101 protein-coding genes, 1 tRNA gene and 6 pseudogenes (2 of these 108 running past the window's edge) are annotated in these 115,343 nt (G+C 60.6%); 70 read left to right on the top strand and 38 right to left on the bottom strand.

All coding sequences use genetic code 11. The annotated features are described in order from the left end of the window. Together rbsD and FBY10_RS11635 are read left to right on the top strand one after the other, a co-directional pair. A protein-coding gene (gene rbsD, locus FBY10_RS11640; protein ID WP_131700540.1) for a D-ribose pyranase crosses the window boundary here: on the top strand, positions 1-243 show its 3' portion. 162 nt of this gene lie to the left of the window's left edge; 243 of the gene's 405 nt are visible here — the last part of the coding sequence; the start codon falls outside the window, past its left edge; its stop codon occupies positions 241-243. A gap of 26 nt (positions 244-269) precedes the next feature. Continuing rightward, positions 270-1,298: a nucleoside hydrolase gene (locus tag FBY10_RS11635; RefSeq protein WP_131700541.1), complete on the top strand. Its 1,029-nt coding sequence runs from the start codon at positions 270-272 to the stop codon at positions 1,296-1,298. Positions 1,299-1,324: 26 nt separating this feature from the next. On the opposite strand, the gene FBY10_RS11630 is transcribed toward FBY10_RS11635, so the two are convergent. Then, positions 1,325-1,537 (bottom strand): hypothetical protein, encoded by a 213-nt coding sequence (locus FBY10_RS11630; protein WP_053128891.1) that lies wholly within the window; start codon positions 1,535-1,537, stop codon positions 1,325-1,327. 154 nt (positions 1,538-1,691) lie between these two features. On the opposite strand from FBY10_RS11630, the gene FBY10_RS11625 reads away from it, so the two are divergent. Continuing rightward, on the top strand, positions 1,692-1,997 hold the full coding sequence (locus FBY10_RS11625; protein ID WP_131700542.1) for a hypothetical protein: 306 nt from the start codon (positions 1,692-1,694) through the stop codon (positions 1,995-1,997). Between the two features lie 142 nt (positions 1,998-2,139). Continuing rightward, complete coding sequence (locus FBY10_RS11620; RefSeq protein WP_131700543.1) at positions 2,140-2,460, top strand: I78 family peptidase inhibitor; 321 nt, start codon at positions 2,140-2,142, stop codon at positions 2,458-2,460. 73 nt (positions 2,461-2,533) lie between these two features. On the opposite strand, the gene FBY10_RS11615 is transcribed toward FBY10_RS11620, so the two are convergent. Continuing rightward, complete coding sequence (locus FBY10_RS11615) at positions 2,534-2,746, bottom strand: cold-shock protein (RefSeq protein WP_003234260.1); 213 nt, start codon at positions 2,744-2,746, stop codon at positions 2,534-2,536. Between the two features lie 289 nt (positions 2,747-3,035). Next, complete coding sequence (locus tag FBY10_RS11610; RefSeq protein ID WP_131700544.1) at positions 3,036-3,350, bottom strand: hypothetical protein; 315 nt, start codon at positions 3,348-3,350, stop codon at positions 3,036-3,038. Between the two features lie 368 nt (positions 3,351-3,718). Here FBY10_RS11610 and thrS point away from each other — a divergent pair, with 368 nt between their 5' ends. The 13 genes from thrS (at position 3,719) to FBY10_RS11545 (ending at position 16,761) form a co-directional block, all read left to right on the top strand. Then, entirely contained in the window at positions 3,719-5,641 is a 1,923-nt protein-coding gene (gene thrS / locus FBY10_RS11605) for a threonine--tRNA ligase (protein WP_048719014.1), read from the top strand. Continuing rightward, positions 5,641-6,192: a translation initiation factor IF-3 gene (gene infC, locus FBY10_RS11600; protein ID WP_015884933.1), complete on the top strand. Its 552-nt coding sequence runs from the start codon at positions 5,641-5,643 to the stop codon at positions 6,190-6,192. The genes thrS and infC overlap by 1 nt, the downstream gene beginning before the upstream one ends. Positions 6,193-6,252: 60 nt before the next feature. Next, entirely contained in the window at positions 6,253-6,447 is a 195-nt protein-coding gene (gene rpmI / locus FBY10_RS11595; protein ID WP_002553160.1) for a 50S ribosomal protein L35, read from the top strand. Positions 6,448-6,476: 29 nt separating this feature from the next. After that, a complete protein-coding gene (rplT, locus tag FBY10_RS11590; protein ID WP_003174975.1) occupies positions 6,477-6,833 on the top strand; it encodes a 50S ribosomal protein L20 in 357 nt (118 codons plus the stop codon). A 109-nt stretch (positions 6,834-6,942) separates the two neighbouring features. Continuing rightward, the gene (gene pheS, locus FBY10_RS11585; RefSeq protein ID WP_131700545.1) at positions 6,943-7,959 is read left to right on the top strand and encodes a phenylalanine--tRNA ligase subunit alpha; all 1,017 of its coding nucleotides are present in this window, start codon (positions 6,943-6,945) and stop codon (positions 7,957-7,959) included. Between the two features lie 26 nt (positions 7,960-7,985). After that, positions 7,986-10,364, top strand: a complete 2,379-nt coding sequence (pheT, locus tag FBY10_RS11580) for a phenylalanine--tRNA ligase subunit beta (protein ID WP_131700546.1) — start codon at positions 7,986-7,988, stop codon at positions 10,362-10,364. 3 nt (positions 10,365-10,367) lie between these two features. Next, entirely contained in the window at positions 10,368-10,670 is a 303-nt protein-coding gene (ihfA, locus tag FBY10_RS11575) for an integration host factor subunit alpha (RefSeq protein ID WP_002553164.1), read from the top strand. After that, entirely contained in the window at positions 10,651-11,007 is a 357-nt protein-coding gene (locus FBY10_RS11570; protein WP_003174972.1) for a MerR family transcriptional regulator, read from the top strand. The genes ihfA and FBY10_RS11570 overlap by 20 nt, the downstream gene beginning before the upstream one ends. Before the next feature lie 90 nt (positions 11,008-11,097). Further along, positions 11,098-11,174 (top strand) — tRNA-Pro (locus FBY10_RS11565). Between the two features lie 735 nt (positions 11,175-11,909). Beyond that, on the top strand, positions 11,910-13,346 hold the full coding sequence (locus tag FBY10_RS11560) for a hypothetical protein (protein WP_079444330.1): 1,437 nt from the start codon (positions 11,910-11,912) through the stop codon (positions 13,344-13,346). A gap of 11 nt (positions 13,347-13,357) precedes the next feature. Then, positions 13,358-14,167, top strand: a complete 810-nt coding sequence (locus FBY10_RS11555; RefSeq protein WP_078803464.1) for a hypothetical protein — start codon at positions 13,358-13,360, stop codon at positions 14,165-14,167. Next, entirely contained in the window at positions 14,168-15,712 is a 1,545-nt protein-coding gene (locus FBY10_RS11550; RefSeq protein ID WP_145336275.1) for a hypothetical protein, read from the top strand. After that, the gene (locus tag FBY10_RS11545) at positions 15,712-16,761 is read left to right on the top strand and encodes a hypothetical protein (protein WP_078803462.1); all 1,050 of its coding nucleotides are present in this window, start codon (positions 15,712-15,714) and stop codon (positions 16,759-16,761) included. Before FBY10_RS11550 ends, FBY10_RS11545 begins: the two co-directional genes overlap by 1 nt. 172 nt (positions 16,762-16,933) lie before the next feature. Here the strand turns inward: FBY10_RS11545 and FBY10_RS11540 are convergent, their stop codons facing one another. The 5 genes and pseudogenes from FBY10_RS11540 to FBY10_RS11520 form a co-directional block, all read right to left on the bottom strand. Beyond that, positions 16,934-19,177: a DEAD/DEAH box helicase gene (locus tag FBY10_RS11540; RefSeq protein ID WP_145336273.1), complete on the bottom strand. Its 2,244-nt coding sequence runs from the start codon at positions 19,175-19,177 to the stop codon at positions 16,934-16,936. Further along, positions 19,152-20,447 carry an ATP-binding protein gene (locus FBY10_RS11535; protein ID WP_069557042.1) on the bottom strand — a complete coding sequence of 432 codons (1,296 nt, stop codon included), beginning with the start codon at positions 20,445-20,447 and terminating at the stop codon, positions 19,152-19,154. The genes FBY10_RS11540 and FBY10_RS11535 overlap by 26 nt, the downstream gene beginning before the upstream one ends. Next, positions 20,444-22,867 carry a TerB N-terminal domain-containing protein gene (locus FBY10_RS11530; RefSeq protein WP_145336271.1) on the bottom strand — a complete coding sequence of 808 codons (2,424 nt, stop codon included), beginning with the start codon at positions 22,865-22,867 and terminating at the stop codon, positions 20,444-20,446. The genes FBY10_RS11535 and FBY10_RS11530 overlap by 4 nt, the downstream gene beginning before the upstream one ends. A gap of 311 nt (positions 22,868-23,178) precedes the next feature. Further along, positions 23,179-23,460: pseudogene (locus FBY10_RS11525) on the bottom strand (Arm DNA-binding domain-containing protein); the annotation flags it as partial. Between the two features lie 421 nt (positions 23,461-23,881). Next, positions 23,882-25,438, bottom strand: coding sequence for a methyl-accepting chemotaxis protein (locus FBY10_RS11520; protein WP_145336269.1), 1,557 nt, complete (start codon positions 25,436-25,438; stop codon positions 23,882-23,884). 894 nt (positions 25,439-26,332) lie between these two features. Here FBY10_RS11520 and FBY10_RS11510 point away from each other — a divergent pair. Further along, positions 26,333-26,443: pseudogene (locus FBY10_RS11510) on the top strand (hypothetical protein); the annotation flags it as partial. A 385-nt stretch (positions 26,444-26,828) separates the two neighbouring features. Here the strand turns inward: FBY10_RS11510 and FBY10_RS11505 are convergent. Continuing rightward, on the bottom strand, positions 26,829-27,686 hold the full coding sequence (locus tag FBY10_RS11505) for a lipopolysaccharide biosynthesis protein (RefSeq protein WP_145336265.1): 858 nt from the start codon (positions 27,684-27,686) through the stop codon (positions 26,829-26,831). 164 nt (positions 27,687-27,850) lie between these two features. Next, on the bottom strand, positions 27,851-30,217 hold the full coding sequence (gene bamA / locus FBY10_RS11500) for an outer membrane protein assembly factor BamA (RefSeq protein WP_145336263.1): 2,367 nt from the start codon (positions 30,215-30,217) through the stop codon (positions 27,851-27,853). Between the two features lie 196 nt (positions 30,218-30,413). Here bamA and FBY10_RS11495 point away from each other — a divergent pair, with 196 nt between their 5' ends. The 14 genes from FBY10_RS11495 (at position 30,414) to FBY10_RS11430 (ending at position 44,890) form a co-directional block, all read left to right on the top strand. Further along, positions 30,414-31,097 carry a response regulator transcription factor gene (locus FBY10_RS11495; protein WP_131698267.1) on the top strand — a complete coding sequence of 228 codons (684 nt, stop codon included), beginning with the start codon at positions 30,414-30,416 and terminating at the stop codon, positions 31,095-31,097. Next, entirely contained in the window at positions 31,094-32,377 is a 1,284-nt protein-coding gene (locus FBY10_RS11490) for an ATP-binding protein (protein WP_145336260.1), read from the top strand. Before FBY10_RS11495 ends, FBY10_RS11490 begins: the two co-directional genes overlap by 4 nt. 57 nt (positions 32,378-32,434) lie before the next feature. After that, positions 32,435-32,872, top strand: coding sequence for a hypothetical protein (locus FBY10_RS11485; protein WP_131698265.1), 438 nt, complete (start codon positions 32,435-32,437; stop codon positions 32,870-32,872). Between the two features lie 254 nt (positions 32,873-33,126). After that, positions 33,127-33,795: a GntR family transcriptional regulator gene (locus FBY10_RS11480; RefSeq protein WP_131698264.1), complete on the top strand. Its 669-nt coding sequence runs from the start codon at positions 33,127-33,129 to the stop codon at positions 33,793-33,795. Positions 33,796-33,860: 65 nt separating this feature from the next. After that, positions 33,861-34,667 (top strand): ABC transporter substrate-binding protein, encoded by an 807-nt coding sequence (locus tag FBY10_RS11475; protein WP_131698263.1) that lies wholly within the window; start codon positions 33,861-33,863, stop codon positions 34,665-34,667. Positions 34,668-34,679: 12 nt separating this feature from the next. Next, complete coding sequence (locus FBY10_RS11470; RefSeq protein WP_015884889.1) at positions 34,680-35,456, top strand: amino acid ABC transporter permease; 777 nt, start codon at positions 34,680-34,682, stop codon at positions 35,454-35,456. A gap of 2 nt (positions 35,457-35,458) precedes the next feature. Beyond that, a complete protein-coding gene (locus FBY10_RS11465) occupies positions 35,459-36,238 on the top strand; it encodes an amino acid ABC transporter ATP-binding protein (protein ID WP_092485926.1) in 780 nt (259 codons plus the stop codon). Positions 36,239-36,260: 22 nt separating this feature from the next. Further along, positions 36,261-37,871 (top strand): gamma-glutamyltransferase family protein, encoded by a 1,611-nt coding sequence (locus FBY10_RS11460; RefSeq protein WP_131698262.1) that lies wholly within the window; start codon positions 36,261-36,263, stop codon positions 37,869-37,871. 122 nt (positions 37,872-37,993) lie between these two features. Beyond that, the gene (locus tag FBY10_RS11455; RefSeq protein ID WP_131698261.1) at positions 37,994-40,399 is read left to right on the top strand and encodes a TonB-dependent receptor; all 2,406 of its coding nucleotides are present in this window, start codon (positions 37,994-37,996) and stop codon (positions 40,397-40,399) included. A 140-nt stretch (positions 40,400-40,539) separates the two neighbouring features. After that, the gene (locus FBY10_RS11450) at positions 40,540-41,460 is read left to right on the top strand and encodes a Fe(3+) dicitrate ABC transporter substrate-binding protein (protein ID WP_145336259.1); all 921 of its coding nucleotides are present in this window, start codon (positions 40,540-40,542) and stop codon (positions 41,458-41,460) included. 2 nt (positions 41,461-41,462) lie between these two features. Next, positions 41,463-42,452 carry an iron-dicitrate ABC transporter permease FecC gene (gene fecC, locus FBY10_RS11445; RefSeq protein WP_131698259.1) on the top strand — a complete coding sequence of 330 codons (990 nt, stop codon included), beginning with the start codon at positions 41,463-41,465 and terminating at the stop codon, positions 42,450-42,452. Further along, a complete protein-coding gene (locus FBY10_RS11440) occupies positions 42,449-43,417 on the top strand; it encodes an iron chelate uptake ABC transporter family permease subunit (RefSeq protein ID WP_145336257.1) in 969 nt (322 codons plus the stop codon). The genes fecC and FBY10_RS11440 overlap by 4 nt, the downstream gene beginning before the upstream one ends. 4 nt (positions 43,418-43,421) lie before the next feature. Then, entirely contained in the window at positions 43,422-44,213 is a 792-nt protein-coding gene (gene fecE / locus FBY10_RS11435; RefSeq protein ID WP_131698257.1) for a Fe(3+) dicitrate ABC transporter ATP-binding protein FecE, read from the top strand. A 62-nt stretch (positions 44,214-44,275) separates the two neighbouring features. Continuing rightward, the gene (locus FBY10_RS11430; protein ID WP_131698256.1) at positions 44,276-44,890 is read left to right on the top strand and encodes a TetR/AcrR family transcriptional regulator; all 615 of its coding nucleotides are present in this window, start codon (positions 44,276-44,278) and stop codon (positions 44,888-44,890) included. A gap of 49 nt (positions 44,891-44,939) precedes the next feature. Here the strand turns inward: FBY10_RS11430 and FBY10_RS11425 are convergent, their stop codons facing one another. Beyond that, on the bottom strand, positions 44,940-47,690 hold the full coding sequence (locus tag FBY10_RS11425) for a glycoside hydrolase family 3 protein (protein ID WP_145336255.1): 2,751 nt from the start codon (positions 47,688-47,690) through the stop codon (positions 44,940-44,942). Positions 47,691-48,197: 507 nt separating this feature from the next. Here FBY10_RS11425 and FBY10_RS11420 point away from each other — a divergent pair. The 12 genes from FBY10_RS11420 to gspD all read left to right on the top strand — a co-directional run bounded on the left by FBY10_RS11420 (position 48,198) and on the right by gspD (position 58,410). Beyond that, positions 48,198-48,422, top strand: a complete 225-nt coding sequence (locus tag FBY10_RS11420) for a hypothetical protein (protein ID WP_027607412.1) — start codon at positions 48,198-48,200, stop codon at positions 48,420-48,422. A gap of 92 nt (positions 48,423-48,514) precedes the next feature. Beyond that, a complete protein-coding gene (gspE, locus tag FBY10_RS11415; RefSeq protein ID WP_145336253.1) occupies positions 48,515-50,245 on the top strand; it encodes a type II secretion system ATPase GspE in 1,731 nt (576 codons plus the stop codon). Next, positions 50,242-51,444 carry a type II secretion system inner membrane protein GspF gene (gene gspF / locus FBY10_RS11410; RefSeq protein ID WP_145336251.1) on the top strand — a complete coding sequence of 401 codons (1,203 nt, stop codon included), beginning with the start codon at positions 50,242-50,244 and terminating at the stop codon, positions 51,442-51,444. The genes gspE and gspF overlap by 4 nt, the downstream gene beginning before the upstream one ends. A 20-nt stretch (positions 51,445-51,464) precedes the next feature. Further along, positions 51,465-51,890 carry a type II secretion system major pseudopilin GspG gene (gene gspG, locus FBY10_RS11405; protein ID WP_024076412.1) on the top strand — a complete coding sequence of 142 codons (426 nt, stop codon included), beginning with the start codon at positions 51,465-51,467 and terminating at the stop codon, positions 51,888-51,890. Between the two features lie 9 nt (positions 51,891-51,899). Then, a complete protein-coding gene (locus FBY10_RS11400; RefSeq protein WP_131698252.1) occupies positions 51,900-52,331 on the top strand; it encodes a type II secretion system protein in 432 nt (143 codons plus the stop codon). Continuing rightward, positions 52,328-52,696, top strand: coding sequence for a type II secretion system protein (locus tag FBY10_RS11395; RefSeq protein ID WP_131698251.1), 369 nt, complete (start codon positions 52,328-52,330; stop codon positions 52,694-52,696). Before FBY10_RS11400 ends, FBY10_RS11395 begins: the two co-directional genes overlap by 4 nt. After that, complete coding sequence (locus FBY10_RS11390) at positions 52,693-53,322, top strand: prepilin-type N-terminal cleavage/methylation domain-containing protein (RefSeq protein ID WP_145336249.1); 630 nt, start codon at positions 52,693-52,695, stop codon at positions 53,320-53,322. The genes FBY10_RS11395 and FBY10_RS11390 overlap by 4 nt, the downstream gene beginning before the upstream one ends. Beyond that, on the top strand, positions 53,319-54,044 hold the full coding sequence (locus FBY10_RS11385; RefSeq protein WP_145336247.1) for a general secretion pathway protein GspK: 726 nt from the start codon (positions 53,319-53,321) through the stop codon (positions 54,042-54,044). The genes FBY10_RS11390 and FBY10_RS11385 overlap by 4 nt, the downstream gene beginning before the upstream one ends. Continuing rightward, positions 54,041-55,084 carry a type II secretion system protein GspL gene (locus FBY10_RS11380; protein WP_145336244.1) on the top strand — a complete coding sequence of 348 codons (1,044 nt, stop codon included), beginning with the start codon at positions 54,041-54,043 and terminating at the stop codon, positions 55,082-55,084. Before FBY10_RS11385 ends, FBY10_RS11380 begins: the two co-directional genes overlap by 4 nt. Then, on the top strand, positions 55,059-55,670 hold the full coding sequence (gene gspM, locus FBY10_RS11375) for a type II secretion system protein GspM (protein WP_131698247.1): 612 nt from the start codon (positions 55,059-55,061) through the stop codon (positions 55,668-55,670). Before FBY10_RS11380 ends, gspM begins: the two co-directional genes overlap by 26 nt. Next, on the top strand, positions 55,667-56,191 hold the full coding sequence (locus FBY10_RS11370; protein ID WP_145336242.1) for a general secretion pathway protein GspN: 525 nt from the start codon (positions 55,667-55,669) through the stop codon (positions 56,189-56,191). Before gspM ends, FBY10_RS11370 begins: the two co-directional genes overlap by 4 nt. Further along, entirely contained in the window at positions 56,188-58,410 is a 2,223-nt protein-coding gene (gene gspD, locus FBY10_RS11365) for a type II secretion system secretin GspD (protein ID WP_145336240.1), read from the top strand. Before FBY10_RS11370 ends, gspD begins: the two co-directional genes overlap by 4 nt. A 243-nt stretch (positions 58,411-58,653) precedes the next feature. Here gspD and FBY10_RS11360 read toward each other — a convergent pair whose 3' ends face one another. From FBY10_RS11360 to FBY10_RS11350, 3 genes are all read right to left on the bottom strand, one after another. Continuing rightward, positions 58,654-59,478 carry a 5'-nucleotidase, lipoprotein e(P4) family gene (locus tag FBY10_RS11360; protein WP_145336238.1) on the bottom strand — a complete coding sequence of 275 codons (825 nt, stop codon included), beginning with the start codon at positions 59,476-59,478 and terminating at the stop codon, positions 58,654-58,656. A 169-nt stretch (positions 59,479-59,647) separates the two neighbouring features. Continuing rightward, positions 59,648-60,706 carry a DUF1835 domain-containing protein gene (locus FBY10_RS11355; protein WP_145336236.1) on the bottom strand — a complete coding sequence of 353 codons (1,059 nt, stop codon included), beginning with the start codon at positions 60,704-60,706 and terminating at the stop codon, positions 59,648-59,650. A 310-nt stretch (positions 60,707-61,016) separates the two neighbouring features. After that, a complete protein-coding gene (locus FBY10_RS11350; protein WP_145336234.1) occupies positions 61,017-62,093 on the bottom strand; it encodes an aldo/keto reductase in 1,077 nt (358 codons plus the stop codon). A gap of 164 nt (positions 62,094-62,257) precedes the next feature. Between FBY10_RS11350 and FBY10_RS11345 the strand changes: the two are divergent. The 7 genes and pseudogenes from FBY10_RS11345 to FBY10_RS11320 form a co-directional block, all read left to right on the top strand. Then, positions 62,258-62,472: pseudogene (locus FBY10_RS11345) on the top strand (ABC transporter ATP-binding protein); the annotation flags it as partial. Beyond that, a pseudogene (locus tag FBY10_RS11340) lies at positions 62,469-62,718 on the top strand (ABC transporter permease); the annotation flags it as partial. The pseudogenes FBY10_RS11345 and FBY10_RS11340, both read left to right, overlap by 4 nt. A 134-nt stretch (positions 62,719-62,852) precedes the next feature. Next, positions 62,853-63,098, top strand: a complete 246-nt coding sequence (locus FBY10_RS31695) for a pyridoxal-phosphate dependent enzyme (RefSeq protein WP_256663434.1) — start codon at positions 62,853-62,855, stop codon at positions 63,096-63,098. Continuing rightward, entirely contained in the window at positions 63,074-63,820 is a 747-nt protein-coding gene (locus FBY10_RS11335) for a pyridoxal-phosphate dependent enzyme (protein ID WP_256663433.1), read from the top strand. Before FBY10_RS31695 ends, FBY10_RS11335 begins: the two co-directional genes overlap by 25 nt. Positions 63,821-64,051: 231 nt before the next feature. Further along, positions 64,052-64,372 carry a hypothetical protein gene (locus tag FBY10_RS31690; RefSeq protein WP_256663432.1) on the top strand — a complete coding sequence of 107 codons (321 nt, stop codon included), beginning with the start codon at positions 64,052-64,054 and terminating at the stop codon, positions 64,370-64,372. Between the two features lie 55 nt (positions 64,373-64,427). Next, positions 64,428-65,309, top strand: coding sequence for an EamA family transporter (locus FBY10_RS11325; protein ID WP_256663451.1), 882 nt, complete (start codon positions 64,428-64,430; stop codon positions 65,307-65,309). After that, positions 65,306-66,559, top strand: coding sequence for an ATP-grasp domain-containing protein (locus FBY10_RS11320; protein WP_145336230.1), 1,254 nt, complete (start codon positions 65,306-65,308; stop codon positions 66,557-66,559). Before FBY10_RS11325 ends, FBY10_RS11320 begins: the two co-directional genes overlap by 4 nt. 3 nt (positions 66,560-66,562) lie before the next feature. Here the strand turns inward: FBY10_RS11320 and FBY10_RS11315 are convergent, their stop codons facing one another. Beyond that, complete coding sequence (locus tag FBY10_RS11315) at positions 66,563-67,615, bottom strand: L-idonate 5-dehydrogenase (RefSeq protein WP_145336227.1); 1,053 nt, start codon at positions 67,613-67,615, stop codon at positions 66,563-66,565. Between the two features lie 14 nt (positions 67,616-67,629). Continuing rightward, positions 67,630-68,403 (bottom strand): glucose 1-dehydrogenase, encoded by a 774-nt coding sequence (locus FBY10_RS11310; protein ID WP_145336225.1) that lies wholly within the window; start codon positions 68,401-68,403, stop codon positions 67,630-67,632. Between the two features lie 135 nt (positions 68,404-68,538). Here FBY10_RS11310 and FBY10_RS11305 point away from each other — a divergent pair, with 135 nt between their 5' ends. Together FBY10_RS11305 and FBY10_RS11300 are read left to right on the top strand one after the other, a co-directional pair. Then, entirely contained in the window at positions 68,539-69,411 is an 873-nt protein-coding gene (locus tag FBY10_RS11305; RefSeq protein WP_131698283.1) for a LysR family transcriptional regulator, read from the top strand. A gap of 89 nt (positions 69,412-69,500) precedes the next feature. Next, positions 69,501-70,433, top strand: a complete 933-nt coding sequence (locus FBY10_RS11300) for a pyridoxamine 5'-phosphate oxidase family protein (protein WP_145336223.1) — start codon at positions 69,501-69,503, stop codon at positions 70,431-70,433. 352 nt (positions 70,434-70,785) lie between these two features. On the opposite strand, the gene FBY10_RS11295 is transcribed toward FBY10_RS11300, so the two are convergent. After that, a complete protein-coding gene (locus tag FBY10_RS11295; protein ID WP_145336221.1) occupies positions 70,786-71,061 on the bottom strand; it encodes a DUF6124 family protein in 276 nt (91 codons plus the stop codon). A 372-nt stretch (positions 71,062-71,433) separates the two neighbouring features. Between FBY10_RS11295 and FBY10_RS11290 the strand changes: the two genes are divergently transcribed. After that, positions 71,434-71,838, top strand: a complete 405-nt coding sequence (locus tag FBY10_RS11290; RefSeq protein ID WP_131698213.1) for a RidA family protein — start codon at positions 71,434-71,436, stop codon at positions 71,836-71,838. 105 nt (positions 71,839-71,943) lie between these two features. On the opposite strand, the gene FBY10_RS11285 is transcribed toward FBY10_RS11290, so the two are convergent. The 3 genes from FBY10_RS11285 to FBY10_RS11275 form a co-directional block, all read right to left on the bottom strand. Next, on the bottom strand, positions 71,944-73,464 hold the full coding sequence (locus tag FBY10_RS11285; protein WP_145336219.1) for a glycosyltransferase family 39 protein: 1,521 nt from the start codon (positions 73,462-73,464) through the stop codon (positions 71,944-71,946). Further along, positions 73,464-75,119, bottom strand: a complete 1,656-nt coding sequence (gene arnT / locus FBY10_RS11280; protein WP_145336217.1) for a lipid IV(A) 4-amino-4-deoxy-L-arabinosyltransferase — start codon at positions 75,117-75,119, stop codon at positions 73,464-73,466. The genes FBY10_RS11285 and arnT overlap by 1 nt, the downstream gene beginning before the upstream one ends. A gap of 188 nt (positions 75,120-75,307) precedes the next feature. Beyond that, positions 75,308-75,982 (bottom strand): histidine phosphatase family protein, encoded by a 675-nt coding sequence (locus FBY10_RS11275; RefSeq protein WP_131698282.1) that lies wholly within the window; start codon positions 75,980-75,982, stop codon positions 75,308-75,310. Between the two features lie 274 nt (positions 75,983-76,256). Here FBY10_RS11275 and FBY10_RS11270 point away from each other — a divergent pair, with 274 nt between their 5' ends. The 11 genes and pseudogenes from FBY10_RS11270 (at position 76,257) to FBY10_RS11220 (ending at position 90,293) form a co-directional block, all read left to right on the top strand. Further along, entirely contained in the window at positions 76,257-76,916 is a 660-nt protein-coding gene (locus tag FBY10_RS11270; RefSeq protein WP_131698210.1) for an ABC transporter ATP-binding protein, read from the top strand. Then, positions 76,913-79,397: pseudogene (locus FBY10_RS11265) on the top strand (FtsX-like permease family protein). Before FBY10_RS11270 ends, FBY10_RS11265 begins: the two are co-directional and overlap by 4 nt. After that, positions 79,381-80,493, top strand: coding sequence for a lipocalin-like domain-containing protein (locus FBY10_RS11260; protein ID WP_371920972.1), 1,113 nt, complete (start codon positions 79,381-79,383; stop codon positions 80,491-80,493). The pseudogene FBY10_RS11265 and the gene FBY10_RS11260 overlap by 17 nt, the downstream one beginning before the upstream one ends. Positions 80,494-80,630: 137 nt before the next feature. Beyond that, a pseudogene (locus FBY10_RS11255) lies at positions 80,631-81,417 on the top strand (hypothetical protein). Positions 81,418-81,698: 281 nt separating this feature from the next. Beyond that, positions 81,699-83,165, top strand: coding sequence for an acid shock protein (locus FBY10_RS11250; protein WP_145336215.1), 1,467 nt, complete (start codon positions 81,699-81,701; stop codon positions 83,163-83,165). Positions 83,166-83,382: 217 nt separating this feature from the next. Beyond that, positions 83,383-84,306: a substrate-binding domain-containing protein gene (locus tag FBY10_RS11245; protein ID WP_145336213.1), complete on the top strand. Its 924-nt coding sequence runs from the start codon at positions 83,383-83,385 to the stop codon at positions 84,304-84,306. A gap of 63 nt (positions 84,307-84,369) precedes the next feature. Continuing rightward, a complete protein-coding gene (locus FBY10_RS11240) occupies positions 84,370-85,878 on the top strand; it encodes a sugar ABC transporter ATP-binding protein (RefSeq protein ID WP_131698205.1) in 1,509 nt (502 codons plus the stop codon). Continuing rightward, positions 85,844-86,836: an ABC transporter permease gene (locus FBY10_RS11235; RefSeq protein WP_145336211.1), complete on the top strand. Its 993-nt coding sequence runs from the start codon at positions 85,844-85,846 to the stop codon at positions 86,834-86,836. The genes FBY10_RS11240 and FBY10_RS11235 overlap by 35 nt, the downstream gene beginning before the upstream one ends. A gap of 25 nt (positions 86,837-86,861) precedes the next feature. Further along, on the top strand, positions 86,862-87,953 hold the full coding sequence (locus tag FBY10_RS11230; protein WP_131698203.1) for an alcohol dehydrogenase catalytic domain-containing protein: 1,092 nt from the start codon (positions 86,862-86,864) through the stop codon (positions 87,951-87,953). Positions 87,954-87,957: 4 nt separating this feature from the next. Beyond that, a complete protein-coding gene (locus FBY10_RS11225) occupies positions 87,958-89,490 on the top strand; it encodes an FGGY-family carbohydrate kinase (protein ID WP_131698202.1) in 1,533 nt (510 codons plus the stop codon). A gap of 77 nt (positions 89,491-89,567) precedes the next feature. Then, positions 89,568-90,293, top strand: a complete 726-nt coding sequence (locus tag FBY10_RS11220; RefSeq protein WP_131698201.1) for an SDR family oxidoreductase — start codon at positions 89,568-89,570, stop codon at positions 90,291-90,293. Here FBY10_RS11220 and FBY10_RS11215 read toward each other — a convergent pair. From FBY10_RS11215 to FBY10_RS11150, 14 genes are all read right to left on the bottom strand, one after another. Beyond that, positions 90,290-91,294 (bottom strand): LacI family DNA-binding transcriptional regulator, encoded by a 1,005-nt coding sequence (locus tag FBY10_RS11215; RefSeq protein WP_145336209.1) that lies wholly within the window; start codon positions 91,292-91,294, stop codon positions 90,290-90,292. The genes FBY10_RS11220 and FBY10_RS11215 overlap by 4 nt on opposite strands. A gap of 58 nt (positions 91,295-91,352) precedes the next feature. Further along, positions 91,353-92,216, bottom strand: coding sequence for a LysR family transcriptional regulator (locus tag FBY10_RS11210; RefSeq protein WP_131698199.1), 864 nt, complete (start codon positions 92,214-92,216; stop codon positions 91,353-91,355). A gap of 96 nt (positions 92,217-92,312) precedes the next feature. After that, a complete protein-coding gene (locus tag FBY10_RS11205) occupies positions 92,313-93,719 on the bottom strand; it encodes an amidase (RefSeq protein WP_145336207.1) in 1,407 nt (468 codons plus the stop codon). Then, positions 93,716-94,984 (bottom strand): Zn-dependent hydrolase, encoded by a 1,269-nt coding sequence (locus FBY10_RS11200; protein WP_145336205.1) that lies wholly within the window; start codon positions 94,982-94,984, stop codon positions 93,716-93,718. The genes FBY10_RS11205 and FBY10_RS11200 overlap by 4 nt, the downstream gene beginning before the upstream one ends. A gap of 13 nt (positions 94,985-94,997) precedes the next feature. Continuing rightward, entirely contained in the window at positions 94,998-95,693 is a 696-nt protein-coding gene (locus FBY10_RS11195) for an ABC transporter ATP-binding protein (RefSeq protein WP_145336203.1), read from the bottom strand. After that, positions 95,693-96,442, bottom strand: a complete 750-nt coding sequence (locus FBY10_RS11190; RefSeq protein WP_145336201.1) for an ABC transporter ATP-binding protein — start codon at positions 96,440-96,442, stop codon at positions 95,693-95,695. Before FBY10_RS11190 ends, FBY10_RS11195 begins: the two co-directional genes overlap by 1 nt. Continuing rightward, on the bottom strand, positions 96,439-97,449 hold the full coding sequence (locus FBY10_RS11185; protein ID WP_145336199.1) for a branched-chain amino acid ABC transporter permease: 1,011 nt from the start codon (positions 97,447-97,449) through the stop codon (positions 96,439-96,441). Before FBY10_RS11185 ends, FBY10_RS11190 begins: the two co-directional genes overlap by 4 nt. A gap of 1 nt (position 97,450) precedes the next feature. Further along, on the bottom strand, positions 97,451-98,311 hold the full coding sequence (locus tag FBY10_RS11180) for a branched-chain amino acid ABC transporter permease (RefSeq protein WP_131698193.1): 861 nt from the start codon (positions 98,309-98,311) through the stop codon (positions 97,451-97,453). Positions 98,312-98,379: 68 nt separating this feature from the next. Further along, on the bottom strand, positions 98,380-99,582 hold the full coding sequence (locus FBY10_RS11175; RefSeq protein WP_131698192.1) for an ABC transporter substrate-binding protein: 1,203 nt from the start codon (positions 99,580-99,582) through the stop codon (positions 98,380-98,382). A 133-nt stretch (positions 99,583-99,715) separates the two neighbouring features. After that, a complete protein-coding gene (locus FBY10_RS11170; RefSeq protein ID WP_131698191.1) occupies positions 99,716-100,483 on the bottom strand; it encodes a FadR/GntR family transcriptional regulator in 768 nt (255 codons plus the stop codon). Positions 100,484-100,590: 107 nt separating this feature from the next. After that, positions 100,591-101,340 (bottom strand): alpha/beta fold hydrolase, encoded by a 750-nt coding sequence (locus FBY10_RS11165; protein ID WP_131698190.1) that lies wholly within the window; start codon positions 101,338-101,340, stop codon positions 100,591-100,593. Between the two features lie 108 nt (positions 101,341-101,448). Beyond that, positions 101,449-102,861 carry an efflux transporter outer membrane subunit gene (locus tag FBY10_RS11160; RefSeq protein WP_145336197.1) on the bottom strand — a complete coding sequence of 471 codons (1,413 nt, stop codon included), beginning with the start codon at positions 102,859-102,861 and terminating at the stop codon, positions 101,449-101,451. Then, a complete protein-coding gene (locus tag FBY10_RS11155; protein WP_145336194.1) occupies positions 102,854-104,824 on the bottom strand; it encodes a MacB family efflux pump subunit in 1,971 nt (656 codons plus the stop codon). The genes FBY10_RS11160 and FBY10_RS11155 overlap by 8 nt, the downstream gene beginning before the upstream one ends. A 1-nt stretch (position 104,825) precedes the next feature. Further along, a complete protein-coding gene (locus FBY10_RS11150; protein ID WP_131698187.1) occupies positions 104,826-105,995 on the bottom strand; it encodes an efflux RND transporter periplasmic adaptor subunit in 1,170 nt (389 codons plus the stop codon). A gap of 347 nt (positions 105,996-106,342) precedes the next feature. Between FBY10_RS11150 and FBY10_RS11140 the strand changes: the two genes are divergently transcribed. From FBY10_RS11140 to FBY10_RS11125, 4 genes are all read left to right on the top strand, one after another. After that, the gene (locus tag FBY10_RS11140; RefSeq protein WP_131698186.1) at positions 106,343-106,825 is read left to right on the top strand and encodes a sigma-70 family RNA polymerase sigma factor; all 483 of its coding nucleotides are present in this window, start codon (positions 106,343-106,345) and stop codon (positions 106,823-106,825) included. 119 nt (positions 106,826-106,944) lie between these two features. Beyond that, complete coding sequence (locus tag FBY10_RS11135; protein ID WP_131698185.1) at positions 106,945-108,282, top strand: lysine N(6)-hydroxylase/L-ornithine N(5)-oxygenase family protein; 1,338 nt, start codon at positions 106,945-106,947, stop codon at positions 108,280-108,282. A 66-nt stretch (positions 108,283-108,348) separates the two neighbouring features. Further along, positions 108,349-109,569: a putative DNA modification/repair radical SAM protein gene (locus FBY10_RS11130; protein ID WP_027606175.1), complete on the top strand. Its 1,221-nt coding sequence runs from the start codon at positions 108,349-108,351 to the stop codon at positions 109,567-109,569. After that, complete coding sequence (locus FBY10_RS11125; RefSeq protein WP_131698184.1) at positions 109,566-110,399, top strand: TIGR03915 family putative DNA repair protein; 834 nt, start codon at positions 109,566-109,568, stop codon at positions 110,397-110,399. Before FBY10_RS11130 ends, FBY10_RS11125 begins: the two co-directional genes overlap by 4 nt. 72 nt (positions 110,400-110,471) lie before the next feature. Here FBY10_RS11125 and FBY10_RS11120 read toward each other — a convergent pair whose 3' ends face one another. Beyond that, complete coding sequence (locus FBY10_RS11120; RefSeq protein ID WP_090406061.1) at positions 110,472-110,969, bottom strand: Lrp/AsnC family transcriptional regulator; 498 nt, start codon at positions 110,967-110,969, stop codon at positions 110,472-110,474. Positions 110,970-111,088: 119 nt separating this feature from the next. Continuing rightward, a complete protein-coding gene (locus FBY10_RS11115) occupies positions 111,089-112,135 on the bottom strand; it encodes an ornithine cyclodeaminase (RefSeq protein ID WP_145336190.1) in 1,047 nt (348 codons plus the stop codon). Positions 112,136-112,401: 266 nt separating this feature from the next. On the opposite strand from FBY10_RS11115, the gene FBY10_RS11110 reads away from it, so the two are divergent. Next, complete coding sequence (locus FBY10_RS11110; protein WP_145336188.1) at positions 112,402-113,295, top strand: GNAT family acetyltransferase; 894 nt, start codon at positions 112,402-112,404, stop codon at positions 113,293-113,295. A gap of 67 nt (positions 113,296-113,362) precedes the next feature. Here the strand turns inward: FBY10_RS11110 and FBY10_RS11105 are convergent, their stop codons facing one another. Both FBY10_RS11105 and lpdA read right to left on the bottom strand, forming a co-directional pair. Further along, positions 113,363-114,382 carry a branched-chain amino acid aminotransferase gene (locus tag FBY10_RS11105; protein WP_131698180.1) on the bottom strand — a complete coding sequence of 340 codons (1,020 nt, stop codon included), beginning with the start codon at positions 114,380-114,382 and terminating at the stop codon, positions 113,363-113,365. A gap of 202 nt (positions 114,383-114,584) precedes the next feature. Beyond that, positions 114,585-115,343, bottom strand: partial view of a dihydrolipoyl dehydrogenase gene (gene lpdA / locus FBY10_RS11095; protein ID WP_131698179.1) — the 3' portion only. It continues 621 nt past the right edge of the window; the window shows 759 of its 1,380 coding nt (coding positions 622-1,380); its start codon lies beyond the right edge, outside the window; it ends in the stop codon at positions 114,585-114,587.

Raw genomic sequence — 115,343 nt, 5'->3', positions numbered from 1 at the left:
TTGCGTATCGTGCTCAGTGAAATGCAGGTGGAAAGCCACGTACTGGCGGAAGAAATCCTGCTCAAGCAGCCTCCCGCGCTGACTGAGCTGAACGCGTTGACTGAACAGGCCGCCCTCGGCGAGCGACGTCTGCTCAGCCATGAACAATTCAAGCAACTGAGCCGTAACGCGCGCGCTGTCGTGCGTACCGGCGAGTGCCAGCCTTACTGCAATATCGCGCTGGTGTCCGGCGTAACCTTCTAGAGTGTCCCAACGACAAGGAGTGTTTTATGCAACGTGGTCTCCCAACCCTGAGAAATCTGTTTCGGAGTGTCCTGCTTTTGTCCGCACTCACTGCTGCCAGCGCCCAAGCGGCGGAAAAAATCGACTTGATCATCGACACCGACCCAGGCGCCGACGATGTGGTGGCCTTGCTCTTTGCCATGGCTTCCCCGGACGAATTGAACATTCGTGCGCTGACTACCGTCGCCGGCAACGTGCGCCTGGACAAGACCTCGCGTAACGCGCGCCTGGCCCGCGAGTGGGCCGGGCGCGAGGAAATCCCGGTGTACGCCGGCGCACCCAAGCCGCTGTTGCGCACACCGATCTATGCCGAGAACATCCATGGCAAAGAAGGTATTTCCGGCGTCACCGTCCATGAGCCCAAAAAGGGCCTTGCTGAAGGCAGCGCCGTTGATTACCTGATCAAGACCCTCCGTGCGGCGAAGCCTCACAGCATCACCATTGCCATGCTCGGCCCGCAGACCAACCTGGCGCTGGCATTGACTCAGGACCCGGAAATCACCCAAGGCATCAAGGAAGTGGTGGTGATGGGTGGTGCGCACTTCAACGGCGGCAATATCACCCCGGTTGCCGAGTTCAACCTGTTCGCCGATCCGATTGCAGCCGAGATTGTGCTTAAGAGTGGCGTCAAGCTGACTTACCTGCCGCTGGACGTGACCCACAAGGTGCTGACCAGTGAGGCGCGCTTGAAAAAGATCGCCGACATCAACAACAACGCGAGCAAGGTTGTCGGCGATATTCTGAATGAGTACGTCAAGGGCGATATGGAGCACTACGGCATCCCGGGCGGACCGGTACATGACGCCACTGTTATCGCTTACTTGCTCAAGCCGTCTTTGTTCACGGGGCGTCAGGCCAATATGGTGGTGGACAGTCGCGAAGGCCCGACCTTCGGCCAGACCATCGTTGATTGGTACGACGGCCTGAAGCAGACAAAGAATGTGTTTTGGGTTGAGAACGGCGACGCCCAGGGCTTCTTCGATCTGCTCACCGAGCGCCTTGCACGCTTGAAGTAACCCGGTCGACGTTCGTCAGCTGGTTCTCATTCCCGCTCGGGGTCTTGTGCCCCCATGTGGTCGGCCGGGTATTTTTCGAATACCTGGCCGATGAATGCTTGCGCCGCCTGGGTGCCGAGTTCCTTGACCAGCAGGTCGATACCGATGATTGCCAGTTCCTCCGGGCTTCCTGGGCTGTAGGAACTTTGCCCTTGGGGCCACTTGGCTTTGATGTCGGCTTGGAGCGTTACGGTGGTCATGGAAGTCTCACGGGTTGAAATACTGGGCAGTGCGCTGGAACGCGGCTCTAACGGGCGCAGTTAATCATTTTGCGCGGGGTTTGGCACTGCTACTTAGGCATGAAGCAGGCGCTGTGCGACACTGTCCCCCTGTTTAATTGCCGGGGGACCCCGCGTGCAGATCGATTTGAGTAACCCCGAGAACCTGACCCTGGCCGCCGTGCGCCAACTGATCGCCAGTGCCAGTGATGACGAACATACCCAGTTGCGTGTGACCAAGGCTGGGATTGCCTACATATCTTCGGGGGTGGTGGGAGGCACTGATATCGACGGCCTGCTGTTTCGCCTGGAGACCTGGGCCAAGGGCTCCGGTTATGTCGGCAACGTCGCAGCCAGCGACGAGGTCTGGGTCACACAGATTTTTAATGCGCTGAAGCAAAACTGGCCGAAGCCGCCATTTGATTACATCGACATCTACTGATTACGTTCATATTTGGTCACGATTGATCGGGCGAATGCTTGCTGATAGTCGGGCAGACTTGCCTATCGGCGGTTTACGTTTTGAAACCTATCATCCAGACCGCTGTCGCAAGATCTCTGTTCATTTTTCAATAGGAGGCTTCATGCCTTGGAAGCTCGCATCATTCGGTACTTTGTTGGCAGCACTCGCGTTGGCGGGTTGCAGCACCCCGGGTGCCTCTGAGCCAGCCAAAGACGCCGCCGTGACCGATGCCGGTCATAGCCGCTGTGAGTCGAAGGCCGCCGAATTCAGCATTGGCCAGAAAGCCTCGCCGCAGTTGCTGGAGCAGGCCCGTACCCGCGCTGGCGCGCAGAACGCACGGATTCTCAAGCCCAACGATATGATCACGCTGGAATACCGCTCCGACCGCTTGAACCTGAATACCGATGACAATCTGGTGGTCACGCGCGTTAATTGCGGCTGATCGTTTCCAGGCTTTTGCAACGCCCATAAAAAACCCCGTCACATGGACGGGGTTTTTTTAGCTCAGCGGAGAATTACTCGCCGCGAACCTGTGCAGCTTGCATACCCTTTTGGCCTTTCTCAGCCACGAAGGAGACGGTTTGGCCTTCTTTCAGGCTTTTGAAACCGTCGCTTTCGATAGCTTTGAAGTGTACGAACAGGTCGTCACCGCCACCTTGAGGAGTGATGAAGCCGAAGCCTTTTTCATCGTTGAACCATTTAACGGTGCCGGTTTGGCGATTAGACATGGTGTATCTCCAAGAAACATATATTTTCAGTAGTGCTGTGCTGCTCAGGCCAACTGGGCACACTGGGCTATCATAGTCGAAATGTTCGGCTTGGGAGCCCCCCCAAGGCATTGTTTGCTAATCAATAGCGTTGCGTTTGGTGCTTGTGTCGGCTGAAAGCCCCGATTTACGGGGCTTCGGCACGAAATATAAGCTGGTAAAAAAAGCCGTAAAAGCTGCGTAATTTGTGAGAAATGGCAGTTTTCGGGCTGTTTTTCCGGCAAAACGGACGTCTGATCAGGGCCCGATCTTACTTTTTCTTCACGACTTTGCAGGACGAAATAGCCGCGACCGCTTTGTTTTTAAGCTCCGGGCTGGCGTTCTGGTTGGTCATGAGTTCCTTGATTTCTGCTGTGCTCAATTCGGCGTTGATCTTGTCAGCGCCACATTCGCAATGGGCCTTGGCAGTTTTGGCATCAACGTTCTGGCTGGCAGCTGCGCTGCAGTCGCTGACGAAGCTGTCGCGGGCGCCCGCTGGCCAATTGGACGGGGCGGCGGCCTGCGCGCCGAGGGAAAGGAGGCTCAGGGTAGCGGCGAGAGCGAGGGTAGAGGTGAAACGCATCATGGGATGCTCCTTTGGGTCGAGGACGAACGGCGATTCTCAGTGGGTTTGAGGCATGGCGTACAGCCCAAGTTCACTTTTGCAGCTATAAAGGCTGGAATTTGTCTTTAACATCAGGTGTGCCCGGCGCGATGACCGTTCATCTGTGCTAGCATCTTCCGCTTGGCTAATTCCGGGTGCGCCATTTGCCGCCTTGCCATGTTTCTTTTTAGCTCACTCCAGTCACTGTGGTTCGATTATCGGTTGGCCGAAAGGCTCCTGCCGCTGTAAGGCAGGCGTTCATCACTGAACGGCCTGGTGTTGGATCTTGTACTGGCTCATCCCAACCCACGTGACCTTTGGTAGGGGTCACCACTAGGAGAGGAGGCGCCATGCCAACTATTACTCTTCCCGACGGCAGTCAACGTTCATTCGATCATTCGGTTTCCGTAGCCGAGGTCGCCGCCTCCATTGGTGCCGGCCTGGCCAAGGCCACCGTGGCCGGCAAGGTCGATGGCAAGCTGGTTGACGCCAGCGACCTGATCACCTCCGATGCCAGCCTGCAAATCATCACGCCCAAGGATCAAGAGGGGCTGGAGATCATTCGCCACTCTTGCGCGCACCTGATTGGCCATGCGGTCAAGCAGCTGTACCCAACTGCGAAAATGGTGATCGGCCCGGTCATCGACGAAGGTTTTTACTACGACATCGCCTACGAGCGTCCTTTCACTCCGGACGATCTGGCCGCCATCGAACAGCGCATGCACGCACTGATCGAAAAAGATTACGACGTCATCAAGAAAGTCACCCCGCGTGCCGAGGTGATCGACGTGTTCACCGCGCGTGGCGAGGACTACAAGCTGCGTCTGGTGGAAGACATGCCGGACGAACAGGCAATGGGCCTGTACTACCACGAAGAATACGTCGACATGTGCCGTGGTCCGCACGTGCCGAACACGCGCTTCCTCAAATCGTTCAAGCTGACCAAATTGTCTGGTGCCTACTGGCGCGGCGATGCGAAGAACGAGCAGTTGCAACGGATCTACGGCACCGCCTGGGCTGACAAGAAGCAGCTGGCCGCCTATATCCAGCGCATTGAAGAAGCCGAAAAGCGCGATCACCGCAAGATCGGCAAGCGTCTTAACCTGTTCCACCTCCAGGAAGAAGCGCCGGGCATGGTGTTCTGGCACCCGAACGGCTGGACCCTGTACCAGGTGCTTGAGCAGTACATGCGCAAGGTTCAGCGCGACAACGGTTACCTGGAGATCAAGACCCCACAGGTCGTTGATCGCAGCCTGTGGGAGAAGTCCGGGCACTGGGCCAACTACGCCGACAACATGTTCACTACACAATCGGAAAACCGCGACTACGCCATCAAGCCGATGAACTGCCCTTGCCACGTGCAGGTGTTCAACCAGGGCTTGAAGAGCTACCGCGAGTTGCCGATGCGTTTGGCCGAGTTCGGCGCCTGCCACCGTAACGAGCCATCGGGTGCGCTGCACGGCATCATGCGTGTGCGCGGCTTCACCCAGGACGACGCCCACATCTTCTGTACCGAAGAGCAGATGCAGGCCGAATCCGCCGCGTTCATCAAGCTGACCATGGACGTTTATCGCGATTTCGGCTTTACCGAAGTCGAGATGAAGCTGTCCACTCGTCCGGAAAAACGCGTCGGTTCCGACGAACTGTGGGACCGCGCTGAAGCGGCACTGGCCGCAGCGCTAGACAGTGCGGGCCTTGCGTACGACTTGCAGCCGGGCGAGGGTGCCTTCTACGGTCCGAAGATCGAGTTCTCGTTGAAAGATTGCCTTGGCCGTGTCTGGCAATGTGGTACCTTGCAGCTCGATTTTAACCTGCCGATCCGTTTGGGAGCCGAATACGTCTCCGAAGACAACAGCCGTAAACACCCGGTTATGCTGCACCGGGCGATCCTCGGTTCGTTCGAACGGTTCGTCGGGATCCTGATCGAGCACTACGAGGGTGCGTTCCCTGCGTGGCTGGCTCCGACTCAGGCAGTGATCATGAATATCACTGATAAACAGGCAGATTTTGCTGCTGAAGTTGAAAAAACTCTCAACGAAAGCGGATTTCGTGCCAAGTCCGACTTGAGAAATGAAAAGATCGGCTTTAAAATCCGCGAGCATACTTTGCTCAAGGTTCCCTATCTTTTGGTTATCGGAGATCGGGAAGTCGAGATGCAGACTGTCGCTGTGCGTACTCGTGAAGGTGCTGACCTGGGCTCGATGCCCGTCGCCCAGTTCGCTGAGTTCCTCGCGCAAGCGGTTTCCCGGCGTGGTCGCCCAGATTCGGAGTAATTATTATTAAGCGTGAAATGAGACAAGATAAACGAGCTGCACCGAAAGCCCCGATCAACGAGAATATCTCGGCACGCGAGGTTCGGTTAATTGGCGCTGACGGCGAGCAGATTGGCATCGTCTCGATTGATGAAGCGCTTCGTATTGCAGAAGAGTCCAAGTTGGACCTGGTGGAAATTTCCGCCGATGCAATCCCACCCGTTTGCCGGGTGATGGACTACGGCAAGTCGATCTTCGAAAAGAAGAAGCAGGTTGCCGCGGCGAAGAAGAACCAGAAGCAGATTCAAGTAAAAGAAATCAAGTTTCGTCCAGGGACGGAGGAAGGGGATTACCAGGTAAAACTGCGCAACCTGGTACGTTTCCTGAGTGATGGGGACAGGGCCAAGGTATCCTTGCGATTCCGCGGCCGTGAGATGGCCCACCAGGAGCTGGGGATGGAACTCCTCAAGCGGGTTGAAGCTGACCTGCTCGAGTACGGTTCGGTCGAACAGCATCCTAAGATGGAAGGACGCCAGCTGATCATGGTCATCGCCCCGAAAAAGAAGAAGTAATCAACAGGGCACGGCAGGCCTTCTGATTATGTTTATCAACTGAATGCGGAGTATCCGAACATGCCAAAGATGAAGACTAAAAGTGGTGCTGCTAAGCGGTTTCTGAAAACTGCTAACGGTATCAAGCACAAGCACGCTTTCAAGAGCCACATCCTGACCAAAATGTCGACCAAGCGTAAGCGTCAACTGCGCGGTAGCAGCTTGCTGCATCCGTCTGACGTGGCAAAAGTCGAGCGCATGCTGCGCCTTCGTTAATTTTGGATCAAGAATAGAGGAAGTAACTCATGGCTCGTGTAAAGCGTGGCGTCATTGCCCGTAAACGTCACAAAAAAATTCTGAAACTCGCTAAAGGCTACTACGGCGCGCGTTCACGCGTATTCCGTGTTGCCAAGCAAGCGGTAATCAAGGCAGGCCAATACGCCTACCGCGACCGTCGTCAGAAAAAACGTCAGTTCCGCGCTCTGTGGATCGCTCGTATCAACGCTGGTGCACGTGTTAACGGTCTGTCCTACAGCCGTTTCATCGCTGGCCTGAAAAAAGCGTCCATCGAAATCGACCGTAAGGTTCTGGCTGAACTGGCTGTGAACGAAAAAGCGGTGTTTGCTGCGATTGTCGAGAAAGCTAAAGCCACCTTGGCTTAAGTACCCCCGACAGTCACCCTGGGCTGCTCCTGTAGCCCAGGGTGGTAAACGTCATAAATAGGGGAAGAGCCTTCAAGCTCTTCCCCTATTTTGTATCTGGAGTCTGTACATGGAAAACCTGGACGCGCTCGTCGCTCAAGCTCTTGAGGCTGTGCAAAGCGCTGAAGATATCAATGCCCTGGAGCAAATCCGGGTTCACTACCTTGGCAAAAAGGGTGAATTGACTCAGGTGATGAAGACCCTGGGGAATTTGCCGGCTGAAGAGCGCCCGCAAGTCGGTGCGCTGATCAACGTCGCCAAGGAGCGTGTCACAGAGGTGCTCAATGCGCGCAAGGCGTCGCTCGAGGAGGCCGATCTTGCGGCCAAGCTCGCCGCCGAGTCCATTGATGTGACCTTGCCTGGCCGTGGCCAGGCCTCGGGCGGCCTGCATCCGATCACCCGGACTCTGGAACGTATCGAGCAGTTCTTCACCCACATCGGCTACGGCATTGCCGAAGGCCCTGAGGTCGAAGACGATTATCACAACTTCGAGGCGCTCAACATCCCAGGCCATCACCCGGCCCGGTCGATGCACGACACCTTCTATTTCAACGCAAACATGCTGTTGCGCACGCATACCTCTCCGGTACAGGTCCGCACCATGGAAGCGAACAAGCCGCCGATCCGCATTGTCTGCCCAGGCCGTGTGTACCGCAGCGACTCCGATATCACCCACTCGCCGATGTTCCATCAGGTCGAAGGCCTGCTGATTGATCGCGACATCAACTTCGCCGACCTCAAGGGCACCATCGAAGAGTTCCTGCGGGTGTTCTTCGAGAAAGAGTTGGCGGTGCGTTTCCGTCCATCGTTCTTCCCGTTCACCGAGCCGTCCGCAGAAGTCGACATGGAATGCGTGATGTGCAGCGGTAAAGGCTGCCGCGTCTGCAAACAGACTGGCTGGCTGGAAGTGATGGGCTGCGGCATGGTTCACCCCAACGTGCTGCGCATGTCCGGGATCGATCCGGAAGAGTTCTCGGGCTTTGCCTTCGGCATGGGCGTTGAGCGTCTGGCCATGCTGCGTTACGGCGTGAACGACTTGCGTCTGTTCTTCGACAACGACTTGCGGTTCCTCGCGCAATTTCGCTAGTCGTAACGAATCTTTAGGAGAGCAGGATGAAATTCAGTGAACAATGGCTGCGTGGCTGGGTAAGCCCGCAGGTAGACCGCGATGCGCTGGTTGCGCGTCTGTCGATGGCCGGTCTTGAGGTCGATAGCGTTACGCCGGCCGCCGGTGTTTTCAGTGGCGTGGTCGTGGGTGAGGTGTTGAGCACCGAGCAACACCCCGATGCCGACAAATTACGTGTGTGCCAGGTCAGCAATGGCGCGCAAACGTTCCAGGTCGTGTGCGGAGCGCCTAACGTGCGCCCGGGCCTGAAGATCCCGTTCGCCATGATCGGCGCCGAACTGCCGGGCGACTTCAAGATCAAGAAGGCCAAGCTGCGTGGGGTCGAGTCCAACGGCATGCTGTGCTCCCAGGCGGAGTTGCAAGTAGGCGAGGGCAACGATGGCCTGATGGAGCTGCCGGGCGATGCGCCAGTGGGGCAGGACATTCGCGTCTATCTGGAACTGGAAGACGCCAGCATCGAGGTCGACCTGACTCCGAACCGTGGCGATTGCTTGTCCCTGGCTGGCCTGGCCCGTGAAGTAGGTGCGCTGTACAACGCTCCGGTGACTCGTCCAGTGGTTGCTGCAGTGGCTGCGGTGCACGATGAAGTGCGTCCGATCGAAGTGCTGGCGCCAAACGCCTGCCCACGTTACCTGGGGCGCGTGATCCGCAACGTTGACCTGTCCAAGCCAACCCCGCTGTGGATGGTTGAGCGCCTGCGTCGTGCCGACGTGCGCAGCATCGACGCTGCCGTCGATATCACCAACTACGTGATGCTTGAACTGGGCCAACCGCTGCATGCTTTCGATCTCGCTGAAATCAATGGCGGCATCCGCGTGCGTATGGCCGAAGAAGGCGAGAAGCTGGTTCTGCTCGACGGCCAGGAAGTCAGCCTGCGCGCCGACACCCTGGTGATCGCTGACCACTCCCGCGCCCTGGCGATTGCCGGTGTGATGGGAGGCGAGCACAGCGGTGTGTCTGCGACTACGCGCGATGTATTTCTTGAAAGCGCCTTCTTCGACCAGATTGCCATCGCTGGCAAGGCCCGTTCCTACGGCCTGCACACTGATGCTTCGCACCGCTATGAGCGTGGTGTGGACTGGAAGCTCGCCCGTGAAGCCATGGAGCGCGCCACTGGCCTGCTGCTGGAAATCACCGGTGGCGAAGCCGGCCCGATCACTGAAACCGTCAGCGAGCAGTATCTGCCGTCTGTTGCGCCGATCACCCTGCGCGCCAAAAGCGTCGAACAAATGCTCGGCCTGGTCATCGCTCCGGCTGAAATCGAGCAATTGTTGTCGGCCCTCGGGTTGAACATTTCTGCGGGTGGGGAAGGGCAGTGGCATGTTGAAGTGCCAAGCCATCGCTTCGATATCAGCCTGGAAGTCGATCTGATCGAAGAACTGGCTCGCCTGTACGGCTACAACCGCTTGCCGGTTCGTTACCCGCAAGCGCGCCTGGCACCGCAACCCAAGGCAGAAGCGCGTGCGCATTTGCCTGAGCTGCGCCGTCTGCTGGTTGCCCGTGGCTATCAGGAAGCGGTGACCTACAGCTTCATCGATCCCAAGCAGTTCGAGCTGTTCAACCCGGGCGTCGAACCGCTGCTGCTGGCCAACCCGATCTCCAACGACATGGCCGCCATGCGTTCGTCCCTGTGGCCAGGCCTGGTGAAAGCCCTTTCCCATAACCTGAACCGTCAGCAAGACCGCGTGCGCATGTTCGAAAGCGGCCTGCGGTTTGTCGGTCAACTCGACGGCCTGAAGCAAGAGCCAATGCTGGCCGGTGTTGTTTGCGGCAGCCGCTTGCCGGAAGGCTGGGCGCAAGGCCGTGATGCCGTGGACTTCTTCGACGTTAAAGCTGACGTGGAAGCGGTACTGGGCTTTGCCGGTGCGCTGGACGACTTCAAATTTGTGCCAGGCAACCACCCGGCGTTGCACCCTGGCCAGACTGCGCGTATCGAACGTGACGGTCGCCTGGTGGGCTTCGTCGGCGCCATCCACCCAGAGCTGTCGAAAACCCTTGGGCTCGACCGCCCGGTCTTCGTCTTCGAGCTGGTCCTGGCCGAAGTGGCCTCGGGCAAGATGCCTAAATTCAGCGAGTTGTCGCGCTTCCCTGAAGTGCGTCGCGACCTGGCCCTGATCGCCGATCGTGAAGTCGCCGCCACTGCCGTTCTGGATGTAATCCGTGAAAATGCAGGGGAATGGCTGACAGACCTCAGGCTATTTGACGTCTATCAGGGTAAAGGCATTGATCCGCATAGAAAAAGCCTTGCAGTTGGCTTGACCTGGCAGCATCCATCGCGCACTCTTAATGACGATGAGGTGAATACCACGACACAAAATATCCTCACCTCGCTCGAACAAAGGTTGAACGCCACGTTAAGGAAGTGACGTATGGGGGCTTTGACGAAAGCTGAGATGGCGGAACGTCTGTACGAAGAGTTGGGTCTGAACAAGCGCGAGGCCAAGGAATTGGTCGAGCTGTTTTTTGAAGAGATCAGGCACGCTCTGGAAGACAACGAACAGGTCAAATTGTCCGGTTTCGGCAACTTTGACCTGCGGGACAAACGCCAGCGGCCTGGCCGCAATCCAAAAACGGGAGAAGAAATCCCGATCACGGCTCGCCGTGTGGTCACCTTTCGTCCAGGGCAGAAGTTGAAGGCCCGAGTTGAGGCTTATGCTGGAACCAAGTCATAACGACGAGCTACCCGTCATCCCAGGCAAACGCTACTTCACCATAGGTGAAGTCAGCGAACTTTGTGCGGTAAAACCGCACGTATTGCGCTATTGGGAGCAGGAGTTTCCTCAACTCAACCCCGTCAAACGCACCGGGAACCGTCGGTATTATCAGCGCCAGGATGTGCTGATGATCCGACAGATCCGTGCATTGCTGTACGATCAGGGGTTCACCATCAGCGGCGCGCGCCAGCGTATGTCCGGTGATGAGGCCAAAGACGACACCACCCAGTACAAGCAACTGATCCGCCAGATGATCTCCGAACTGGAAGATGTGCTGGTGGTTTTGAAAAAATGATTCAGGCTTTTAAAATACTTCCACATTTCAAAAGCTTGCGGTATATTCCTGATCGCTTCGTTGCGAAGCGAACCCAGTAACACGCCTAGTCGGGGCGTAGCGCAGTCCGGTAGCGCACTAGCATGGGGTGCTAGGGGTCGAGTGTTCGAATCACTCCGTCCCGACCATATAATTCAAGGGGTTGCGAGATTTTATCTCGCGACCCCTTTTTATTTTTGGCCGTTTTTACCCCCACAAAACCACCGGCTCTGGGTGGAATCCTCACGGCTTCCGCGTGGGCGGGCGCAGGCTTTGGCGCTCACGCGTGGTCTCTTTACCAATGCTGTTTGGTCTTTCTCTTCAGGTCCTAACGTTTTTGAGTGTTTAAGGCTATTTTCGTGCTGATTGAGAACTACATACAGGTCAACCATCAGCTTGTTTATCTCAGGTCGCTCGGGTCATCCTGCATACCCGGTAGTTAAGCTTGGGCGGCACTGGGATCGTATAGCCTCGGGGGACTAGACTGCGTAGGTCATAGTCCAGCATGAACAATCTAGCTTCAAAGGCGTGGCAACGGCCTACAAGTTGAGGCTGCTTGGCGAATAGTTCGGACCCTTCTAGCAATGCGCGGATGATCCAACCTAGTTGGGCCTCCAGCCGAGTAAAAATTCTTGCTTTGACTAGCAGCCGCCTATTAGCCCGTCCGTTAGTCCGCAAACTACTCGTTCCTGCTTGCTATGGAGCATTGGTGCAGTCATCATTTCGCCACCTTGATGGCTATTTGATACGGCTGCACGTTACGGACGACGATTCCTCTTGAACTCACCCTCCAGAACGATAAAAACGGCAATTTATGCTGCGTAGCACGCTTGCGCATATGAATGTCATAAGTCGTTGATCAACAAAGCGCATGGATGTCTTCAATGCATTTTTTCAAAAGATTCTTTGCTTTTATTGCTTCCCTTTTTTCGAGCCAGGAAACAGAGCATAGCGAACCGCTCATCCCGAAAATCGATCCTGAGAAGCTCAAGAAAAAGCTCGATCTTCAAAAAATCGCTAGAGAACACGGCGCGAAGGGCATCCCGAGGAGCGGAGACACACAATTGACTGCTGCCGAGCACGCTGTTCGAGCGGAGCTTGGCCGGATGCGAGAGCAAACGGTGAAATACGGCGAGCAGCGTATCAAGCAGATTCAGAATCGCCTGGACTCGATCGACATTACGCTGGATATGAACCGCGCCATCGAGTTAGGAAATGAGTTTGTTCGTACGTCCGACCATTACCTCACGCGGGAGGATGGTCGCATGAAGGATTTTGCCAGCGACGCGAAAACCAAATTTCAGCTCTTGAGCGATTTTCGCAGGGATAATCGACTGCCGAGCGTCCCTGCTAAAAGCTTAAGCAGTGCCAGCAAGTTTCTGCAGATCATGATCGTGTTTGCCTGTTGCGTCGTGGAGGGTGGGCTCAACGCGACCTTCTTCGGTTCAGGCCTAGAAGGGGGACTACTCAGCGGATTCACGATGGCTTTTATGTTGTCGTCTTTCAACGTGGTCATCTGCTTTTTCGCAGGGCTTGGTTTCAGAAACAAGAACCACGTCAGAGGGGCACGCCGGCTCTGGGGCTGGATCTCTTTCGCTTCGGCAGTAGTCATCATGATCGGATTGGGAGTGTTGATCTCCTATTTCCGTTATGTGCTGACCGTGGATGAAGACGCAAGTCATAACGCCTTCCCCCTAGTCTGGCAAAGCCTTCGTGCGGGCATATTCCCCATTCAGGATTTCGAATCATTGATTCTGTTCTTCGGGACGATTGTGTTTGGCTGTGTCGGCGTTTGGAAGGGCTACAACTTCACGGATCGCTATCCGGGGTACGCAGGGGTATGGAGTCAATATGCTGAGGCTCACCGCCGCTATATCGAACTGATCGAAGGCTTGCGAGATAGGCTGGAAGTCGAGAAGGCCGAAGTGTTGTTGAAAATTGATAGCGGTGTGCAGGCAGCTGAGAAGGCGATCAAAGCTTTCAAGTTCAATATGAACCAGAAGTCGATAGTGAAAAAACAGGTATCCGAAACACTGGTCATGGCCGATGAGACGCTACAGAGCCTGACCCGTTACTACCAGAACGAAAATATGATGGCGCGCCCTACGGATGCTCCACCGCCTGATTATTTCGACCATCCAGTGACATTTGGCCCCTTGGATATGCCGGATTTCAGTGTTCAAAAGGATGAGTTGCGACTGGATGCACAAGAGCAGCTTTTGCGCGAATTGGTCACTGAAGTTGAGCCAATCCGGGCGAGGGTCCAGTCCTCGTTCAATCAGCAATACAACCAGCTTCAGCCGCTCCAGGACTTGGTATAAGGGGATTTGTGATGTCGGTTTATGCCAAGCGTGAAAGTAACACTGGGAAATGGGTTTGGGGCGGCGTGCTTGGCGTTGCAGTCGCCTTGGTGCTCGGCGGGATTGGTTATTACAAAATGAACCACAAAACCTTGGACAAGGAGACTCTTTGCCCCAGTAACGGCCCTAAAGGCCAATATGTCGTGTTAATTGATAACACCTCGCCGTTCCCGTTCACCCAAAAGGCTGCTTTGTCCCAGCGGCTCAAGACAATGGTGGTGAACGAGGTGCCTGAAGGGCACCTGCTTTCGGTGTTTTTGCTCGGGGAAAAATTTGAGCAAAACGAAAAGCCTATCTTCGAACGCTGCAACCCTGGTCAGTGGGGCGATCGCAGTCAACTCACGGCGACCAAGAAGTTTGTCGATAGGGATTTCAATGAAAAATTTGCGAAACCACTCGATGCCGTTGTGCGCCATATCCCTCTCGACGAACACAGCAAGCTGTCACCTATTTTTCAGATGCTCCAACTGGTAGGCATCAACGGGTTCGATCATGCGAATGTGAAAGGTGATCGTAAGCTCGTCATTTACTCGGACATGTTGGCGAACATGCCTGATTTCTCGATGTACAAAAGTAAACGACACAATTATGCGGAGTTTGCCAAGTCTCCTTATGGTCGCAATGCCCAAGCACCAGGCTTAAACGGAGCCACCGTGACCATCAATTTGCTGGCAAACGAAGAGAAAACGCCACAAACCAACGAGCTGGGCAATTTCTGGGCTCAATATTTCGAGGCCAACGGGGCTTCAGTTGAGGGAATTACTGCAATGGAGGGGCTGTAATTGGACTTCAACAAGCATGTACGCCGGGTTCAGACCTATTTCATTGCGGCGGTGATACTCAAGGCTACTTTGGCCGTCACCAGTCTCCTACTCAATGAGCCCTTCTGGCTCGGCTTTGTGCTTCCACTGCTCGTGATGTGTTGCTATTGGTTTGTCGGTTACCGCGTACGGGAGAAATGGAACGTCCAGCTTACCCTCGCGAAATTTGCGGACTCGGTGTACTACCTCGGGTTCTTGTTCACCGTTGGCAGCATCATCATCTGTCTTCTCGACATTAATTCCATTGGTGAAAATCTCAATGGAATGGCTGTTCGGTTTGGCGCCGCGATGGTGAGCACAGCCATAGGTATGCTAGCCAGGGTGCTACATACGGGCTTCAAAGTTGATACAAACGACGCGGTCAGGAGCGTTGAGGAGCGTGCTGTTCAGTCGGCTGAAAACCTGACCATGGCTTTTGACGCCGCCAGCCAGCAGCTTGAAGTGTTCCGGGATCAAGTTATGGCTGCTTCCAAGGAAGCAGTGCAGAGCGTTCATGAGCAAATCACCACGATCTCTCAGCACAGCACCAATGCTATGGATGCGTTTTTCGCCAGCGCTACCCGTCAAAGCAACGAAGCTTTCGAACGCATCCTTAAACAAGCCAATGACGCCAGTACGGATCTACTGACCACCATCAACGGGCTTTCTGAGAAGAGCTCGCAGACACTCGATCGCATGGAATCGCATGCACTCGACTTCGGTAAAAAAGCACAGGAACGGCTCGATCAGACTCTGTTCCCGGATAACCTGTTCGCTCAAAAACTTAACCCCGCTATTGATACGCTATCCGGAACCACTGACACCCTGAACGAAGGGGTTTCGACATTGGCGTTGGATGTCAAGGCTGCCGCTCGGATGGTAGGCACCGCGATTCGCAGTTTGAACACCAAAACTGAAACGATAGGCCAGGCTGTCGCTGCGGTAGGTTCGATCGTAGAAAGCCAGGAACGCTTGGCAGAATCGATGAAGTCACAGGGCAGTGACGTCATGGATCGAGTGGAGCGTATTCAAAAGGACTACCTGGACTCGTTGGAGGATCAGCGAGAAGATTTCATGGAGGACATGAAAGCTAACCAACAGGTATTCACGAAAATTGTCGAGAAGCTTGAAGAACTGCGCACCGTAGCCAAAGACGACACTACGGTGGAGCGTTTGACCCAGGAAGTATCCGGCGCACTGAATGCCGTCAGCGATTGCGCCGTTAAAAGTAACGAGGCCCTCGCAGAAAATTTACGCTCGGCGCTGCTGCCGTTGGTAGAGGCCGTCGTGGCCAACAGTGATGTGCATAAGGCGCTGGCTGCCAGCGTTGAATCGAGCAACCGCGGCATCGAGGCGGCGAATGCCAGATTGCTGGATGAGCTGATGGGCAAGATTGATCTCATCAGCAATCCTGAAACACGTTTATCAGCGGCCAGCGAAGAAGCTTTCGGATCATCACTCGAGTCAATTGCCAACGCGACGCTGGCCCTCGACCATGTGCCTGCGTCGGATGTGAGAACTGCCTGATGAGTTCTAAAAATGATCAGGTGTTTCAGCTGTCGCTTACCGAAATCTGGATCATTTTGTGTTTCATTCTGCTTTTGCTGATGGGGTACAAAGTTTGGCAGCTCACGCATAAGAATACGGAGATGGCGAACAAAATTGCCGCCTATCAAAATATCGATGAGCGTGAACAGGCTATCAAGCTTGCGAGTGATGAGCTCAAGGCGCGAATGGTTTCTCTTAAGGTGAAAAATCCGGACGAGATCATTTCGAAGCTCGTCGATGCCTCTAAGGCAAAAGAAGAAGCTGGTCGTCTCAAGGTGCTACTGACTCAGAAAGATGAACAGCTTACTGCGCTAGCCGCTATCGATAAGGCTTTGCAGGAGGCTGGTAGCAAAAACAAGGGTGAAGATGCCAAGCGCCTTATCCTTGAAACAATGATGTCCTATGACCAGCTCAAAAAGCTGGTGGTCGATCCCGACCAGGAAAAGGACGCTCAGCCCACGGACATCATCAAACGCATAGGTGCTCTCAAGGCAACTGAGCAATTGTTGAAGACCGCGTTAGGGCAAGAAGGCGTTCCGACTTCGGAGCAAATTTCAGACATTGTGAAGAACGCTGAAGCTTATGCCCAAGCCGAGAAACAAGGTGTAAATCCGACGACGTTGCAGAAAACCAACAGTGACCTGAAAGGGCAGGTTCAGTTTCTACAAAACAAGCTGAACAAGGGCAAGGGAGGCGATCTGCCGCCTTGCTGGGCGAACGAAGCCGGCAAAGCAGAAATGTTCCTCACGGTGTACTTGAAGGAGGACTCACTGAACTTTGAACCGGCCTGGCCGCCAACACGACAGGCAGATGCTGAAGCGCTCCCGAATTTCTCCGCTCTGATGGCAAACACCACTCGCACGTATGAGGACTTTCTTCAGGCGGCACGCCCCATCTCTGATTTAGCCAATCAACGAGAGTGTAAATTCTATGTGCGACTGGCGAGTCAAATTCAAGGGGCAGTGATGTCCGATCGGCGCCGCCTGATGATAGAAAATTTGTTCTACAAGGTTGAAGTTCGACGTTAGGTCTTGTCCGGGATTAGTTGACCACTACAACATGTGGTTTCTGAACCGTGTTAACAGGCTCAGAATTACGCAAGGCTAGGCTGGTAATGATCACTCATCACCAGCCTAGTGGCGGGACGTCAGCGTGTTCGCGCGTAGTCGCGTCGGCGCAATGCAGTGCGGTTTCTTCCACTTATTTTTCCAGAGAATGACTCTGTGCAAAAAGAATTGCGGTCGAGATATCGAGCGATATGGAAGCAAACGACTTCATCAGCAAGGATTGCGGCAGTGCCCAATCCCACTTTTCGCGCAGCATGTTTTCCACCTCCGAAAGTATCGAGTCTAGATCAGCAGCATCCAGGCTTCCGACTTCCTTCAGTGCCATTTGGGTTCGACCGATGTCGGCGTCAACCTCAATGGTAAGGCCTGCGTTATCACAAGAAAGGCCGACATGATTGAGTAACAAGCGCAGTGCATCGTTGGCATGATCACCTAGCCAGCTCATCAGATAACACTTACCGCCCGACTCAACTATGTAGCGCTTACCAAGTCCCAGCGAAACAAATGTCTTTCGAGCCTCGTCGAGAAGCTCTTGAGCCCCTTGATCAATAAAGGGGCAGGGGATTGTGTCTGCCAAGACGGCTCGCATTTCTTGGCGTACGTTGTCATGCACCATCGCGCCCAGACCATCGAACCGAGGAGGGGCACCACCGCGTGCTGCTGAAACGATGATGACTTTGGCCTGGAGATCAACATCACGAACCTGCCACCTCCGGCCTCCGAAAATAATGCGCTGATCCTTGGTCAGTGGACGGCTTACCGGCACAGATCCCAGTGCCCTACCATCGCATACAAGGCGAAATTCTTCGTCGCTGGTGAATGCGCTGTAGAACTCATAGTGGTTGATCAATCGCTCTCCGACCGTCCCAGGAAGAAGCAACCCTGAGCTGTCCTGAACAATGAGCTCGTGCTCGCCGAGCGCCTTGAGCAACTTCACAAAGTCTGGTTTCTCAACTTTTGGAAATGCTCCCTCAGCAATCAAACTTTTCCAGAGATCTGCAGCAGATGCACCGCCGCACTGGGCAATCACTGAAAGACATTGTTGAACGAGGGTGGACGCGTGAATGCCTTGAGCCCTGGGAGGTTCAAACCACCCCTTGGCCAGCAGTCGAACCATGGCAATGGTTTGAACCAAGCCTTGGCGCAGTTGATCCGAGAGACTCGATCCATCTTTGAGTGGCGATTCCTTACAGTAAACGCGCAGCGTTGCTTTTTCTCCTGGGCGCCTTCCCGATCGCCCTAGACGTTGTCGCAGACTCGCCACCGATGGTGGGGCACCAATCTGCACGACTGTTTTGATGCTGCCGATGTCTATGCCGAGCTCAAGCGTCGTGGTGCAAATCGCGGATGCTGCATGAGTCCCTGCCTTGAGAGCATGTTCTGCTTGCTCACGTAAGTCCTTCGAAAGGCTACCGTGATGAGGCCAGAATTCGTTAGGCACGCCGTCTTTCTCGCAGCGCTGTCGCAGTTGATCTGCGTACCATTCAACCTGAGACCGGCTGTTTGGGAAAATCAGGTTGTTACTGCCGCGTAACACCTTGTAAAGATGATCAGCGATCACGAAGTCTGGGCTTGCCTCGTTCTCTGTCTCGTCTTCATTTTCCGCCTGGTCAGAGAGCTTTACGGGCTTCTTCTTGAACTCGCTCATGGGTGGCTGAATGTAACCACGAACTTGCACCTGGAGAGTCTGGTTGGAGCTTTTTGATTCAATGACGGTAACGCCATCGGCATTTCCCGGGCGCAAAAACTCCGACGCCATCTTCATATCGCCGAGGGTGGCTGAGAGCCCGACTCTAGGGAGACGGTGGCCGGCAACAAGTTCTACCCGATGCATTAGCGACTGAAGTTGCTTGCCTCGTTCGCTACCGATGAACGCATGCAGCTCATCCACGACGATATAACGCAGGTGCTGGAACACCCCGCCAAGACTTGAACCGCGGTTGACGAACAGGGCTTCAAGGGATTCAGGAGTGATCAGAAGCACTCCCTCAGGGGACTTCAAAAAGCGATGTTTTTTGCTTGAGGAGATGTCCCCGTGCCAAGCCACTACGGGAATCTCAAGCTGCTCACAAAGACGGCTTAACCTGTCCCACTGGTCGTTGATCAGGGCCTTGAGCGGGCTGATATACAGCACCGAACCGGGGGGATCATCACGATTCAGCAAATTGGTGAGTATGGGAAGAAAAGCAGCCTCGGTTTTGCCTGCCGCTGTTGCTGCGGCGATGATGACATCCTGATCGGCATCCACCAGAACAGGTACCGCCCATTCCTGGGCGTCGCGCAAGGAAGTCCAGCCTTCCGCCCAAACCCATCTCTGGATTCGGGACTCAAGTTGATCGAAACCCGATGACTCAGAGTGTGAAGGTGGCAAGTTCATCGTCCGCATCGACTTTGGTATCGTCTTCGCCGCCTGAGTCCCTGGCGACCTCGACGGCTCCAAGCAGCATTCGCCAATCGGCGCCCGGGTTTTGCTCCAAGATGGCGAGCAGGTTGATGAACGCTGTGATCGTGGTACGTGGCGTGCGGAAGTAAGCTTCTCCCAGGCGCTGATTACAATGCGCCATGAACAAGGGGAGCGCTTCGTCAGGTAGTAAGTATTTTTCGACATCCCCGCCAGCGTATACGTGACGAAGTTTCTGAAGCAGCACGTAGAAGTCTTCCGGGGTCAGGCTGGTCAGGCGAATGACCGGCCCCGACAGATCCACCAATCCTGATTTTGCAAACGAGTTCTCGGCCAATCGAGATTGCAGGGCTGGGTAGCTGAATAGCCCCCGACGAGTGTCCATCAAAAACTCAGGAGTGCCACCTAAAACGAAACCAAGCCCTTCGGACGATCCCTGCAGAGAGTCGTTGAGAATACGGAGGATCTGTTCGTAATTGGCATTACGAGCTTGGGTATTGGCCAGTTTGTAGAGGTTGACCAGTTCGTCGAGGCAGATCATCAGACCGCCAAAACCTGCAAGTCTGACGAATCTCGACAGGAGCTTGAGCTGATCGTAGACGGAGGCATCATCAATGATGGTTCGTACACCCAAGGCTGCTCGGGCATCAGTCTTAGTGGTGAACTCTCCACGCAACCAACGGATGGCGTCGGCCTTGAGCTGCTCGTTGCCTTCTTCGAAACCTCGGCAATAGGCGGCAATCACCTCCGCAAAATCATACCCGTTGACCATCTCGGTCAGCTCGGCCAAGTGAGCACGAATAACAGTCTCGCTGTCCGTACCCGCCGCCTTGGCTTCGGTTTTGGCCTGAGAGATGAATTTCTCAACAATGCCTTGCATAGCCCCTCCGTCGGGCTTCGTACGAGTCGACATGTTTTTAGCCAACTCGGAGTAAAGCGAACGTGCTTGTCCACCCGTGGCATGTAATCTGCGATCTGGGTTCAAGTCGGCATGCATGGTGACAAGCTTGCGCTCCATGGCAATGGCTCGTACCAGGTTCAGAAAGAACGTCTTGCCCGCACCGTACTCGCCAATGACGACTCGAAATGCCGATCCACTTTCAACCAGGCGATTGACGTCCTTAATCAGTGCATCTAGTTCGCCTACCCGGCCAACCTGAATCAGGTGTTGGCCCACGCGAGGAACGACGCCTGCGCGTAGCGACTGGATTACCGCATCGCGATCCTTGGCTCTGATAGTGCTCATAGGGCTAACTCTTCCAGAATGTCTGTATTGATCTCGACAGGGTCATCACCCTCAGTGACGGGCATGTCGAAACGTTCAAAAGCCATGTCGTTAATTTGTTCCAGGGCACCATCGAGCATCAGCTCCATGTCGCTGGCGGCAGCTTCAAGTTCGGAGCGGCTCCACTCAGGGCGTGAGATCAGCAACCGAAGGAATGCAGAGTGTTCTAAATCGAGACCATCAATGTCTGCACTCGATTCTTGTACTGATTCTGCCACATCGACCAACTGTTCCGGTTCGTCAACCTGGTCATCAGTGAAGACTTTGGCAAGGAGGGCGGAGACCTCTGCGGTTTCTCGTTGCAGTTCTGCAATGCGCTCGTGATCAAGCACGAACCCTTGATCTGCAGTGGCGGTGATCGGGGTACCAGGCTCGGAATGAGGAATGCCGGCTTTTGGTTTTACGAAGGCAATACTTGCTCCAGATGCAGCACCGTGGAGATCGCTGTACAGCAACTGACTGTCCAACTGCAGGGCCTTGTAAACGCGCTCAAGAAGTTTCACTTCCAATGGGCTGACGATGCCATCAGCTTGCGCCAGATGGGCCAGGAAGCTTGCAATCGTGCGTTTGGCTTCGACCGTTAGTGGGTCGAGTTTTTTCTTCAGGCTGGCCAGCGTTGGTGGTTGCTGGATCTGGATTCTCAGGTGTGCTTTAAGGCGTTTGCGATGGGCCACACTCAGGTGATTCCAGGAGTCGATGTGTTGAGCAAGCAGCGTAACTTCCTCAGTGGAGGTATCACCATCGGCAGAAGCCACAGCACTAGCAAGGTCGAGCGTCACCGAAGCAGCATTGTAGGCTGCGGAAGCTCGCAGTGACCCGTCTTCTGGTTGAGTCACGAACAGCGCGATTTGATCCTCTGCCTTCGGTGTCTTACTGCCAGCCAGTACGTCGGGTTCAATACCGATGTGAAGCGATTCCAGTGCGCGGGCAAGTGCAAGTACTTTGTCGCGGGACAGAGCGCCGGCGCTCTTGAACCGGCCTGCGAGTTCGCCAAAGCTCATGACAATTAGGTCGTCGCCAATTCTGAATTGAAGCTCGTCCAATTCTGTACGGGCAGCCGTCGGCCAGAGAGCGACGGGAAGCTGCAAAAGACCTTCGAGAGCTTCTGCGCTATCAGGGTTGCGGCCCAAATATCGGCTGTAGGGTTCAAGCTCGGTAGTGCATAACTCAACCAGCAACTGCAGGTTTTTTCGTGTGCCTGACGTGGCCAGGATATCGGGAAGGTCACCCAAGCTAAGTGTGGGCGCCATTAAGACCGCGGAGGCCGGCCGATAGCTGGTTTTAAGCTTGGTCTTGTTCTGCGCCAGGATAAGACCCTTAGGATGGGCGCTTGTGTACTTAAGCTTGAACAGTCTCGAAAAAACATCCTTACAGCGGGTCACGGGCGTGCGTTTGCTGATGTTGGGGTCAGCTAGCGCCCAGGCTAATGCCCAATCGGCATCAAGGGGGCGCTTGTTGGAGGCGAATTGCCCCAGACCTACGCGCAGTGGCAGTGGCATCTCGTAGCTATAAGCGACAACGTTGGGAGGTGGGCCAAGGTAAAGGTCTGGATCGATCTTGGTGTTGCTCAGGTAATCCAGGAAACCTTCCGCATATCCCCTGAACGACCTATTTTCCCCGTAGATACTCAATAGGCGCTGGACTTCTTCGACGATCAAAGGAAGCTCAGCCTTGACGCCCGGGTCACTCACTGCGTCAACGAGTGCTCGACGTTCTAGACCATAGAAATACAAAAAGACGTAGCCGGTGTCTCCCAGTGGGTAACGACGACCACTCTCCAGCCATTGAAGGTATCCACGGCGAGCCTCTGACGTGATGGAGTGAAAACTGGGCCAATAGGACATCAGCCGTTCTTCTAGATCGACGTGTGTCTTTGCGATACGGAGCTTGGGGTTTATCAGTGAGGGTTCTTCGGCATCGTGCCGGCCACCTAGCACACTGCCCATATAGAACATGCCACCGGGAATTGTAAAACCTGAAACGGTGACAGATTCACCTGCTGGCACCCAGCGAACATCAGGTTTTTGCGCGCTCGCATTTGGAATTTTGAAGGACTTTGAAGGTGCTGAGCCGAGTTGGACAGTGTAAAAATCAGTGGCTTCCTCAGTGTCCACACGGCTTTCTGAAACCTCACGCATAGAGAAAGTGAGGCCTGATCGTTGATGCTCTCGCAGATGTTCCGTCTTCGGAATGGCCACTGACAATTGCTCGGCATGCCGCCTTGAGCGACGAACCAGCAGCCAAAAAACCGTGGCAATGCAAGCAATGACACCAATGGCGATCCAAGCACTTTTCGGGATCGATACGACTGCGCCGAAGGCCAGAGCGAAAATGATCAGAATGCCGTTACTTGTGGAGTTTTTTGCCTTCTTCCTTGCCATGAGTCGTTTCAACCTTGAAAGTGGGTGCTGGCGCAATGGCAGTATCCGATAATTGCCCTACGAGAACCATGGGCTGAGGAACGCTATTGATCGGAAAATTTTGCTGGCGCACGAATAGCTACAATCATCAAAAGTAGCTTTTCAGCAGGAAGCGCGCAGATCATCCCGCTCCATTGCTGATCGCTGCGATTCATTGTGGGCAGCTATCGGCTAGAAGTGGAAGCTCACTAGTTGAAGATGCTAGCCCCGTTCGCCCAAGCTAAGATTGTTGCGTTGGCCATCTCTACTCGACTAGCCACGGCGTGCGCCTATGCCTTGGCGGTTTTCTTTTGCTCGTTGGGATTGATCTGCTCATCAATGAGTGCGCGGGCCTGTTGCGGTCCTTGCGGATGCCCGTCAGGGATTTGCGCGGCCAAGACCCGCGGGGAGTGCTCTTTATTTTGGTCGCCCCACCGATAACGATAGAAAAAGCTGACTGACACACCATCCTTACGGACGAACATCCGACCGGCCAGATTGCCATCCTCCCGGAGGATTCGGCCGGCATCGTTGGGAGTCAGCGACTCGAGTTCTTTGATGGTGATTTTGGCCATGAAACGGACTCCCCCTACTTTTACCCCCACAAAAACGTCGGCTCTTGATGGACGTTACTGGACTCTCGTAGAGCAGAACACCGCTGGAGCTCAAGTAAATACTAGCTTAGAAAAATCCAGAGTAAAATTTTGGAAGCTTTCAAGAAGTATGAAAAAGGAGATGGGGTGCTAGGGGTCGAGTGTTCGAATCACTCCGTCCCGACCATTATTCCTGAGTAAAATCAGACTCTTAAGCCGATCAGATAGATCGGCTTTTTTGTGCCTGCGCAAAACCCGCGAAAGCTACAGATCTTAGTGCAATTGTTAGCCGGTTCCGACTGAGCTAACCAGTTAGAAGGATTTATGGGGTTGCCCGTTGGAGACTATTCTTGAAGCTAATGGGCGAACGGCTACCGTAAACCGGCAGCCGCCCTTGCGCCCCTTAAACCTTAAACCGCTCCACCAACCGCTCCAATTCATGCCCCAAGCGCGCCAGCTCGTTACTCGACGCTGCGGTTTCTTCGCAGGTGTTGGCCGTCTGGTCGGAGATGTTGCGAACGTTGATCACGCTGCGATTGATCTCCTCGGTGACGGCGCTTTGCTGTTCCGCTGCCGTGGCAATCTGCTGATTCATTGACTGAATGATTGAGACCTTGCCCGTGATGTTCTCCAGCGCATTGACCGCCCGATGGGTGCATTCCACGCTGCTTTCGCTCAGTACCCGGCTGCTTTCCATGCCTGAGGCGACGGCGTGGGTGCCGCTCTGTACCCCGGCGACCAGGCTTTCAATTTCTTCAGTGGAGCGCTGGGTACGCAGTGCGAGGCTGCGGACTTCGTCTGCCACCACTGCGAAGCCACGGCCAGCCTCTCCGGCGCGGGCCGCTTCGATGGCCGCGTTCAGCGCCAGCAGGTTGGTTTGCTGGGCGACGGCTTTGATTACATCCAGTACGCCGCCGATCTTGTCGCTTTGTTCCTGGAGATGGCGCACCGCTTCGGCCGACTGGTTGAGTTCTGCCGCCAGGCGTTGGATCTGCGCAATCGCCTCACCCACGATTTCCTCCCCCTCGCAGGCTTGTTGATCCGCGCTGGACGCGGCCGCAGAGGCTTCTTCAGCATTGCGTGCGACGTTGTGAACAGTGGTGGTCATCTCGTTCATCGCGGTGGCCACATGATCCGTTTCGGCTTTTTGATTGCTGATGCCGGAATTCGTGTGCTCGGTGACTGCCGACAACTGCTCGGCCGCGCTGGCCACCTGGATAACACCGGAGCGAATACCGTCAATCAGCTCATGAAGGTTGTGCATCATCTGCGCAAGGCCTGATTGCAGTTGGCCCAACTCGTCACGCCGGTCGACCTTTACAGGCTCGGTCAAATCACCCTGGGCAATGCGGTTCACTGCCTGGAGCGTGTGTTGCAGTGGGTTCACGATTTGGCGGGTGATGACCCAGGCGGCGAGTGCACCCAGCAATAGTGCCAGGGCCGCGACGAGTCCCAGCAGCGTCTTGGCAGAGGCGGCATCGGCATCGCGTTTGGTATTTTGCGATTGAATGAGGGTTTGCGTGGTGTCGAGTAACAGGTCACCCAACTGCCCCATCCGTTTAAATAGCGCCGCCTGGTCAATGTCAGGCGTGGACAGGTCGTGCAGGCGTTTTCCGTACTCGTTGACCGCATCTTCCTGCTGCTGGATCAGGTCTTCATCCATCGGCTCGATAAACAGTTCCCGGATACTGTGCAGATGGGCTGCAAGTTGATCCAGGGTTTGTTGCAAGGGTTGATAGGCATCCGCTGGAGCGTTGGTACCGATGCGCAAACGGATGATTCGCAAGTCTTTGGTGTAGTTGCTGATCTGCGCAATTTTTTCAACCTTAAGCCCGCGCTCGGTCAGTGTCACAACGGCGTACCAGCCGGTCGCGGCCAGCAAGAGCGCAAGCCCCAGCACCAGGCCGAACCCCCAACTTAATTTAGCACTGACTCGGATATTGCTGATCCAGCCAAACATACAGACTCCCGAAAATAACGCAGGTTGATTATTGATCCCCTGAGTGTCGACCAAGACCTCCAGTGCTTTAATTTTCAGCATGTTCCACACCTCAACTTGGACCTTGTGTGAAAAAATATAGCCAAGTGGTGTTCATGGGCTGTAGTGTTACTGAAAGGATACAGCCTTATGTTTTTCAGGCGTTGGCGGGGATGGTGGTTAGTAAACTAAGTTGGTTTTCTGAGAGCCATAATGTTGTCTTGTGCTTTAGTCGAATATCCAGAAGGACCGAGTTCTGGCTGGCCAGAATGTTTGCGGCTAACTATCGAAAGACAGGAGGCCGTCACCAGGTATTTAAAGGTTTATGGTTTTTTTTAGGTAGGAAAACAAATGGTCCTGGCAGGCCCTGTATTGGTTTTCCAGGTTCTCGACTTCCCACATGCGCGCGAGCCAGACGTCATCACAGGCTGCTTCCAAATGGTTGACGGTTGTCATCCAGGCCGTTTGGGCTTTAGCGGTTGCTTGTATTAAATGCAATAGCTCCTCATTAATCGCAAGTGCATTCGGTGTGGGGGACTTGAGGGACATTAAAAATACTCAAAACTATTTCAATAGGGGGGGATTAGGCTCCGCACTATAAGGCCCTGCTCGCGGGAGGCAGTATTCGACTAATGGCTAACGCGGTGAAACAGTAAGGTTCATAGCTTTTTTGTGCGGGTATTCACCCTGCTTATAATGTCGCTCACGAGTTGTAGTGTATTTCACGGATTAAATAGATGATTCGGTTCAGCCGATAAGTTGAGTCTTAATTAAATCTGCATTCAATAACGTGCCGCTGCGTTAGTACGGTCTTAGCTATAAGTTAGATCAACGGCAGCGGCATTTTTCCAGTGCAGTATCAAACCACAGGCTGCCGCCGATGAGCAGACCCCGGAACCGGTGCCTTGCGACGGGGTCAGCGTTGGTGAAATCCTCATGCGCGGCAACACAGTAATGAAGGGCTACCTGAAGAATCCCGAAGCCACCCGTTGCCGGAAACCTCGACGGGCAAGATCCAGAAGTTCGTGCTGCGCGGCTGGGCCGAGGCGCTTTGAAAGGAGCCTGTTTGACCGATGAAACGTCAGTACGTCATCAAGGGCGTCGCCGTCATACAAATGTCATTTGGAGGCCCGGCATTGACTTGGTTTTACACGATTAAATCCCAGGCAAAGAAAAGCCCGCGATGGGGAGTGCGGGCTTAAAGGGATGTTCACCAGGAGCTGGGTTAACCCTAGACGCTCGACTGTGAAAGGTATGTGAAAGGGCGCCAGTCGCTAAGGGCTCGCGTCAACCGTGGATAATTGACTGTGGCAATGTCGAGTTCTATTCCGGCGACACTCAAGGCAGCTCCTAATCATCAACCTCCCTTGCTTCATGGCTTTTGGAGCATCGCTTCCACTTGCGCAACGGTTACACGCGCAATGACGCTGTCCGGAATTTTCGAAATATCGGATAAGTTGTAAACCATGAAGTCATCCCCCATGACTTTCTTGGACATCAACTCAAACGACGGAAGTATGCGGGTGTCATAGTGCTGGTCGAGCCCGCAGGGAGAGTTTATGGAGTCTTTCGTTTCGTAAAACCTTCCCGAGTTTTCGTTCAGGTCGACTCCAACCAGAAAAACCTTGGAGAACCCGACGTGAAATGCCAGTTGTATCGCCAGGTAGGCCACGGTTCGAGCATCAAAAAAGCCCTGGCTCATGTCCTTGCTGAACCCGATCGGCCGTTTCCGAAAGGTGATCAAGGAGTGATCGGTTACCAACTCTTTTTGTCTCCCGAGCGCCACATCGAGCCACGACGGTTTTGTCGCCTTGGATAACGGGTAGAACTCCCCGGTTGGAGGAACGCGGGATGATCGCGCATGGTCTTCCCATAGCGCGACCCTTTGGCTGACCGCCATGGCGTAGTTGAATAAATCCGGCTGTTGTGTGGAAAAGCTTCTGTCCGTGCAGGCGTAAAAACTCGGTTTGATGTCGGTATTCATAAACATCGAAATCGCCCCATTCATGGTAATCATGGGGACGTGTGCAAATTTTTCGAGGGGAAATGATTTGGCTGACGGGCCGGAAGCAATAATAAAAACCGCACCTGACTCGGCATTCCGACAGGCAGCAAAATCGTGCAGGGTCAGTGAGGGTACGCTTGAACGCCACGGCGCTGACACGGGTGCAAACACAGCCAGCTTTTTGTCGGCAACAGGCTTGGCCTCGACGAAGGGCGTCTGTTTCATCCGATCTATCCGCGTAGTGAAAGGAAAATACATACATCAGCCGACCAGGGCTCGACAGCAGAGTTCCTTTATAAAAAAGAATACCTAACCGTGGCTTCACCAGACGTTCGGTATCTGTGTAGGGCCTTTCCCAGAAGGGGAAACGCATCAACACGCAACAACCTTCAGAACGTCTGCCCCATGGAGAACTGAAACACTTGTTTGTCCGCGTTCTCCGGCGTGCGAATCGGATAGGCCAAATTCACACTCAGCGGTCCCAGCGGGCTGTACCAGGTCACTCCAACCCCCACCGAACTGGCCATCTGGCCCAGGTCCACGCTGCCGCAGCCCTGTGTCGTGCTGAGGTAGCACTTGTCCGAATACACCGTCCCCACGTCCCAGAACAATGAGGTGCGCACGGATTTGTTGTCTTTGATGAAGGGCACCGGGAACAGGTATTCCGCGCCGCCGGTAATCAGGATATTGCCGCCCAGCGACTCGGTGTCCCGATCCGAGTAGTACGCCTGCCCGGCACTGGCGTAGGCACCGGTAGCCGGGGTGTTGCGCGGGCCGAGAGTGCCGCTTTCAAAGCCGCGCACCGTGCCTTCGCCGCCGGCGGTGTAGGTTTCATAGAAGGGCAGCCCGTCTGTGGAACCATAGCCGCTGCCGTAGCCGAGCTTGGTGTGAAAGCGCAGTGATGTGTTGTTGCTGACAGGCAGGAACGTCTGCCCCGTGTAGTCGATTTTGTAGAAACTCAGGTCGCTGCCGGGCACCGTCACCATCAGGTTGAGGTTTTGCGAATGCCCGCGAGTCGCCAGCACGCCTTTGTTCAAGGTCGACTCCGACCAGCCAAGGGTGGCCTTGAAGTTGGTGAACTCCTTGCCTTCGCGCTCGATAAAGTCGTAGATCTCGTCGGCGCTGTAGGTGCCCGGTTCGATGCTGTCGTGTTGTACGGTCAGGCCAAAGTTTAAGCGCGAGGTTTCATTGATCGGGTAACCGAGGTTGGCGCCCAAGCCAAAACTATTGATGGCGTAATAGGACACCCCGTCATCGTAGTACTTGTTGTAGTCGGTCTTGCTGTAGAACGCGTTGTAACCCAGGCTCACCCCGTCGGTGGTGAAGTAGGGATCGGTGAAACCGATGTTGTACTTGCTCTGGTAGGACGAGCGGGTCAGTCCCAGGCTGGCGTAGTTGCCGGTGCCGAGGAAGTTGTTCTGGGTGATCGAGCCGCCGAGGATCAGCCCCGAACTCTGGGCAAAGCCGACACTGGCGGTAATCGAACCGGACGCCTGTTCTTCCACGGCGTAGTTCACATCCAGCTGGTCGTCGATGCCCGCCACCGCAGGTGTCTCGACGTTCACATCCTTGAAGAACCCCAGGCGCTCCAGGCGCACCTTGGACTGGTCGATCAGATAGGTCGACGCCCAGCCACCTTCCATCTGGCGCATTTCCCGCCGCAGCACCTTGTCGTCGGTCTTGGTATTGCCGCGGAAATTGATGCGATTGACGTAGGCCCGCTTGCCGGGGTCGACGGAGAACGTGACGTCAACCGTGTGGTCTTCATCGTGGGCCTGCGGCACGCCGTTGACGTTGGCGAACGTGTAGCCTTCATTGCCCAGGCGGCGGGTAATCAGCTCCGAGGTGGTGGTCATCAGTTTGCGTGAGAACACCTGGCCCTTCTGCACCAGCAGCAAGGACTGGACCTGGTCCTGCGGGACTTTCAGCTCACCACTGAGCTTCACCTCGCGCACCGTGTATTTCTGGCCTTCCTGGATGTTCACGGTGATGTAGACGTGCTTTTTGTCCGGCGTCATCGAGACCTGGGTCGAGGTGATATCCATGTTGATATAGCCACGGTCCAGGTAATAGGAACGCAAGCGTTCAAGGTCCCCCGACAGCTTCTCCCGTGCGTATTTGTCGTCGTTCTTGAAAAACGACAGCCAGTTGCTGGTCTTGAGGGTGAACTGGTCGATCAGGGCATCGTCGGGGAACACCGTGTTGCCCACCACGTTGATGTGCTGGATCGACGCCACTTCACCTTCATCGATCTTGATTTTCAAGCCCACACGGTTACGCGGCTGAGCCACCACCTGCGCGTCGACCGACGCCGAGTATCGGCCCTGGGCAACGTACTGGCGCTGCAACTCGTTGCGTATCCCTTCCAGGGTGGCGCGCTGGAAAATTTCGCCCTCGGCAAGGCCCGATTGCTTCATGCCTTTCATCAGGTCATCGGTGGCAATCGCCTTGTTGCCCTCGAACTCGATACTGGCAATCGAAGGACGCTCGACTACATTGATGATCAACACATCGCCTTCGCGGCTCAGTTGGATGTCCTGGAAGTAACCGGTCTTGAACAGCGCGCGGGTCGAGTCCACCAGGCGCCGGTCATCCGCTTCGTCGCCGACGTTCAGGGGTAACGCCCCGAACACGCTGCCCGCAGAGACCCGTTGCAGGCCGTTGATTCGAATATCCGAGATTTTGAAGCCTTGGGCGAGTGCCAGTGAGGCATTGAGCAGCAGCGCAACCGAGCAGAGCAGGCGCGAAAAATTCATCAAGATCTTTTCCAGAGCACATCGACAAGCAGCGCCGGCACGCATGGACAACTCGCCGCGCGGCCAGACTGGTGAACATCCAGCATACGAGCGAGGGGCGTTTGGTGCGGTTAACCGAATGTCAAGTTAGGTAAAGTTTGGCCTGGGATACCGATGCCGGGCCGATAATGCGCAACCCCTCACTGACGAGCCCGAGATGATCCGCGTACTGTTGGTCGACGACGACCAGGAACTGACTGACATGCTGAGCCAATACCTCGCGCGCGAAGGCTTTGAGGCCACGGCTGTGCACACGGGGGAGGAGGGCGAGGTGGAGGCGCTGTCGGGGCGCTACAACATTGTGGTGCTGGATGTCATGCTGCCCCAGCGCTCGGGCATCGAGGTGCTCCGGCGCATCCGCGTCGTCAGCCAGGTGCCGGTAGTGCTGCTCACCGCCCGTGGCGACAACATCGACCGCATCACCGGCCTGGAACTCGGCGCCGATGATTACGTGCCCAAGCCCAGCTCCCCCGGTGAACTGGTCGCGCGCCTGCGCGCCATCATGCGCAGGGTGCAGCCGATGGGCCAGCCGACCACCGAAGTGATCACGACCGGCGCGCTGGTGTTGTGGCCCGGCAAGCGCCAGGCGCTGTGGAACGGCCTCGAGCTGGGCGTGACCAGCACCGAGTTCAGCCTGCTGGAAGAGCTGGCCCGCAGCGCCGGCCAGGTGGTGAGTAAAAAGGACCTCTCACTCAATGCCCTCGGTTGCCCGCTGACCCGCTACGACCGACGCATTGACGTGCATATCAGCAGCATCCGGCAAAAACTCGGGCCGCGCCCGGACACCAAGGCCTGGATCCAGAGCGTACGTGGCCTCGGCTACTTGTTGATTGCCGAATGACCCGGCCCAGCCTGCTGTTCTGGAAACTGTTCCTGGCCTTCTGGCTGGCGACCACCTTGACCTTCCTGGTGGGCGTCGGCGTGCTTGAACTGGGCCGTTTCCAGCCGAATGACCCGCATGTTGAAGCCATGTTGGCGGCCGAAGACAAGCTGCTGCAACAATTCGGTGTCGAGGCGGGCGGCCAGCTCCTGGCGGTGTGGGAGCGCCCGGCGGATGAGGCCATCGGCGTCTACAACAGTGCAGGTCAATTGCTGATAGGTGGGCCCGTGGCGCAGCCGGTCTATGAGCGAGCGGTCGTCAGCAAGGAAGGCCTGGCGCTTTCGATCAGGTCGACCCACGCACCCGGTAACCCGCCCGACCGGCCCTGGCACCAGATCCCGCTGATCATCGGCACGTTGATGAGTGCGCTGTTCAGCGGCTACATGGCCTATTACCTGGCCTGGCCCCTGGCTTACCTGAAGCGCGCCATGGGCGATGCGGCCCAGGGACGCTTCGAAACCCGGGTCAAGCCCGCCATGGGCAAGCGTCGCGACGAAATCGTCGACCTGGCGGAAGACTGCGACCGCATGGCCAACCAGTTGAAGGTGCTGGTGGAGGCCCAGCAACAGCTGCTGCACGACATCTCCCATGAACTGCGTTCCCCGCTGACGCGCATGCAGGCGGCCATCGGCCTGTTGCGCCAGGACGCCGCTCGCCTGGAAATGCTCGAACGCATCGAGCGTGAATCCGAGCGCATGGACACCCTGATCGAAGCGTTGCTGACCCTGGCGCGCCTGCAGGGCCGCCCGGAAAGTATTGAGCGCGAGCCCGTGGATATCGTCGAATTGCTGGCGATGATCGTCGACGATGCCCAGTTCGAAGCGGGCATCAAAGGCTGTCGCGTGCACCTGCAGGCGTGCCCGCCGTTTATCGCCTGCGTCAGCGGTGAGTTGTTGTACCGCTGCTTCGAGAACGTGATCCGCAATGCCGTGCGCTACACCCGGCCGGACACCACCGTGGGCGTGTCGGCGCAGGTCAACCCTGACGCGAACCGCCTCACGGTGCAGATCACCGACCAAGGACCGGGCGTCCACAATGACCGGCTGCGCAGCATTTTCCAGCCGTTCGAGCGTGGAGTGGGCGACGCCAGCGTGGGGTTTGGCCTGGGGCTGGCCATTGCTGCGAGGGCCGTGCAAATGCACGGTGGCAACATCCTCGCGCGCAACGAGCCGGGCGGTGGGCTGACGGTGGAGATCACCCTGCACAGTGCGCGATCTTTACACGACATTACATTGGCTTGACCGCTCTGTACGTCGCGCCTCATTAGACTTGTCACCCTTGATTGAGTGGAGGTGGCGATGTTTCAGGTGCATAAAAAGGGCTTTGTGCCCGGTAGGAAAATGGTCGACGGCCTGGTCCCTTACGACTTCTTTTGCGAAGACAGCCCGGCGATCAATCTGTTTGTGTTTACCGGCGCCGCTACGCCGGGCGCCACGGTCGAGGAACAGACCCTGTGGGGCTTCACGCGGTTGGAACGTTTCGAGGCGATGACCCACACGTTGGTGAGTAACAAGCAGCACGCCGGCTGGTTTCAAAGCGTCAATGTGCTCACCGGGCCTAACCAGAACGGCACGCAAAGCGTGAAGTTCCAGCGCGTGCTGAAAATCATCAAACACGCCAGCCCGGCCCGTAAGGCCGACTACGAGATCCTCACCGACGAAGGCGACACCTATTTCACCCGCCGAGCGGTTGCCGAAAACAGCGCGCAAACCGTCATCTATTCGGCCGAGCCATAACGCCAACGGTGGGCTGCATTCGCCTCAAGCAAAAGCATCTCGCCCACGTCCCGCTGGGTACTTCCGCCCACCAATGGGGCGTCTTCTGCGCCATTGGGTAGCAAATTCCCACGCGACTTTTCAACGCCAGCGCCAGCTTTTTCCCTTCTATCCGATCTGAATCAATCACTTGGCTCCTCTCCGAAGCCGTTGGCACGTATCCTGCTTTTTGTATTCGTGGATAATTGGATACAAAAATTCAAAAGGTGCTGCCGATGCAATTCGCTTCCGCTTACGTTGACCGCCAGCCCCTCACTGCCGAGGAGGAGGCCTACAACTTTCTGCTTGATGCCATTTGCAGCGGTCGCTACCGCAAGGGTGACCGGCTGATCGCCGAAGACATCGCCAGCGAGATCGGCATGAGCCGCATGCCGGTGCGTGAAGCTTTCCGCCGCCTGGACGCCCAGGGCCTGGTGACCCTGCGACCCAACCGTGGCGCGATCGTCAGCGGTTTGGATATCGATGAGCTGCACGAAGTGTTCGAGATGCGCAGCGCCCTCGAAGGCCTGGCGGTGCGCGTGGCCGTCGGCCGTATCGGTGAGCGTCAACTCGCGGCCCTGGAGCGCATGCTCGACGCGATGGACGACTACCGCGATGAGAGCGGCGCCTGGGTCAGCCGCCATCGCGCGTTCCATGAATACCTATGCAGCCTCAGCGGCCGCCCGCGCCTGATGAAACAGATTTCGGCGTTGTACTCCCTGGTCGAGGCACCCATGCGCCTGTGGCTGCAGCACGGTGAAAAACCCCTCAGCGCCCGCCAGGAACACGCGGTGATCCTCGACGCGATTCGTGCCGGTGACGCCGCCCGTGCCGAAGCAGTGGTACGCGAACACATCGAAGGCACCGTGCCGGCACTGATCCAGTTCCTGCAAACCGAACAATAAGAAACACCCGCTGTGTTTTGACGTTGAGCCCTGCCCCGTTATTCAACGAACTGGAGTGTCTGGTCATGCATAAATGCCGCGCCTTGCTGGTGGCTGTCTCCTTCGGTCTCTGCGCACAAGGGGCCTTTGCTGCGCCTCAAGTGCCGGATCGTCTGCAAAAAGTCGACAAACTTGTCTATTGCTCGGGGATGGATTCCCCGCCCCTGGTGTCCTTCGACGAAGCCCAGAAACCCCGAGGGCTCACCGTCGACCTGGGCCTGGAAATCGCCAGGCGCCTGGGCGACAAGCAGGTGCAATGGCGGGTGATTCCGTTCTCTGGGCTGGTGCCGGCGTTGCTCGCCCAGCAGTGCGACATGATCGTCGACCAGCTGTTCGACAAACCCGAGCGGCGCCAGGTGATCGACATCGTCAACTACATGTATTCCAGCCAGTCGGTGGTGGTGCCCAAGGGCAACCCCAAGGGCATCAAGGCGCTGGATGACCTGTCCGCGCACAAGGTCGCGGTGCTCAACGGCTCCACCATCAAGACCCTGCTCGATGCCCACAATGAAAGCCTGGCCAATGCCGGCAAGCCCCCGATGAAACTGGTGGTCTACAACACCGACACCGACGCGTTCCAGGCCCTGCGTATCAGCCAGGTCGATGCCTACGGCACCACCGTGGAAACCGCCGGTTACTACGCAGCAATGGCCCCGGACCTGTTCCAGGAGGGCGTGCCGGCGTTCAGCCGCATCCTCACCGGCCTGGGCATACGCAAGGACGACCCGCAACTGACCGCCGCCGTGCAGCAGGTGATCAGCGACATGCGCAGTGATGGCAGCTATGTGCAGTTGCTGAACAAATGGCATGTCAGCAGCGACACACTCGACTGAGGTTCTACAACAATGAATTTCAATTGGGATGTGTTCTGGCAGTACCTGCTGCAGCCTAGTGGGGTTTACCTCACGGGGCTGTGGCTGACGTGCCTGATCAGCGTACTGGCGATGCTGTTGGGCTGCGCGCTGGGGCTGGCGGCGGCGTTGTTGCGCTTGTCGAAGAACCCGCTGTTGCATCTGCCGGTGCGTTTTTATGTGTGGCTGATGCGCGGTACGCCGCTGCTGGTGCAGATCGTGTTTCTGTACACGGCGCTGGCGGCGGGCGGGATTTTCCGCTTTGAGGATATCGAGCTGTTCGGTTTGATCGTCCCCGGCAATATCCAGGCGGCGATCATTGCCCTGGGCCTCAACGAAGGTGCCTACATGGCCGAGATCATCCGTGCCGGTATCGGTGCGGTGGACAAGGGCCAATATGAAGCCGGGCGCTCCCTGGGCATGGGCTTCGCCAAGTTGATGCGACGCATCGTGCTGCCCCAGGCGTTCCGGGTGATCGTGCCGCCGCTGGGTAATGAGTTCAACGTGATGCTCAAGAACACCACCCTGGTCAGCGTGATCGGTGTGCAGGAACTGCTGCTCAGCACCCAGATGATCACCTCGGCCACCTTCCGGGTGTTCGAGCTGTACCTGGTGGTCGCCCTGTACTTCCTGACGCTGACCACCCTCTGGGGCTTTTTCCAACGCTGGCTCGAAACCCGCTTCAGCCAATCCGACCGGCCTTCCGCGCCACCACCGGCAGCCAGTCGCATGTTCGGGCGCAGCACCCTGAAACTGCTGAGGGGACGATAACCATGGCGCACCAAAGTGACGAACTGATCATCGAAGCGCTGGATATCCACAAGTCGTTCGGCGCGCTGCAGATTCTCAAGGGCATCTCGTTGCAAGTACGACGCGGAGAAGTGGTGGTGCTGATCGGCGCCTCGGGCTCGGGCAAGACCACCTTTATCCGCTGCATCAATTTGCTGGAAGACATCCAGGGCGGCCGCATCCGCGTCAACGGCCGCGCCATGGGCTACCGCGAGCGCAGCGACGGCAGCCTGGTACGCGACTCGGAGCGCAACATCGCCCGCCAGCGCCGCGACATCGGCATGGTGTTCCAGCGTTTCAACCTGTTCCCGCACATGACGGCGCTGGAAAACATCATCGAAGCACCGATCCAGGTCCTCGGCACGCCACGTGCCGAAGCACTGGAACAGGCCCGTGGCCTGTTGGCGCGGGTCGGCCTGGCGGACAAGGCCAGCCATTACCCGTCGATGCTCTCCGGCGGCCAGCAGCAACGGGTCGCCATCGCCCGCGCCCTGGCCATGAAACCCCAGGCCATGCTGTTCGACGAACCCACCAGCGCCCTCGACCCGGAAACCGTCGGTGAAGTGCTGCAGGTGATGAAAGAGCTGGCCGAGGAGGGCATGACCATGGTGGTGGTCACCCATGAAATGGGCTTTGCCCGGGAAGTGGCGGACCGCGTGGTGGTACTCGACCAGGGCGAACTCATCGAACAAGGGCCGCCGGAACAGATCTTCAGCCACCCCAGTCATCCCCGTACCCGGGCGTTTCTCAGCCGTGTGTTATGACTTTTTTTGAAGAGCCTTTGCCATGTTGAAATTTTCTGCTCACGAGTATCCCTATCCGTCGCAGCGCCAGAGCGTATTTGCCCGCCGTGGCATGGTCGCGGCGTCCCAGCCCCTGGCCGCCCAGGCCGGTATCGAGATCATGCAAAAGGGCGGCAACGCCATCGACGCGGCCATCGCCACGGCGGCCGCGCTCACGGTGGTGGAGCCCACCGGCTGCGGCCTGGGCGGCGATGCGTTTGCCCTGGTGTGGTGCAAGGGCCAGTTGCATGGCCTGAACGGCAACGGCCATGCGCCGGGCGCCTTGAGTGTCGAGGCGGTCAAGGCTGCCGGGCACGACCGGATGCCGCTGTACGGCTGGACCCCGGTGACCGTGCCCGGCTGCCCATCGGCCTGGGCGGAGCTGTCGCAACGCTTCGGCAAGCTGGCGTTTGACGAGTTGCTGCAACCCGCCATCCGCCTGGCCCGCGAGGGTTTCCCGCTGTCACCGGTGGTTGCCCACCAATGGCAGATCTCCTTGAACGAATTCAGCCCGCACCGCGATGAAGTGCTGCAAGCCTGGTTCGACACGTTCCTCATCGATGGGCGCGCCCCCCAAGCGGGCGAGATTTTCCGCAACCCGGCCCAGGCGCGCACCCTGGAAGAACTGGCCGCCAGCCGTTGCGAAAGCCTGTATCGCGGTGACCTGGCCGCACGCCTGGACGCCCACTCACGGGCCACCGGCGGATACCTGCGCGCCAGTGATCTCAAGGACTACCGCGCACAGTGGGTGGACCCGATCCACATCAATTATCGCGGTGTCGACGTCTGGGAAATCCCTCCGAGCGGCCAGGGCCTGGTGGCGCTGATGGCGCTGAACATCCTCGAAGGCTTCACCTTCGATCACCGCGACAGCCAACAGACCTGGCACCGCCAGCTCGAGGCCATGAAGCTCGCCTACAGCGACGGCCTGCACTACATCACCGACCCGCTGCATATGCGCATGGCAGTGGCCGACCTGCTCAGCGACGACTACAGCGCCCGCCGTCGCAGCCAGATCGGCGAGCAGGCCCAGGCGCCCAAGCCCGGTGACCCGCACGCCAGTGGCACGGTATACCTGGCCACGGCGGACGCCGAAGGCAATATGGTCTCGTTCATCCAGAGCAACTATCACGGCTTCGGCTCCGGCGTGGTGTTGCCCGACAGCGGCATTGCGCTGCAGAACCGTGGACAGGAATTCAGCCTCGACCCGACCCACGCCAACTGCCTGGCAGCAGGCAAGAAGACCTTCCACACCATCATCCCCGGTTTCCTCACCAAGGACGGCCAGGCCCTTGGCCCGTTCGGCGTGATGGGCGGCTATATGCAGCCCCAGGGCCACGTACAGATGGTGATGAACCTGGTGGACTTCGGCCTCAACCCCCAGGCCGCACTGGATGCGCCGCGCTGGCAATGGCTGGGCGACATGAAGGTCGGCATCGAGCAGGGCGCCTCCCGCGACCTGGCCAATGCCCTGGCCCGGCGTGGTCACCAGGTGCAGATCGCCAGCGACCTCACTGACTACGGCCGTGGGCAGATCATCCTGCGCGACCCGGTCAGCGGCGTGCTGTGCGGCGGCACCGAACCGCGTGCGGATTCCCATATCGCGGTATGGTAACCAGGGCAGGGCATGGCGCCGCCATTGCCCTGCCATTTTGAAAAAAGTTGGTTGAAGCCTGTCCCCTTTTTTCACCTCGCCTGTCATTCCAGGCAAGTGAACAAAATCGAGAGCTTCTTCCAATGCCCGCAGTCCAACCCTTGCGCTTGCGCCCGTTGCTCAAACTGAGCCTGATGCTGAGCCTCAGCGCCAGCCCGTTGTTCGTCCCCGTCAGCTATGCCGAAGACAGCGCCGCGCGCCGCAGCTACCAAGTACCTGCCGGTAGCCTGAGTGCGGCGTTGACCCGTTTTGCCGGGCTGTCGGGGGTCAACCTGTCGGTGGACCCGGCGCTGGTCAGCGGGCGCAGCAGCAGTGGTTTATCCGGCGAATACGGCGTGGAAGAGGGCTTTGCCCGCCTGTTGCAAGGCTCCGGCCTGCAGTTGCAGCCCATGGGGGAGCAGGCTTACATGCTGGTGCCGGTGCCGGAGGGCGGCAGTTTGGAGCTGGCGCCCACGTCCATCCTCGGCACCACTGGCCTGTACGACGGCGACACCTACGCCGGTGGCCAGGTGGCGCGACGTGGTTCGCAAGGCCTGCTGGGCACCCGTGACTTCATGGAAACGCCGTTCAGCATGACCACCTACACCCAGGACGCGGTGAAAAACCAGCAGGCGCGCACCCTCGGCGACCTGATCGCCAGCGACCCGTCGGTACGCGCCACCAACCCGGCCGGCGGGCGTTATGAACAGTTCACCATTCGCGGTTTCAGCCTGTTCAACAGTGATGTGTCTTACAACGGCCTGTACGGCGTGCTGCCGACCTACACCATCGACATGGAAATGGCCGACCGCGTCGACATCTTCAAAGGCCCCACCCAGTTGATCAACGGCATCTCGCCGCGCGGCAGCGTGGGCGGCGGGATCAACGTGGTGCCCAAGCGTGCCACCGACAAGGACATCACCTCGTTCACCGGCACCTGGGCCTCCGACAGCCAGGCCGGTGGCGCCGTGGATGTGGGGCGGCGCTTTGGTGAGGACAACAAATTCGGCCTGCGCTTCAACGGCGTGAAGCAGTCCGGCGATACCGAATGGGACCACCAGAGCGTCGACCGTGAGATGGCCGTGCTGGGCCTGGATTTTCGTGGCGAGCGCCTGCGCCTTTCCACCGATATCGGCCGCACCGAGCGCGACACCGATGCGCCGCAGGAACGTGTGCAAGTCGCCGCTGCCGCGCCGGTGCCCAGCGCCAACGATGTACGCCGCAACTACGCGCAGTCCTGGAGCAAGGCCCGCACCAAGGACACCTTCGGTACGGTGAACGCCGAATATGACCTCAGCGATTCGGTGATGCTCTACGGCGGTGTGGGCGCGCGTAAAAGTAACCACGAGTTCCTGCGTCATGCGGTGTCGGTCAGCAATGCAGCCGGCGCCTTCCGCGTGCAGCCTCGGGACTTCACCCGCGATGAGAACGTACAAACCGCCACGGCCGGGGTGCGTAACTGGTTCCACACCGGGCCGGTGAGTCATGAGGTCAACCTGGCCGCCAGCTATTTCTATATGGACTTCACCAACGGCGGTGCGCGGTATGGGGAGGCGTCGAGCAATATTTACAACCCGGTGCAAACCCCAACGCCGTCCACGGTCACGCGCCAGGATGCGAAGGTCTACACCGAGAATAAGTTCAGTGGCGTGGCCTTGTCCGACACCCTGGGCTTCTTCGATGACCGCCTGTTGCTCACCCTCGGTGCGCGCTGGCAGCGAGTGATCGTGGACGATTGGAGCGACGGCATCAAAGGCAAGACCAACTACGACGAAGAAAAGATCTCGCCTTCGGGTGGCCTGCTGTTCAAAGCCACCGACAAACTGTCGTTGTACGCCAACTACATGGAAGGGTTGAGCCAGGGCAAGATCGCACCGTCCACGTCGCGCAACGAAGACCAGATCTTCCCGCCGTTTATCAGCCGCCAGGTGGAAGTGGGCGCCAAGTACGATGCCGGTGCCTTCGCCGTCACCGCCGCCGTGTTCCGCATCAAGCAACCGGCCTACGAGACCAACGCCACGTCGCGGCTGTTCGGCCCCAATGGCAAGCGCCAGAACACCGGTGCGGAGCTGAGCGTATTCGGCGAACCGCTCAAGGGCGTGCGCTTGCTCGGCGGTGTGATGTACATCGACAGCAAATTGAAGGACACCACCAATGGCGCCTGGGACGGCAACCGCGCGCCGGCCACGCCCAAGTACAACGTCAATCTCGGGGCCGAGTGGGATGTACCGACCCTCGAAGGCCTGACCCTGACCAGCCGAGGCATCCACTCCAGTTCCCAATACCTGGACCAGTCCAACGTCAAGGAAATCGACGCCTGGAACCGCATCGACGTGGGCGCCCGCTACGCCTTCAAGGTCGATGACAAGCACATCACCCTGCGGGCGAACGTGGAGAACGTCGCCGACAAGCGCTACTGGAGTTCGGCCGGCGCGTCGGATGACAGCGAGCCGGGGCTGACCTTGTCGACCCCACGTACCTACCTGCTGTCTGCCACCGTCGACTTCTAGACGCGGTTAAAAATGTGGGAGGGGGCTTGCCCCCTCCCACAAATGAGAATGTTTTTTGATCACGCCGCACCGATATGGAATAGTACCCGCCGTTTTCCCCAGCCCGTCCAGTTGGGGTGTTTTAACGCCGAGGTACCTCCATGCGATTGCTGCGCTCCATCCCCACCCTTGCCGCCTGCCTGCTGGCGTTCTCTTCCAGCCTGCTAAGCGCTGCCCCTATCGACCTCAATGACGGCCAGCACGCGGTGCATCTACCCGATGCGCCCAAGCGTGTGGTGGTGCTGGAGTTCTCTTTTCTCGACAGCCTCGCTGCCGTTGACGTGACCCCCGTCGGCGCCGCCGATGATGGCGACGCCACCCGCGTGCTGCCGCGTGTGCGCCAGGCCATCGGCCAATGGAAATCCGTGGGCCTGCGTTCGCAGCCGAGCATCGAAGAAATCGCGCGGCTCAAGCCGGACCTGATCGTGGCCGACCTCAACCGCCACCAGGCGCTGTACAGCGACTTGGCAAGCATCGCGCCGACCCTGTTGTTGCCCTCGCGTGGTGAGGACTACGAGGGCAGCCTCAAGTCCGCCGAGCTGATCGGCAAGGCCTTGGGCAAAAGCCCGCAGATGGAAGCCCGCATCGCGCAGAACCGTGAAAACCTGAAGAAAGTCGCCCAGCAGATCCCCGCCGGTGCCAGCGTGTTGTTCGGTGTCGCCCGTGAAGACAGCTTTTCCGTGCACGGCCCCGACTCCTACGCCGGCAGCGTGCTGCAAGCCATCGGCCTGAAAGTGCCATCGGTGCGCGCCAACGCCGCCCCGACCGAATTCGTCAGCCTTGAACAACTGCTCGCCCTCGATCCGGGTTGGCTGCTGGTCGGCCATTATCGCCGCCCGAGCATCGTCGACAGCTGGAGCAAGCAGCCGCTGTGGCAAGTGCTGGGCGCGGTGCGTCACCAGCAGGTGGCCGAAGTGGACGGTGACAGCTGGGCGCGCAACCGTGGCGTGTTGGCCTCGGAGCAGATCGCCGAGGACGCCTTGGCGATCCTCAAGGGCGGCAAAGCCGCACTGAGCCAATAAGCATGGACCGTGGTTTGGCCGCAGTCGGCATCGTAGTGCTGGGCGCCGTGTTGTTCTGGCTGTCGTTGTACAGCTGGTCGCCGTTCACCCTCACGGCGGCCGACGCCTGGAATGGCCTGATGCATCAGGGCAGCGTTGGCGGCAATATGGCCTATATCGTCGCCCAGTTGCGCGTGCCGCGTGCGGTGTGCGCGGCATTGGTGGGCGCCTGCCTGGGCTTGGCCGGGGCACTGATGCAGGGCATCACCCGCAACCGTCTGGCATCGCCGTCGCTGTTCGGCGTGACGGCGGGCGCGGCGTTGGGGCTTGCGTTGTTTTCCACGGGGTTGGTCGCGCCGCCGTTTGCCGGCGGTGCCTTGCTGATGACCTGCCTGGGCGGCGCGCTGGCCTGGGTCACGGTGTTCAGCCTCGGCGGTGCCTGGTCGCCGACCACGGCCCAAGGTCGGCTGGTGTTGGCCGGGGTGGCCGTCGCCGCGTTGTGTGCTGCCTTGACCCGGCTCACGGTGATCCTGGTCGAAGCCCAGGCGCAAAGCGTGCTCAATTGGCTGGCCGGTTCCCTGGCCAACGTCGGTGCGACGCAGGTGCAATTGCTCTGGCCGTGCACCTTGATCGGCGGCGTGTGGGCGTTGTGGTGCGCGCCACGCCTGAACCTGATCAACCTCGGCGAAGACGCCGCGCGCTCGTTGGGCGTGGGCATCGCCAGCCTGCGCTTGCAGGTGTTCGTCGCCAGCCTGTTGTTGGTGGGGGCGAGTGTCTGCGCGGTCGGGCCGATCGGTTTTGTCGGGTTGATCGCGCCGAATATCCTTCGCCAGTTCCTTGGTAACGACTACCGCTGGCTGATCCCGCTGAGTGCCGCCCTGGGTGCGGTGATCGTGCTGGGCGCCGACCTGCTCAGCCGCGCCGTGGCGTTCCCGGTGGAAACCCCGGCCGGGGTGGTCACTGCATTGATTGGTGCCCCGTTCTTCCTCTTTCTCGCCAGGCGTGCCCTATGACCCAGCCACGATTGCGCCTCTGGCTGCTGCTCGGTTTGTTGCTGCTGGCGACGTTCGTCAGCCTCAGTGCCGGCACCTTGTGGCTCACGCCCGAAACGGTGCTGGAGCGCCTGCTGGCCCATGACGCCCTCGACTTTGAAGTCTGGAACCACCGCCTGCCACGCAGCCTGATCGCGATCCTCGCCGGCTGCGCATTCGGCCTGGCCGGGGCGATTGTGCAGGGCGTGATTCGCAACCCGCTTGCCTCGCCGGAGATCCTCGGTGTCACCCAAGGTGCGGGGCTCGCGCTGACGGTGGCAATCATCAGTTGGCCGCATTTGCCGATTGCCTGGCTGCCCCTGGTGGCCTGCCTGGGCGGCGCCGGTGGTGCGTTGCTGTTGGCGCTGTACAACACCGGCGTGAGTTTTTCCGGCGTGCGTTTTGCGTTGTCCGGGGTCGCGATTGCGGTGACCTTGTCCAGCGTTACCGAGTTTCTGATCCTGTCCCACCCGCTGGACATCAACACCGCCTTGCTCGCGCTCACCGGCAGCCTGTGGAGCCGCAACTGGCACCATGTGGCGCTGGTGTTGCCGTTCCTGGTGCTGATCCCGCTGGGGTTGTGCCTGGCCAAGCCGTTGAACCTGATCGCCCTCGGTGATGAGGCGGCCCACAGCCTGGGCACCGCACTGAACCGCACGCGCTGGCTGGCGATGGCCTGCGCAGTGCTGCTCACCAGCCTCGGCGTGGGCGTGATCGGGCCGATCGGCTTTATCGGCCTGGTCGCACCGCATATGGCACGGCGCCTGGTCGGTGGGCATCACCAGTACCTGCTGCCGGCGGCGATGCTGATCGGCGCGCTGTTACTGGTGCTGGCCGACACCCTCGGGCGCACGCTGATCGCGCCCAGCGAAATCCCCGCCGGGGTGCTTACAGCGGTGATTGGCGCACCGTATTTTCTTTGGTTACTGGCACGGTTCAAGGGCTGATCACATGAGTATTCTTCAAGCACGCGCGCTGGATATCGGCTACGGCGCCACCCCCATCGTGCAGGGGTTGTCGTTCACGCCACCGGCGGGCAAGGTCACCGCGTTGATCGGCCCCAATGGCTGCGGCAAGTCCACCTTGCTCAAGGCGTTTGCGCGCATCCTCAAGCCCACGCAAGGCGAGCTGAGCCTGGACGGCCAGCCCTACGCCAGCCTGTCCGCCCGCCAACTGGCCCGACACATTGCATTCCTGCCCCAAGTGCTGCCGGTGCCCGAAGGCGTCAGCGTGCGCCAGTTGGTCGCCTATGGCCGCAGCCCGCACAACTCGCTGTGGGGACGCCTGAGCGGTAATGACCAGGCCCATGTGACCCAAGCCATGCAACGCCTTGAACTCGACAACCTGGCCGACCGAGCCCTGGCGGACCTGTCCGGCGGCCAACGCCAACGCGCCTGGCTGGCGATGGTCCTGGCGCAAAACGCACCTGTGGTATTGCTCGACGAACCCACCACCTACCTCGACATCAGCCACCAGGTCGAACTGCTCGACCTGATGGGCGAACTGGCCGCCGAAGGCAAGACCGTGATCACCGTGCTCCACGACATCAACCAGGCCTGCCGCTACGCCGACCACCTGGCCGTGATGCACGCTGGCAAGCTGGTGGCCGATGGCGCGGCGGGGGAGGTGATCAGTGCGGAGTTGATGCGCCAGGTGTTTGAGGTGCAGGTGCAGATCATGCGGGAGCCGGTGGCCGGCACCCCCATGTGCCTGGTCGAGAAAAGTACCCGACCTCAAGCCTGAGCTTTATTTGCGGCCCAGGGGCAATTTGGATACGGTGCAAGCCTGCCCACAAGGATGTCCCCATGACCGAGCCCACCCCCAAGACCCGCCGCGCCCCCAAAGGTGAAAAACGCCGCGAAGAGCTGCTGGACGCGGCCTTGCAGGTATTTTCCCTGGAGGGCTACAGCGGCGCTTCAGTGGCAAAGGTGGCGGCCATCGTCGGTATTTCCGTGGCCGGTGTGCTGCATCACTTTCCCAGCAAAATTTCATTATTGATGGGCGTGCTGCAACGTCGCGATGAGGTCAATCAACGAATCGCCGATGAAGTGCGCGCCGAAAAGTCCCTGACCGGGTTGCTCGGCAGCCTGCGTGCGATCAACCGTTCGAACGCCACCGCACCGGGGGTGGTGCGCGCGTTTACCATTTTGAATGCCGAAAGTCTGCTCGACACCCAACCGGCGTGGGCGTGGTTCCAGGAGCGTTATGCGGGGATCCAGCGGCGCTTGCAGGGGCAGTTTGCCGACCTGGTCGCAGCGGGGGAGGTGCGCAGCGATGTGGACATCGCCGGGCTGGTGGAAGAAATCCTGGCCATGATGGACGGCCTGCAGATCCAGTGGCTGCGCTTTCCGGAGCAGGTGGACCTGGTGGCGCGGTTTGACAGCTACATCGCACGGGTCGAGGCAGCCATCAGAACCTGAGTCGAACACAGTCAACATGTGGGAGGGAGCAAACCCCCTCCCACAAGGATCAGTTGCCGGTGGCACTGCCCTGGCTGCTGTCATCGCTCATGTCATAGCCATCACCGTCGCTGGTGCCGCTATCCCCTTCATTTTGATGCAGCACACCGCCGGTCTTCACCGTCGATTCACGCAGCGTCGAGTTGAGCGCCGAGCGCGGCAGCGGGTTGCTCGTGGTGGTCGACAGTTCCTGGCGGAACGGGTTGACCAGCTTGGCGTTCAGGCGAATATCCTGGGACGACGCGCCCACCGACAGGTTGAAACTGTCGGCATCCACGACCCATTGCTTGCTCGCCACGTCGTAGTAGGCCAGCGAGCGATCGTTGAGCTCGATGGTCACGCGCTTGCTCTCGCCCGGCTTGAGGAACACCTTCTTGTAGCCCTTGAGTTCCTTGATCGCACGTTCGACTTTCGGGTTGTTCTGGCCCACGTACAACTCGGCCACTTCGGCGCCCGCGACCTTGCCGGTGTTGGCCAGGTCGAACGACACCTTGATCGGCGCACCGGCCACCGCCACCCCAGGGGTCACGCTGATGTTGCTGTAGCCGAAGGTGGTGTACGACAAGCCGTAGCCGAACGGGTAGAGCGGCTTGATGCCCTTTTTCTCATAGCCGCGATAGCCCAGGAACAGGTCGTCCTTGTAGCTCATCTCGGCCAGGGTTTCCTGGTTGTCAAACTTGGGGAAGGTCGCGTAGATCGGGTTGTCTTCGATGTTGCGCTCGATGCTGATCGGCAGCTTGGCCGACGGGTTGACCTTGCCCAGCAGGATCTCCGCCAAGGCCTGGCCGCCGTTCTGCCCAGGGTAGAACGCATGCAGCGCGGCCGGTACCTGGTCGATCCAGTCGCTCATCTTCAGGCCGGTGCCGCCGTGCAGGGTAACCACGGTATTCGGGTTGACCTTGGCGATGCTCTGGATCAGCAGGTTCTGGTACTCGGGCAGGTCGAAGCTGTGGTCGAAGCCTTCACCTTCGTATTCATTGCTGTTACCGGCCGCGACCAGTACCGCGTCGTACTTGGCCAGGTCCTGCGGTGCCACCAGCGAGGCCCAGCTCATCTGCACGCCGACCAGGCCGCCCATGGTCGAGAGGTAGCCGTTGCGGCGTGAATATTCCAGCTTGATGTCGACCGGTTTGCCGGCTTCCAGGTTGACCTTGGCAAACACCGGGATGGTCGGCGGAATGCTGTTGTTCGGCAGCGGCTTACCGTCGCCGTTGTCGAGGACTTTCTTGCCGTTGACGTAGAGGCGCACGGCGCCGTCGGCACGCACCTTGAACACCTGCTCGCCGCTGACCGTCGGGGTGATCTGGCCGCTGTAGCGGATCGAAGTGGCGGCGGTATCGCCGTTCACCGGCAGGCTGTCGGTGGACCAGTCCAGGTCGACATGGGTGTCGGTGCGGCTGGCGGCCGGGTCGCCGGACCAGTTGGTGTTGCTGAAGAACTCGGTCTTCAAGCCTTTGACGCTGTTGCCATTGCTGTCGGCATGGGTCCAGGTCGAGGTGGCCGGGTCCAGGGACAGCCCGTCGATGAAATCGACCTTGGCGCCCGGCGCCAGTTGCTGCAAGCCGCTCAGCTCACTGATGTAGTTGGCGGCCATGACGTTGGCGCTGCCAAAACCGGTAGGCGGCGCGTACTTGGCCAGGGTGCCGACCACGGCGATGCGCTTGACCTTCTTGGCGTCCAGCGGCAGCAGGCTGTTCTGGTTTTTCAGCAGCACGATGCCTTCGCGCGCGGCGTTCAGGGCCACGCGGTTGCTGGTGGCGCTGTTCATGTTGTGGCTGGTCAGCGGCGTCTTGCTGTCGAACTTGTACAGGTAGATCTGCTTGAGGATGCGGCGCACCTTGTCATCGATGGTCGCGCTGCTCAGCTCGCCGCTGTCCAGGTACGGCTTGAGGATGGTGCTGTTCATCTGGTAGCCCATCATGTCCAGGTCGGTGCCTGCCTGGGCCGCCGGCAAACCGTCGACCACCGCGTTGTAGTCGCTCTGCACGAAGCCCGGGTAGCCCCATTCGGTCTTGAGGATGTCACGCATCAGGTGCTTGTTCTGGCACGCGAACTCGCCGTTCACCTTCTGGAAGGCGCACATCATCATTGCGACCTTGCTGTTCTTCGAGGCGGACTCGAACGGCGGCAGGGTCATCTCGCGCAGCACGCGCTCGCTGATGATTTCATCGAGGTGGAAGCGGTTGCTTTCCTGGTCGTTGGCGGCGAAATGCTTGGCGTTGGCCCACACGCCACGGGACTGAATGCCGTTGATCAGCGCCGGCCCCAGGCTGGCGCCAAGGAACGGATCTTCACCGGACAAGTACTCGAACGCCCGGCCGCTGTACGGCATGCGGTACAGGTTCACCCCAGGCCCGGTGACGAACTGATAGCCGCCACTGGCGGTGTCATAGCCCAGGGCGCGGCCCAGGTCGATGGCGCGACGCGGGTTCCAGCTGGCGGCCAGGTTCGGCCCCGACGGATAGACCACGCCCTGGGCGTTGCCTTCGCTGGTGTAGCGCACGCCCACGCCGCCATCGGCGCCGTGGATCTGCGGGATGCCGTACTGGGTCAGTGGCTTGACGTCCCAGCCCCCGGTGCCGCCGATGTAGGCGAGTTTTTCTTCCATGGTCATCTTCGCCAGGGTCTTGTCCGCAGCTTTTTCCGCGCGGCTTACCCGACCTTCATCCAGGGCAGGACTGGTGGCCGCATGCACCTGGGACACGGCCAGTGCCAGCAGGGCGAATGCCGACTGTGCACCGATCATTTTGCGTTTATTCATGGGTCTCTCCGACAACAGTTCAGTAAACATGGCGCGCCGAGAAGTGCGAGTTGCACCGCACCTCGTCACTTTTTTCTGGGCAATAGTTGCCCGTGATCGCAATTTTTAACCGATGGCTAATTGCAACTATTTGGCGAATTTCGCAGTTTTATTAGTGTAAAAATTGTATTGGTTATTGTTGTGGGTAGTGTCTAAGCGATATCACGATATGGCATTTTGAACCGCGAAAACCGCATAATTAAGGCAATTCTTGCGCTTGGAAGTCAAACAAAAGCTAATTTTTGCGTGAAATAAGAAATAATTTCTTACGTTCAGGAACTAAGACTAAACCTACCAGTCGATTGGTTTAAGGAAATTTGTCGAGTCATGGCCAACTAGTGGCATTGCTCGATAGTTCTAAAGTGCCATGTTTACACAAGCTGTCATACACAACGCTTTGGTGTAGGGTCTTGATCGAGTTCAAGGCGCCACTTGGGCTATCTGCTGTTTTTGATCTGGAGAAAGTTGATGAAGATTTCCCTGTTGGGTGCCGGTGTTGTTCTGGGTGTTGCGCTAAGTGGCGCGGCGATGGCGGCGGAGTCCACCGACGCCGATGCGAAATCCGGGGCTGCCGATTCCACAGTGTTGACCCAGGCTCACGATGCCAAGGCGGTTAAAAAGCAGAAGGCTGAAACCACCAAGGGTGGGCGGCCGCTGAGCAGCAGCCAGGCCGCGCCGAAGACCTCGAACTAACGGGGAAATGCGCTCCCCTGTGGGAGGGGGCAAGCCCCCTCCCACAAGAGTTTCCCATAGCCCTTAGAACATCGCCCCTCAGATTTTTACCCATGCCCAGCCCTTCAACGCCCATCGATGCCTGCCAACTGCACATCCCGCACACCGAACAGGTCTGCGCGTGGCTGATGCAACACGCTGGGTTGAAAACCGTTGACCTGGAGCGTGCCCGGCGCCTGTCCCAGGAGGGCGGTGACACCGAATTACTGGGTCTGCTCACGCGCCTGGGGCTGGTTTCCGAAGTGGAACTGGCCCGTGCCTGGGCCGACCTGCTCGGCGCACCGCTGCTGTTGGCCGATGCTGCGCCGCCGCTGCTGGACCCATTGCCGGTATTGACCGAGCGTTTCATGCGCCACTATCAAGTGGTGCCCATGGGCTGGAGCCAGGGCGGCCTGCGGGTGCTGGCGGCCAACCCGTCGCTGGTCTACCCGTTCCAGGCCATGGCCTATGCCTGCGGCGTGCCGGTGTGGCTGGCGGTAGGGCCGCGCAACGAAGTCGAAACCCTGATCGAGCGTTACTACGGCCAGGGCCGTTCGGCCATGGGCACCCTGATCGAAAACCTCGACGAGCAGGGCGGCGCCCTCGAAGACATCGAACACCTCAAGGACATGGCCTCCGAAGCGCCGGTGATTCGCCTGGTCAACCTGATCCTGCAGCGAGCAGTCGAGAATCGCGCCTCGGACATTCATATCGAACCCTTCGAAAACCAGCTCAAGGTGCGCTACCGCATCGACGGCGTGCTGCACGAAGCCGAAGCCCCACCGTCCAGTTCTTCGGCGGCAGTGATTTCGCGGGTGAAGATCATGGCGCGCCTGGACATCGCCGAGCGGCGCCTGCCCCAGGACGGGCGCATTATGCTGCGCATCCAGGGCAAGGAGCTGGACTTGCGGGTGTCTACCGTGCCCACCAGTTTTGGCGAATCGGTGGTCATGCGTTTGCTCGACCGCCAGACCGTGCAGTTCGATTTCCAGAGCCTGGGCTTTGATGGCCAGCGCCTGGAAACCTTCCTCGAAGTGCTCGAACGGCCCCACGGCATCCTGCTGGTGACCGGGCCCACCGGCTCGGGCAAGACCACCACCCTGTACACCGCGCTGTCGCGGCTCAATACCGCCGAGCGCAAGATCATCACCGTCGAAGACCCGGTGGAATACCAGCTTGAGGGCATCAACCAGATCCAGGTCAAACCGGCCATCGGCCTGGACTTCGCCGGCGCGCTGCGCTCCATCGTGCGCCAGGACCCGGACGTGATCATGATCGGTGAAATCCGCGACCTGGAAACCTGCCGCATCGCGATCCAGTCGTCCCTCACCGGCCACCTGGTGCTCTCCACCCTGCACACCAACAGCGCGGCGGCGAGTATCACGCGCTTGCTGGACATGGGCGTCGAAAGCTACCTGATTGCCTCGACAGTCAACGGCATCCTCGCCCAGCGCCTGGTGCGGCGTCTGGACCCGGCCACCCGCGAAGCCTTCGAAGCCCCTGCGGAGTTGATTGCCGAACACGGCCTCGACCGGTTTACCGAGCAGCGCCCGATCATGCTTTATCGCCCCCGCGCCGATGCGCCGGGCGGTGGCTACCACGGCCGCAGTGCGATCACCGAACTGCTGGTGATGAACGACGAACTACGCAGCTTGTTGATGCGCCAGGCCGACGCCGCCACCCTCGAACAGGCCGCCCGCCGTGGCGGCCTGCGCACTCTGCATGAAGAAGGCCTGCGCCAGGCCGTGGCCGGTGTCACGTCACTTGAAGAAGTGCTGCGCGTCACCCGGGGAGAGGGCGCATGAGCCTGTTCAAATACCGCGCCCTCGACAGCCAGGGCCAGGCGCAAAACGGCACCCTCGAAGCCAAGGACCAGGACGCCGCCGTCGCCGCGCTGCACAAGCGCGGCTTGTTGCTGTTGCAGATCGAGGTGGCGGGTGCCCAGGGCCTGCGCAAGGCCTTCGGTCGGGGCCAGTTGAACGGTGCGGCGCTGGTCAGTTTCACTCAACAGTTGGCCACCCTATTGGGGGCTGGCCAGCCGCTGGAGCGCTCTCTGGGCATCCTGCTCAAGCAGCCCGGCCAGCCGCAGACCCGTGCGTTGATCGAGCGCATACGCGAACAGGTCAAGGCCGGCCAGCCGTTATCCAAGGCGCTGGAGGCGGAGGGCGGCCAGTTCTCGCCGCTGTACTTGAGCATGGTCCGCGCCGGCGAGGCGGGCGGCGCCCTCGAAGACACCCTGCGCCAGCTCAGCGACTACCTGGAGCGCAGCCAGTTGCTCAGGGGCGAAGTGATCAACGCGCTGATCTACCCGGCGTTCCTGGTGGTCGGCGTGCTCGGTTCGCTGGCCTTGCTGCTGGCCTACGTGGTGCCGCAGTTCGTGCCGATCTTCAAGGACCTGGGCGTGCCGATTCCGCTGATCACCGAGGTGATCCTGGGCCTCGGCCAATTCCTCGGGGCCTACGGCCTGGCGGTGCTGGCCGGGTTGATTGTCGGCGCATGGACCCTGGCCGCGCGGTTGCGCGATCCCCAGCGCCGCGAACGCTATGACCGCCGCGTGCTGGGCATCCGCATCATCGGCCCGTTGCTGCAACGGGTCGAAGCCGCCCGTTTGGCCCGCACCCTCGGCACGCTGCTGAGCAACGGTGTGGCGCTGCTGCAAGCGCTGGTGATTGCCCGCCAGGTCTGCACCAACCGCGCCCTGCAAGCCCAGGTCGCCCAGGCCGCCGAGTCGGTCAAGGGCGGCGGCACCCTGGCCAGCGCCTTCGGCAGCGAGCCGCTGCTGCCTGATCTGGCGTTGCAAATGATTGAAGTCGGCGAACAGGCCGGCGAACTCGACAGCATGCTGCTCAAGGTCGCCGAGGTGTTCGACGTCGAAGCCAAACGCGGCATCGACCGCCTGCTCGCCGCGCTGGTGCCGTCCCTGACCGTGGTCATGGCGGTGCTGGTGGCGGTGATCATGCTGGCGATCATGCTGCCGCTGATGAGCCTGACCAGCAATATATGAACCCTTAAGGAAACACGCTGATGCGCCATACCCGATTCAAGCCCGCCCGCCGCCAGGGCGGTTTTACCTTGCTGGAAATGCTCGCCGTGATCGTGCTGCTGGGCATCGTCGCGACCATCGTGGTACGCCAGGTCGGCGGCAATGTGGACAAGGGCAAATACGGCGCGGGCAAGGCCCAGCTGGCCAGCCTGAGCATGAAGATTGAAAGCTACGGCCTGGACGTCGGCTCGCCGCCCAAGACCCTGCAGCAACTGGTCGACAAGCCGGGCAACAGCGCCGGTTGGGCCGGGCCGTATGCCAAACCGTCGGACCTCAAGGACCCGTTCGGCCATGCCTTCGGTTATCGCTTCCCCGGTGAGCACGGTGCGTTCGACCTGATTTTCTACGGCCAGGACGGCCAGCCCGGCGGCGAAGGCTACAGCGCCGACCTGGGCAACTGGGAATAACCCACGACCATGGCCAACGCCCAACGCGGCTTTACCTTGATGGAAATGCTGGTGGTGATCGTCTTGATCAGCATCGCGGCCGGGTTGGTAGGGTTTGGCCTGCAACAAGGCCTGCGCGCCGCCAAAGAGCGCCAGGCCGTCGGGCAGGTGGTCGAGGCATTGCGCAGCACCCGGGCGCGGGCAATTGTCAGTGGCACCACCGAAAGCACCGTGTTCGATTTGCGCAACCTCAGCGTGCAGGCGCCGGGCCGTCCGAAAAAGTATTGGCCGGCCGGGCTGCAAGTGACCCTGCACACCGCCGAGCAAGCCGGCGCTGCGGTGGATTTCTACCCCGATGGCAGCTCCACCGGCGGCCACGTGTTGCTGGCCAACGGCAGTCGGCGTTGGCGTATCGACATTGGCTGGCTGACCGGCAGCGTGCAGTCCAAGGCCTTGCCATGAAGCGCCAGGCGGGTTTTACCCTGCTGGAAATGCTCGCCGCGCTGACGCTGATGGCGATCTGTAGCACGGTGCTGCTGGTCGCCTTCGGCCAGAGCGCACGCTCGTTGTTGCAGGTGTCCCACAGCGACCGCCTGACCCATGCCGCCTTGAGTGTGATGGATCAGGAAGGCATGGGCCCGTTGGCCAGCGGCACACGCCAGGGCGAGTTGGACGGTATCGCCTGGCAACTGCGCATCGCCCAGCAGCCCAGCCGCGTCGGCCAGGCGCATCTGTTTCGCCTGGACCTGACCGTCAGCGAAGGCCCGCGCCAGGCCAGTTTCAGCACCTTGAAACTGCGCGCTGCCGGCGTCGGGGCCGGCTTGTGAAGGCGCGTCAGCAGGGCTTTACCTTGCTTGAGATCATGATCGTACTGAGCCTGCTCGGGGTGTTGCTGACCCTGGTCGGCGGCGCCTTGCTGGGGGCCAATCGCGCCGTGCTCAAGGCCCAGCGCTACACGGTCAGCCTGGATGAAATGCGTGCCGCGCAGCAGTTTTTGCGCACGGCCATCAGCGAGGCGTTACCGCTGGATGTGACCGAGGATGACAGCCAGACCGATGGCTTTTTTGCCGGTGGGCCGCAGCGTATGCAGTTTGTCGCGACCTTGCCGGGTGTGCTCGGCGGCGGTATCCAGCGCTTCACCTTGGAGTTGGTGGGGCCCGAATCGCAGCGCGACTTGCAGGTGGCGTTCGCGCGGTTTGAGTCTGAGGCACTGGTGAGTGTTCCGGCGGCGCGCAGTGAGCCGCAGGTGTTGTTGAAGGATGTCGAGGACCTGCAATTCAGCTATCGCGGCGTGTCGCCCAAGGGCCAGGCCACCGGCTGGATCAGTACGTGGCCGTGGACCAAGCGCCTGCCTTACACGGTGCGGATCGACGCACGGGTGAATGGCCCGGTGCCGTGGGTAACCCAGGTGGTTGCCTTGCGCCTGAACCTGTCCGGCGGGGCGCCCGAATGATCCGGCATCAACGCGGCGTGGCACTGCTGCTGGTGCTGTGGGTGCTGGCCTTGCTCAGCCTGTTGCTCGGCGGCCTGGCCGGCTGGGTGCAACTGGAAACCCGCCAGGCCGCCTGGCACCGCCAGCATACCCAGGCGGTGCTGGCGGCCGAGGCCGGGGTGGCGTTGGCGATGCAGGCCGTGGCGGACCCGTTGCAGCGCAAGCAGTGGATTGCCGACGGGCGTGAAATTCCGCTGGTGTTCGACGATGCGCAGCTGCACGTCAGCCTGCACAGCGAGCGCGGCAAGTTGTATTTGAACAGCGCCGAGGTGGGTGATTTTGCCCGCCTGGCCCTGGCCTGCGGTGCGACCCAGGCCCAGGCCAACCAACTCGCCAGAGCCCTGGAGGTGCGGCGTAACCAGGGCCTGGCGCCGTTTCGGGTGGTGGAAGAGGTGCGCCAACTGCCGGGCATGACCCAGGCGCTGTACAGCGAGCTGGTGCCCGAGATCAGCCTGTGGAGCGGCCTGGACCGGCCCGATCCGGCATTCGCCAGTGCCTTGATGCGCCGCGCACTGAACCTGCCGCACCAGAGCGCGGTGGGTGCCGATCCCGGCGACGTGCTGGTGGTCAGCAGCCGTGCCCAACGCCCCGGCGGTTACCACGCCCAGGTGCAAGCCACCGTGTTATTGAGCCCCGCGCAAGGCAGCGCACAACCTTATCGAGTCCTACGTTGGCAAGAATGAACGAACAGTTAACCGCACGGTTTCAGGCGCTGGCGCAGCCCATCATCCAGCGCTGGCGCGGCAGCCTGCTGCAACTGGGCTGGCGCCTGTGGCTCAAGGAGCTGCGTGGCTGCCTGCCGGCGTGGTTGTCGTTTGCCGATATTCCCGAGCATGTCTACGCCTGGCCGCTGACCGCGCCGGTCGAAAAGCTGCCTGGCGAAGCGCGTCAGGTGCTGGTGCTGCCGCCTGAAACAGTGTTGGTGCAAACCCTGCAATTGCCCCCGGCGGCGGCGCGCAACCTGTCGACGGTGGTCGGCTATGAACTGGACCGCTTCACGCCGTTCGACGCCGCCCAGCTGTACTTTGTCGCGCGCCAGGAGCGCCGTACCCCCAAGCACCTGCACGTCACGCTGGTGGCGATCCTGCGTGAGCGCCTCGACCAGATCCTCAATGACTGCGCGGCCCTCGGCTTGCAGCCCCATGCCGTGGATGTCGCCGATAGCGCAGGCAAACCCATGGGCATCGACTTGCTGCCGGCGCCGTTGCGTCCCCGCCAGCGTCCCCAGGGCAAGGGCCTGCAACGCAGCCTGCCGTGGTTGTGCGGCGCCTTGCTGATTGCGGCGATGCTGCTGTGGCTCAACGACCGCCAGCGCGTACTCGATGCCATGCAACACAGCGTGCGCGAGCAGAAAGCCCAGGTCGCCGAGATCCAGGCCCTGCGCCAGCAACTGCTCAATACCCGTGGCGCCGCCCAGTACCTGATTCGCCGCAAGGCTGCCCAACCGCCGTTGGCGGCGCTGCTCAACGAGCTGACCGCGTGCCTGCCCTCGGACACCTGGCTCGACCAGTTGGAAGTCAATGACGGCGCCGATGTGTCCTTCTCCGGGCAGAGCGCCAAGGCCAGTGCCTTGATCACCCGGATCAAGGGCTGCCACAGCCTGGAAAACGCCCAGTTCGAAGGGGTGATCCAACCCGATGCGCAAACCGGCAAGGATCAATTTTCCTTGCGCGCCCACCTGCACCAGGAGGCCGCTGATGCGCCGACCACTGACACCCCGTGAGCGCCGTGGCGCGGCCCTGATCGCCCTGGCCCTGGTGCTCGGCGCTGGTTACTGGCTGTTGATCGACAGCTGGTTCGCCGGCCCGTTGCGCTCCATGGGCGAGCAAGCCGAGCAGCTGCGTGAACAGCAGCAACGCTACGCCGGTGTGTTGCGCCAGGGCGACAGCCTGCGCCAGCAACTGGAGCAAGCGCGGCAGGACCCGGCCAGCAGCACCAGCCTGTTGCCCGGCGACGACCCGAGTGCGGTGGCGGCGGACCTGATGCAACGCATCGCCGACCTGATCAACAGCCGCGCGGGCCTCGGTGGCGGTTGCAGCCTGACCCAGCGCATGCCCATCACTCCGGAGCAGGACGACGCCGAGCCCTATCGCCAGGTCAAGGTCAGCCTGACCCTCAATTGCGCCATCGAACCCTTGACCGCGATCCTGCATGAGCTGGAGTACCAGCGGCCGTTTCTGTTCGTCGATGAGATGAGCATCCGCCGCCCACCGAACGCCCCCGCCAGCGGCGGCGCCGGGCAACTGGTGGTGCACTTGTTGGTGCGCGGTTACCTGCAACCGGCCTCCGCCCGGCAGGTGCAACGATGATCAATGCATTGCGTCCCCTGGAATGGCTGTTGCTCGGTGTGGCCGGGCTGTTGGGCCTGCTGATGGTCGGCATCCTCAGCAGCATCGGCGATGCGCCGCAGTGGTTGCCGGCGCCGGACCCCGATGCGCGCGCCAACACCGCCGCCAAGGTGCTGGTGGCGCCGAGCGCGACCCTCGAAAGCCTGGCCGGCACCTGGCAAGCGCCACTGTTCAGCCCCGACCGCAGCCCCGACCGTGCGGTGGGCCAAGCCGCCGTCTCCAGCCTGTCGAGCCTGGTGCTGACCGGGATCGTCCTCGACGGCGACCTGCGTGTGGCGCTGCTCAAGCGTGCCGATGGCCCACCGCTCAAAGTCCACCAGGGCCAGACCCTGCCCAACGGCTGGCGCCTGGAACACCTGACGCCCCGCGATGCCCGCTTTGTACTCGACGGCCGTACTCAAATCCTGAGCCTGCGGGCCCTGCGTTTGCCGCCGCCGTCCACCACACCCCCGATTACCCTTCCTCACGAGTCCACCCCTTGATCGATACCTTCCCTGGCGCCTTGCGCACCACCGCGTTGTGCCTGGCCACCGCCGTTTCCCTCGGTGGCTGCGGCACATTTCCCGAGCATCTCGACCCGGACGAGGCCCTGCTGCATGAGGCGATGCAGGGCACCGGTTCGCAACGCCCACCCGTGGACCCGGCCAGCGAACAGGCACCGGTCGACAGCGGCCAACCCCAGGCGAAGACCCCGCCCCAGCGCCAGTTGATACGCGGCAATCAGCAGTTCGTGCGCCAACCGGCAGCGGTCTCGGCCGCCAAGGAGGAGGGCAGCGGCGACATCGTGTTCAACTTCTCCGATCAACCGATCGAAGCAGTGATCAACAGCGTCATGGGCGACCTGCTGCACGAGAACTACAGCATCGCCCAGGGCGTGAAGGGCAATGTCAGCTTTTCCACGTCCAAGCCGGTGAACAAGCAGCAGGCCTTGTCGATTCTGGAGACCCTGTTGTCGTGGACCGACAACGCCATGATCAAACAGGGCAACCGGTATGTGATCCTGCCGGCCAATCAGGCCGTGGCGGGCAAGCTGGTGCCGGAGATGCGCGTGTCGCAGCCGTCCAGCGGTTTGTCGGCACGCCTGTTTCCGTTGCGTTATATCTCGGCCACCGAGATGCAGAAACTGCTCAAGCCGTTCGCCCGCGAGAATGCCTTCCTGCTGGTGGACCCGGCGCGCAATGTGCTGAGCCTGGCCGGCACCCCCGAAGAACTGGCCAATTACCAGGACACCATCGACACCTTCGACGTGGACTGGCTCAAGGGCATGTCGGTGGGCGTGTTCGGCCTGCAACGCGCGTCGGTGGCCGAGCTGATGCCCGAACTGCAAAAAATGTTCGGCCCCGACAGCGGCATGCCCCTGGCGGGCATGGTGCGTTTCTTGCCCATCGAGCGGACCAACTCGGTGGTGGCGATCTCGTCGCAGCCGCAGTACCTCAGCGAAGTCGGCGACTGGATCCACACCATCGACGAAGGCGGCGGCAACGAGCCGCAGATGTACGTCTACGACGTGCGCAACATGAAGGCCACCGACCTCGCCAAGTACCTGCGCCAGATCTACGGCACGGGCGCGATCAAGGACGACACCCCGGCCAAGGTCGCCCCCGGTTTGCGCACCGCGACCCTGTCCTCGCCGGGCACCAACAGCACCTCCGGCAGCACGCCGGGTGGCCTGAGCAACAACCTCAATGGCAACCCACTCGCTGCTGAGGACGAGGAGCAGGAGCCCGACGCCGAGCAGGACACCGCTGAGCAGGGTGCGAGCGAAGACGCCCCGGCTAAAAGCCTCGACGCCGGCACCCGCATCACCGCGCAAAAAAGCAGTAACCAACTGCTGGTCCGCACCCGCCCGGTGCAGTGGAAAGAGATCGAGTCGGCGATCAAACGCCTCGACAACCCACCGCTGCAAGTGCAGATCGAAACGCGCATCCTCGAGGTCAAGCTCACCGGCGAACTGGACCTTGGCGTGCAGTGGTACCTGGGCCGCCTGGCGGGCAATTCCACCAGCACCACCGTGGGCAACACCGCCGGCAGCCAAGGCGCGTTGGGCGGCGGCGGGGCAGGGTTGGGCGCGACGGATTCGTTGTTCTACTCCTTCGTCAGCTCCAACCTGCAAGTGGCCCTGCACGCTCTCGAAACCAACGGCCGCACCCAGGTGCTGTCGGCGCCGTCGCTGGTGGTGATGAACAACCAACCGGCGCAGATCCAGGTGGGCGACAACATCCCGATCAGCCAGACCACGGTTAACACGGGCACCTCCGACACCACCTTGAGCAGTGTTGAATACGTGCAGACCGGGGTGATCCTCGACGTCGTGCCACGCATCAACCCGGGGGGCTTGGTGTACATGGACATTCAGCAGCAGGTCAGCGATGCCCAGGACCAGCAGGCGTCCAGCAACGACACCCAGGCCAACCCGCGTATCTCCACGCGCTCGGTATCCACCCAGGTCGCGGTGCAGAGTGGGCAGACGGTGTTACTGGGCGGGTTGATCAAGCAGGACAACGCGGAGAGCGTCAGTGCGGTGCCTTACCTTGGGAAAATTCCGGGGTTGCGCTGGTTGTTTGGCAATACCAGCAAGTCCAAGGACCGCACGGAATTGATTGTGCTGATTACCCCGAGGGTGATTACCAGCAGCAGCCAGGCGCGGCAGGTGACGGATGACTATCGCCAGCAGATGCAGTTGTTGAAGCCGGCGAACTGAAGGGCCGCGGGGAAAAATGTGGGAGGGGGGGCTCCCGATGGGGGAGTGTCAGTTGATGCATCTGGTGGCAAGGCACTGGTGCAGTTGGGGCGGCCGTTCAACTGCTACGACTTCAGCCAGTACCCGCTGGATGACCGTTGCGGATGAGATTGAGCGTTGGTTTGTGGAAGGGGCCGACAAGTGGGCAGAGCAAGGCCAGTGCATAGAGATAGGTGTTGGGCGGGCGCCTGCACTAGTCCGGCGTTACTCCTGCAACTGCAACGCCTGCTGCTTGAGCTGGCGTTTCTGCGCGAACGGCAGCTTTTCATCATCCCCATAGGGCGCGCTGTACCAGTTGCCATAGGTCGGGTTGGGCAGCAAAAACCAGCGCTGCCCGAGCCAGTTCACATAGGGTTCGACCGCCTTGCGCTGGGCCTCGAGGGTGTTGTGTTCGGCCTGGACGAAATCCCCCAGGGAATCACCGGCCATCAACAGCACGCGAGCCTGGCTGGCGACCCATTGGCGGCGGCAGTTCTTGCCGTAGCCGGCGCTTTCGCAGTGCCCGGTAGGCGTGCTGGCGGCGAGCACCTGTTGATTGCTCTCCACCGGAAAACCGCGCAGGCGCAGGTTGGCCACAGTGGCCGCGACCTGGCTGTGTTCGCGGTTGGTCAGGTAGTAAACCGTGATGCCTTTTTGTTGTGCCGCTTGCAGGAACGCCACGGCACCGGGGAGGGCCTGGGCATTCGCCTGGTCGACCCAGGTGTTCCAGCGGTCGTAGCCATACACCTGGTTATTGATCACGTCGCGGGCATTGAGCGGCACGTTGTCCAGCAGGGTTTCATCAATGTCTACCACCACCGCCGGCGGCAGGCCGCTGAGGTTGCGTGGGGGGAAGGGCAGCGCGTCCCAGCGGGGATCGGCCAGCGCCACGTCGAGCTGGCGGGTGGCATTGGCGAAGACCTGGCGATAGATCAACTCGTGTTCGATGGAGGTCTGGGTCCAGAGTACGGCGTCGAGCTGGTCGTTGGCCGGCGGCGTTTGTTGACAGCCTGCCAGCAGGCACAGGCTGGCGAAAATCAGGGGTCGCATGCAGAGGTCTCGCAGGGAAAGGGCGCGTGGGCGGCACATTAGCCTAATCCCGCGTTGATGCACCACCGTCTTCAGCCTGGGCGCCGATGACTACTAAAACAGCCCGCCGTGGGTGATGCACGGCGGGCTGCTTTTTTACTGCGCTCTGTACTGGGGGCGCAGAGCCTCGTCAATCATCCAGTGCGGTTGGCCAGTCCAGATGCGTCTCGGTTTCCGTCAGCAACGGCTGCTCGCCATCGATCAACGGCCGCAACAGCGCATGAAACATCATATCCCCCAGGAACGGCAGCGGGTCGCGCCTGGCCATCAGCTCGGCGAACACACGGCCAAATGGCAGCGCCCCGGCTTCGGCGAGGTAGGTCAGGGCCAGGCGTTCGGTCAGCGACAGGCCGTCCTGGGTGCCCGGCAGTTCCTGCAACTGACGTAACAGCGCCGGGGCCAGCAAAGGCAGGGCGGGGTGTTTACCATGGGCAAGCTTCGCCAACTTCGTCGGTGAGCTGTCGCAATAGGCCGACCAGGCCTGTTTGGCCAGTTGCACCGCATCGTCACCGATCAAGCGCCGCTGTGGCCATAGCCACGCCAATACATCGGGCGCCAACTGGCCGATACCGATAAAACGCTCGACACCGGGGATACGATCCACCTCGATCAGCTCCAGCTTGGGCGGCATCTGCTCCAGGCCGGCCAGGGCACGGATCAGGAACAACTGGTCATAGGCGTCCGCCTCGCACCACAGCACGCTGTGCTCGGCGCTGGCCAAGGAGTGGAGCTGATCGTATTCATCGTCGACGCGGCGCGTGACGTCCGCTGCGGGCAGGGCAAAGGTCTGGCTGATGAAAGCGCTGCGCAGGGCGCGGAATTCTGCGGTGGGTACGTCGCGCACCGGGCCCATGCATAGCGGGTCGCTCAGCATGTGGAAGTGGCCCTTGAACCCGGCAATCTGAAGGCTATGGGCAATGTCATTGCCGCAGCGCCAGTGGGTGGTGCGTGCTTCGTCGCTGGCGGCAAAGTCGGGATGGCGGGCGGCGAAGTCAATGGCGTCGACATGGGCCTTGAGCTTGGGCCAACTGCTGAAACCCAGTTGCCTGGCGATCTCCCACTGAGCCTGGGACAGGGTGGCGCTGGGGTCCTGGGTTTTCAGCTGCCGCAACAATTCCTTGGCGCGCTTGCGCTGCTGCTCAAGGTTGAGACGGCCATCGGTGTTGGAGGATACAGGGCGTTGCGACATACGATCTCCTTGCACAAACCTTTTCCGCTTTAAGGTTGGGAGTCGTAGAAATGAGGTGGAGCCTGACTGTCTTGGGCGCAGCCCTTTCCGCGGAAGGTGGCGTAGAGAGCGCCAGGCGGGAAATATAGGCACTGCGGCGTTTGATTGCAAATCAGGCTTGGGATCAAAGCCGTACTCTTTTTGGGGTTGGTACGGGATTAAATGTGGGAGGGGGATTTGCCCCCATGTCAGTCAGTGAAGACGTAGAAAGGGCCAAAAGTAACCTGTGGTGAGGGAACAAGCGCCCTCGCCACAGGTACGCTGTTCTGGATTATTTGTCCTTGCGTGCATCCATGGTTTTCTGGTGCTCGGCCAGGAACGGCTGCTCTGCCGGATCGAAGCGATCAATCCCGGCAGTAAAACGATGCCAGTACGGATACAACGGTTGGCGCCGTGTCACCGCTTCAATGCGCGCGAACTGTTCTTCGGTGAGTTTCAACTCTGTGGCCGCCAGGTTGTCGCGCAGATGCGCTTCAGTGCGGGCGCCGACGATCAGGGAGGTAATCCCTGGACGGTCCTTGAGCCAGGCCAGGCAGGTGCGCGCCACCGACACGCCCTGTTCATCGCCCACGGCGGCGAGGGTCTCGATGATGTCCAGCGCACGTTCCTGGTCATGTACGTAGGGTTCGGGCCAGCCGCTGCCCTGGCGGGTATTGGCCGGTGGCTGGTGCCCGCGGCGGGTGGAGCCGGTCAGGAGGCCTTCGCCCATCGGCCCCCACACCAGAGTGCCCACGTGCTGGTCCAGGGCCAATGGCAGCAACTCGTACTCGGCCTCGCGGGATTCCGGCGTGTAGTAGATCTGCTGGGTGATGGGCTTGAGCATGCCGTGCAATTCGGCCTTGCCGAGGGTTTTCATCATCTGCCAGGCAGTAAAATTGCTGGTGCCGAAGTAACGGATTTTCCCCGACCCTACCAACAGCCGCAGGGCTTCGAGGGTTTCCTCGATGGGGGTCATGCCGTCCCAATTGTGCAATTGGTACAGGTCGATATGGTCAGTGCCCAGGCGCTTCAAACTGGCCTCGCAGGCGCGAATCAGGTGGTAGCGCGAAGAGCCTGAGTTATTCGGGTTTTTGTCCACCGGGCTGCGGCCCTTGGTGGCCAGCAGGATATCGTTGCGCTTGTCGCCCAGGGCTTTGCCGACGACTTCTTCGGCCAGCCCATGGGAGTAGAGGTCGGCGGTGTCGACCATATTCACCCCGGCGTCGAACGCGATATCGAACATGCGCCTGGCCTGGGGCACGTCTACCGACCCGCATTTTTCAAACTCGGCGCGACCGCCAAAGGGCACGGTGCCGAGGATGATTTCGGATACCAGCAGGCCCGAATGGCCCAGTTGTCGGTATTGCATGTCGTCTCCTACTTAACGTTGAACCTGAAGTTCTGAACGACGTGGGTGACGATAGTTTGAATTTTTTCATGAAAACTTCCCGCGCGGGCCTCACCATTACGCCCAACAGGTTTTAAGAGGAACACCGCGTCCATGCGCGCACTGATCGAGACCCACGCCCTCACAAGGCAGCCGATTTTTTGACGAAGAACGCGTTGGACCTGTCGGGTGGCGAGGCCTAGGTGGTCTCGCTGATCCGCACCCTGCAACTCAACCCCGAGGTGCTGCTGGACGAACCCACCACCGCCCTCGACCCCACGACCTCGACCAGGCCCGGCGCATGAGCGACATCCACTGGCAGATGAGTGCCGGGGTGTTGAGCGAGGCGGCCCAGCCGTGAACTATCAGAACCTCACCGCCCTGGACATGGGCATCGCTGCTTCGCTGATCCTGGTCAACGGTGCGCACCGCGGTGCAACTGTTGGCCATCGGTTACCTGCTGGGATGGGTGTTCGAGTTCGCCTACTGGTATGTGGTACTGCCGTTGATGTGCGCAGTGACCCTGATCGCCGGGCTGTCGGCGGCGGGGCGTGGGCGTCGCACGTACCGTGGGCAAAGGGTCGACAGCATCCTAGTTCTTGCAGGGATTGTTTGCAGGAAAATCCTACACTCAGGTCGCTACTTCGAACTTGAAACTACCTATCCGTTCGGCTAGCTATTTGTCTGTGAAGTAATCTGTTAGCGTTCAAGTATTCTATGTCGAGGATAGGGGGCTTCAGAATGGAACTCGCAGATATTGGTGGTACGCCACTTATAGAGTTGAAAACACTCTCGATAAATGGCAACAAGGTTTTTTCTAAGTGTGAGTTTTTGAATCCCTCAGGAAGTCACAAGGACAGGACTTATCTAAATATTGTTAGCCGATTGGAAGAGGCCGGCGTCATTTGGCCGGGCATGACCTTGATAGATTGTTCTACCGGGAATGGTGGAGCAGCACTTGCGTGGATCGGAAGGCTAAAAGGCTAAAAGGCTATAAGGTTAAAATCTTTATGCCAGAAGGTATGACTGAGGAACGGAAAGCTCAAATACGCTCTTATGGGGCTGAAATAGTTGAAACGCCAAGAGAAGGTTTTTTATCAGAAGCCGTACTCCGAGCCAAACGTTATCAAGCGGAGAACTCGGCGAGAGAAAGTTATTTTCTGGATCAGTCCAGCAATTTATTGAACAGGCAAAGTTGGAAGGTCTGTGGTGAAGAAATAGTACGGGACCTGAAGGTGCATGGCGTAGTACCTGATTTTTTTGTTTGCTCGATAGGCACGGGTGGAACGTTTTCTGGTATTGCTGAGGTCTTGAAGCGAGAGTACAGCGAAATTAGAACCGTAGGGCTTGAAGTCAATAATTCTGCTCCATTGTTTGCAGAAAGGCATCACTTGGCTTTTGAACATCGCCCTCATAATTTAATGGGGCTCGGTGCCGGAGTCTTGTCAGCTAATACAATCTCTGAACTCGTTGATGAGGTCCGAGTGATTGAAGGCTCAGACGCATGGGCTCGAATGAAGCTCTTTATTGACGAAGAAAAAATCCCAATTGGCCCGACCTGTGGTGCGAACTTGCTGGTCTGCGATGAGTTTGCACGAACATTCCACAAAAAAAATATAGTCACCTTGTTTTTTGATAGTTCATGGAAGTACGCAAGTCGCTGGGATGGTGTTTATCCAGAATACAGTGAGGTGAATGATGTTACTTGAAGAGGTTTATAGGAATGCCAGAGTTGTGAACTCTGGTGCAGCATTGACTACCGTAAACGAGTTTACTGATCAAATTCCGGCATTAAGGCCGGAGGTATTAATGGAGGTGGCTCAAGAAATCGTTAGGCTCATGGATTTTAATGTTTCAAAAATTGTAACTGAAGAAGATAAAGGTGCTGCGCTTGCTACGACGGTCTCTTTGCTTACAGGTATTCCTATGGCAATGGCGAGATGGTATTCCTACAGTCTGGGGGTATCAATGAGCAGGTGGTTAATGTGCAGTCAGAGTATTTTCAAGGAAGTATGTATCTTAATGGCGTTAATGCTGGTGATCGCGTAACTATTATTGATGATACGTTGAGTACTGGTGGTGCAGTGATTGCGCTGGTCAATGCAGTGAAAGGTGCTGGTGGCGAATTAGTGGACGTTATTTGTGCCGTTGAAAAGGTGGGGAATAATGGCGCTGAAAAGGTTAAAAAACAAACGGGTATTGATGTGAAAACCATTATGAAAATAGTGGTTAGAGACGAAGGTGTGAACGTGATTTCATAGGTCGGTATTTTTTCGGTTGATAGATATGCTTAGGGTGGGCGTAATAATTGGCTTGGTGTTTTGCTTGCTCAGTGCAGCATTCGATGTGTATGTCGCTTATGTCACGCAATCGATCAATACGCTGATCGTTGTTTTTTATTGTTTTGCAACGTCGGCAGTGTTTTTTATCGTGTGCGCACTGTATCGCGATGCAGGTTCTTTGGTTTCAAAGTTTAGATCCTGTTGGCCGTTTGTCTTTATCGTCAATATTGCAGTTCTACTCAACTGGGGAGGCCTGTTTTACGCGTTGCGTTATTTAGAGCCAGCAGTGGTCGGAGTCGCCTCAGTAGCCTGCGGCCCAGCCTTCACGTTGATTATCTCGCTGCTGACTAAACGCGGTGCTAAGGCTGCCTTCGCAGATACGCTGGTTTCATGTCTGGTGCTCACGTCGGTAGGGATCATGTTGTTCAATTCATTTGCCGGTGACAGCGGTGTGGTCGCTACTACCGTGGAGGAGCGACTGTTGGGTATTGGCAGCGTCATGGTTTGCGCGTTGGGTACCGTCATTTACACGGTTTTCTCCAAGGAGATGTTCGCTCGCCATTGGTCTGTCCATGAAATACTGGCTGTCAGGAGCGTGGCGATGATTGGTGTCTGCGTCATCGCAATTCCTGCTTCCGAGGTGAGTTTTTCGCTCGACCGCGAATTGATTCTGCCGATGGTGGTTCTGGTTGTGATCGGGCATTTGTTGCCGATTTACCTGATTCAGAAAACCATCTACTACCTCACACCCATCCATGTCTCCCTGGTTTTGCTGACACTTCCTGTCTTTGTACTGTTACTCCAATACCTGGATACCAGAGTGGAGTTTTCCATGGCCAGTGTGGTGGCGGTCAGCGTCATTGTGTTGTTGCTTTCGGGTCGGGCGATGTATGCAATCAGGAAGGAGGCAACATGATTAGAGTGGTCGTGGTTGATGGTTTCTCTTCGGGAAAATTTGTGGCGAAGCGGTTGAGTGAAAAAGGTTGTGTGCTCATGCATGTGGCGTCAACGGGAGCCTTGGAGAGTTACTACTACAAGGGCTTCGATCCTTCGATTTATGAGCAGATGATTGTCAATAGCAATATGACGACTACCTTGGCGGGCGTCGAATGCTTCAAGCCTGACTTCATCATCGCCGGTGCCGAAACCGGTGTGCTCCTGGCTGACCTATTAAATGAAGGACTGCAACTGCCCTATCGTAATGACTTCGACAGGACCAATGCCCGCCGAAACAAGTACGACATGATTCAATGTGTCTCCCAGGCTCAGTTGCCCGCACCCCGACAGTTCGTTGCAGGCAGTTGGGCGTTAGCCGACGGCTGGATCAAAGACCATGGGCACTTTCCTGTCGTGGTAAAACCCCTCGACAGCGCAGGCGCCGATGGTGTGTTCATCTGCGCGGATAGGCAGGCCTGCGAGACTGCGGTGGGCAAGCTGTTGGGAGCAACGAATAAGTTGAACCTACCTAATACGCAGGTGCTGATTCAGGAGTACCTGGCGGGGACGGAATATGTGGTGAATATGGTTTCACTCAATGGTCAACAGCTTGTTACCGAGGTCGTGAGGTACCAAAAACAGCGCACAAAAGAGGGCGGCGTACTCTATGACATCGATGAGTTGATCGGACCTGACTCATCGGTTTACCCGGTGCTGGTGGATTACACTCGGGCAGTGGTGCGGTGTCTGGGTATTCGCAACGGCCCCAGTCATGCAGAAGTGATGTTCACCGCAGAGGGGCCGAAACTGGTAGAAGTTGCTGCACGAACCGACGGTATTCTGCGTCCCGGTGTATCCAGGCAAACCACCGGTCTGGGGCAGATTGAAGCTGTGGCTTTATCCATCGCCGAGCCGGAGTTTTTTGCACAATTGCTGGCAAGGGAGGCCGACTATCCACTGTTGCAACATACCTATAATGTCTGCCTGATCAACCGTTCAAATGGCTGTTTCGATAAGGATCTATTTTTGAAAGAGCTGCTCAAACTTGAGTCGTTCTTCGATGCAGTTTTCTACGTCGACAATGGACAACAAATGGGTGCGACGCAGGACGTGTTCAGTCAGCCGGGGACGGTGTATCTGGTTCATGTCGATCCTAAGGTGATCGCCGCAGATTACCTTAGGATTCGCGCACTTGAGGTCGAGGGGGGGTATCTGACCGAAAGCGGGTAGGCCTTACTCCACGTCCGCCACGCCAAAATCCAGCACCACCTTCATCGCCTGAGTCTTGTCCGCCGCCAGTTCAAACGCCTGCACCGCCTGTTCGAACGGTACCGTGTGGGAGATCACCGGGCGCACGTCGATGATCTGGCGATTGAGCAAGTCCACCGCCTGGGCAAATTCGCTGTGGAAGCGGAAGGTGCCGCGCAGGTCGATCTCGCGGCTGACCAGCAGGTTCAGCGGCAGCGACACCTCACCGCCCAAGCCGACAGTGACCAGCACACCGCGCGGGGCGATGCAGTCCAGGCCATTACGCAGGGCCTGGGCGCTGCCGGAGACTTCGAACATCACCTCGAAGTAACCCTTTTCGGCGGTGTAGCGCTTGAGCGCGTCGACGCCGTCGACGATGTTGTGGGTGCGCGTGGCGCCCATTTTTTCCGCGCAGGCCAGGGCGCTGGCGGACAGGTCCACCGCGACGATTTCAGCGGCACCGGCGGCGCGCAGGCTGCCGATCAGCAGGTTGCCGATGGGGCCGCAACCGGTCACCAGCACGCGCTTGCCGAACACTGCGCCGGCCCGTTGGATCGCATGCAACCCCACCGACAACGGCTCGGCCAGTGCACCTTCGGCGAGGCTGACGTGATCGGCCAGCACATGGGCCTGATGCGTCTCGATCACCAGGCGCTGGCGAAACGCGCCCTGGATATGCGGGAAGGGCATCGCGCTGCCGTAGAAGCGCATGTCCAGGCAATGGTTGGGCAGGCCTTGATGGCAATAACGGCAAGCGCCGCATGGACGCGACGGCGATACGGCAATGCGCTGGCCGACCTTGAACCGGCCGGCGTCCGCGCCCACGGCGTCGATCACTGCCGACACTTCATGGCCGAGCACCATCGGCTCGCGCAGGCGCACCGTGCCGAAGCCGCCGTGCTGGTAGTAGTGCAAGTCCGAGCCGCAGATACCGCCGCGGGCGATGCGCACGCGCAGTTGCTCGGGGCCCAGGGTGTGGGGTTCGTCCTGGGGGCTGACCCGCAGGTCTTTTGAGGCGTGGCAGACAATGGCGTGCATAAGGTTCTCCAGGGTTACAGCGACGCGGTGATGCCACCGTCGACATAGAGGATATGACCGTTGACGAAACTCGCGGCATCGCTGGCCAGGAACACCGCCGCACCGGCCAATTCGGCGACGTCGCCCCAGCGGCGGCTCGGCGTACGTTGCACCAGCCAGTCGCTGAACTCGGGGTTGGCCACCAGGTTGGCGTTCAACTCGGTCTTGAAGTAGCCGGGGCCGATACCGTTGACTGTCAACCCGTGCGGGCCCCAGTCGATGGCCATGCCCTTGGTGAGCATCTTCAACGCGCCTTTGCTCGCCGCATACGGCGCGATGCCGGGGCGGCCCAATTCGCTTTGCACCGAACAAATATTGATGATGCGCCCCCGCTTGCGCGGGATCATCGCGCGCGCCACAGCCTGGCCCACGAGGAAGGCGCTGTCGAGGTTGGTGCTGATCAGTTCGCGCCAATGCTGCTCGCTGTAGTCCTCCAACGGCCCACGGCGCTGCATGCCGGCGTTGTTCACCAGGATGTCCAAGGGCCCGAGGCGTTCCTCGATAGCGGCCACGCCGACTTGGATCGCCGCGCTGTCGGTCACATCGAACGCTTGGGTATGCACCTCCAGGCCTTCAAGGGTCAGCAGCGCGGCGGCGTCGCGCAACGTGCTGCGGTTACGCCCGTTGAGCACCACCCGCGCACCGGCCTGGGCCAGGCCTCGGGCGATGGCCAGGCCGATACCGGCACTGGAGCCGGTGACCAGCGCCAGCCGGCCATCGAGGCGAAAGGTGTCTAAAACGCTTGGCATGGGCATATTTCTCCGGGCGTGCTTGTGATAATCAAAACGTTGGCTGATGGGCTTAACTTCACGCCGGTATAGGGCGCAGGTCCAATGTTCATTTATGATCGGCTGATCAATATCCGTGATAACCGGGGAGGCTGGATGGAACTCAAGCACTTGCGCGCCTTTGTGGTACTGGCCCAGGAGCTGCATTTCGGCCGGGCGGCGGCGCAGTTGTCGATTGTGCAACCGGCGCTGAGCATGCAGATCAAGCTGCTCGAAAGTGGCCTGGGCGTACGCCTGCTGGACCGCAATCGCCACTCGGTGACCTTGACCGATGCCGGTCGGGTGTTCCTGCCCGAAGCCCAGGCGACCCTGCATCAGGCCGCGCGGGCGGCGGATGCAGCACGAGCCTCCAACCGGGGGGAAATCGGCCGGGTGCGCCTGGGCTTTGTGTCGTCGGTATTGCCCCAACTGTTGCCCGAGTTGATCCGCACGGTGCATCAGCGCTACCCGCGGATCGAGCTGGAGCTCAAGGACATGCCCGGCCCTGATCAAGCCGCCGCGTTGAAAAATGGCCGCCTGGATTTCGGCTTGATGCGGCTGCCCGCCGCCTACCCTGGGGTGCAGACCCGCGTGGTGTTGCGCGAGCCGTTCTGCGTGGCCTTGCCGATGGATCATCCGTTGGCCACGCAGGATTCGATCCAGCCCGGTGACCTGCTCGACGTGCCGGTGTACATCCTCGCGCGGCGGTATGCGCCGGGGTTCTACGACGAATTTATCCAGGCCGTGGGCATCCCCCTGCAGATCGCGTCCGAACTGGGCGAGTTCACCACCATGCTCGCGCTGGTCTGCGCCGGGTTGGGCGTCGGTGTATTGCCACAGCAGGCCGCGCGGGCGTTACCAGCCCATTGCGTTTCGCGGCCGCTGGTGTTGGGAGCGTTCCAGGCCAGCACGGGATTGGCCTGGACCGAGTTGGACAGCGCAGTGAAGACCACGCTGTTTACGCTGATCGTCGAATTGTTTGGCGAGTGATTGTTTCACCCGCTGAAATGCAGGATTGTAAAACCTGGTAATTCCAGTGATCGGCGCCGCATCAGGGCATTCAACTTGAGGTGATCACCATGAACCCCGTCGAACAATCCCCCTGGCATGCCGGCGAACGGCAGTTACAAGCAGCGGTCGGCGTGGCCGAGCGCATGGCCGTGGTCGGGCCCAAGGTGATACGCGATCACCTGCCGGAGCAGCATCGGGATTTCTATCCCTTGTTGCCGTACCTGGTGCTCGGCGTGGTGGATGAACAGGGGATTCCCTGGGCGACCCTGATTGAAGGCGCGCCGGGGTTCGTCCACTCTCCCGATCCTTATACGTTGCAGATAGACAGCCTGCCGTCTGCCAGCGACCCGGCCCGCGCGGCCTTGCACAAGGGCGCCGCAGTGGGCCTGCTCGGCATCGACCTGAACACCCGTCGCCGCAACCGTATGAACGGCCGTGTCGGCGCGCTCGATCACGATGGCCTGTCGGTCGACGTGGTGCAGAGCTACGGCAATTGCCCCAAATACATCCAACTGCGGCCGGTCGATGGGATCGCGCGTAAACCTGGCACCCAGGTCGAACGCCTGGGCAGCCTCGACGCCGCTGCCGAAAGCATGATCCGCAACGCCGACACCTTCTTCGTCGCCAGCTACGTCGAGGTCAACGGTGAACGCTCGGTGGACGTTTCCCATCGCGGCGGCAACACCGGCTTTGTGCGCGTGGAGGGCAATGTGCTGACCATCCCGGATTTTGCCGGCAACCTGTTCTTCAACACCTTGGGCAACCTGGCGACCAACCCGGTGGCGGGGCTGTTGTTTATCGACTTTGAAACGGGGGATGTGCTGCAGATCGCCGGGCATACCTCGCTGATCCTCGACGGCCCTGAAGTCGCCCGCTTCGAAGGCGCGCAGCGGTTATGGACGGTGACCGTGGACCACGTGGTCCGCCGCCCGGCGGCGTTGGCGTTACGGTGGCAGTTCGCGGAGTTTTCGCCGTTCAGCCTGGCGATGGGCGGTTGGTAGCGTCAGCGTATTTATCCTGCTCGACGTAGCGCTGCCGCGCAGCAAACGGGGACCTCTGTGGCGAGCGGGCTTGTGCCGCGTTGGGCTGCGAAGCGGCCCTGATGAAGACGAATGCGGTGTATCAGGTACGCCTCTGCGCCTGGTTTTGGGGCTGCTGCGCAGCCCAGCGCGGGACAAGCCCGCTCGCCACAGGAATGCGGTCGCCTGAAATTGTGTATGCAAGACTCACGACGTCAGGGTGAAATTTTAACCCTTTTAAATCAGTAAGTTATTTGAAGTTAAGAGCTGTCGAGCTTTAGCTCGACAACTCCCACTGGGGCTCTGCTGTGCTGCTTGAGTTTGCGCTGTGTGATCAGGCCGCCGGGCATTCCCGGTTAAGGGCTTCATCCACCAATAACTGCGCAATCTCGATCATCTGCACCACTGCCAGCACCTGCCTGCGGTGGTGACTGTCAAGACGTTCGGCGCAGTCGTACGCGCAGACTGTGGCCGATTCAAGCATCTCGCTGGCGTTACTCAAGGCGGCTTCCGTACTCAGGCCGGGACGGACGGTGAAGATGACATCGGGGGGTATTTGCGGATTGTCATCCGAGGTGGATGGCGGGGGATTGGGTGTGACTTTCTTCATGGCGAAGCTCCTATGAATGAGCACCTCCATTTCGCTACCACACGAAGTCAGGAGGCGACTGTACACGGGGTGGTAGACCGGTCATAGAAACCCGGCAGGCCGAAGCCTCCCATGCACAGCCGCCACAAAGCAGCCCGCACAAAAAAACGCCCTTGAGCGTTTTGGGGTCTATGAAAGAACTGGGCTACCACACCCATTCGCTGAATTTGCAGCGACCCGCGAAGGTTAGCGGCGAGGTGGATCAGACGCAACCCGAAAGTTGCGTAAGAGCGGTCCGATGGACCTGCTCATCGTCATCACCCAAAGCCCTCTCCTGGAGACGTAAGACTTTTAACGTTAGCCTTGCACTCCTACCGACAACAAGGACGCGTCATGCAACCCAAGGTCATCAATCCCAAGAGCGTATTCAACTCCTTGCAATACGGCTTCAGCCAAGCCATCGAAGTGCCTGATGGCCGGCGTATTCTGCTTTCCGGCCAGGTAGGTGTGGACGCCCAGGAGCGTACCGTGGGTCCAGGCATGGCCGAGCAAACCGCTACGGCGTTGGACAATATCGAAAAGATCCTGGCCGAGGTCGAGGGTGACTTGTCCCATGTGGTGATGCTGCGGCTGTATATCGTCGAATCCGCGCGTGATCAGCAGGAACTCATAGCCCGGGCGCTCCGTGAGCGCTTCCCCCATAACCCGCCGCCGTCGTCCTGGATTATTGTCAGTGGGCTTTCGTTGCCGGAGTGGTTGATCGAAATAGAGGCGGAGGCGGTGGTTCCACCGAAATAAGGCCACAAAAAGCCTGTTCACCCCAAAACCTGTTTGCCATGATCAAGCGGCTCACTGTCCCCACGCCCCGCCCAGCGCGGTACAAGCACACCTGATACGCAGCTATCAGCGTGACGCAGGGATAAACGCGACACTGCCCTCGTCACGCTTGTGAAACAGCCGCTCGCCATTGTCCGGCCGGGTCGTGATCACCTGATGATCCGCACCCAAATACGCCAGCGGCGTCGGATCGTCCTTGGAGAACTGCGCGACGATGATCGTACGTTGCGGGTCAAAGCCTTGGCCGCTGGTTTTTTCCAGCCAGGCCATGAAGGCGGCTGTGTCACCCTGGCGGGGAAAGTCCTGGGTCTCGGCGATGTAGTAGAACGGCTTGCCGCCATTTTGCAGGTACATCGGGACCTTGTTGTCGACTTCCACCAGCACCATCTGCCATTGGTTCCAGGGCGCGCTTTTCACGGCCTCGGCTTGCACATCTTCGGCGAAGCGGGTCACGCCGCCGTTGCCGTTAGACCAGGGATAGGCCACGCCGAGTATCAACAGCATGAGTGCGGCAGCGATCCCCAGACCCTTCTGCCAGCGCGGCCAGAGGGCGGGCTTTTTCAACACGCGCTCGCTCAGCCACCACGCCGCCAGCAATTGGGCAAAGGGCACCAGCGGCAGCACGTAGTAGCTGCGCCGGCTGCCGCTGGCGGTGAAGAACACAAACAGCAGGCCCAGGCCCCACACCAGCCAGCGCGCGTTCGGCGCGGTGTGGCGCCAGTGCCGCACGGCCAGCCACAGGCCGAGCAACCAGCACGGAGTCCAGGGCAGCGTGTAGGCGGGCAGGTAGATCAGGTAGGTGTAGATCGGCCCCATATGGTCGAACGGGTCGAAGAAACGCACCACGTTTTCCCGGAACACCAACGCCAGGCCGCTCGCGCCATAGGTCGGTGCGCCGTAGACGTGCGACAGCACGAACGGCACCGCATACACTGCGGCGGCGATCAGCACGGCCAGCACCAGGCGCAGATTGAGGTGGCGCTTGTAGCGTTGCTCGCCGAGCAGGTGCGGCAACAGCACGAGGCCGGGCAGCACAAAGCCGATCAGGCCCTTGAACAACGACGTCAGGGCCAGCAACAGGAAAAACACCGTGTAGCGCCACAGCCGCGTGTCGTCGGGGCCACGCCAATACCAGGCGACGGCCGCCAGCACGCCGCACACGGTGAGCACATCCGCCGTGGCCACGCGTGCCCAGAACAGGAAGTAGAACGTGGTGGCGAGCATCCAGCCGGCGATCAGCCCCGTGCCCTTGCGGAACAGGCGTTCGCCGATCAGGTACACCAGCCACACACTCAACCACGCGCCGATCACCGACGGCAGGCGCAACGACCAGGGACCAAGGCCCCCCATCAGGTGGGCCGCGCCGGTGATCAGCCAGTAGGAGGGCAGGGGTTTGTCGTAATACGGCAGGCCCTTGAGGTACGGGTCGAAATAGTCACCGCTCTGCAGCATCTGCAAGGCGATATTCGCCCAGCGGGTTTCCGGGCCCCACAGGTCACGCGCGCCCAGGCCGGTGAGCAGCAGCAGGGCCGAGACGCCCAGCAACAGCAGCAGGGCGCCGCGTTCGGTCTTGAAATAACCCGGCATCATGGCGCCTGCGGGTAGAGGATAAGTTCCAGGTAGCCCTTGTGATAGCGTTTGCCTCCGGGCGGCAATTGCCCGGCCTCGCGCATTTCACTGGTGCTGTTGACCCGCAGCAGCACGCCGACCGAGCCGTGCTGGCGTGCTTCTTTGAGCCAGCCCTGAACCTGTTCCAACCCCACTTTGCGTTTTACGGCACCAGCGTACTGCAAGCCGTAGCGCAACTCGCCTTCGGTGTCATACAGCACCACGTCGGCGCGTTGCAGGCGCCAGGCCAATGCGCTGGCGCTCTCCAGTTCATTGCTCAGCAGTGCGTGGGTGTGCTGCAACTCATCCAGATGCTCCAGCACAAATTGGTCGGGCATTTCGTTATCCGCGATCTGCGCCGGCATGCTCGCCGGCAGCAGGATCACCAGCAGGCCGATGCCCAGGGCCGGCATCGCCCACAACGTCAGCGGACGCAAGGCCTGCAGCAGGTTGGCAAGGATCCAGCCCAGCAGCACGATAAACGCCAGCGACAGGCTGAACATCTCGGCATGGCTGTTGCTGTACAGCGGCCTGGCGATTTGCAGGTAGATCAGGCCGACCATGGCGGCCATGCCGATCACGAAGTTGAACAGGCCATTGAGGCACAGGGCTTGGGTTTTGCCTTGGCTGACCAGGTCGCTCAAGGTATGCCCCATCAGCAACGCCAGGGGCAGCAGGCACGGCATGATGTAGGTCGGCAGCTTGCCGTTGCTCAGGCTGAACAAGCCCAGGGGCAACAGCAGCCAAAGGGCCAGGAAGGCGATCGCCGGGTGGCGCTTTTCTTTCCAGGCCTGGTGCAGGGTGTTGGGCAGCAGCCCGGCCCACGGCAGGCAAGCCACCGCCATGATCGGCAGGAAGAACCACCAGGGCCGCACGTGTTGCGCGTTATCGGCACTGAAGCGGCGGATGTGTTCATTCCAGAAAAAGAAGCGCCAGAAATCCGGTTCCTGAGTGTGGACCGCCAGCACCCAGGGCAAACACACCAGCACGGCCACGCCGATTGCCAACGGGCCATACCGCAGCAGCTCGCCCAGGCGCCGTTGCCAGAGCATATAAGGCACGGCAATCAGTACCGGCAGCGCCCACGCCAGGAAACCCTTGGTCATGAACCCCATGGCACAGGCGAATCCCAGCACGGCCCAGGCGCCCAGACGGCTGCGCAGGAGGCTGCTGTCGAGGGCAAACCACAGCGCCACCAGGCTCAGGTTGACCCACAAGGTGAATTGCGGATCGAGGTTGGAGTACCCCGCTTGCCCGGCCACCAGGCCAAAGCTCAGGTAGAGCAGGGCGCAGGCGAAACTCTTGCGTGGGTCGTTCCACAGGCGGCGGGCGATCAGGTACGCAAGCAGCACGCTCAACCCAGTGGTCAGGGCCGAGGCGATGCGTACACCGAACAGGTTCTGGCCAAACACGGCCTGGCCCAGGGCGATCAGCCAGTAACCGGCAGCGGGTTTTTCGAAATAACGGATGCCCATGAAGTGCGGCGCCACCCAGTTGCCGCTCAGGAGCATCTCCTGGCTGATCTGGGCGTAGCGGGTTTCATCCGGTATCCACAAACCGTGCAGGCCCAGGGGCAATAGATAAAACGCGACGAAGGCCAGTAATAACACCGGCAGGGGTTTCAGGCGGGTCATGAAAACGTCACTCCCTGACGCCTGATGGTAGTTTTTTCAACTAATGAAGTAATGGCGAAAGTCGTCACAGCGTTCACTAAGTAACAGGAAATAGTCATAACGACCTTAATTAAAGGGCGCAACTAAACATGCCAGAACAGGGCTGTCTTTTTGCTGAACATAGGCCGTAGGGGCGGGAAGGGAATGACTTAGATTTGTTTAAGTGCGGCTGGCCAATCCTGGTTTTTCATGATGCCCAGGGCCTTGAACTTGCCGTTGGCCAGCACCTGTACGAACAGCGCGCTGCCGTACTCGGAAAACTTGGCGTGGGGGAAGCCCAGGGCGGTTTCGAAGTCGGCAATGCAACCGCTGTGGGTGACGAAGACGAGGTTGCGCCCGGGTGCTTTGTGGCTGAGTAATTCTTCGCCCATGGCCGTGCCGCACACGGCCTGCTGGCCGGAGGTCAGCTCGTTTTTGCCGAACATGAAACGTAAGGTCTGGGCGGTGCGAATGGCTGGACTTGCGAGCACGTCGCTGCCATCCATACCCAGTGTTTTAAAGGCTTTCCCAAGTTTTTCAGCGTGTTGGCTGCCATTGATCGTCAAGCCTTCCACCGGCCCCAGGCATGGATTGGACGAGCGATCGCAACGCTCTTCATGGCGTACCAGCACGATCAGGTCGCCATCGCGCCAGAGCGGCAGCACCTGGGAACTCAACAAGCGATTGCCCACGCCCAGGTCTTGTGGTGATGAAGGCCAGAACAGGCTGCCGGTAATGAGCAAGGCGACCACCACGATCCCCAGCCAGAGGGTTTGCCAACGCTTCAGAAAGGCCCGGCGTGAGCGTGGTTTGGTCAGGGTAAGGTCAACCACTTCATTCACCATGGTCACTGTCGGCAATATTGTATTCATGAGGCGCAACTTGTCGGCGAGTGCCCGAAGTGAAGCGGGAGGCTGTCACAGGGCGGCTGTCTTTTCGCTGAACATGCTGCAGTTAAAAGTTGCCAGGCGTGGTAACTAACAAGTTGCCGACGAATGACGTTTGGCCGGTAATTTAAAGGGCGGTGGGTGGGCAACCGGTGAAATCAATGTGAAAAATTTGCGTGACGTGAATCCTTAGCCGTTATTCTCGATTGCCAGCCATCAGACGAGTGTTGCCATGTTGCAGGTGCAAGGTGTCTTTAAAAGCTACGCCACTCCCCAAGGCCCGCTGCCGGTGTTGGCGGGGGTCGATTTGCATCTGAGCGAGCGCAGCAGCCTGGCCTTGATGGGCGAGTCCGGCAGCGGCAAGAGCACCTTGCTGCACCTGGTGGCCGGGCTCGATCGGGTGGACGGCGGCACTATCCAGGTGGGCGAGCAGCGCCTCGACCAGCTCAGCGAGGCGCAACTGGCCCACTGGCGGCGTACCGAGATCGGCCTGGTGTTCCAGCAGTTCAACCTGATCGGCAGCTTGCGTGTCGACGACAACCTGGCATTCCAGGCCCGCCTGGCGGGGCGTTTTGATCCGCAGTGGCAGGCGCAATTGGTCGAACGCCTGGGCCTGGGGGACTTGCTCAAGCGCTATCCGGAACAACTCTCGGGCGGCCAGCAGCAACGGGTGGCGGTCGGACGGGCGTTGGCCTCGCGCCCGGGTTTGCTGTTGGCCGACGAACCCACCGGCAACCTCGACGAAGCCACCAGCGACGAGGTGCTGCAACTGCTGCTGGACCTGCTGCGCGACAGTCCCACCAGCCTGTTGATGGTCACTCACAGCCCACGCATCGCCGCCCGCCTGGACCGGCAAGTGGTGCTGCATCATGGAAAGGTCCTGCCGACGTGAGCGTGTTTTACTGGACCATGCGCGCCTTGCTCAGCCATTGGCGACGCCATCCGGTGCAGTTTTTCAGCGTACTTACCGGCCTGTGGCTGGCCACCGCGCTGCTGACCGGGGTGCAGGCCCTCAACAGCCAGGCCCGTGACAGTTACGCGCGCGCCAGCCAATTGATCGGCGGCGAACCCCAGGCCAGCCTCAGTGCGCCGGACGCCGCCAGTTTCCCGCAAACGCTGTTTGCCCAACTGCGCCGCGCCGGGTGGCCGGTGTCGCCGGTGGTGCAGGGGCGGCTGCAACTCAAAGGGCATGAGGATGTGCGCCTGCAGTTGATGGGCATTGAGCCGCTGTCGTTGCCCGGCAGCGGCGCGGTGGCGGCGCGGTGGCGGCGCGGTGGCGGGGCAGCGCTTGAGCCAGGCGCAGATGCTGGCCTTCTTTGAACCGCCGGGGCGTACCTGGATTGCGCCGCACACCTTGCAGGCCCTGGGGCTGCGCGCAGGCCAGCAACCGCTCACACTGAATGGGCAGCGCCTGCCACCGTTGCAGGTCCAGGCGGATATGGCGCCCGGCCTGTTGCTCACCGATATCGGTTTTGCCCAGCCGCTGCTGGAGATGCCCGGCCAGCTCTCGCGCCTGCTGGTGGACAAGGCCTTCGCCGCTCGCCATCCCACACCGCCCGCCGGGCTGCAACTCAAGCAGGGCGAGGAGAATAACCTCGCGCGGTTGACCGAGAGCTTTCACCTGAACCTTGATGCGTTGGGCTTCCTGTCGTTTGTGGTGGGGCTGTTCATTGTGCACGCGGCCATCGGCCTGGCCCTGGAGCAGCGGCGGGGGTTGTTGCGCACGTTGCGCGCCTGTGGGGTGAGTGCGCGGATGTTGATCCTCGGCCTGGGGGTGGAGTTGGGGGCGCTGTCGCTGCTGGGGGGCGTGCTCGGCGTCGCCAGCGGTTACCTGCTGGCCAGCCTGTTGCTGCCGGATGTGGCCGCCAGCCTGCGCGGCCTGTATGGCGCCGAGGTACCGGGCCAATTGAGCTTGAACCCAGGGTGGTGGGCAGCGGGGCTGGGCTTGAGTTTGCTCGGTGCCTTGCTTGCCGGCGCCAGCAGCCTGTGGCGCGCGGCACGTTTGCCGTTGCTGGCGCTGGCCAATGCCCAGGCCTGGCACGAGGCCCATGGGCGCTGGTTGCGGCGCCAGGGCTGGGTCGCGGCTACGGCCTTACTGATCGCGTTGTTGGCGTTATGGTTGGGCGATAGCCTGGCGGCGGGCTTTGTGTTGATGGCGGGGTTGTTGCTCGGCGCCGCCCTGGGGTTGCCGGTCGTGCTCAATGGGCTGTTGAAGGTCGTATTGGGGCGCAGCCGTTCGGTACTCGGCCAGTGGTTCCTGGCTGACTGCCGTCAACAACTGCCGGCCCTGAGCCTCGCATTGATGGCGCTGCTGTTGGCCCTGGCCGCGAATATCGGCGCGGGCTCCATGACCTCGGGCTTTCGCCACACTTTCAATAACTGGCTGGAGCAACGCCTTACCGCCGAGCTGTACCTCAACCCGCAAAACCCGGCCCAGGCAGAACACCTCGGTGCCTGGCTGGCGCAGCAACCGTTGGTACAAACCGTGTTGCCCACCTGGCAGGTCGCGGTGCAATTGCAGGGCTGGCCGGCGGATCTGTTTGGCGTGGTCGACGACCCGACCTACCGTCAGCATTGGCCGCTGCTGGAAGCGGCGAGCGCGCCGTGGGACCAGTTGCAGCAAGGCGAGACCCTGATGCTCAGCGAGCAACTGGCGCGGCGGCTGGGGGTGACGCTGGGTGATACGGTGAGCATTCCCACGCCGCAGGGTGTGTGGTCGCCGACCGTGGTGGGGGTGTACGCCGATTACGGCAATCCCAAGGGCCACGTGCTGGTCAATTCCCGCCACCTGCTGGCTCACTGGCCGACACTGACGCCGGCGCGTTTCAACCTGCGGGTATTGCCGGAAAACGTGGCGCCGCTGGTGGGTGAAGTGCAGCGCGCCTTTGCCCTGGAAGACAGCCGTATCGTCGATCAACAGCAACTCAAGGGTTGGTCGAGCCAGGTGTTCGAACGCACCTTCGCCGCCACCGCCGCGCTCAACAGCCTGACCTTGGGCGTGGCCGGTGTGGCGCTGTTCATCAGCCTGCTGACCCAGAGCCAGAGCCGCCTCGGCCAACTCGCTCCGCTGTGGGCATTGGGGGTGACGCGCAGGCAATTGATGCTGCTGAACCTGGGGCAAACCTGGTTGCTGGCGGTGCTTACGCTGGTGTTGGCATTGCCCTTGGGCCTGTTGCTGGCGTGGTGCCTGGATGCGGTGATCAACGTGCAGGCCTTTGGCTGGCGCCTGCCGTTGCAAGTGTTCCCGTGGCAGCTCGCTCAATTGCTGGGGCTGGCGCTGCTGGCCACGCTGCTGGCATCGGCCTGGCCGCTGTGGCAGCTGTACCGCAGTCGTCCGGTGGATTTGTTGAGGACGTTTGCCCATGAAGATTAAGTCCCTGTTCCTGGCTGTACTCTCTGTAGGAGCGAGCAAGCTCGCTCCTACAGGGCTTCTTCTGTTGCTGTTAGGCGCGTGCGACCAACAACCTGCGCCGCCGGAAAGCTTCGCCGGCCTGGGCAGTGACGCGGCCGACTTTGCCCAGGTGCTGCCCGGCAAGGTCTTCAGCTTTCCCGAGGACCACGGCCCCCACGATGGTTTTCGTATCGAGTGGTGGTACGTCACCGCCAACCTCAAGGACGCACAAGGCAATGTGTTCGGCGTGCAATGGACGCTGTTTCGCAACGCCCTCAAGGCCGAGCCGACGCAAGCCGGCTGGCACGACTCGACCGTATGGCTTGGCCACGCCGCCGTCACTTCCGCCACCCACCACTACGCCGCCGAACGCTTCGCCCGCGGCGGCGTCGGCCAGGCCGGGGCGCAGGCAGTGCCGTTCAACGCGTGGATCGACGACTGGAATTTCGCCAGCCAGCCCGGCGCCGCGAGCGCGTTGGCGGACATGCAGCTCAAGGCCAGCGGTGCGCAATTTGCCTACGACCTGCGCCTGACCTCCAGCCGCCCGCTGGTGCTGCAGGGCGACAACGGCTACAGCCGCAAATCCGACCAGGGCCAGGCGTCGTACTACTACAGCCAACCCTTTTTTACCGCAGATGGCAGCGTCAGCATCGACGGCAAGACGTATCAGGTCAGCGGCCCGGCGTGGCTCGACCGCGAATGGAGCAGCCAACCGTTGACCGCCAGTCAGACCGGTTGGGACTGGTTCTCCCTGCACCTGGACCGTGGTGAGCAGTTGATGCTGTTTCGTGTGCGGCAAACCGACGGCGCGTCCTACCTGACCGGCACCTGGATCGACCGCGAAGGCCACACCCAGACCCTGCACAACGCCGATATCCAACTGGCACCGCTGGACACAACAGCCATCGACGGACGCCAGATTCCCACACGCTGGTCGCTGAAGATTCCCAGCAAGCAGCTGGATATCACCACCCAGGCCGTCAACCCCAACGCCTGGATGAACCTGAGTATTCCGTATTGGGAAGGACCGGTGCGGTTTGAGGGTGGGGTGGGTTACCTGGAGATGACCGGTTATTAGGGTTGTTTCTGTAGGCCCAGTTTCTTCGTGAAGTAGGCAACTTCCCAAATGCAATTCAGCCCACCTGCGCTTGTGTTCGGGGCGTAGGTGCTTGCTTATATTTCGACGCCATCTTCATTGCATCCCGGATGTAAGGCATGGCGCAGAGCTATATCAACGACCGCGCAACGGACTACAACAGCTTGAAATCCCGCCTGATGGGCGCTGCCCCGAGCCGACAACGTTCTGACCATTTTGATGTGCTGAACCGGCACCTGCGCCCCGGCCTGGTCGCGACATCTGAATGAGGTGGCGCAGACCCTGGAGGACATCGAGCGGTTGCATCAGCGCTTGAAGGACGGTGCTTTGGACCGGGATGGTTTTATCCAACAGCGCCAGGCCCTGTTCCGGCGCCTGGATCTGCAACTGCAAGGCGATGCACGGTTCTGCACGGGGTTGCAGGGCAGTGAGTCGTTGAAGAAGGTGCTGGGGATTTCGACTAACAGCTATCTGCATAAAGGCGAGATCGCGGGGTATGCGCAGCGCATGCGCGAGATTGCGCAGACGTCCAAGTGGCTGGGTAAGGGAACTTTCATTGGGATCGCGCTGGATGTGGGCGTGACCGGGCTGGAGATCAAGGAGGCGTGTGTGACGGGGCGGGAGGCGCAGTGCAGGAGGGCGAAGTATGTGGAGACGGGGAGGTTGGTGGGGGGAGTGGCTGGGGCGGCTGGAGCTGCGAGTTTTGGCGCTAAGCTGGGTCGGCGCGCATGCAACATTTTTTTAGGCATTGCGGCTAAAGGGCGTGGTGAACTGATCTGTAGCGTTATCGGAAGTGCTGCGGGTGGGTATGCGGGAGGCAATTTATTCGGCGATGGCGGAGCGTTTCTGGGGGGACAGATCCTGGAGGTCAATGGTGATTTGATATTCCAGCCAGAGGGGGCTTAGCCATGAGTTTTTTTCTTGCTTACACCATTGTGTGGTTTGTCGGGATGTTGGTTGTCGTGGGACTGATACTTTTTGCCGAATATACGAAGCTCGACCAGCTGGAGAGCTACTTCAGTGAAAACGCAGAGGTTCGAGGGGGCTAGTTTTTCCTACACGTATTTTTCCTTAAGGCCACATTCATCTGAAAAAATACTGTACATACATCCAGTAATGTCCTACATTCCATCCCAGGTGACCGGATGTCACCTGACCTTCAGTTTTTAACTATGGATGGATAAAAAATGAAATCGAAAAAAGCCTTTATGCTGGGCGCGGCCATGGCGGCCTCCTGCTTCGTTTCGGCCTTCGCCCTGGCCGAGCAATACCCTTCGCAGCCCACCCCGAAACTGAGTGCACAGACGGCCAAGCAGGCTGCGGAAAAAGCCCTCAAGTCGGGCGGTACGCTCGAAACCAAGCCCATCTCCGCGCAGTTGCAGCAAAAACTCAAGGCGGCGATGGCGGTCAAGGCGGCCGGAAAATCCAAGGCCGTGGCCAGTCAACCGGCAAAAACCACCACGGTTGCCACCGCTGACAGCGAACTGAAGAAACCCGCCCAGGACCAGCTGAAAACGGCGGTCGCCGAATTCGTGCCGCTGTTTCCGACGCTGGACGTCAATACCCTCTACACCATTACCGATGTGCAGACAGGCCAGGAGTTTCCCTACCACTTCAACCTGCCGCAAAGTGCTCGCATACTGGTGCAACTGATTGACCAAAGTGCCGGTGCCAATATGTCGCTGAGCCTGTTCCGGGATGACGGCCAGGGCAATCCCCAACTGATCGGTACCTCCGACAACGCGGGCAATGCCGATGAATTCCTGGGGGGCGTGCTGCCGGCGGGGGATTATTACTGGTACATGGTGGCCAATGAGGCCACCGACGCGCAGTTCAGTTTTGGCGTGGCGGTGGACACCAACATCGATGCCTATGAACCCAACGACACCCCGCAAGCCTCGTTCGTGCTGCCCGACGCCCTGAACAAGGTGACGGGCAATCTCGACAACCCGGATGATGTCGACTACTTCGCCTTCCAGGCCACCCGTGGCCAAAACGTGGCGATGTCCCTGAGCGATGACAAAAAAGAGGTGAGTGACCAGTGGATCTTCGAGCGTCTGGAAGGTAACAACTGGGTCCAGGTACTGGTCGGCGATGACCTGGTTGCCTCCGGTCTGGCACCTGGCTATGTGGCGCAAGTGCGGGTACGTGCCAACCCTGGCGTCACCCAGGATCCGAGTGTCCAATACAACCTGACTCTGGGTTCGGCGCCGCAGTTGAAGAGTTTCGACGTGAAGGGCGACAACATTGTGCGGGTACCGGTGTCAGTGTTCCCTCTGGCAACGCAGACCGCGCGCACGTTGAACTGGTCGACCCAATGGGCCGACTCCACGGGCGTGCCGCTGCTGGGGGTAACGCCGGTGTTGCGCGTCGACAAACGCTTTGACGGTGCCGAGTTCCATTGGACCGACTTCAAGGCCACCACCAACAGTGCAGGCGCGACCCTGGCCAGCGCCTCCCTGGGTGAGTGCTTCGGCGACTACCGTGTGGTAATCCCGGACAGCAGCACCGGTGTGGCGTACAACTGGGACACCACCTTCAACTTCGGTGGCTGGCGCATCGAGCTGGATGAGTTCCAAGGTGTGGGAGTGGGCGGTGATAACGTCCCTTACGTGAGCCTGGGACACATCTGCACCCAGAACATCACACACTGATACATCGCGATAAATGAAAGGGGCAGCCGGAACCGGCTGCTCCTTTTTTTTCGTTTCGCCAACGCTCGTTTCGGCGACCGGCTCACCACCGGCGATCCCACATTTGTTCGGGACTGACCAACGGCCTCTTGCACCGGCCTGGTTTCCTTGCTAGTTTCTCGCAAAATGTTAACGATAACATTTGCTCTAAAAATAAAAACAAAACAGAGACCACGCCATGAAAATGCTCCCGAAAACCCTGTGTTTATTGGCTGTAAGCATCACCCTCGGCAACGCTGTACCGGCATTCGCCGACGCCCCCAAACCGATCCGCATCGGCGCGTCGTTCCAGGAAATCAACAACCCCTATTTCGTCACCATGAAAAACGCCCTGGAAGAAGCCGGCGCGAGCATCGGTGCGAAACTCATCATCACCGATGCCCGCCACGACGTGTCCAAGCAGGTCAGCGACGTGGAAGACATGTTGCAAAAAGGCATCGATATCCTGCTGATCAACCCCACTGATTCGGTAGGCGTGCAATCGGCCGTCAAGTCCGCTCACGCCGCCGGTGTCGTGGTGGTGGCGGTGGACGCCCAGGCCGAAGGCCCGCTGGATTCATTCGTCGGTTCGAAGAACTTCGACGCCGGTTTCCAGGCTTGTGAATACCTGGCCAGGCACATCGGCGACAAAGGCAATATCGCCATCCTCGACGGTATCGCCGTGGTGCCGATCCTGGAGCGCGTGCGCGGCTGCAAAGAGGCCGTGGCCAAGCACCCGGACATCAAGATCGTGAGCGTCCAGAACGGCAAGCAGGAGCGTGACCAGGCGCTGACCGTCACCGAAAACATGCTACAGGCCCAACCCGGTCTCAAGGGCATTTTCAGCGTGAACGACAACGGCTCCCTCGGTGCGCTTTCTGCCATTGAGGCCAGCGGCCTGGACGTAAAACTGGTCAGCGTCGACGGCGCGCCGGAAGCGATCAAGGCGATCCAGAAGCCCGGCAGCAAATTCATCGCCACCTCGGCCCAGTACCCCCGCGACCAGATCCGCCTGGCCCTGGGCATTGCCCTGGCGAAGAAGTGGGGCTCGCAAGTGCCCGCCACTATCCCGGTGGACATCACTCTGATCGACCAGGCCAAGGCCAAGGACTTCAGCTGGTAAACCGCCCAGGCCCCTCGGTATGCGTGGGGCCCTGGTCATCCTTCTGAGCGAGAGGTCGGCGGCATGAGCAGTCTTCTGAAGCTGGAAAATATCTGTAAGCGTTACCCGGGGGTGCAGGCCCTCAAGTCCATCAACCTGCAAGTCGAGCGCGGCGAGATCCATGCCTTGCTCGGCGAAAACGGCGCGGGTAAATCGACCCTGATGAAGATCCTCGGCGGCGTCGAGCATCAGGACGAAGGGCGCATCCTCATCGACGGTCAGGCGCAACGTTTCGCCACTTACCGCGACGCAATCGCTGCCGGGATCGGTATCGTGTTCCAGGAGTTCAGCCTGATTCCCTACCTCACGGCGGTGGAAAATATCTTCCTCGGCCATGAGCTGAGCAACCGCTTTGGCCTGCTGCGCAAACGCGAGATGGTCGAGGCCGCCGAGGCGTTGTTCCTGCGTCTGGGCGTGAGCATCGACCTGCATTGCGCGGTCAAGCATTTGAGCGTGGCCGAGCAGCAATTCGTCGAAATCGCCAAGGCCCTGGCCCTGGATGCGCGTTTGCTGGTGCTGGATGAACCCACCGCGACCCTGACACCCAGCGAGGCCGAACTGCTGTTCGAGATCATGCGTGAGCTCAAGCGCCAGGGCGTGGCGGTGATTTTTATCTCCCATCACCTGGAAGAGATTTTCCAGGTGTGCGACCGCATCAGCGTACTGCGCGACGGCGGCAACGTGGGCGTGACCGATGTGGCCGACAGCGATATCGACCGCCTGGTGGAAATGATGGTGGGCCGCCGCCTGGAATGCAGTTTCCCGCCCAAGTCCGGCACCGAACGCGGCCCGTTGTTGTTGGAGGTCAAGGACATCCAGCTCGTGCGCAACGGTCCGCATAACAGCTTTCAACTGCACAAGGGCGAGATCCTCGGCTTTGCCGGTCTGGTCGGCTCCGGCCGCACTGAACTGGCCCTGGGCATGCTCGGCGCGCTGCCGTCGGTGAGCAAAGAGGTGTGGCTGCGTGGTGAAAAAATCCGCCTCGACGACCCGGCCCAGGCGCTGGCCCATGGCATCGGGCTGCTGCCGGAAAGCCGCAAGAGCGAAGGGCTGATCACTGATTTCAGCATTCGCGAAAATATCTCCCTGAACAACCTGCCCAAGTACCAGAACGCCGGTGGCCTGATCGACAAGGCCAAGGAGTGCGCCAGCGTCGAGGCGTTGATGAAGCAGCTGTCGATCAAGGCCCCGAGCGGCGAAAGCCGGGTGTTCAACCTCAGCGGCGGCAACCAGCAAAAGGTGGTGATTGCCCGCTGGATCAACCACCACTGCGACGTGCTGGTGTTCGACGAACCCACGCGCGGCATCGACGTGGGCGCCAAGGCACAGATCTACGCTCTGATGCGCAGCCTCACCGAACAGGGCTACGCGATCATCATGATTTCCTCCGAACTGCCCGAAGTCATCGGCATGTGCGACCGCGTCGCCGTGTTCCACAAGGGCGCGATCGTCAAGGTCCTGGAAGCGTCCGCCGTCAATCCTCAAGAGGTCATGCGCCATGCAACAGGGGGCTCAAGTGAATACGTCCATTAACCGCGCTGACACCGCGCGGCTGCGCCTGAACCTGGCGCGGCTGGTGCGCTCGCCGGCGTTCTATCCGTTCGTGGGACTGGTGGTGGTGACCCTGGTGATGATCCTGGCCAGCGACACGTTCCTGACCGCCAGCAACCTGACGAACATCGCGCGCCAGGTGTCGATCAACGCGATTATCGCGGTGGGCATGACCTGCGTGATCCTCACCGGTGGCATCGATTTGTCGGTGGGGCCGGTGATGGCGTTGTCCGGCACGCTGACGGCCGGGCTGATGGTCGCGGGGCTGCCGCCGGGGCTGGCGATAGGTGCCGGCATGCTGATCGGCGTGGCGTTCGGCATCGGCAACGGTCTGTTCGTGGCCTACCTGCACATGCCGCCGATCATCGTCACCCTGGCGACCATGGGCATCGCCCGTGGCCTGGGCCTGATGTACACCGACGGCTACCCGATTTCCGGGTTGCCGGACTGGTTTGCTTTTTTCGGTCGCGAAAGCGTGTTCGGCATCCAGGTGCCGATCCTGATCATGCTGATCACTTACCTGGCCGCCTATGTGCTGCTGCAACACACGCGCATCGGCCGCTATATCTACGCCATCGGCGGCAATGAAGAAGCCGTGCGCTTGTCCGGCGTACGCGCGGCGCGCTTCAAGGTGCTGGTGTACGGCATCAGCGGCCTTACCGCCGCGATTGCCGGGCTGGTGCTCACCTCACGCCTGATGAGCGGCCAGCCGAATGCCGGTGTGTCGTTCGAGTTGGATGCGATTGCCGCCGTGGTACTCGGTGGCGCGTCGATTGCCGGTGGGCGTGGGGTGATTGTCGGCACCTTGCTCGGTGCCATGCTGCTCGGGGTCTTGAATAACGGATTGAACATGCTCGGGGTGTCGCCCTACGTCCAGAGCGTGATCAAGGGCGGGATCATTTTGCTGGCGATTTTCATCAGCCGTCAGCGCCATAAATAAACTTCTCTCATACAGGCCAACCATCATGGACAAGCACACCCAAATGCAAGCCGTCGTCTGCCACGGCCCCAAAGACTACCGCCTGGAACGCATCGGCAAACCCCAGGCGCGGCCCAATGAACTGGTGATCCGCATCGCCGCGTGCGGCATCTGCGCCAGTGACTGCAAGTGCCACTCGGGCGCGGCGATGTTCTGGGGCGGCGACAACCCCTGGGTCAAGGCGCCGGTGGTACCGGGCCACGAGTTTTTCGGTTATGTGGAGCAAGTGGGCGAGGGCGCCGAGGAGCACTTCGAGGTACAGGTGGGCGACAAGGTTATCGCCGAGCAGATCGTGCCGTGCGGCAAGTGTCGTTTCTGCAAGTCGGGTAAGTATTGGATGTGTGAAGTGCACAATATCTTCGGCTTCCAGCGTGAAGTGGCCGAAGGCGGCATGGCGCAGTACATGCGCATTCCCAAGACCGCCATTGTGCACAAGATTCCCGCGTCGGTGTCGCTGGAAGACTCGGCGCTGGTGGAGCCGATGGCCTGCTCGATCCACACCGTCAACCGCGGCGATATCCAGCTTGACGACGTGGTGGTGATCGCCGGTGCGGGTACCCTCGGGCTGTGCATGGTGCAGGTCGCGGCGCTCAAAACGCCAAAGAAACTGGTGGTGATCGACATGGTCGATGAGCGCCTGGAGCTGGCGAAAAAATTCGGCGCCGACGTGGTGATCAACCCGGCGCGGGACAACGCCCGCGAGATGATCAATGGCCTTACCGACCATTACGGCTGCGACGTCTACATCGAAACCACCGGCGTGCCGGCCGGCGTCACGCAGGGCCTGGATCTGATCCGCAAGCTTGGTCGGTTTGTCGAGTTCAGTGTGTTCGGTGCCGAGACCAGCGTGGACTGGTCGATCATCGGCGACCGCAAGGAGCTGGACGTGCGTGGCGCCCACCTCGGCCCCTACTGCTACCCGATTGCCATCGACCTGTTCGAGCGCGGACTGGTCACCTCCAAGGGCATCGTCACCCATGATTTCCCGCTGGATGATTTTGCCGAAGCCTTTGAGCTGGCCAATTCGACCAAGTCGATCAAGGTGTTGTTGAAGCCGGTGCTGCCATCCCAGGAGTAGCAGCATGAACTACGTGATGGGTGTGGACATAGGAACCCAGAGTACCAAGGCGCTGCTGGTGGATGCTCAAGGCACGATCATTGCCCAGCACCGCCAGGGGTATAGCGTGGATACCCCCAAGGTGCGCTGGGCCGAGCAATGGCCGCAGGTCTGGCTGGATGCGGTCGAGACCTGCGTGGCGCAGTGCATGGTTAAGGCCGGAGTGGCCAAAGACCAGGTCCAGGCGCTGTGCATCAGCAGCCTGTATGGCGGTTCGGGCATCGCAGTGGATGGGCAGATGACGCCCTTGCACCCCTGCCTGATCTGGATGGACCGCCGCGCCGGCGAGCAGGTGGCGTGGGTGCGCGAGCATGTCGACCTGGATCGTTTGTTCACGATCACCGGCAACTCGGTGGACAGTTATTACGGTTTCACCAAGATGCTCTGGCTCAAGCAGCACCAGCCCGCGGTCTGGGCGAAAACCCGCTACTTGCTGCCGCCCAACAGCTATATCAACTGGTGCCTCACGGGTGAGCTGGCGGTGGACCATAGCAGCGCCGGCAATATCGGCGGGGTCTACGATATGGCGGCGCGGGGGTGGTCCGAAACAATGCTTGCGGCGCTGGATATACCGTTGGCGATGATGCCGCAGCGACTGCTGTATTGCGGTGAAGTCGTCGGTGGTTTGCTTGAAGACTGGGCTACGCGCCTGGGCTTGCAGGCGGGCATGCCGGTGCTTGCCGGTGGCGTGGACGCGGCCATGGCAACGCTGGCAGCCGGCGTCACGCAGCCGGGTAACCATGTGGCGATGATCGGCACCAGTATGTGCTGGGGCTACCTGAACCAGCGGGTGGATGCGCACCACGGCTTGGTCAGCATGCCCCATGTCTACAACGGCCACCGGGACCTGTACATCTTCGGCGGCGCGATCACCGCCGGGGCGTCGGTGAGCTGGTTTCGCGAACAGTTCTGCCAGGCCGAGGAACAACAGGCCAAGGCCAGCGGCCAGGACAGCCTGGTACTGCTGGAACAGAGCGCGATGAACATTCCGGCGGGCAGCGAAGGGGTGTTGTTCCTGCCGTACCTGATGGGCGAGCGCAGCCCGGTATGGGACGACCGCGCCAGCGGCAGTTTTGTCGGGCTGAACCTGTATCACAGCCGTATCCACCTGTACCGTGCGGTATTGGAGGGGGTGAGTTTTGCCCTGCGCCATAACATCGAGGCGGGTACTCGTGGCGCGCACTCGTTGGACCCGCGCTTGATCGTGGTAGGGGGCGCAAGCCATTCGGATTTGTGGATGCAGATCATCGCGGACGTCACGCGGTTACCGGTGTACACCATTGTCCAGGAAGTCGAGGCCGCCTTGGGCGCGGCGTTGTTGGCGGCGCATACGGTGGGATTGGTGAGTGATGGGGCAATGGACAAAGGGTGGGTGCACCTGGCGTTGCGGGCTGAGCCCAAAGCGGAAAACGTCGAGGCGTATGACCGGGTGTTCGCCGAGTATTTGAAACTGTACCCGGCCCTGAGACCGATCATGCACAACCTGCAAGCTACCTGAATCAACACGGTCCAAAAATGTGGGAGCGGGCTTGCTCACTCCCACAGGGGATCTTTATCGCCTAGGGAATAGTGATCATGAACGCAGTCTTCAACTTCACCCACCAACGCATTCTCGTCACTGGCGCCAGCAGTGGCATCGGCCGCGAAATTGCCCGGCAACTGATCGCCAGCGGTGCCGAAGTTTTTGCCCTCGGCCGCGACGCCAATGCCCTGTCGCAACTGGGCTGCCACACCCTGTGCCTGGACATCGCCGACAGCGCCGCCCTCGACAACGCCCTGCAAAACTTGCCGCCGTTGCACGGCCTGGTTAACTGCGCGGGCATCTCGCGCCTGGAGCCCGCCGCCTCCATCAGTGCAGAAGCCTTTGATCAGGTCATGCAGGTCAACGCCCGCGCCGCCGCCCAGGTGGCCAGTCGTGTGGCGGCCAAAATGATCGAAGCGAACATCGCCGGCAGCATTGTCAACATCTCCAGCCAAGCCTCGTTGGTCGCGCTGGACGACCACCTCAGCTACTGCGCCTCCAAGGCCGCACTGGATTCGATCACCCGTGTGCAGTGCGCCGAATGGGGCCGCTTTGGCATTCGCGTGAACAGCGTCAACCCCACGGTGACGCTCACGCCGATGGCCACCATGGCCTGGTCCGACCCGGCCAGGCGTGATCCTGCATTGGCGGCAATCCCACTGGGACGCTTTGCCGAGACCGTGGAAGTGGCGTTACCCGTGCTGTTCCTGCTCAGCGATGCCGCCAGCATGATCAGCGGCGTGAGTCTGCCGATCGACGGTGGCTACACCAGCCGCTAGCCGTTCTCCAGCTTGCCGGCGATCACCACCTTGTCCCGTGGTTTGTGCGGGTCTTCCAGGCGGTCGAGCAGCAGCCGTACCGCGCTGCTGCCGGCCAGCGAGGCGTCGTGGGCCACGCACGCAATCGGTACGCCGAAGATATCGGCGAAGGGCAGGCGGTCGATGCCGCAGATGGTCAGGCTGTCATGGGGGATGTTGTGCATGCGCAGGGCGCGCAGGGCACCCAGGGTGATCAACTGGTTGAAACCCATGATCGCATCCGGCGCCGAGTGTTCGGCGAGGTAGTCGAGGGTGTGCAGGTAAGAGGGCATCAGCGTGTAGTCGCCGGCTTGCACCTGCACTTGCACCTGCGGGTGTTCGGCCAGTACCTCACGCAGGCCCTTGAGGCGTTCGACGGTGATACGCGAATGCTCGGGGCCGGTCAGCACCAGCAGGCGCTTGAGATCGGGCGTTTGGCGCAGCAGGTAATGTGCAGCCTGGATGCCGCTGTGGTAGTTGTCGAGCACCACGCGGCTGAACGGGCTGTCGTGGATCGTGCGATCGAGCAGTACCACCGGGGTCTTGCCGTTGCCCAGGCGCTCCAGGTAATCGGGTTGGTAGCTCGGCTCGTCGGAGACCGGCGACAGGATGATCCCCGCCACGCGGTAGCCCAGCAGGGTATCGACCGCCTTGCTTTCCAACTCCTCCAGCTCATCGGTGTCCACCAGCATGATGGTGTAGCCGTGCTGTTTGGCCTCGCGGGAAATCGCCTTGATCATCTCGCTGTAGAACGGGTTGTCCACTGACGCGGTGATCACGCCGATGATCAGGCTTTCACTGCGCTTGAGCCCGCGGGCGAAGGCGTTGGGCACGTAGTCGAGTTCGCGTGCTACGTCTAGAATGCGCGCCAGGGTGGCCGGTTTGACCAGGTCAGGTTTGCTCAACGCCCGGGACACGGTGATGGTGGTCATGCCGACGCGTTTGGCGATGTCGCTGATGGTGACGGACTTTTTCTTGTTCATCGGTAAGGCTGCGAGAGGACACACCCGCAGGCTAGCATGCGCGGCGACATACGGTGATTCAAATCAGCGGGTCCCAGCGCTGCGACCAGTCACTCTCGGCCTTGACCACCTCACGCAGCAGCCCCAGCGCCTGTTGCAACACCGCCGAATCCCGCGCCCGTGAGTACACCAGGAACGTCGGGAAACTGAACTCAGGGGCCTTGGGCACGCGCTGCATCACGCCGCTGTCCAGGTAGCTTTGCACCACGCGTGTGCGGAAATAGCCCGCACCGCCCTGTTCGAGGATGTACTGCAACGCCAGCGGCCCGAGGTTGAAACTCACCGCAGCGCGAGCCCTGTCGGGCAGGGCGGCGTCGTGCTGCTGGCGGAAACCCGGGCCCCAGTCGATGTAGACGTACGGGTCCGGTTTGCTCACCAACTGCACCAGGATCAGCTTTTCTTCCAGCACCTGCTCCACCTGCAACCCCGGCCAGTACTGCGGCTGGAACACCAGCGCCGCATCGAGTACGCCGAGCTCCAGTTGCCGCAGCAGGTATTCACCTTCACGCACTTCGGTACGCAGGGCATGCCCGGGAATCTGTTCGCGCAGGGCCCGGGCCCAACCGAGCATCAGCGGGTTGCACAGGCTGACTTCACCGCCGATATGCAGCACATTGCGATAACCATCGGGCAACGGCAGGTCGCGGCGCGCGGCTTCCCAGGTTTGCAGCAACTGGTTGGCGTACGCCACAAATGCCTCGCCATCGGCGGTCAGGCGCGCACCAGCGCGGTTGCGCACGAACAGCGTACAGCCCAGCTGGTTTTCCAGGTTTTTGACGCGTGCGGTGATGGCGGTCTGGGTGACGTGCAATTTCTCGGCGGCGGCGGCCAGGCTGCCGCAGCGGGAAATTTCCAGGAAGGTGCGTGCCAGTTCGATGTCCATGAAGCCCCCGGGGATGAATGGGGACATTGTAGAGGCAGGGGATTGGAATGCGGTCAGAAAATGTGGGAAGGGGCAAGCTCCTCCCCACATTTGGATCTACGGTGTTGGGGTGATCGGTCTCTGTAAGTGCCGGGTCGGAAACGCCTTGGCATACACCCGGCACACTCGCAACACGTGCTCATCGGCAAACCGCGCGCCCACCACATGCAACCCCACCGGCAAACCATTCGCCGCCAAGCCGCACGGCACCGACGCTGCCGGCTGCTGGGTGAGGTTGAAGGGGTAGGTGAACGGCGTCCACTCGGTCCATTCCTGCATCCCGGAACCGGGCGGTACGTTGTGCCCGGCCTCGAACGCGGTGATCGGCATCATCGGCGAAACCAGCACGTCGTAGTGCTCGTGGAACGCCGCCATCCGTGCCACCAGCGCAGCGCGGGCTTCGAGGGCCGCGTTGAAGTCATCCAGGCTCAACCGCTCGCCAAGCTGGGCAATGCGCAGCAGCCCAGGGTCCAGCAGCTGCTTCTGCGCGTCGCTCATGGATCCGGCCAGGCGTGCCGCGCCCGCCGCCCACAAGGTGCTGAACACCTCCAGCGGGTCGCTGAAACCAGGGTCGATCTGCTCGACATGGGCACCCAACTGCACCAGGCCTTCGACTGCCTGGGCGACTACCCTGGCCACCTGCGGGTCGACATCCACGTAGCCAAACGTTGGGCTGTAGGCCACGCGCAGGCCTTTCAAATCCGTCTGCGGCGTGAGCCATGGGGTGGTCCTCGGCGCACCGATCAGGCCATCCCGCGCATCCGGTTGTGCGACGGCTTGCAGCATCAACACGCTGTCTTCCACGGTGCGGGTCATCGGCCCCAGGTGCGAGAGGATGGTCATCGAACTGGCCGGCCATTGCGGCACGTAGCCGAACGTCGGCTTGATCCCGAAGGTGCCGGTAAACGCGCAGGGGATGCGAATCGAGCCGCCTGCATCGCTGCCCTGGTGCAGCACACCCAGGTTCAACGCGGCTGCCGCGCCCGCACCGCCGGATGAGCCGCCCGCGGTGGTGCGGGTGTCCCACGGGTTGCGCGTGATGCCGTACAGCGGGTTGTCGGTGACGCCTTTCCAGCCGAACTCCGGGGTGGTGGTCTTGCCCAGCAGCACCGCGCCGGCCTTGCGCATAAAGGCCGGGAAGGGCGCGTCGACGTCCCACGGCCCCTCGGCCGACGAGGTGCGTGAGCCCTTGCGGGTGGGCATGCCGATCGTCAGCGTCAGGTCTTTGATCGATGCGGGCACGCCATCCAGGGCACCGCAGGGCTCACCCTTCAACCAGCGTTGCTCCGACGCCCGCGCGGCGCGCAGCGCACCCTCGGGGTCCACATGGCAGTAGGCGTTGACCACCGGGTTGTAGCGCTCGATACGCAGCAGCGCATCTTCGGCGATGTCCACCGGCGATAAGGTCTTGTTACGGAAATGCTCCAGCAGTTGCACCGCTGTCAGTTGGCCCATCTCACTCATGCCCTGTCTCCCTGCGCCGCATTGACCATGGCGCGCAGCAATACCGCGCAACCGGCCGCCAGGTCATCCGGCGCGGCGTTCTCGATTTCGTTGTGGCTGATGCCGCCTTCGCACGGCACAAAGATCATCCCGGCCGGGCCCAGTTCGGCGACGAAAATCGCGTCATGCCCGGCGCCGCTGACAATATCCATATGGCTCAAACCCAAGGCCTGGGCACCCTCGCGCACGGCAGTGACGCAGGCCGGGTTGAAATCCAGCGGTGGGAAATCGGCGGTGGGCGTCAGTTCGAAGATCAACCCGTGCCGGGCGGCTGTGGTTTCGATCACATCGCACACTTCATCGACCATGGCTTGCAGCTTATCGGCATGCAGGTGGCGCAGGTCGATGGTCATGTGCACCTGGCCGGGAATCACATTGCGCGAGCCCGGGTGCAGGCTCAGGCAGCCGACGGTGCCGCAGGCGTGAGGTTGTTGCTGATGAGCGATGCGGTTGACCGCGCTGACCACCTCGGCGGCGCCGACCAGGGCGTCCTTGCGCAGGTGCATGGGCGTCGGGCCGGCGTGGGCTTCCACGCCGGTGAGGGTCAGGTCGAACCACTTCTGGCCCAGGCAACCCATCACCACGCCAATGGTGGTGGCCTGGTCTTCCAGCACCGGGCCTTGTTCGATATGCGCTTCGAAATACGCGCCGACCGGGTGGCCCAACACCGCGCGCGAACCGGCATAGCCGATGCGCTGCAATTCAGCGCCCACCGACAGGCCCTGGTCGTCGCGTTTGTCGAGGGTATCCTGCAAGTCGAACTTACCGGCAAATACCCCGGAGCCCATCATGCACGGCGGGAAACGCGAGCCTTCTTCGTTGGTCCACACCACCACTTCGAGCGGCGCTTCGGTCTCGATCTTCAAGTCATTGAGCGTCCGTATCACTTCCAGCCCGGCCATCACGCCGTAGCAACCATCGAACTTGCCACCGGTGGGCTGGGTGTCGATATGGCTGCCGGTCATCACCGGCGGTAGGGCCGGATTGCGCCCAGGGCGACGGGCGAAAATATTGCCGATAGCGTCGACACTGACGCTGCACCCGGCGGCCTCGCACCACTGTACAAACAGATCACGGGCCTGGCGGTCCAGGTCGGTGAGGGCCAGGCGGCACACGCCGCCCTTGACCGTGGCGCCCAGTTGCGCCAGGTCCATCAGCGATTGCCACAGGCGGTCGCGGTTGATCAGCGGGGCGTTGCTCTGGAGCGGTTGCGCAAAACTGTTCATCTGCAATCTCCCGTCAGGCGCTCAGCGCCAGGTAGCGGTTCTTGATCGTCGGGTCGGCGCGGAAGGCGGCGGCGCTGCCCTCGTAGACCACGCGGCCCTGTTCGAGGACGTAATGGCGGTCGGCGAGCTTGTCGCAGACCATCAGGTTCTGTTCCACCAGCAGCACCGGCAGGCCGTCGTCCTTGACCTTGCGCAGGATCTTCACCAGCTCGTCGACGATCACCGGGGCCAGGCCTTCGGTGGGTTCGTCGAGGATCAGCAGTTTTGGATCATTGAGCAGGGCGCGGGCGATGGCGAGCATCTGTTGCTCGCCGCCGGAGAGCGCATGGCCGGCGTTCTTGCGCCGCTCCTTGAGGCGCGGGAACATGCCGTACACGTCTTGGAGCTGCCAGCGGCTGGTCTTGCGGACGGCGATGCGCAGGTTTTCCTCGACGCTCAGCAGGCGGAAGATCCCGCGATTCTCCGGCACCAGCGCCAGGCCCTGGCGGGCGATCTCAAAAATCTTCCGACCCACCAGTGCCTGGCCGTTGAAGTGGATCTGGCCCTGGCGCGGGCAGATGATGCCGAGGATGCTGCGCAGGGTGGTGGTCTTGCCGGCACCGTTGCGCCCGAGCAGGGTCACCAGTTCGCCGGGGTTGACGCTCAGCGACACGCCTTCAAGCACGTGGCTCTTGTCGTAGTAGGAATGGATATTCTCGACGATCAGCATCAGGCGGCCTCCCCAAGGTAAGCACTGCGCACGCGTTCATCGGCACGCACGAACTCCGGCGTGCCTTCCACCAGGATCTGCCCGTGGCTCATCACCGTGATGCGTTGGCTGATGGACATGACGATGCTCATGTTGTGTTCGATCAACAGCACCGTGTGGTCGCGGCCGAGGTCGCTGATCAGTTGGGTCATGATCGGGATGTCATCGATGCCCATGCCCGAGGTGGGCTCGTCGAGCATCAACAGTTTCGGCTTGGAGCAGATCGACATGCCCACCTCCAGCACCCGTTGCTGGCCGTGGGACAACTCGCCGGCCAGGGTCTCGGCACGGGCGGTAAGTTGCAGGCGTTCGAGCACCTGGTCGGCCATCTCCAGATGTTCGCGCTTGCTGTCCACGCGGCGCCAGAAATTCAGCGCACGTGCACCGTCGCGGCCTTGGGCAGCGAGGCGCAGGTTCTCGCGCACGCTGAGGTTCTGGAACAGGCTGGTGAGCTGGAACGAGCGCGCCATGCCCAGGCCGACGCGGCCGTGGGCCGGCTTGCGCATCAGGTTCCTGCCGTCGAAATGAATCGCCCCGGCCGTGGCCTGGCGTTCACCGGTCAGGCAGTGGAACAGGCTGGTCTTGCCTGCGCCGTTGGGGCCGATGATGGTGTGGATGGTGCCGGCTTCGACCTTGAGGTTCACGCCGTTCACTGCCCGGAACGCGCCATAGGCCAGTTCCAGGTCTCGGGTTTCCAGCAGGATGCTCATAGCCCTTCCTCCTTGGCGACGACGGCTGCCTTGCGACTGCCGCGCACGCGCTCGAACAACGCGGCCAGGCCGCCCCACAAACCGCCGCGCATGAAGATCACCACCAGGATCAAAATCACCCCCAGCAACATCAGCCAGCGCGGCCAAAGGTCGGAGAGAAAATCCCCCAGCAGTACGATGGAACCGGCACCCAGCAACGAGCCGAACAGCGAGCCGGTGCCGCCGATAATGGTCATGATCAGGATGTTCTCGGACATCGCCAGGTCGATATTCGACAGCGGTACAAAGTGCAGCAGCATGGCGTACAGCGCCCCGGCAATCCCGGTGACTGCGCCGGACAGCACGAACACCAGGATCTTGAAATGCCGCGTGTCGTAGCCGATGGCCGAGGCGCGGGTTTCGTTTTCGCGGATCGCCATCAGCGTGCTGCCGAACGGCGAGGCGATCACCCGGCGTGCACCAACGAAGATCAGCAGGAACAGCACCGCGACAAAGCCATAGAACGCACGGGCGTCGGCCAGGGACAGCAGCACGGTGTCACCGAGGCGAACCTCGGGGCGCGGCACGCTGAGCAGGCCGTTGTCGCCGCCGGTCCAGTCGCTCAAGGTGTAGGCGACGAAGTAGGCCATCTGGCTGAACGCCAACGTGAGCATCACGAAGTAGATGCCGGTGCGTCGGATCGCCAGGGCGCCCACCAGCAGGGCCAGGAAACCACCGGCGACGGCAGCGCCGAGCAACGCGGTGAACAAACCCAGTTGCAGGTGGATCATCAGCAGCGCCGCGCAGTAGGCGCCGGCACCAAAGAAGATGCCTTGGCCGAATGACAGCAGCCCGGTGTAGCCCAGCAACAGGTTGCAGGCCAGGGCGGCCATGGCGAAGATCAGTATCTCTGTGGCCAGGGTCGCCGAGGGCAATATCAAGGGCAGGCCGATCAGCACCGCCACTACCCACAGCAACATGGCGCGCGATTGCGTTTTGGCAAACGGCAGGGGATTTTTCTCGCTCATGTCAGGCTCTCCCAAACAGGCCGTAAGGACGTACCAGAATCACCACGGCCATGGCGCCGTAGATCATCAGGCTCGCGCCTTGGGGCCAGAGTGTGGTCATCAGGCTTTGCACCACGCCCACCAGTAAACCGCCGACCAGTGCACCGCTGAACGAGCCCATGCCGCCGATCACCACCACCACGAAGGCGATGCCGAGAATCTCCGGGCCCACGAACGGCTGGGCGCCGCGCAACGGCGCGAACAGCACACCGGCCATGCCGGCCAGGCCGACGCCGAGGGCGAAGGTCATGGAGAACAGGCGGAAGATATTCGTGCCGAGCAGCGACACGGTCTCGGTGCTTTCACTGCCGGCGCGCACCAGGGCGCCAAAGCGCGTGCGCTCCAGCAGCAGCCACAGGCCCAGGCCAACCAACCCGGAAAACACAATCAGGAACAGGCGGTAGTAGGGGTAGACGAAATCACCCACCACCAGCACGCCGCGCAGCAGTTCCGGCACGGCGACGCTTTTGCCCACCGGGCCCCAGATCATCACGCTGGCTTCCTGGATGATCAGCGCGATGCCCAGCGTGACCAGGATCTGGAACATGTGCGGCAAGTGATAGATCCGCTGGATCAATACACGCTCGATCACCCAGGCCAACGCGGCCACCACCAGCGGCGCAATCAACAGCGCCAGCCAGAAGCTGCCGGTGAGGCTCACGGCGGTGTAGCAGATGTAGGCGCCCAGCAGGAAGAACGCGCCGTGGGCGAAGTTGACGAAGTTGAGCAGGCCGAAAATGATCGTCAGCCCGACCGCGATCAGGAAGTAGATCATCCCCAATCCAAGGCCGTTGAGTATCTGGAACAGGTAAAGATTAAGCATGCAGGAACCCTCGAACAGGTGGCCGCCGGGGCGGCCCTGCCGTGTACAACCGGTGAAGTTTTAGCGGATCAGGCGAGCGTACAGCCCGTGGCTTCCACCGGCGGGAATGACTGGCCGGCGTTGAGCACCTTGGCCAGGTCATCCTTGTCGGCCATGTCGCCGGCGGCCTTGCCGACCAGCAGGTAGTAGTCCTTGATCACCTGGTGGTCGCCGGCGCGAATCGACTCCTTGCCGGTGGGGCCTTCGAAACTCAGGCCCTGCATGGCCTTGGCCACGGTCGGCCCGTCGAAGCTGCCGGTGGCGATGATGGTGTCGAGCATGACTTTGGTGCTGATGTAGTCGGCGGCCAACGGGTAGGTGGGGTTGATGCCGTACTTGGCCTGGGTCAGCTTGACCAGCTCGCGGTTGAGCGGGGTGTCGACCTGATGCCAGTACTGCGCGCCGAGGTACACGCCTTCGAGGATGTCGCTGCCCAGTTCCTGGAACTGGTCGAGTCCGGCGGACCACACCAACAGCACTTTCATGCGCTCCTTGATGCCGAAGTTCACCGCCTGGCGCAGGGTGTTGGACGATTGGCTGCCAAAGTTGAGCAACACCAGCACATCCGGCTTGGTGGAAATGGCATTGGTGAGGTAGCCGGAGAATTCCTGTTCCTGCAGCGAGTGGTAGCTGTTGCCGACGTGTTCCAGGCCGTGTTCCTTGAGCACGTTTCTGGCGCCTTCGAGCAGCGCTTCGCCGAACACATATTGTGGCGTGATGGTGTACCAGCGCTTGGCGTCCGGCAGCAGTTTGATCAGCGGCACCATGGTTTCGCGGATGGCGCCGTAGGTAGGCACCGACCAGCGGAACGTGGCGTGGTTGCAGTCTTTGCCGGTGACTTCATCGGCCCCGACCGGGGTCATGAATACACCGCCGACCTTGTCGACTTCCTTGGCCACCGCCAGCGCCGACGACGACAGCGTGCAGCCCTGGAAGAACCGCGCGCCGTCCTGCTGGATTGCCTCCTGTACCTTGCGTACGGCTTTGCCGGCGTTGCCCTCGGTGTCGATGACCTTGTAGTTCAATGGGCGGCCCAGGAGCTCGGTGTGTTGTGCCACCGCCAGGCGCGAACCCATGTCGGCAAACTTGCCATAGCTGGCAAAGGCGCCGGACATGGACTTGAGGCCGTAAAAGGTAAAGGGCTCGGCGGCGAATGCGGACCGTACGCTCAGCGGAAGGCTGAGGGCGGCGGCCGCAGTAAGACTGGCTTTTAATAACGTACGACGCTGCATGGGGTGACTCCCTGGTTTAGTTATTGGCAGGAGTAGCAATGGCGATACGGTGGAGCAGGGCCTGTGGGCAGGCCTGTTATTGGGGTAACGCAATGTGCGGTTTGTAATGCAGTCAACTGTGGGAGGGGGGGTCTTAAGAGTGATCGAACTCCAGTAGAAAGTGCGGGCTGACCTGGCCTTCCAGCGCGGTCATATGGTGTTCGGCGTCGCACATATGTTCATGCATCAGGCTGCGTACCGCGCCTTCATCCCCGGCGCGAAAGGCGCTCAGCAGTTGCTTGTGATAGTCGAGGTTGGCGGCGTCGAACTGCTTGCGCTTGGGCTTGTAGGCTTTTTTCAGCACCACCAGGTCGCGCAGCAGATCGTTGAGAAACTGCGCCATAAAGCTCAGCAACGGGTTGGGGCAGGCCTTGGCCAGCAGGTTATGAAACTCCAGTTCCGCCAGGCGTTGCTCGCGCTGGCCGGCTTCGCTGTCTTCGGGAGCGCTGCAGAAATCCACGTTGTCCTGCAGGGCCTGGTAGTCGTCTTCACTCAGGCGCCCGAGCACCGACACCGCCAGTTCCACTTCGATGACCTTGCGCAATTGGTACACCTGCTCGCCATCCAGGTGCTGGAAGTGCAGGTAGTTACGCAGCGCACGGCTGGCGGGTTCAGTGCCGGCCTGGTTCAGGTAGGCGCCGCCGCTGGGGCCGGTGCGGGTACTCACCAGCCCCTCGACCTCCAGGGCCTTGAGCGCTTCACGGGCCGAGCCCTTGGAGCACTGGAAGCTTTCCATCAGCTCACGCTCGGTGGGCAGGCGGTCGCCGGGCTTCAAGGCATCGGTGACAATGGAGCGCTTGACCGACTCGACAATCACGTCGGACAGCTTCTGGCGTTTGCGGCGTAGCGGGCGAGTCAGCATGGGGTCGATTTATCGTATTAATGCGGATAAATAGCACTTAATAACGATTGAGACGGAGCGTCAACGCAGGGTGTCGTTTTCGGCGGCAACAGGTCGTAAATGACGCCCTACTCCCAATTACCTGAATCCAGGCAGCGCGTAGAAGGGGGTGGTTGCTTGCCATAGGCCAGGAAGTCGCCGACCCACTGGTTGACGCAGCCGCTGGTCCCCGTCTGAGCCGCCTCCTTGAGGTGCAGCTGTTCGACCAAGGGTGCGGCCTTTTCTCCGTATGGGGCATTGACCAGCACCATGCGCGCGACGCGTTCCGGATACAGCGTCCCGTAGCGGTTGCCCAGCCGCGAGGCGTCAGCATTGCCCAGGTAAAGCAGTTGCGCATCGCCCAGTTGGGCACGTACGAACTCCATGTCCCGTGCGGCCTGTTCGACGCTTTTGTCGTGCTTGAGGTCGCGGGGGCTGAGTTCGATGACGTCATAGTAATTGAGCAGCCTGCGGTAAGCCTGAGTGGAGTAGTCGCTCCAGCGGCTGGCCAACTTAATGGCGAAGGTGCCGCCGGTGTTGCTTCTCGAGGCGTTGCCGGCCTGGGCAAAGACCAGGCCGGCGCGGTTCAGCGGCTCGCGGGCGCCCACACGGGTCAGGTAGAGACGGATGCTGCCTTGACGCGGCGCCGCGTAATTGCGCGGTACGGTCACGATGCCACACTGGGTGCGCGACAGCACCTCGGGGTCCAGCCGTTCGGCGGCGGGAAGGGGGCAATCGAGCAGCCAATCAATGGCGGTGGGTTTGATCAGTGGCTCTGCCTGGCCAAGGTTTGCCATCAACCAGAAACAGCCGCACGCGAGGTATTTTGCAACATTCATCCAGTGGTCCCTGGCAGCCGTGTGATAGCGGCATTTTTTACCAAGGAACCTGGGGCGAAGAATGTAGGGGCGGTAGACGACTCGTGTACGAAATTGGAGTTTTGTTTATCAGATTTTGGTTTTCCAACCGCCGCCCAATGCCTTGTACAGCGCGATGCTGGCCTGCAGGCGCGACAGTCGCAATTGCACGTTCAAGTCCTGGGCGGCATACAGGGTGCGCTGGGTTTCCAGCACCGTGAGCAAGTCTTCGGCCCCCGCCTGGTAGCGGCTTTCGGCGATCTGGAAGGCGGTTTGGGCCTGTTGCAGTTCTTCCGTTTGCCATTGGCGCTGCTGGTCCAGGCGCGTGATGCTGCTGAGGGCTTTTTCCACATCGGCAAAGCCATTGATGATCGCGCCTCGGTAGGTTTGCAACAGCTCATCCTGGCGGGCGCGCGCCTTGTCGCGCTCGGCGCTTAAACGGCCGTTGTTGAAGATCGGCCCGACCAGGCCGGCCGTCAGTGTGTAGTAGGGGCTGCGCAGGATGTCCAGGGCCTTGTAGGCGTCGGAGCCGAGTGTGGCGCCGAGGGTCAGGGCCGGCAGCATGGCGGCGCGGGCCACGGTGACGTCCGCCTGGGCTGCCGCCAGTTGGGCCTCGGCCTTGGCGATGTCCGGCCGGCGGCTGAGCAGCTGGCTGGGCATGCCGGCACCGATGGTTGGCCAGGTCAGGTCCTGGAAAGGTTCGGCGCCCAGGTCCAGGGCCTGAACCGGCTGGCCGAGGAGGGCGGCAAGGGTGATCTGGGATTCTTCGGCCAGTTGTTGAATCAACGGCAGTTGGCGTTGCTGGCTGGCCACCAGGCTTTTCTGCTGGGCCAGTTCCAGGGCCGTGGCGGAGCCTGCGTCGTAGCGGGTCTGCACCAGGTCGAGCACGTTACGCGCATTGGCCAGGTTCAACTCGGCGATCTGCTGGCGCTGGCGGGCCGCGAGGGTTTGCGCGTAGCGGTCGGCTACGCTGCTGAGCAAGGTCAGCTCCACGGTGGCCTGGTCGAACTCGCTGGCGCGCAGGCTGTGCAGGGCGCTGTCACGGGCAGCGGCGCGGCCGCCCCAGAAGTCCACCTCATAACTGGCGGTAAGGTTGACACCGAAATTGTCGACGGCGTCATCGCTTTGCGAGACGTCCAGGTCCGGTCCGCCCGGGCCGTGCAACAGTTTCTGGTGGCTGGTGGCGAGGTTGAACTTCACCTCGGGCAACAGTGGCGCTCCGGCAATCACCGCACTGGCCTGGGCCTGGCGCACGCGTGCCATGGCGGCGGCCACGTCGAAGCTGTCACGCCGGGCCTGGTCGACCAGGCGGTTCAACCGCGGGCTGCCGAACTGCGTCCACCAGCGCTGGTTGGTGGCCTGGGCGGCGTCGCGCTCGGCGAACTGCCAGGCGGCCGGCGGCGCGATACCGCTGTCCACGGCGGACGGGTCACCGGCGCAGGCCGTGAGCAGCAGGCACAGGCCGAGTGCGGGCAGGTGCGCGGGGATGGATCGTTTATTCACTGGTCAACGCCTTAACCGGATCGAGCCGGGCAGCTTTACGGGCCGGCATGAAGCCGAATACGACGCCGGTGACCAATGCGCAACCGAATGCGCCAAGCACCGCCACCAGGGAAAACTGCACCGCCACCTGGGCCAGCACCAGCACGCCGCCCACCAGCAGGGCCAGGGCAATGCCACACAGGCCGCCGACCACCGACAGCATCACCGCCTCGGTCAGGAACTGGCGCAGGATGTCGCGCTGGCGCGCGCCGGTGGCCATGCGGATGCCGATCTCGCGGGTGCGTTCGCGCACGGTCATCAGCATGATGTTCATCACGCCAATGCCGCCTACCAGCAGGGAAATCGCGGCAATCGAGCCGAGCATCAGCGAGAGGGTGTTCTGGGTGCGCGCCTCGGCCTGGATCATCGCCGCGTTGTTGGTCAGCTCGTAGTCGCGCTTGCCGTTGTGCAGCTTTTGCATCAACTGGTCGATGGCCACCTCGGCCTCGCGGACCTTGCGCGCATCGGCGGCGGCAATCACCACGTATTCGGGGTTGTAGCTGCCGAACAGGCGCACGCTGGCGGCGGTGTAGGGGATGGCGATACGGTCATCACTGTCCTTGTTGCCGGAGCTGGCGCCTTTTTCCGCCAGCACGCCGATCACCTGGAACGGGACGTTCTCAATCAGGATGTATTGGCCGATGGGGTCGACCTCACCCTTGAACAGCTTTTCACGCACACGGTGACCGATCACCGCCACGGTGGCGGCGGCGCGCTCGTCGGCCGCGGTGAAGTAACTGCCCTCGACCACCGGCCAGTTGAAAATCACCGGGAAGTTGGTGTCATTGCCACCCACATAGGCCATGTAGTCGACGTTGCCGAAGCGCACCCCGGCCTCACTGCCGTTGACCGGCATGATGCGCTGGACCTGGGGTAATGCCGCCAGTGCGTGGACGTCGTCGAGGGTCACGATACCCAGCGGCGTGCGCGGGTTGGGCGATGATCCACTGAGGTAGATAATGTTGGAGCCGAACGCTCCCATCTGCGCCATGACCTGGCGCTTGCTGCCTTCCCCGACCGCCAGCATCACCACCACCGAGGCCACGCCGATGATGATCCCCAGCAGGGTCAGTGCGGTGCGGAAGCGGTTGATCCACATCACCCGCCATGCAGCCTGGACGGCATCCACCAGTTCGGCCCTCCAGGCACCGTTGTGTTCGGTGCCGTCGGCCAAGCGCTGGCGCAGGTCCACGGCTTGCAACGCGCCGCCGGTGGCCGGTGGGGGCGCGGCACCGTCATCGGCCGAGTCACTGATGATCAGGCCATCGCGAATCTCGATAATGCGGTTGGCCCGCGCCGCCACTTCACGGTCGTGGGTGATCAGGATCACCACATGGCCCTGGCTCGCGAGTTCATCGAGCAGGGTCATCACCTCGGCGCCGCTGTGGCTGTCGAGGGCGCCGGTGGGTTCATCCGCCAGGATGATGTGGCCGCCGTTCATCAGCGCGCGGGCAATCGAGACGCGCTGTTGCTGACCGCCGGACAACTGGTGCGGACGGTTGCCGGTGCGCTCGGCCAGGCCCAGGCGGGTGAGCAGGGCGTGGGCGCGGGCATGGCGCTCGGTAGCGCTGATGCCGGCATAGATCGCCGGCATCTCGACGTTCTCCTGGGCCGAGCCCGAGGGGATCAGGTGGTAGCCCTGGAACACAAAGCCGAACGCCTCGCGGCGCAGCCAAGCCAGTTCGTCGCTGTCCAGGTGGGCGACGTTTTCCCCCGCGAACAGGTACTCGCCTGTGCTTGGGCGGTCGAGGCAACCGAGGATATTCATCAGCGTGGACTTGCCGGAACCGGAAGCGCCGACGATGGCGACAAATTCCCCGGCATGGATCGACAGGTCGATGCCGCGCAACACGTCAACCTGCGGGCTGTCGCCACCGCCGTAGGATTTGCGGATGTTCTTGAGTTCGATCAGGGGTGTGGTCACCTCAACCCCCGTTGCCGTCGGCCGGGCCGATCAGCAGGTGATCGCCTTCGTGCAGGCCGTCGAGCACTTCGACCCGCAGGCGATCGCTGATGCCCAGGTGCACTTCACGTTCTTCGATGCGGCCGTTGGTGGCGACCACGCGGGCGATCTGTTTGTCGGCACTTGAGGTGCCCAGCAGCGCGGCCACCGGTGCGGTGAGGACATCCTTGACCTGGCTGGCGACGAAGAATACCTGGGTGGTCATTTCGGCCATCAGCGCGTTGTCGCTGTTGTCCACGTCCAGCAGCACGGTGTACAGCACCACGCGCCCGCTGCCGCTCTTGCTGGAACTGTTGGGGCTGCCGCTGCCCTGGGTTTCATTCAGCGGCTTGGGCGGGATCGGCAGGATCTGCCGCACGGTACTGGACCAGCGCCGGTTGCCGCCGCTGAGGGTGGTGAAATAGGCGGTCATGCCGGGTTTGACGTGGCCGATGTCGGCTTCCGAGACTTCCGCCCACACGGTCATCGGCGACAACTTGGCGATCCGCAGGATCAGCGGGGTCTGCTGCTGGGCGTTGAGGGTCTGGCCGACCCGCGCATCCACCGCCACCACGGTGCCGGTCATCGGTGCGTAGATGCGCGTATAGCCCAGTTCCGCTTCATCGCTGCGCAGGCTGGCCTGGGCCTGGAGAATCTGCGCCTGGAACATATCGACTCGGGCCTGGGTGGCGCTCAATTCGGCCTTGGCGGTTTGCACATCCTCCTCGCGGGTGGCGTTGCCGGCGGCCAGGCGCTGTTGGCGCTGGTACTTCTGGCGCGCCAGTGCGTGCTGGGCTTTCTGCTCCTGCAGCTGCGCCTTGAGGTTTTCGATGGCATAGCGGCTGGCGTCGAGCTTGGCTTTTTGCGTCGAGGGGTCGATCTCCACCAGCAATTGGCCTTCCTGGACCTGGTCGCCGGCTTCGACGTGGATCTTGCGAATCTGTCCGGACGCCTGGGCGCCCACGTCGACATACCGGCGCGGTTGCAGGGTGCCCAGGGCCGTGACGCTGTTTTCGATATTGCCGCGGGTGACGGTAACGGTGGTCAGGGTCTCACCCCCCGTCGGCAATACCTGCCAGGCGGCGACGGCGATGATGGGAATCAGGCACGCAATAGCTAGCAAGGCGCGTCGGGCAGGGCGAGGGCGTTTCATGCTTAGGTTCCAGCCAGGAAAGTTCGGAGCGCAGTTGCGCAGAGCTGACAGTTAAACGAGAGAATTGCCCAAAGATTTAGGCTGATACATAAGCGGTTACAGGTCGTGTGCAGAAAAAAATCGGCCTGTAGATGCAAGTCTTGTTTAAAAGTAGATGAGAATTACTATAAATTGCACCTACCCAAACTGCCATTACTGAATGGCCTGTATTTGTTGTAGGAGCGAGCTTGCTCGCGAAGAGCTCAGGGACGCCGCGTTCACTCTGGTTTCCCGCGTTATCGTTGAGGTACTTCGCGAGCAAGCTCGCTCCTGCAGGACCAAATGCCGCCGCCCGGGGGCCAGGAGTCATGTTGGAAAACTACTATCGCGAGCTGGTGTGCTTCCTCAACGCCAAGCTGGGCAACCGCCAGGTGGCCGAGGATGTGGTGCATGACGCTTATGTCCGGGTGCTGGAACGTTCCAGCGAGACGCCCATCGAACAGCCCCGTGCGTTTTTGTATCGCACCGCGCTGAACCTGGTGATCGATGGTCACCGGCGTAACGCCTTGCGCCAGGTCGAACCCCTGGATGTACTCGACAGCGAGGAGCGCTTCGCCGCCGGTTCGCCCCATGCCACCCACGACTACGGCCAACGCCTGGCTATGCTCGAACGCGCCCTGGCCGAGCTGCCGGCGGCCTGTCGCGACAGCTTCCTGCTGCGCAAACTCGAGGGCCTGAGCCACCTGCAAATCGCCGAGCGCCTGGGTATTTCCCGCACCCTGGTGGAAAAACACATTGTCAATGCCATGAAGCACTGCCGGGTGCGGATACGCGAGTGGGACGCGCACTGATCACTGATCAGGTAAATTTTATTTCATTGTCCTCGTTTCCTATCAACACATGACCTGTTGTGCAGGTCTCGAAGGTATTCCCGCCCCACCGCCAAGGGGCTTATCCAGAGGACACTGGAATGACACAGGCAATTGCTTCGCCCGCGGTTCACGACCTGATCGGTATCGGTTTTGGCCCTTCGAACCTGGCGCTGGCCATCGCCCTGCAGGAGCGCGAAAAGGCGCAGGGCAAACTGGACGTGCTGTTTCTCGACAAACAGGCCGACTATCGCTGGCACGGCAATACCCTGGTGACCCAGAGCGAATTGCAGATTTCGTTCCTCAAGGACCTGGTGACCCTGCGCAACCCCACCAGCCCGTACTCCTTCGTCAATTACCTGAAAGCCCATGACCGCCTGGTGGACTTCATCAACCTGGGCACCTTCTACCCGTGCCGCATGGAGTACAACGACTACCTGCGCTGGGTTGCCGGGCAGTTCCAGGCCCAGGCCCGCTACGGCGAGGAAGTGCTGGCCATCGAGCCGATCCTGCACCAGCAGCAGGTGGAGGCGCTGCGCGTGATTTCCCGCGATGCGCTGGGCGAGCAGCATGTGCGTACCACCCGTTCGGTGGTGGTCAGCGCCGGCGGCACACCGCGTATTCCCGAAGCGTTCAAGGCCCTCAAGGGCGACAGCCGGGTGTTCCACCATTCCCAGTACCTGGAGCGCATGGCCACCCAGCCTTGCGTGGACGGCAAGGCGATGCGCGTCGCAATCATCGGCGGTGGCCAGAGTGCGGCCGAAGCCTTTATCGACCTGAACGACAGCTTCCCCTCGGTGCAGGTCGACATGATCCTGCGCGGTTCGGCACTCAAGCCGGCCGATGACAGCCCGTTCGTCAACGAAGTGTTCTCGCCGGCCTTTACCGACCTGGTGTTCCAGCAAGTCGGTGCCGAGCGCGAGCGCCTGGTCGCCGAGTACCAGAACACCAACTATTCGGTGGTCGACCTCGACCTGATTGAGCGCATCTACGGGATTTTCTACCGCCAGAAAGTCTCCGGCATCGCCCGCCAGGCCTTCCGCACCATGACCGTGGTCGAGAAGGTCACCCCCGGCCCCCTGGGCATCGAACTGGCCCTGCGCAACAACGCCAACGGCGAAACCAGCGTCAACCATTACGACGCGGTGATCCTTGCCACCGGCTACGAGCGCGAGACGCATCGCGCACTGCTGGCGCCGCTGGAGGAGTATCTGGGTGATTTTGAAGTGGCGCGCGACTACCGCATCGTCACCGATGAGCGCTGCAAGGCCGGCATCTACATCCAGGGCTTCAGCCAGGCCAGCCATGGCTTGAGCGATACGCTGCTGTCGGTACTGCCGATTCGCGCGGATGAGATTGCGGCGTCGCTGTTTGAAAACGACCGTAGCCGCGGCAAGGCGCGTTCGGTGCAGGATCTGCTCCTCGCCACCGCCAGCTGACAAGCTGCACTTGTGACACGGGGGGCTGGCTGATACTGTACAAAAAACCAGTATCGGTAGCCTTCCATGCAGTTGATCGAAAAACTCAGCATCCTCGCCGACGCCGCCAAGTACGACGCCTCCTGCGCCAGCAGTGGCGCGCCCAAGCGCAGTTCGGAAGGCAAGGCGGGGCTGGGCTCAACCGATGGCATGGGCATCTGCCACAGCTACACGCCGGACGGTCGCTGCGTATCTTTGCTCAAGGTACTGCTCACGAACTTCTGTCTCTACGACTGCCAATACTGCGTCAACCGCCGCTCCAGCGACGTGCCCCGCGCACGCTTCAGCCCGGAGGAGGTGGTCACCCTGACCCTGGATTTCTACAAGCGCAACTGCGTCAGCGGGCTGTTCCTCAGCTCGGGCATCATTCGTTCGGCCGACTACACCATGGAGCAGTTGGTGCGGGTGGCCAAACTGCTGCGCGAAGAGCATGACTTTCGCGGTTACATCCACCTCAAGACCATCCCCGAAGCCGACCCGGCGCTGATTGCCGAGGCCGGGCGCTACGCCGACCGCCTCAGCGTGAATATCGAACTGCCCACCGATGCCAGCCTGCAAACCCTGGCGCCGGAAAAACAGATCGTCTCGATCAAGCAGGCCATGCAGACCATCTATACCGGCGAGCAGACGGTCCTGAACGAACCCCGCGCGCCGCGTTTCGCCCCGGCGGGTCAGAGCACCCAGATGATCGTCGGCGCCGACGAGACCGACGACAGCACCATCCTCCACAGTGCCGAGGCGCTGTATGGCAACTTCAAGCTGCGCCGCGTGTACTACTCGGCCTTCAGCCCCATCCCCAACAGCCCGAAAAGCGTACCCCTGGCCGCGCCGCCGTTGATGCGCGAGCATCGCTTGTACCAGGCCGACTTCCTGCTGCGCAGCTACGGCTTCAGCGCCAACGAACTCTTTGAAGGCCCTGGCCACCTGGCCCTGGACATTGATCCCAAGCTGGCCTGGGCCCTGGAACACCGCGAGGTGTTCCCCCTGGACCTGAACCGCGCCGAGCCGACCTTGATCGCCCGCATCCCAGGGATCGGCCTGCGCACCACCCAGCGCCTGGTGGACCTGCGCCGCGAACGCAAGATCCGCTTTGAAGACCTGGCACGCATGCGTTGCGTGCTAGCCAAGGCCAAGCCGTTTTTCATCACCAGTGACTACCACCCGCAACAGGCCGACAGCACCAGCGTGCTGCTGCGCGAACAACTGCGTGACCGCCCGCAGCCGCAGCAGATGGGGTTGTGGGGATGATCAGCCTGGAATGCGACAACCTTTTCAGCACCTGGCGCGAACAGGCGCGCTGGCTGCTCAGCCATCAGGTCGACCCGAGCCAGGTGAGCTGGGGCGAGGTGCAGGCGGCGGACCTGTTTGCGACCGATGAGCCGATCCCCGAAGGCTTGGGTCCGTTCCAGGCGCGAATTCCCAAGGCGCTGCTGGAATTGCTGGAGTCGGCCGCCTGCTACCAAGGTGATCAGCGTTGGAGTCTGTTGTATGAGGTGTTGTGGCGCGTCAGCCATGGCGACCGCACCGCGATGCTGGCGGGGGATAAGCTCGGCAGCGAGTTGCAGCGGCGCATCAAGCAGGTCAGCCGTGAGGCCCATCACCTGCATGCGTTTGTGCGCTTTATCGCCTTGCCGGCAGGGGCGGGGCCTGAGCTGCCGGAGTACGTGGCCTGGCATGAACCGGCCCATGACATTCTCAAGTCGGCCAGCCAGCATTTTGTCGGGCGCATGGGGCGCCATCGCTGGATGATCGCCACGCCGTTGGACGGGGTGTACTACGACGGCGAGCAGTTACTCCACCAGCGTGAGTGCCCCGAGGCGTGGCGGCAGCTGGCGCAGAACGTCGAGGATCCCCACAGCGCGATGTGGCTGACGTACTACAGCCACATCTTCAACCCGGCGCGGTTGAACCCCAAGGTGATGGAAGGGCACTTGCCGAGCCGGTTCTGGAAGAATCTGCCGGAGGGCAAGTTGATCCCGGCGTTGATCAGCGAGGCGCGTACAGGGAAGCAGAAGGATGGGCAGGCGAAGCTGGTGGGGGCGCGCCAAGGTAAGAAAATCTTAAGCGGGCATGGTTAAAAATGTGGGAGGGGCGGTGCGACGATTCGACTTGCTCCCACATTCGATCCTCATTGGCTTGGCGAGTGGGGCTCAGGCCAGTTCGATGGCGGTATTCTTCACCACCGCCAACTCCGGATGCGCCACCAACTTATCGATGTGCAACTCATCGTTGTTCAGCCAGATCTCCGATACCACCCGGTAGTGCTCCATATCCCGGCAGCGCATGCGCAGGCTGTAGTCGAACGGCCCGCTGATCAGCTGGCATTCGAACACCTGGGGGCAGGCCTTCATACACGCTTCGAAGGCCTTTTGCGCCGAACGCCCGCTCTGGTTGGACAAGGCCACCAGCACCAGCAGCGACAGCCCTGGCGAGACCATCTGCACATCGATGATTGCCCCATACCCACGAATCACCCCGCGTCGCTCCAGCTTGCGCACCCGCTCCAGGCAGGGCCTGGGGGTGAGGTGCACCAGTGACGAGAGCTTTTCGTAGGTGATACGCCCCTGATGGCGCAGCACTTCGATGATCGCCTCATCGATGCGATCCAGCGCAGGGGCGGAGTGGGGTCCGTTGGCCTTGGTATCCATGGGGTTCACTTCAAACGGTTGGGAAGAAGGGTGAGCAAGCGTTCAACGGTTGCGTGACAAGTATGGTACGGCCTTCCCTGGCCAACGTCTGCATGACTTTGCCACTGGGCCTGCAGGTGTCAGGCGCGTTTCTTCTGTTGCGCGGCAGGCTGCAGGGTCAGGCGGGCAAATAGGTCCTTGGGGTCGTCCAACACGGGCACCAGTTCCAAGTCGCTGCCCAGGTCCAGTGCCTTGGCTGCATCCAACACATAACGAAGGGCCGAATAGTCCTCGATGGCAAACCCGACTGAGTCGAACAGCGTGATCTGTTGCGCATGTTCGCGGCCAGGGAGCTGGCCGTTGATCACCTGCCACAGTTCGGTCACTGGTGAGTCGTGCGGCATGTGCTGGATCTCACCTTCGATGCGGCTCTGGGGTTCGTACTCGACAATCACACGGGCGCGCTCGACGATGCGTCGGTCCAGTTCGGTCTTGCCCGGGCAGTCGCCGCCCACGGCGTTGAGGTGCATGCCCGGCTCAATCATCTCGTCGGTCAGAATGGTGGCGTAGGCTTTGTCGGCGGTAACGGTGGTGACGATATCCGCGCCTTTCACAGCGTCTGCCACGCTGGCGGCGAGGATCACCTTGATCGCCGGGAACGCTTTGAGGTTGGCTGCGAGCTTGGCGGTGGCCTTGGTGTCGATATCGAACAGGCGAATCTCGTCGATGCCGAGCATCGCGTGGAAGGCCAGGGCCTGGAACTCACTCTGGGAGCCGTTGCCGATCAACGCCATGCTGCGGCTGTTGTCACGGGCCAGGTAGCGCGCCACCAGTGCCGAGGTGGCGGCAGTGCGGATGGCGGTGGTCAGGGTCATTTCGGCCAGCAGCAACGGTTTGCCGGTGTCCACATCGCCCAGGGCGCCGAATGCCATGACCGTGAGCATGCCCGCCAGCGTGTTTTTCGGGTGGCCATTGACGTACTTGAAGGCATACAGCGAGGCGTCGGACACCGGCATCAGTTCGATCACACCCTCCGGGGAGTGATTGGCCAGGCGTGCGCACTTCTCGAAATCCTGCCAGCGCAGGTAGTCGGCGCGAATGTACTCGGCCATTTCGATGATGCAGGTTTGCAGGCCTTTTTGCGCGACCAGATAGCTGAGGTCGTTGACGTCGATGTAGCGGGTCATGGAGAGGCTCCTTGTTGTTCGAGAGGGGCTGCGGTGAACGCGGCGAGCGTTTTCTGCTGTGCGTAGCTCGGCGCAGCAAGCGTGGGCAGCCGGGCTATTGTCTGCGTTCGGGCCGATGAATCCCGGCTGAAACAAGGGGCGCGCCCAGCGGGTAAAGCTGAAAAGGTGGGTGATGCAGCCGAATCGGCTGTGAGGTCTGTAATGGGATCAAAAGGCGGGAGAGGGTATTGTGGTATTTGCCATAGCTGTCTCAGCCAGGAGGAATCATGTCTACCGTCGTACGTCTCGCCCAATCCGCCGATGCCGAAGGGATCAGCCAGGTCATCCTGGCGGCCTTGCACAGCAGCAATGCGCGGGATTATCCGGTGGATGTGATTGCCCGGGTGGCCAGCAACTTCACGCCGGACGCGGTGCTTGAGCTGCTCAAGCGGCGGGTGGTGCTGGTGGCGGTCCAGGACCGGGTGATCGTCGCCACGGCGGCCCTGGATACCAATGTGGTGCGCTCGGTATTCGTCAATCCGGCGGCGCAAGGGCAGGGCGTTGGCCGGTTGCTGATGATTGAAATCGAACTGCGCGCGCGGGAAGCGGGGGTGACGACGCTGAGTGTGCCGTCTTCGCTGACCGCCGAGCCGTTCTACACCAAACTGGGGTTTCACACGGTACGCGACGTCTACCACGGCAATGAGCGCACGCTGGTGATGGAAAAGGCGCTGTTGTCGCGCCATCCCATCGGGCCGTACCGCGACCGTCAGCACCGGGCGCAAGTGGTGGCGTTATGGCAGGAGGCGTTTGGTTATGACACGGCGCATAACCTGCCGACCTTGGCGATCGATAAGAAACTGGCGGTAAATGACGGGCTGTTTTTTGTAGCGACGGACAAGAAAACCGTGATCGGGACGATTCTTGCCGGCTACGACGGCCATCGCGGCTGGCTGTATTCGGTGGCCGTGCACGCCGACTATCGGCGTCATGGCCTGGGTTCCTCGCTGGTGCGGCATGCGGAACAGGCATTGATGGCCCTGGGCTGCATGAAGATCAACCTGCAGATCACCAGTGGCAATGATGCGGTGGCGGGGTTCTACGAGGCGCTGGGGTATGGGGTGGAGGCGAGGATCAGCATGGGCAAAAAGGTTGCCGAGAATATTCCGACTCAATCCTAAGAACACTGCAAAACAAATGTGGGAGGGGGCAAGCCCTCTCCCACATTTGATGTGCGGTGTTGCGGGTTTAGACTTTTACGATCCAACCCGCTGGCGCTTCGACGTCGCCGGTCTGCACGCCGGTCAGCTCTTTGTAGAGCTTCTGGGTGATCGGGCCGACTTCGGTCTCGCTGTGGAACACATGCAGTTGGCCGTTGTACTGGATACCGCCGATCGGCGAGATCACCGCGGCAGTGCCGCAGGCGCCGGCTTCCTTGAACTGATCCAGCTTGTCGATGAACACTTCGCCTTCGACCACTTCCAGGCCCAGGCGGGTCTGGGCCAGTTCGATCAGCGACAGGCGGGTGATGCCTGGCAGCACCGAAGGCGACTTCGGTGTGATGAACTTGTTGTCGTGGGTGATCCCGAAGAAGTTGGCCGAGCCGACTTCTTCGATTTTCGAGTGAGTCATCGGGTCCAGGTAGATCGCATCGGCGAAACCGGATTTCTTCGCTTCCGAGCCCGGCATCAGGCTGGCGGCGTAGTTGCCACCGACCTTGGCGGCACCGGTGCCCTGTGGCGCGGCGCGGTCGAAGGTGGAGATCTGGAAGTTGTGGGGCACCAGGCCGCCCTTGAAGTAGGCGCCGACCGGGATGCAGAACACCGAGAAGATGAACTCCGGCGCGGTACGCACGCCGATGTTGTCACCGGTGCCGATCACGAACGGGCGCAGGTACAGCGCGCCGCCGCTGCCATACGGCGGGATGAACCGCTCGTTGGCCTTGACCACTTGTTTGCATGCGTCGATGAACGCGTCGGTCGGGACGTGCGGCATCAGCAGGCGGGCGCAGCTGCGCTGCATGCGCGCGGCGTTCTGGTCCGGACGGAACAGGTTGATCGAACCGTCCTTGCAGCGGTAGGCCTTGAGGCCTTCGAAGCACTGCTGGCCGTAGTGCAGGGCGGTAGAGCCCTCGCTGATGTGCAGCACGTTGTCGTCGGTCAGGGTGCCGGCTTGCCATTCGCCGTTTTTCCAGACTTGGAGAAACCGCTTGTCGGTCTTGATGTAGTCAAAACCCAGCTTGTCCCAATTGATGCTTTCGTTACCCATGACACCCTCTATCTTTGGTCAAGTCGGTTTTTTTCTGAATGGGCGCAACAATACTTCATTCGCAGGCCCGTTCGCATCCCCCGCGTCCCTTGCAGGAGCGAGCTTGCTCGCGAAAATCGTCAACGATAACGCGTCAAACCAGAATGAACGCGGCGCCCTCAGGTTCTTCGCGAGCAAGCTCGCTCCTGCAGGGGGTGTTTATTTACAGGTGCAGCGCATGCCCCAGCGCCCTGAGCGCAGCTTCCTGCACCGCTTCGCCGAGCGTCGGATGGGCGTGGATGGTGCCGGCCACGTCTTCCAGGCGCGCGCCCATTTCCAGGCTGAGGCCGAAGGCGGTGGACAGCTCGGACACGCCGGCGCCGACCGCTTGCCAGCCGACAATCAGATGATTGTCGCGGCGTGCCACCACCCGTACGAAGCCGGTTTTCGACTCCAGGGTCATCGCGCGGCCGTTGGCGGCAAACGGGAAACTCGACACGATGCAGTCCAGGCCGGCGGCCTTGGCATCATCGGGCGTCTTGCCGACCACCACCAGTTCCGGGTCGGTAAAGCATACCGCCGGGATCGCGGCCGGGTTGAATTCGCGGTGTTGACCGCTGATCAGTTCGGCAACCATTTCGCCCTGGGCCATGGCCCGGTGCGCCAGCATCGGCTCGCCGCTCAGGTCGCCGATGGCATACACATTGCGCATGCTGGTCTGGCAGCGGCTGTCGATCTTGATCGCCGCGCCGTTCATCTCCAGGTTCAGCGCTTCGAGGTTCCAGCCCTGGGTATTGGGTTTACGACCAACGGCCACCAGCACCTGGTCCGTCGCCAGCGACAACGTGTCGCCATTCGGGTCGCGCACCTGCAGGCTGTTGTGCTCGAAACCGGTGACGCTGTGCTTGAGGTACAGCTTCACGCCCAACTGCTTGAGCGATTCGTTCACCGGTTGCGTCAGCTCGGCGTCGTAGGCCGGCAG

The sequence above is a fragment of the Pseudomonas sp. SJZ103 genome (assembly GCF_007828335.1).
Lineage (GTDB): Bacteria > Pseudomonadota > Gammaproteobacteria > Pseudomonadales > Pseudomonadaceae > Aquipseudomonas.
This window is presented reverse-complemented; position numbering and strand designations above follow the sequence as displayed.

Coding starts and splice junctions, on each gene's coding strand:
- FBY10_RS11635 (WP_131700541.1), top strand. CDS start 270: ATGCAACGTGGTCTCCCAACCCTGAGAAATCTGTTTCGGAGTGTCCTG.
- FBY10_RS11630 (WP_053128891.1), bottom strand. CDS start 1,537: ATGACCACCGTAACGCTCCAAGCCGACATCAAAGCCAAGTGGCCCCAA.
- FBY10_RS11620 (WP_131700543.1), top strand. CDS start 2,140: ATGCCTTGGAAGCTCGCATCATTCGGTACTTTGTTGGCAGCACTCGCG.
- FBY10_RS11615 (WP_003234260.1), bottom strand. CDS start 2,746: ATGTCTAATCGCCAAACCGGCACCGTTAAATGGTTCAACGATGAAAAA.
- FBY10_RS11610 (WP_131700544.1), bottom strand. CDS start 3,350: ATGATGCGTTTCACCTCTACCCTCGCTCTCGCCGCTACCCTGAGCCTC.
- thrS (WP_048719014.1), top strand. CDS start 3,719: ATGCCAACTATTACTCTTCCCGACGGCAGTCAACGTTCATTCGATCAT.
- rpmI (WP_002553160.1), top strand. CDS start 6,253: ATGCCAAAGATGAAGACTAAAAGTGGTGCTGCTAAGCGGTTTCTGAAA.
- rplT (WP_003174975.1), top strand. CDS start 6,477: ATGGCTCGTGTAAAGCGTGGCGTCATTGCCCGTAAACGTCACAAAAAA.
- pheS (WP_131700545.1), top strand. CDS start 6,943: ATGGAAAACCTGGACGCGCTCGTCGCTCAAGCTCTTGAGGCTGTGCAA.
- pheT (WP_131700546.1), top strand. CDS start 7,986: ATGAAATTCAGTGAACAATGGCTGCGTGGCTGGGTAAGCCCGCAGGTA.
- ihfA (WP_002553164.1), top strand. CDS start 10,368: ATGGGGGCTTTGACGAAAGCTGAGATGGCGGAACGTCTGTACGAAGAG.
- FBY10_RS11570 (WP_003174972.1), top strand. CDS start 10,651: ATGCTGGAACCAAGTCATAACGACGAGCTACCCGTCATCCCAGGCAAA.
- FBY10_RS11560 (WP_079444330.1), top strand. CDS start 11,910: ATGCATTTTTTCAAAAGATTCTTTGCTTTTATTGCTTCCCTTTTTTCG.
- FBY10_RS11555 (WP_078803464.1), top strand. CDS start 13,358: ATGTCGGTTTATGCCAAGCGTGAAAGTAACACTGGGAAATGGGTTTGG.
- FBY10_RS11545 (WP_078803462.1), top strand. CDS start 15,712: ATGAGTTCTAAAAATGATCAGGTGTTTCAGCTGTCGCTTACCGAAATC.
- FBY10_RS11540 (WP_145336273.1), bottom strand. CDS start 19,177: ATGAACTTGCCACCTTCACACTCTGAGTCATCGGGTTTCGATCAACTT.
- FBY10_RS11535 (WP_069557042.1), bottom strand. CDS start 20,447: ATGAGCACTATCAGAGCCAAGGATCGCGATGCGGTAATCCAGTCGCTA.
- FBY10_RS11530 (WP_145336271.1), bottom strand. CDS start 22,867: ATGGCAAGGAAGAAGGCAAAAAACTCCACAAGTAACGGCATTCTGATC.
- FBY10_RS11520 (WP_145336269.1), bottom strand. CDS start 25,438: ATGTTTGGCTGGATCAGCAATATCCGAGTCAGTGCTAAATTAAGTTGG.
- FBY10_RS11505 (WP_145336265.1), bottom strand. CDS start 27,686: ATGAAACAGACGCCCTTCGTCGAGGCCAAGCCTGTTGCCGACAAAAAG.
- bamA (WP_145336263.1), bottom strand. CDS start 30,217: ATGAATTTTTCGCGCCTGCTCTGCTCGGTTGCGCTGCTGCTCAATGCC.
- FBY10_RS11495 (WP_131698267.1), top strand. CDS start 30,414: ATGATCCGCGTACTGTTGGTCGACGACGACCAGGAACTGACTGACATG.
- FBY10_RS11490 (WP_145336260.1), top strand. CDS start 31,094: ATGACCCGGCCCAGCCTGCTGTTCTGGAAACTGTTCCTGGCCTTCTGG.
- FBY10_RS11485 (WP_131698265.1), top strand. CDS start 32,435: ATGTTTCAGGTGCATAAAAAGGGCTTTGTGCCCGGTAGGAAAATGGTC.
- FBY10_RS11480 (WP_131698264.1), top strand. CDS start 33,127: ATGCAATTCGCTTCCGCTTACGTTGACCGCCAGCCCCTCACTGCCGAG.
- FBY10_RS11475 (WP_131698263.1), top strand. CDS start 33,861: ATGCATAAATGCCGCGCCTTGCTGGTGGCTGTCTCCTTCGGTCTCTGC.
- FBY10_RS11470 (WP_015884889.1), top strand. CDS start 34,680: ATGAATTTCAATTGGGATGTGTTCTGGCAGTACCTGCTGCAGCCTAGT.
- FBY10_RS11465 (WP_092485926.1), top strand. CDS start 35,459: ATGGCGCACCAAAGTGACGAACTGATCATCGAAGCGCTGGATATCCAC.
- FBY10_RS11460 (WP_131698262.1), top strand. CDS start 36,261: ATGTTGAAATTTTCTGCTCACGAGTATCCCTATCCGTCGCAGCGCCAG.
- FBY10_RS11455 (WP_131698261.1), top strand. CDS start 37,994: ATGCCCGCAGTCCAACCCTTGCGCTTGCGCCCGTTGCTCAAACTGAGC.
- FBY10_RS11450 (WP_145336259.1), top strand. CDS start 40,540: ATGCGATTGCTGCGCTCCATCCCCACCCTTGCCGCCTGCCTGCTGGCG.
- fecC (WP_131698259.1), top strand. CDS start 41,463: ATGGACCGTGGTTTGGCCGCAGTCGGCATCGTAGTGCTGGGCGCCGTG.
- FBY10_RS11440 (WP_145336257.1), top strand. CDS start 42,449: ATGACCCAGCCACGATTGCGCCTCTGGCTGCTGCTCGGTTTGTTGCTG.
- fecE (WP_131698257.1), top strand. CDS start 43,422: ATGAGTATTCTTCAAGCACGCGCGCTGGATATCGGCTACGGCGCCACC.
- FBY10_RS11430 (WP_131698256.1), top strand. CDS start 44,276: ATGACCGAGCCCACCCCCAAGACCCGCCGCGCCCCCAAAGGTGAAAAA.
- FBY10_RS11425 (WP_145336255.1), bottom strand. CDS start 47,690: ATGAATAAACGCAAAATGATCGGTGCACAGTCGGCATTCGCCCTGCTG.
- FBY10_RS11420 (WP_027607412.1), top strand. CDS start 48,198: ATGAAGATTTCCCTGTTGGGTGCCGGTGTTGTTCTGGGTGTTGCGCTA.
- gspE (WP_145336253.1), top strand. CDS start 48,515: ATGCCCAGCCCTTCAACGCCCATCGATGCCTGCCAACTGCACATCCCG.
- gspF (WP_145336251.1), top strand. CDS start 50,242: ATGAGCCTGTTCAAATACCGCGCCCTCGACAGCCAGGGCCAGGCGCAA.
- gspG (WP_024076412.1), top strand. CDS start 51,465: ATGCGCCATACCCGATTCAAGCCCGCCCGCCGCCAGGGCGGTTTTACC.
- FBY10_RS11400 (WP_131698252.1), top strand. CDS start 51,900: ATGGCCAACGCCCAACGCGGCTTTACCTTGATGGAAATGCTGGTGGTG.
- FBY10_RS11395 (WP_131698251.1), top strand. CDS start 52,328: ATGAAGCGCCAGGCGGGTTTTACCCTGCTGGAAATGCTCGCCGCGCTG.
- FBY10_RS11385 (WP_145336247.1), top strand. CDS start 53,319: ATGATCCGGCATCAACGCGGCGTGGCACTGCTGCTGGTGCTGTGGGTG.
- FBY10_RS11380 (WP_145336244.1), top strand. CDS start 54,041: ATGAACGAACAGTTAACCGCACGGTTTCAGGCGCTGGCGCAGCCCATC.
- gspM (WP_131698247.1), top strand. CDS start 55,059: ATGCGCCGACCACTGACACCCCGTGAGCGCCGTGGCGCGGCCCTGATC.
- FBY10_RS11370 (WP_145336242.1), top strand. CDS start 55,667: ATGATCAATGCATTGCGTCCCCTGGAATGGCTGTTGCTCGGTGTGGCC.
- FBY10_RS11360 (WP_145336238.1), bottom strand. CDS start 59,478: ATGCGACCCCTGATTTTCGCCAGCCTGTGCCTGCTGGCAGGCTGTCAA.
- FBY10_RS11355 (WP_145336236.1), bottom strand. CDS start 60,706: ATGTCGCAACGCCCTGTATCCTCCAACACCGATGGCCGTCTCAACCTT.
- FBY10_RS11350 (WP_145336234.1), bottom strand. CDS start 62,093: ATGCAATACCGACAACTGGGCCATTCGGGCCTGCTGGTATCCGAAATC.
- FBY10_RS31695 (WP_256663434.1), top strand. CDS start 62,853: ATGGAACTCGCAGATATTGGTGGTACGCCACTTATAGAGTTGAAAACA.
- FBY10_RS31690 (WP_256663432.1), top strand. CDS start 64,052: ATGGTATTCCTACAGTCTGGGGGTATCAATGAGCAGGTGGTTAATGTG.
- FBY10_RS11320 (WP_145336230.1), top strand. CDS start 65,306: ATGATTAGAGTGGTCGTGGTTGATGGTTTCTCTTCGGGAAAATTTGTG.
- FBY10_RS11315 (WP_145336227.1), bottom strand. CDS start 67,615: ATGCACGCCATTGTCTGCCACGCCTCAAAAGACCTGCGGGTCAGCCCC.
- FBY10_RS11310 (WP_145336225.1), bottom strand. CDS start 68,403: ATGCCAAGCGTTTTAGACACCTTTCGCCTCGATGGCCGGCTGGCGCTG.
- FBY10_RS11305 (WP_131698283.1), top strand. CDS start 68,539: ATGGAACTCAAGCACTTGCGCGCCTTTGTGGTACTGGCCCAGGAGCTG.
- FBY10_RS11300 (WP_145336223.1), top strand. CDS start 69,501: ATGAACCCCGTCGAACAATCCCCCTGGCATGCCGGCGAACGGCAGTTA.
- FBY10_RS11295 (WP_145336221.1), bottom strand. CDS start 71,061: ATGAAGAAAGTCACACCCAATCCCCCGCCATCCACCTCGGATGACAAT.
- FBY10_RS11290 (WP_131698213.1), top strand. CDS start 71,434: ATGCAACCCAAGGTCATCAATCCCAAGAGCGTATTCAACTCCTTGCAA.
- FBY10_RS11285 (WP_145336219.1), bottom strand. CDS start 73,464: ATGCCGGGTTATTTCAAGACCGAACGCGGCGCCCTGCTGCTGTTGCTG.
- arnT (WP_145336217.1), bottom strand. CDS start 75,119: ATGACCCGCCTGAAACCCCTGCCGGTGTTATTACTGGCCTTCGTCGCG.
- FBY10_RS11275 (WP_131698282.1), bottom strand. CDS start 75,982: ATGGTGAATGAAGTGGTTGACCTTACCCTGACCAAACCACGCTCACGC.
- FBY10_RS11270 (WP_131698210.1), top strand. CDS start 76,257: ATGTTGCAGGTGCAAGGTGTCTTTAAAAGCTACGCCACTCCCCAAGGC.
- FBY10_RS11250 (WP_145336215.1), top strand. CDS start 81,699: ATGAAATCGAAAAAAGCCTTTATGCTGGGCGCGGCCATGGCGGCCTCC.
- FBY10_RS11245 (WP_145336213.1), top strand. CDS start 83,383: ATGAAAATGCTCCCGAAAACCCTGTGTTTATTGGCTGTAAGCATCACC.
- FBY10_RS11240 (WP_131698205.1), top strand. CDS start 84,370: ATGAGCAGTCTTCTGAAGCTGGAAAATATCTGTAAGCGTTACCCGGGG.
- FBY10_RS11235 (WP_145336211.1), top strand. CDS start 85,844: ATGCAACAGGGGGCTCAAGTGAATACGTCCATTAACCGCGCTGACACC.
- FBY10_RS11230 (WP_131698203.1), top strand. CDS start 86,862: ATGGACAAGCACACCCAAATGCAAGCCGTCGTCTGCCACGGCCCCAAA.
- FBY10_RS11225 (WP_131698202.1), top strand. CDS start 87,958: ATGAACTACGTGATGGGTGTGGACATAGGAACCCAGAGTACCAAGGCG.
- FBY10_RS11220 (WP_131698201.1), top strand. CDS start 89,568: ATGAACGCAGTCTTCAACTTCACCCACCAACGCATTCTCGTCACTGGC.
- FBY10_RS11215 (WP_145336209.1), bottom strand. CDS start 91,294: ATGAACAAGAAAAAGTCCGTCACCATCAGCGACATCGCCAAACGCGTC.
- FBY10_RS11210 (WP_131698199.1), bottom strand. CDS start 92,216: ATGGACATCGAACTGGCACGCACCTTCCTGGAAATTTCCCGCTGCGGC.
- FBY10_RS11205 (WP_145336207.1), bottom strand. CDS start 93,719: ATGAGTGAGATGGGCCAACTGACAGCGGTGCAACTGCTGGAGCATTTC.
- FBY10_RS11200 (WP_145336205.1), bottom strand. CDS start 94,984: ATGAACAGTTTTGCGCAACCGCTCCAGAGCAACGCCCCGCTGATCAAC.
- FBY10_RS11195 (WP_145336203.1), bottom strand. CDS start 95,693: ATGCTGATCGTCGAGAATATCCATTCCTACTACGACAAGAGCCACGTG.
- FBY10_RS11190 (WP_145336201.1), bottom strand. CDS start 96,442: ATGAGCATCCTGCTGGAAACCCGAGACCTGGAACTGGCCTATGGCGCG.
- FBY10_RS11185 (WP_145336199.1), bottom strand. CDS start 97,449: ATGAGCGAGAAAAATCCCCTGCCGTTTGCCAAAACGCAATCGCGCGCC.
- FBY10_RS11180 (WP_131698193.1), bottom strand. CDS start 98,311: ATGCTTAATCTTTACCTGTTCCAGATACTCAACGGCCTTGGATTGGGG.
- FBY10_RS11175 (WP_131698192.1), bottom strand. CDS start 99,582: ATGCAGCGTCGTACGTTATTAAAAGCCAGTCTTACTGCGGCCGCCGCC.
- FBY10_RS11170 (WP_131698191.1), bottom strand. CDS start 100,483: ATGCTGACTCGCCCGCTACGCCGCAAACGCCAGAAGCTGTCCGACGTG.
- FBY10_RS11165 (WP_131698190.1), bottom strand. CDS start 101,340: ATGAATGTTGCAAAATACCTCGCGTGCGGCTGTTTCTGGTTGATGGCA.
- FBY10_RS11150 (WP_131698187.1), bottom strand. CDS start 105,995: ATGAAACGCCCTCGCCCTGCCCGACGCGCCTTGCTAGCTATTGCGTGC.
- FBY10_RS11140 (WP_131698186.1), top strand. CDS start 106,343: ATGTTGGAAAACTACTATCGCGAGCTGGTGTGCTTCCTCAACGCCAAG.
- FBY10_RS11135 (WP_131698185.1), top strand. CDS start 106,945: ATGACACAGGCAATTGCTTCGCCCGCGGTTCACGACCTGATCGGTATC.
- FBY10_RS11130 (WP_027606175.1), top strand. CDS start 108,349: ATGCAGTTGATCGAAAAACTCAGCATCCTCGCCGACGCCGCCAAGTAC.
- FBY10_RS11125 (WP_131698184.1), top strand. CDS start 109,566: ATGATCAGCCTGGAATGCGACAACCTTTTCAGCACCTGGCGCGAACAG.
- FBY10_RS11120 (WP_090406061.1), bottom strand. CDS start 110,969: ATGGATACCAAGGCCAACGGACCCCACTCCGCCCCTGCGCTGGATCGC.
- FBY10_RS11115 (WP_145336190.1), bottom strand. CDS start 112,135: ATGACCCGCTACATCGACGTCAACGACCTCAGCTATCTGGTCGCGCAA.
- FBY10_RS11110 (WP_145336188.1), top strand. CDS start 112,402: ATGTCTACCGTCGTACGTCTCGCCCAATCCGCCGATGCCGAAGGGATC.
- FBY10_RS11105 (WP_131698180.1), bottom strand. CDS start 114,382: ATGGGTAACGAAAGCATCAATTGGGACAAGCTGGGTTTTGACTACATC.